General features: G+C 67.2%; 91 protein-coding genes, 2 tRNA genes and 5 pseudogenes. 46 read left to right on the plus strand and 52 right to left on the minus strand.

What is annotated here, in order from left to right:
- Positions 1-127: 127 nt before the first annotated feature.
- Positions 128-747, minus strand: a pseudogene (locus tag EXE47_RS10305) (IS630 family transposase); the annotation flags it as partial.
- Positions 748-784: 37 nt separating this feature from the next.
- Between EXE47_RS10305 and EXE47_RS10310 the strand changes: the two are divergent.
- Positions 785-1,105 (plus strand): annotated as a pseudogene (locus EXE47_RS10310) (transposase); the annotation flags it as partial.
- A 177-nt stretch (positions 1,106-1,282) separates the two neighbouring features.
- On the opposite strand, the gene EXE47_RS10315 reads toward EXE47_RS10310, so the two are convergent.
- Positions 1,283-3,187 carry an ABC transporter ATP-binding protein gene (locus EXE47_RS10315; protein ID WP_089309450.1) on the minus strand — a complete coding sequence of 635 codons (1,905 nt, stop codon included), beginning with the start codon at positions 3,185-3,187 and terminating at the stop codon, positions 1,283-1,285.
- 83 nt (positions 3,188-3,270) lie between these two features.
- Positions 3,271-4,005: a helix-turn-helix domain-containing protein gene (locus tag EXE47_RS10320; RefSeq protein WP_049933446.1), complete on the minus strand. Its 735-nt coding sequence runs from the start codon at positions 4,003-4,005 to the stop codon at positions 3,271-3,273.
- 89 nt (positions 4,006-4,094) lie between these two features.
- Here EXE47_RS10320 and EXE47_RS10325 point away from each other — a divergent pair, with 89 nt between their 5' ends.
- Positions 4,095-5,042 carry an MBL fold metallo-hydrolase gene (locus tag EXE47_RS10325; RefSeq protein ID WP_089309451.1) on the plus strand — a complete coding sequence of 316 codons (948 nt, stop codon included), beginning with the start codon at positions 4,095-4,097 and terminating at the stop codon, positions 5,040-5,042.
- A gap of 54 nt (positions 5,043-5,096) precedes the next feature.
- Here EXE47_RS10325 and EXE47_RS10330 read toward each other — a convergent pair whose 3' ends face one another.
- Positions 5,097-6,356, minus strand: coding sequence for an RNA-guided endonuclease TnpB family protein (locus EXE47_RS10330; RefSeq protein WP_137708271.1), 1,260 nt, complete (start codon positions 6,354-6,356; stop codon positions 5,097-5,099).
- A 263-nt stretch (positions 6,357-6,619) separates the two neighbouring features.
- Between EXE47_RS10330 and EXE47_RS10335 the strand changes: the two genes are divergently transcribed.
- Both EXE47_RS10335 and EXE47_RS10340 read left to right on the plus strand, forming a co-directional pair.
- Entirely contained in the window at positions 6,620-6,889 is a 270-nt protein-coding gene (locus EXE47_RS10335) for an AbrB/MazE/SpoVT family DNA-binding domain-containing protein (protein WP_080508717.1), read from the plus strand.
- Positions 6,889-7,290, plus strand: coding sequence for a PIN domain-containing protein (locus EXE47_RS10340; RefSeq protein WP_089308417.1), 402 nt, complete (start codon positions 6,889-6,891; stop codon positions 7,288-7,290). Before EXE47_RS10335 ends, EXE47_RS10340 begins: the two co-directional genes overlap by 1 nt.
- Before the next feature lie 245 nt (positions 7,291-7,535).
- Here the strand turns inward: EXE47_RS10340 and EXE47_RS18955 are convergent, their stop codons facing one another.
- Positions 7,536-7,673 (minus strand): hypothetical protein, encoded by a 138-nt coding sequence (locus tag EXE47_RS18955; protein WP_241988209.1) that lies wholly within the window; start codon positions 7,671-7,673, stop codon positions 7,536-7,538.
- Positions 7,674-8,019: 346 nt separating this feature from the next.
- On the opposite strand from EXE47_RS18955, the gene EXE47_RS10350 reads away from it, so the two are divergent.
- Positions 8,020-8,424 carry a helix-turn-helix domain-containing protein gene (locus tag EXE47_RS10350; RefSeq protein ID WP_137703559.1) on the plus strand — a complete coding sequence of 135 codons (405 nt, stop codon included), beginning with the start codon at positions 8,020-8,022 and terminating at the stop codon, positions 8,422-8,424.
- Positions 8,425-8,654: 230 nt separating this feature from the next.
- On the opposite strand, the gene EXE47_RS10355 is transcribed toward EXE47_RS10350, so the two are convergent.
- Both EXE47_RS10355 and EXE47_RS10360 read right to left on the minus strand, forming a co-directional pair.
- A complete protein-coding gene (locus EXE47_RS10355) occupies positions 8,655-10,898 on the minus strand; it encodes a hypothetical protein (protein ID WP_137708261.1) in 2,244 nt (747 codons plus the stop codon).
- On the minus strand, positions 10,895-13,180 hold the full coding sequence (locus EXE47_RS10360; RefSeq protein ID WP_137708262.1) for a hypothetical protein: 2,286 nt from the start codon (positions 13,178-13,180) through the stop codon (positions 10,895-10,897). Before EXE47_RS10360 ends, EXE47_RS10355 begins: the two co-directional genes overlap by 4 nt.
- Positions 13,181-14,016: 836 nt before the next feature.
- Here EXE47_RS10360 and EXE47_RS10365 point away from each other — a divergent pair.
- The 5 genes and pseudogenes from EXE47_RS10365 to EXE47_RS10385 all read left to right on the plus strand — a co-directional run bounded on the left by EXE47_RS10365 (position 14,017) and on the right by EXE47_RS10385 (position 17,438).
- Positions 14,017-14,385, plus strand: a complete 369-nt coding sequence (locus EXE47_RS10365) for a UPF0175 family protein (RefSeq protein ID WP_137708263.1) — start codon at positions 14,017-14,019, stop codon at positions 14,383-14,385.
- A pseudogene (locus EXE47_RS10370) lies at positions 14,382-14,558 on the plus strand (twitching motility protein PilT); the annotation flags it as partial. The gene EXE47_RS10365 and the pseudogene EXE47_RS10370, both read left to right, overlap by 4 nt.
- A gap of 170 nt (positions 14,559-14,728) precedes the next feature.
- Complete coding sequence (locus EXE47_RS10375; protein ID WP_121600587.1) at positions 14,729-14,869, plus strand: DUF2080 family transposase-associated protein; 141 nt, start codon at positions 14,729-14,731, stop codon at positions 14,867-14,869.
- A 9-nt stretch (positions 14,870-14,878) separates the two neighbouring features.
- A complete protein-coding gene (locus EXE47_RS10380) occupies positions 14,879-16,120 on the plus strand; it encodes an RNA-guided endonuclease TnpB family protein (protein WP_049933324.1) in 1,242 nt (413 codons plus the stop codon).
- A 409-nt stretch (positions 16,121-16,529) separates the two neighbouring features.
- Positions 16,530-17,438: a hypothetical protein gene (locus tag EXE47_RS10385; protein WP_049933325.1), complete on the plus strand. Its 909-nt coding sequence runs from the start codon at positions 16,530-16,532 to the stop codon at positions 17,436-17,438.
- 15 nt (positions 17,439-17,453) lie between these two features.
- On the opposite strand, the pseudogene EXE47_RS10390 reads toward EXE47_RS10385, so the two are convergent.
- The 10 genes and pseudogenes from EXE47_RS10390 to EXE47_RS10435 all read right to left on the minus strand — a co-directional run.
- A pseudogene (locus EXE47_RS10390) lies at positions 17,454-17,708 on the minus strand (hypothetical protein); the annotation flags it as partial.
- 3,125 nt (positions 17,709-20,833) lie between these two features.
- The gene (locus EXE47_RS10395) at positions 20,834-21,091 is read right to left on the minus strand and encodes a type II toxin-antitoxin system HicA family toxin (protein ID WP_049933484.1); all 258 of its coding nucleotides are present in this window, start codon (positions 21,089-21,091) and stop codon (positions 20,834-20,836) included.
- A 2-nt stretch (positions 21,092-21,093) separates the two neighbouring features.
- Positions 21,094-21,369, minus strand: a complete 276-nt coding sequence (locus EXE47_RS10400; protein WP_080508760.1) for a HicB family protein — start codon at positions 21,367-21,369, stop codon at positions 21,094-21,096.
- Positions 21,370-21,605: 236 nt separating this feature from the next.
- Complete coding sequence (locus EXE47_RS10405) at positions 21,606-22,844, minus strand: RNA-guided endonuclease TnpB family protein (RefSeq protein ID WP_089308421.1); 1,239 nt, start codon at positions 22,842-22,844, stop codon at positions 21,606-21,608.
- A gap of 6 nt (positions 22,845-22,850) precedes the next feature.
- A complete protein-coding gene (locus EXE47_RS10410) occupies positions 22,851-22,979 on the minus strand; it encodes an AbrB/MazE/SpoVT family DNA-binding domain-containing protein (protein WP_080508704.1) in 129 nt (42 codons plus the stop codon).
- Between the two features lie 550 nt (positions 22,980-23,529).
- Positions 23,530-24,351 carry a hypothetical protein gene (locus EXE47_RS10415; RefSeq protein WP_089308422.1) on the minus strand — a complete coding sequence of 274 codons (822 nt, stop codon included), beginning with the start codon at positions 24,349-24,351 and terminating at the stop codon, positions 23,530-23,532.
- Positions 24,352-25,130: 779 nt separating this feature from the next.
- Positions 25,131-25,805 (minus strand): annotated as a pseudogene (locus EXE47_RS19200) (archaellin/type IV pilin N-terminal domain-containing protein); the annotation flags it as partial.
- A gap of 2 nt (positions 25,806-25,807) precedes the next feature.
- Positions 25,808-26,416 carry an archaellin/type IV pilin N-terminal domain-containing protein gene (locus tag EXE47_RS10425; RefSeq protein WP_089308423.1) on the minus strand — a complete coding sequence of 203 codons (609 nt, stop codon included), beginning with the start codon at positions 26,414-26,416 and terminating at the stop codon, positions 25,808-25,810.
- Positions 26,417-26,758: 342 nt separating this feature from the next.
- Positions 26,759-27,343 (minus strand): SHOCT domain-containing protein, encoded by a 585-nt coding sequence (locus EXE47_RS10430; RefSeq protein ID WP_089308424.1) that lies wholly within the window; start codon positions 27,341-27,343, stop codon positions 26,759-26,761.
- 224 nt (positions 27,344-27,567) lie between these two features.
- The gene (locus tag EXE47_RS10435) at positions 27,568-27,906 is read right to left on the minus strand and encodes a hypothetical protein (protein WP_049932656.1); all 339 of its coding nucleotides are present in this window, start codon (positions 27,904-27,906) and stop codon (positions 27,568-27,570) included.
- A 185-nt stretch (positions 27,907-28,091) separates the two neighbouring features.
- Between EXE47_RS10435 and EXE47_RS10440 the strand changes: the two genes are divergently transcribed.
- Positions 28,092-28,430 (plus strand): helix-turn-helix domain-containing protein, encoded by a 339-nt coding sequence (locus EXE47_RS10440; RefSeq protein WP_049932657.1) that lies wholly within the window; start codon positions 28,092-28,094, stop codon positions 28,428-28,430.
- Between the two features lie 97 nt (positions 28,431-28,527).
- On the opposite strand, the gene EXE47_RS10445 is transcribed toward EXE47_RS10440, so the two are convergent.
- The gene (locus EXE47_RS10445; RefSeq protein ID WP_094579684.1) at positions 28,528-29,259 is read right to left on the minus strand and encodes an ATPase domain-containing protein; all 732 of its coding nucleotides are present in this window, start codon (positions 29,257-29,259) and stop codon (positions 28,528-28,530) included.
- 144 nt (positions 29,260-29,403) lie between these two features.
- Between EXE47_RS10445 and EXE47_RS10450 the strand changes: the two genes are divergently transcribed.
- Both EXE47_RS10450 and EXE47_RS10455 read left to right on the plus strand, forming a co-directional pair.
- Positions 29,404-29,967, plus strand: a complete 564-nt coding sequence (locus tag EXE47_RS10450; protein ID WP_089308426.1) for a HalX domain-containing protein — start codon at positions 29,404-29,406, stop codon at positions 29,965-29,967.
- A gap of 152 nt (positions 29,968-30,119) precedes the next feature.
- Positions 30,120-31,640, plus strand: coding sequence for a molybdopterin-dependent oxidoreductase (locus EXE47_RS10455; RefSeq protein ID WP_089308427.1), 1,521 nt, complete (start codon positions 30,120-30,122; stop codon positions 31,638-31,640).
- A 37-nt stretch (positions 31,641-31,677) separates the two neighbouring features.
- Here EXE47_RS10455 and EXE47_RS10460 read toward each other — a convergent pair whose 3' ends face one another.
- The gene (locus tag EXE47_RS10460) at positions 31,678-33,096 is read right to left on the minus strand and encodes a DHH family phosphoesterase (RefSeq protein WP_089308428.1); all 1,419 of its coding nucleotides are present in this window, start codon (positions 33,094-33,096) and stop codon (positions 31,678-31,680) included.
- A gap of 32 nt (positions 33,097-33,128) precedes the next feature.
- Positions 33,129-35,312, minus strand: a complete 2,184-nt coding sequence (locus EXE47_RS10465; RefSeq protein ID WP_089308429.1) for a glycoside hydrolase family 3 C-terminal domain-containing protein — start codon at positions 35,310-35,312, stop codon at positions 33,129-33,131.
- Positions 35,313-35,494: 182 nt separating this feature from the next.
- Between EXE47_RS10465 and EXE47_RS10470 the strand changes: the two genes are divergently transcribed.
- The 3 genes from EXE47_RS10470 to EXE47_RS10480 are packed head-to-tail and all read left to right on the plus strand — an operon-like array spanning position 35,495 to position 39,831.
- Positions 35,495-36,826, plus strand: a complete 1,332-nt coding sequence (locus EXE47_RS10470) for an O-acetylhomoserine aminocarboxypropyltransferase/cysteine synthase family protein (RefSeq protein WP_089308430.1) — start codon at positions 35,495-35,497, stop codon at positions 36,824-36,826.
- Positions 36,823-38,121 (plus strand): homoserine O-acetyltransferase, encoded by a 1,299-nt coding sequence (gene metX, locus EXE47_RS10475; RefSeq protein ID WP_089308431.1) that lies wholly within the window; start codon positions 36,823-36,825, stop codon positions 38,119-38,121. Before EXE47_RS10470 ends, metX begins: the two co-directional genes overlap by 4 nt.
- A 57-nt stretch (positions 38,122-38,178) precedes the next feature.
- Entirely contained in the window at positions 38,179-39,831 is a 1,653-nt protein-coding gene (locus EXE47_RS10480; RefSeq protein WP_089308432.1) for a long-chain fatty acid--CoA ligase, read from the plus strand.
- Between the two features lie 36 nt (positions 39,832-39,867).
- On the opposite strand, the gene EXE47_RS10485 is transcribed toward EXE47_RS10480, so the two are convergent.
- The gene (locus EXE47_RS10485; protein WP_049932670.1) at positions 39,868-40,332 is read right to left on the minus strand and encodes a DUF5807 family protein; all 465 of its coding nucleotides are present in this window, start codon (positions 40,330-40,332) and stop codon (positions 39,868-39,870) included.
- Positions 40,333-40,648: 316 nt separating this feature from the next.
- Here EXE47_RS10485 and EXE47_RS10490 point away from each other — a divergent pair, with 316 nt between their 5' ends.
- Entirely contained in the window at positions 40,649-43,150 is a 2,502-nt protein-coding gene (locus EXE47_RS10490) for a DEAD/DEAH box helicase (RefSeq protein ID WP_137708264.1), read from the plus strand.
- 19 nt (positions 43,151-43,169) lie between these two features.
- On the opposite strand, the gene EXE47_RS10495 is transcribed toward EXE47_RS10490, so the two are convergent.
- Both EXE47_RS10495 and EXE47_RS10500 read right to left on the minus strand, forming a co-directional pair.
- Positions 43,170-44,258 (minus strand): molybdopterin-dependent oxidoreductase, encoded by a 1,089-nt coding sequence (locus EXE47_RS10495; protein ID WP_137708265.1) that lies wholly within the window; start codon positions 44,256-44,258, stop codon positions 43,170-43,172.
- Between the two features lie 61 nt (positions 44,259-44,319).
- The gene (locus EXE47_RS10500) at positions 44,320-45,147 is read right to left on the minus strand and encodes an MBL fold metallo-hydrolase (RefSeq protein ID WP_094582219.1); all 828 of its coding nucleotides are present in this window, start codon (positions 45,145-45,147) and stop codon (positions 44,320-44,322) included.
- Between the two features lie 156 nt (positions 45,148-45,303).
- Here EXE47_RS10500 and EXE47_RS10505 point away from each other — a divergent pair, with 156 nt between their 5' ends.
- Positions 45,304-46,347: a succinylglutamate desuccinylase/aspartoacylase family protein gene (locus EXE47_RS10505; RefSeq protein ID WP_137708266.1), complete on the plus strand. Its 1,044-nt coding sequence runs from the start codon at positions 45,304-45,306 to the stop codon at positions 46,345-46,347.
- A 28-nt stretch (positions 46,348-46,375) separates the two neighbouring features.
- On the opposite strand, the gene EXE47_RS10510 is transcribed toward EXE47_RS10505, so the two are convergent.
- The 5 genes from EXE47_RS10510 to EXE47_RS10530 all read right to left on the minus strand — a co-directional run bounded on the left by EXE47_RS10510 (position 46,376) and on the right by EXE47_RS10530 (position 54,224).
- Entirely contained in the window at positions 46,376-46,861 is a 486-nt protein-coding gene (locus tag EXE47_RS10510) for a Tfx family DNA-binding protein (protein ID WP_086215257.1), read from the minus strand.
- Between the two features lie 137 nt (positions 46,862-46,998).
- The gene (locus tag EXE47_RS10515) at positions 46,999-47,421 is read right to left on the minus strand and encodes a TRAM domain-containing protein (RefSeq protein WP_137708267.1); all 423 of its coding nucleotides are present in this window, start codon (positions 47,419-47,421) and stop codon (positions 46,999-47,001) included.
- A gap of 445 nt (positions 47,422-47,866) precedes the next feature.
- Positions 47,867-48,214: a hypothetical protein gene (locus tag EXE47_RS10520; protein WP_137708268.1), complete on the minus strand. Its 348-nt coding sequence runs from the start codon at positions 48,212-48,214 to the stop codon at positions 47,867-47,869.
- Between the two features lie 90 nt (positions 48,215-48,304).
- Positions 48,305-52,210 carry a PAS domain-containing protein gene (locus EXE47_RS10525; RefSeq protein ID WP_137708269.1) on the minus strand — a complete coding sequence of 1,302 codons (3,906 nt, stop codon included), beginning with the start codon at positions 52,208-52,210 and terminating at the stop codon, positions 48,305-48,307.
- A gap of 136 nt (positions 52,211-52,346) precedes the next feature.
- Positions 52,347-54,224, minus strand: a complete 1,878-nt coding sequence (locus EXE47_RS10530; protein WP_137703570.1) for a biotin carboxylase N-terminal domain-containing protein — start codon at positions 54,222-54,224, stop codon at positions 52,347-52,349.
- 86 nt (positions 54,225-54,310) lie between these two features.
- On the opposite strand from EXE47_RS10530, the gene EXE47_RS10535 reads away from it, so the two are divergent.
- A complete protein-coding gene (locus EXE47_RS10535) occupies positions 54,311-54,523 on the plus strand; it encodes a hypothetical protein (protein ID WP_089308439.1) in 213 nt (70 codons plus the stop codon).
- A gap of 271 nt (positions 54,524-54,794) precedes the next feature.
- Here the strand turns inward: EXE47_RS10535 and EXE47_RS10540 are convergent, their stop codons facing one another.
- Positions 54,795-55,133 (minus strand): hypothetical protein, encoded by a 339-nt coding sequence (locus EXE47_RS10540; protein WP_089308440.1) that lies wholly within the window; start codon positions 55,131-55,133, stop codon positions 54,795-54,797.
- Positions 55,133-56,677, minus strand: coding sequence for an acyl-CoA carboxylase subunit beta (locus tag EXE47_RS10545; protein ID WP_089308441.1), 1,545 nt, complete (start codon positions 56,675-56,677; stop codon positions 55,133-55,135). Before EXE47_RS10545 ends, EXE47_RS10540 begins: the two co-directional genes overlap by 1 nt.
- Positions 56,678-56,960: 283 nt before the next feature.
- Here EXE47_RS10545 and EXE47_RS10550 point away from each other — a divergent pair, with 283 nt between their 5' ends.
- The 5 genes from EXE47_RS10550 (at position 56,961) to EXE47_RS10570 (ending at position 59,593) form a co-directional block, all read left to right on the plus strand.
- Positions 56,961-57,599 carry a 50S ribosomal protein L1 gene (locus EXE47_RS10550; RefSeq protein WP_049932691.1) on the plus strand — a complete coding sequence of 213 codons (639 nt, stop codon included), beginning with the start codon at positions 56,961-56,963 and terminating at the stop codon, positions 57,597-57,599.
- Positions 57,596-58,642, plus strand: a complete 1,047-nt coding sequence (locus tag EXE47_RS10555; RefSeq protein WP_086215250.1) for a 50S ribosomal protein L10 — start codon at positions 57,596-57,598, stop codon at positions 58,640-58,642. The genes EXE47_RS10550 and EXE47_RS10555 overlap by 4 nt, the downstream gene beginning before the upstream one ends.
- Positions 58,643-58,658: 16 nt before the next feature.
- Positions 58,659-59,003, plus strand: a complete 345-nt coding sequence (gene rpl12p / locus EXE47_RS10560) for a 50S ribosomal protein P1 (protein WP_049932695.1) — start codon at positions 58,659-58,661, stop codon at positions 59,001-59,003.
- A 124-nt stretch (positions 59,004-59,127) separates the two neighbouring features.
- Positions 59,128-59,319, plus strand: a complete 192-nt coding sequence (locus EXE47_RS10565; protein WP_049932696.1) for a hypothetical protein — start codon at positions 59,128-59,130, stop codon at positions 59,317-59,319.
- A gap of 58 nt (positions 59,320-59,377) precedes the next feature.
- The gene (locus EXE47_RS10570) at positions 59,378-59,593 is read left to right on the plus strand and encodes a hypothetical protein (protein ID WP_049932697.1); all 216 of its coding nucleotides are present in this window, start codon (positions 59,378-59,380) and stop codon (positions 59,591-59,593) included.
- A gap of 46 nt (positions 59,594-59,639) precedes the next feature.
- On the opposite strand, the gene EXE47_RS10575 is transcribed toward EXE47_RS10570, so the two are convergent.
- From EXE47_RS10575 to EXE47_RS10595, 5 genes are all read right to left on the minus strand, one after another.
- Positions 59,640-60,815, minus strand: coding sequence for a DNA primase (locus EXE47_RS10575; protein ID WP_089308442.1), 1,176 nt, complete (start codon positions 60,813-60,815; stop codon positions 59,640-59,642).
- A gap of 103 nt (positions 60,816-60,918) precedes the next feature.
- Positions 60,919-61,587 (minus strand): HVO_2922 family protein, encoded by a 669-nt coding sequence (locus tag EXE47_RS10580; protein WP_089308443.1) that lies wholly within the window; start codon positions 61,585-61,587, stop codon positions 60,919-60,921.
- Between the two features lie 148 nt (positions 61,588-61,735).
- Entirely contained in the window at positions 61,736-62,377 is a 642-nt protein-coding gene (locus EXE47_RS10585) for a protein sorting system archaetidylserine decarboxylase (protein WP_049932700.1), read from the minus strand.
- Positions 62,374-63,423, minus strand: coding sequence for an AAA family ATPase (locus EXE47_RS10590; RefSeq protein ID WP_049932701.1), 1,050 nt, complete (start codon positions 63,421-63,423; stop codon positions 62,374-62,376). The genes EXE47_RS10585 and EXE47_RS10590 overlap by 4 nt, the downstream gene beginning before the upstream one ends.
- Positions 63,424-63,507: 84 nt before the next feature.
- Positions 63,508-64,164, minus strand: coding sequence for a DUF4013 domain-containing protein (locus tag EXE47_RS10595; RefSeq protein WP_049932702.1), 657 nt, complete (start codon positions 64,162-64,164; stop codon positions 63,508-63,510).
- Between the two features lie 147 nt (positions 64,165-64,311).
- On the opposite strand from EXE47_RS10595, the gene EXE47_RS10600 reads away from it, so the two are divergent.
- The 4 genes from EXE47_RS10600 (at position 64,312) to EXE47_RS10615 (ending at position 68,863) form a co-directional block, all read left to right on the plus strand.
- Positions 64,312-65,661 (plus strand): ABC transporter substrate-binding protein, encoded by a 1,350-nt coding sequence (locus tag EXE47_RS10600; RefSeq protein WP_089308444.1) that lies wholly within the window; start codon positions 64,312-64,314, stop codon positions 65,659-65,661.
- 53 nt (positions 65,662-65,714) lie between these two features.
- Complete coding sequence (locus tag EXE47_RS10605) at positions 65,715-66,701, plus strand: carbohydrate ABC transporter permease (RefSeq protein ID WP_049932706.1); 987 nt, start codon at positions 65,715-65,717, stop codon at positions 66,699-66,701.
- Positions 66,698-67,642, plus strand: a complete 945-nt coding sequence (locus tag EXE47_RS10610) for a carbohydrate ABC transporter permease (protein ID WP_086215243.1) — start codon at positions 66,698-66,700, stop codon at positions 67,640-67,642. Before EXE47_RS10605 ends, EXE47_RS10610 begins: the two co-directional genes overlap by 4 nt.
- Before the next feature lie 102 nt (positions 67,643-67,744).
- Complete coding sequence (locus EXE47_RS10615; RefSeq protein ID WP_089308445.1) at positions 67,745-68,863, plus strand: ABC transporter ATP-binding protein; 1,119 nt, start codon at positions 67,745-67,747, stop codon at positions 68,861-68,863.
- A gap of 35 nt (positions 68,864-68,898) precedes the next feature.
- On the opposite strand, the gene EXE47_RS10620 is transcribed toward EXE47_RS10615, so the two are convergent.
- Together EXE47_RS10620 and EXE47_RS10625 are read right to left on the minus strand one after the other, a co-directional pair.
- A complete protein-coding gene (locus tag EXE47_RS10620) occupies positions 68,899-69,312 on the minus strand; it encodes an SHOCT domain-containing protein (protein ID WP_089308446.1) in 414 nt (137 codons plus the stop codon).
- A 66-nt stretch (positions 69,313-69,378) separates the two neighbouring features.
- Complete coding sequence (locus EXE47_RS10625; RefSeq protein ID WP_089308447.1) at positions 69,379-69,858, minus strand: DUF192 domain-containing protein; 480 nt, start codon at positions 69,856-69,858, stop codon at positions 69,379-69,381.
- Between the two features lie 61 nt (positions 69,859-69,919).
- Between EXE47_RS10625 and EXE47_RS10630 the strand changes: the two genes are divergently transcribed.
- Positions 69,920-69,993 (plus strand) — tRNA-Val (locus tag EXE47_RS10630).
- Positions 69,994-70,237: 244 nt separating this feature from the next.
- Here the strand turns inward: EXE47_RS10630 and EXE47_RS10635 are convergent.
- The 4 genes from EXE47_RS10635 to EXE47_RS10650 all read right to left on the minus strand — a co-directional run bounded on the left by EXE47_RS10635 (position 70,238) and on the right by EXE47_RS10650 (position 75,564).
- Positions 70,238-71,053 (minus strand): ABC transporter permease subunit, encoded by an 816-nt coding sequence (locus tag EXE47_RS10635; protein ID WP_089308448.1) that lies wholly within the window; start codon positions 71,051-71,053, stop codon positions 70,238-70,240.
- Positions 71,050-72,057, minus strand: coding sequence for an ABC transporter ATP-binding protein (locus EXE47_RS10640; RefSeq protein WP_089308449.1), 1,008 nt, complete (start codon positions 72,055-72,057; stop codon positions 71,050-71,052). The genes EXE47_RS10635 and EXE47_RS10640 overlap by 4 nt, the downstream gene beginning before the upstream one ends.
- Positions 72,058-72,138: 81 nt before the next feature.
- Positions 72,139-74,304, minus strand: a complete 2,166-nt coding sequence (gene ligA / locus EXE47_RS10645; RefSeq protein ID WP_137703571.1) for an NAD-dependent DNA ligase LigA — start codon at positions 74,302-74,304, stop codon at positions 72,139-72,141.
- Between the two features lie 75 nt (positions 74,305-74,379).
- Complete coding sequence (locus EXE47_RS10650) at positions 74,380-75,564, minus strand: amidohydrolase family protein (RefSeq protein ID WP_176450643.1); 1,185 nt, start codon at positions 75,562-75,564, stop codon at positions 74,380-74,382.
- A 117-nt stretch (positions 75,565-75,681) separates the two neighbouring features.
- On the opposite strand from EXE47_RS10650, the gene EXE47_RS10655 reads away from it, so the two are divergent.
- Positions 75,682-77,364 carry an HVO_2922 family protein gene (locus EXE47_RS10655; RefSeq protein WP_137703572.1) on the plus strand — a complete coding sequence of 561 codons (1,683 nt, stop codon included), beginning with the start codon at positions 75,682-75,684 and terminating at the stop codon, positions 77,362-77,364.
- 45 nt (positions 77,365-77,409) lie between these two features.
- Here EXE47_RS10655 and EXE47_RS10660 read toward each other — a convergent pair whose 3' ends face one another.
- From EXE47_RS10660 to EXE47_RS10690, 7 genes are all read right to left on the minus strand, one after another.
- Positions 77,410-77,700: a glutaredoxin family protein gene (locus tag EXE47_RS10660; protein WP_089308452.1), complete on the minus strand. Its 291-nt coding sequence runs from the start codon at positions 77,698-77,700 to the stop codon at positions 77,410-77,412.
- The gene (locus EXE47_RS10665; RefSeq protein WP_049932720.1) at positions 77,697-78,083 is read right to left on the minus strand and encodes a CTP synthetase; all 387 of its coding nucleotides are present in this window, start codon (positions 78,081-78,083) and stop codon (positions 77,697-77,699) included. Before EXE47_RS10665 ends, EXE47_RS10660 begins: the two co-directional genes overlap by 4 nt.
- The gene (gene guaA, locus EXE47_RS10670) at positions 78,083-79,000 is read right to left on the minus strand and encodes a glutamine-hydrolyzing GMP synthase (RefSeq protein ID WP_049932721.1); all 918 of its coding nucleotides are present in this window, start codon (positions 78,998-79,000) and stop codon (positions 78,083-78,085) included. Before guaA ends, EXE47_RS10665 begins: the two co-directional genes overlap by 1 nt.
- A complete protein-coding gene (locus EXE47_RS10675) occupies positions 79,001-80,656 on the minus strand; it encodes a CTP synthase (protein WP_089308453.1) in 1,656 nt (551 codons plus the stop codon).
- Positions 80,657-81,158: 502 nt separating this feature from the next.
- Positions 81,159-81,242 (minus strand) — tRNA-Leu (locus EXE47_RS10680).
- 30 nt (positions 81,243-81,272) lie between these two features.
- A complete protein-coding gene (locus EXE47_RS10685; RefSeq protein ID WP_049932725.1) occupies positions 81,273-82,325 on the minus strand; it encodes a PAS domain-containing sensor histidine kinase in 1,053 nt (350 codons plus the stop codon).
- A gap of 72 nt (positions 82,326-82,397) precedes the next feature.
- Positions 82,398-83,279, minus strand: a complete 882-nt coding sequence (locus EXE47_RS10690; protein WP_049932727.1) for an EamA family transporter — start codon at positions 83,277-83,279, stop codon at positions 82,398-82,400.
- A gap of 111 nt (positions 83,280-83,390) precedes the next feature.
- Here EXE47_RS10690 and EXE47_RS10695 point away from each other — a divergent pair, with 111 nt between their 5' ends.
- Positions 83,391-83,981, plus strand: a complete 591-nt coding sequence (locus EXE47_RS10695) for a DUF309 domain-containing protein (RefSeq protein ID WP_089308454.1) — start codon at positions 83,391-83,393, stop codon at positions 83,979-83,981.
- 84 nt (positions 83,982-84,065) lie between these two features.
- Positions 84,066-84,869 carry a succinylglutamate desuccinylase/aspartoacylase family protein gene (locus EXE47_RS10700; RefSeq protein WP_089308455.1) on the plus strand — a complete coding sequence of 268 codons (804 nt, stop codon included), beginning with the start codon at positions 84,066-84,068 and terminating at the stop codon, positions 84,867-84,869.
- 41 nt (positions 84,870-84,910) lie between these two features.
- On the opposite strand, the gene EXE47_RS10705 is transcribed toward EXE47_RS10700, so the two are convergent.
- A complete protein-coding gene (locus tag EXE47_RS10705) occupies positions 84,911-85,291 on the minus strand; it encodes a cupin domain-containing protein (protein ID WP_049932736.1) in 381 nt (126 codons plus the stop codon).
- 109 nt (positions 85,292-85,400) lie between these two features.
- Here EXE47_RS10705 and EXE47_RS10710 point away from each other — a divergent pair, with 109 nt between their 5' ends.
- From EXE47_RS10710 to EXE47_RS10720, 3 genes are all read left to right on the plus strand, one after another.
- Positions 85,401-86,585: a CBS domain-containing protein gene (locus EXE47_RS10710; protein WP_049932738.1), complete on the plus strand. Its 1,185-nt coding sequence runs from the start codon at positions 85,401-85,403 to the stop codon at positions 86,583-86,585.
- 75 nt (positions 86,586-86,660) lie between these two features.
- On the plus strand, positions 86,661-88,709 hold the full coding sequence (locus EXE47_RS10715; protein ID WP_049932740.1) for a DUF460 domain-containing protein: 2,049 nt from the start codon (positions 86,661-86,663) through the stop codon (positions 88,707-88,709).
- 120 nt (positions 88,710-88,829) lie between these two features.
- Positions 88,830-89,816, plus strand: coding sequence for a tyrosine--tRNA ligase (locus tag EXE47_RS10720; protein WP_049932743.1), 987 nt, complete (start codon positions 88,830-88,832; stop codon positions 89,814-89,816).
- A gap of 24 nt (positions 89,817-89,840) precedes the next feature.
- On the opposite strand, the gene EXE47_RS10725 is transcribed toward EXE47_RS10720, so the two are convergent.
- Both EXE47_RS10725 and EXE47_RS10730 read right to left on the minus strand, forming a co-directional pair.
- Positions 89,841-90,623, minus strand: coding sequence for a topoisomerase DNA-binding C4 zinc finger domain-containing protein (locus EXE47_RS10725; RefSeq protein ID WP_199237887.1), 783 nt, complete (start codon positions 90,621-90,623; stop codon positions 89,841-89,843).
- A gap of 179 nt (positions 90,624-90,802) precedes the next feature.
- On the minus strand, positions 90,803-93,145 hold the full coding sequence (locus EXE47_RS10730; RefSeq protein WP_094495182.1) for a DEAD/DEAH box helicase: 2,343 nt from the start codon (positions 93,143-93,145) through the stop codon (positions 90,803-90,805).
- A 203-nt stretch (positions 93,146-93,348) separates the two neighbouring features.
- On the opposite strand from EXE47_RS10730, the gene EXE47_RS10735 reads away from it, so the two are divergent.
- From EXE47_RS10735 to EXE47_RS10770, 8 genes are all read left to right on the plus strand, one after another.
- Positions 93,349-93,711, plus strand: coding sequence for a TRAM domain-containing protein (locus tag EXE47_RS10735; RefSeq protein WP_137703573.1), 363 nt, complete (start codon positions 93,349-93,351; stop codon positions 93,709-93,711).
- A gap of 126 nt (positions 93,712-93,837) precedes the next feature.
- Complete coding sequence (locus EXE47_RS10740; protein ID WP_137703574.1) at positions 93,838-98,403, plus strand: LAGLIDADG family homing endonuclease; 4,566 nt, start codon at positions 93,838-93,840, stop codon at positions 98,401-98,403.
- A complete protein-coding gene (locus EXE47_RS10745) occupies positions 98,404-98,697 on the plus strand; it encodes a hypothetical protein (protein WP_086215228.1) in 294 nt (97 codons plus the stop codon).
- A gap of 106 nt (positions 98,698-98,803) precedes the next feature.
- Positions 98,804-99,142 (plus strand): hypothetical protein, encoded by a 339-nt coding sequence (locus tag EXE47_RS10750; protein WP_094552277.1) that lies wholly within the window; start codon positions 98,804-98,806, stop codon positions 99,140-99,142.
- Positions 99,139-99,942, plus strand: coding sequence for a hypothetical protein (locus tag EXE47_RS10755; protein WP_137703575.1), 804 nt, complete (start codon positions 99,139-99,141; stop codon positions 99,940-99,942). The genes EXE47_RS10750 and EXE47_RS10755 overlap by 4 nt, the downstream gene beginning before the upstream one ends.
- Positions 99,943-99,998: 56 nt before the next feature.
- Positions 99,999-100,817: a hypothetical protein gene (locus EXE47_RS10760; protein WP_137708270.1), complete on the plus strand. Its 819-nt coding sequence runs from the start codon at positions 99,999-100,001 to the stop codon at positions 100,815-100,817.
- A complete protein-coding gene (locus tag EXE47_RS10765) occupies positions 100,814-101,464 on the plus strand; it encodes a chromosome partitioning protein ParA (RefSeq protein ID WP_049932764.1) in 651 nt (216 codons plus the stop codon). Before EXE47_RS10760 ends, EXE47_RS10765 begins: the two co-directional genes overlap by 4 nt.
- A gap of 82 nt (positions 101,465-101,546) precedes the next feature.
- On the plus strand, positions 101,547-102,230 hold the full coding sequence (locus EXE47_RS10770) for a peptidase (protein ID WP_089308462.1): 684 nt from the start codon (positions 101,547-101,549) through the stop codon (positions 102,228-102,230).
- A 27-nt stretch (positions 102,231-102,257) separates the two neighbouring features.
- On the opposite strand, the gene EXE47_RS10775 is transcribed toward EXE47_RS10770, so the two are convergent.
- Complete coding sequence (locus tag EXE47_RS10775; RefSeq protein ID WP_049932767.1) at positions 102,258-102,557, minus strand: HalOD1 output domain-containing protein; 300 nt, start codon at positions 102,555-102,557, stop codon at positions 102,258-102,260.
- 151 nt (positions 102,558-102,708) lie between these two features.
- Between EXE47_RS10775 and EXE47_RS10780 the strand changes: the two genes are divergently transcribed.
- The 3 genes from EXE47_RS10780 (at position 102,709) to EXE47_RS18435 (ending at position 106,278) form a co-directional block, all read left to right on the plus strand.
- A complete protein-coding gene (locus tag EXE47_RS10780; protein ID WP_089308463.1) occupies positions 102,709-104,241 on the plus strand; it encodes a phenylalanine--tRNA ligase subunit alpha in 1,533 nt (510 codons plus the stop codon).
- Positions 104,241-106,004 (plus strand): phenylalanine--tRNA ligase subunit beta, encoded by a 1,764-nt coding sequence (gene pheT / locus EXE47_RS10785; RefSeq protein ID WP_137703578.1) that lies wholly within the window; start codon positions 104,241-104,243, stop codon positions 106,002-106,004. Before EXE47_RS10780 ends, pheT begins: the two co-directional genes overlap by 1 nt.
- A 118-nt stretch (positions 106,005-106,122) precedes the next feature.
- Positions 106,123-106,278 carry a hypothetical protein gene (locus EXE47_RS18435; RefSeq protein ID WP_155120046.1) on the plus strand — a complete coding sequence of 52 codons (156 nt, stop codon included), beginning with the start codon at positions 106,123-106,125 and terminating at the stop codon, positions 106,276-106,278.
- Positions 106,279-106,658: the final 380 nt, after the last annotated feature.

The following is a 106,658-nucleotide window of genomic DNA, read 5'->3' on the forward strand; positions in this document are numbered from 1 at the left end:
CGTCTTCGGCCTCACGTAGCAGTTCATCGATTTCTTCCTCAGTCAAGTGATGCTCAATCTCTTTTCGACGTGAGCGCTCCATTACTCTTCTATCAAGCTTAACTAACAAAAGTTTTCATACTCATTAGAGTGACGGGCGCTCTCCTTCCGGAAACCACGCATAGATTAGCGTCGAGAGAACCTGCCGCGTCTGATCGATCGTCAGGACTATGTATTCATCGTCCAGGTCGTTGCGCTTTTTTTGAAGCCTTCTTGCCAGGCTTCTTGGGCTCTCTCGTCGGATTTGTAGAACTCCGGCCGGGCTGTCTTCCAGGACAGCCCGGCCTCAGACATCAATCGTCGGACGTGCCGCTCACAGTACTCAACGTCAAATTCCTCAGAGAGATAGTGACGAGCTAGTGGAACAGACCACGCGGGCGCGTCTAGTCCAACTTCTTCGGGTGAGTCGTGAAGTACCTCAACGAACTGGTCGTGCTGTTCATCAGAGAGTTCGGATGGTCTGCCTTCACGCGGATCGTCGTAGACGACTTGCTCGACCGGCTCATCAGCGAGCCGGTCGAGCCGGCCAACCCAACGAGACAGCCATGGACCGGTGTATCCGTACCGTTCAGCTACCTCTGCCATCGTCGCGTCATCTTCTTCGAGGTAGTTAATCACCGCCATCAGCCGTTGTGTCGGCTTCTTGTCCTCGACCTCCGCGAGAGCGTCGCGGAGGTCGTCGAGGGTGGCGGCGTCAAGCGTGGCCATACCCTAGAATCACACTCTAGCCTAAAGAATATTCAGCCGACAGTATGAAGACCTCTCCCAGCGGCTGGGAGAGGTCTGGACAGATGGACTCCAAGCGTACCGCGAGATGGATCGGGATCACCGAACAGTCGTCCACAAAGAGAGGTACGTATCGCCTGACGGAGTCCACATCAATCAGGCAGAATGTCTGTTTTCGCTTGTTCAACCGTGGCTGCGGAAGTTCCTCGGCCTGTCCAAGCAAGGGTTGGAACAGGCCGCTCATACATTCGGGATCGTTAGATCGCTGAATCTCACAGGCGCATCTGTCGATATCACCATCGACTGCCTTGTTATGGGGTCTTTCCGCAGCTCTACATAAGAGCGACCCAGTTATCCTTATTGTGGCACATCTCGTCGATGGTATCTCTAGATATGATATTCCAGAAGATGATTATTCAGAATATGATTATTCAGAATATTTTATATCACGCCCACTAATTCAGTGCTACTCAATATTTGGATAATTCGGGGAACATACCGACACCCCGGTCGAGCGTCAGTCGTCGGCAGCAGCAGCGTCAGCCTGCCCCTGCCAGAGATCCGCGTATATTCCCTCGCCCGCAACCAGCTCGTCGTGCCCTCCCTGCTCGACGATCCGGCCCTGATCCATGACAACGATCTCGTCCGCGTTCTGGATCGTCGACAGTCGGTGGGCGATGATGAACGCGGTCCGCTCCTCGACCAGCCGCTCGAGGCTTTCCTGAATCAGTTCCTCGGTCTCCGTATCGACGTCTGAGGTGGCCTCGTCAAAAACGATGATCTCGGGATCGTTGAGCAGTGCCCGGGCGATGGCGAGGCGCTGCCGCTGGCCGCCCGAAAGTTTGACGCCACGCTCGCCGACTTGCGTGTCGTATCCATCTGGGAGATCTTCGATGAACTCGTCGGCCGCGGCGGCCTCGGCCGCCCGCTCGACCCGAGCGCGGGCGCTTTCGTCCGGTTCTCCCGCCCACTCGGCCTCAAGCGTCTCGCGGTCGCCGTACGCGATGTTCTCCGCGACGGTCCCCGAGAACAGGTACGGATTCTGTTCGACAATGGCGATGGCGTCCCGCAACGACTGTAGATCGTACTCCCGCACATCGGTCCCGTCAACCCGGACGGCCCCATCGTCGACGTCGTGGAACCGGGGAATAAGCTTCAGGAGCGTCGACTTCCCGGCCCCGGTCGCCCCGGCGAGCCCGATCGTCGTCCCCGCCGGCACGTTGAGCGAGACGTCGTGAAGGACGGGCTCGCGGTCCCCGTAGGCGAACGTAACGTCTTCGAACGTGACCTCTCCGTCAATCGACGCAGGGGTGTGCGGCGAGTCGGGGCTGGTGATCGTGGGCTCGCGGCCGAGCAACCCGAACACGCGCTCGGCGCTCGACTTCGCGAGCTGGTACTTGTTCGCCGACTTCCCGACCCGGCGCATCGGCGAGTACAACCGCCGCAACAGGAGGAAGAAGAGCGCGAACCCGCCGAGGGTCAGCGCCCCTGCCTCGCCGGGAACGCCGCTGATGATATCGGTGCCACCGATGTAGAGCACGAGGACGAATACGACGCCGGTCAACAGTCGCAGGGTCGCGAAGAACCCCCGTCGGATCCGAAGCGCCGCGACCTTCTCGTCGTGGTACGCCTCGCTCTGCGTAGCGACTCGGCTCTCCTCGAAGCTGTACCGGTCGAACGATTTGATCACCGCGGCGCCACCGAGGTTGTTCTCGAGCCGCGTGTTCAGTCGAGCGACTGTCTCGCGAATCGATTTATACCGAGGTTCGATCCAGGTGAGAAACTGGCTACTGGCCAGTCCGATGACCGGGACCGGCGCGAGCGCGATGAGCGCCAGCTTCGGCGAGTACGTCCACAAGATGATCGCGATTCCGCCGACCGTCGCGACCACGCGGATGAGCTGTCGGAACTCCGTGTTCAGGAACTGCTCAAGCCGATTGATATCGCTGTTGAGGATCGACATCATACCGCCGGTCTGATGATCGGCGAAGAAGTCCATCGAGAGCCGCTGGAGATGGTCGTACGTGTCGTTTCGCAGATCACGCTGAACCTTCTGTGCGGTCGCTTGAAGCAGATACCGGGAGATAAACCGCGCAACTGACCGGACCAGGTACGCGAGCACCGCGATGAGCACGAGCTGTTCGAGCACCGCGAGCCGAGCCGCTTCGCCGGTGATTTCGCCCTGCGGCAGCAAACCCACGTCGGTCAGCAGTCCCGCGTCGGCCGACCCGCGGATCGCTCGATCGATCGCAGCCGCGACGACAATCGGTGGGACCAGTCGGGCAAACCTCGTGAGAAACGCCGCAAGCACGCCGAGCGTAAGGGTCGGCCAGTAGCGCTTGGCGTAGCCGAGCAGACTCACCATCGGGTGGCCGTCAACGTTCTCTCGGGCGTGTTCAAACCCGCCGTGGTCGTCTGTCACTGTGTTCGGTAGCGCTCTTGTGTGTAAGTATTCGGTGACATGGCGCTATAAGCTAGATGATTGTTTGGCAAACTGATGACAGACTAGTCGGCGGCTTGTTCGGTTCGTCGGGTCTCCTCTACTTGTAGCGGGTCGGCTGCCGATGTCGCGGTAACCAATCGGAGGAACTGTCCCGCGTTCGTGAGGAGTTTATTCTCCGCTTTTCGAAGGTGCTCTTCATACGTTGAGCGAGCGACTGCCGTCTGATCGGCCAGGTCTCGAAGCGAAGTCTTCCGTGGTTGCTCGTAGTACCCACTCTCCAGTGCTAATTGGAGCGCTGCCAACTGTCGGTCAGTGATGTTCTCGAACAGTTGGTTCGCCGGCGCCAGCATACTGTGTGGAATCTGTTTTTCCGAAATCGACGTTTTCGAGAGCAGTTCGATTTCTCTATCGGAGCGAAGATCACCGAGCAGCTCTCGAATGTCCTCGCCGTCGAACGCGACTACCGTGTAGTGCTCCCAGCCTTGACGGTAGATCGTTGGCGACTGATACAGGCAGTTGTGTTTCTCAAACCGGTCGATAATCGACTGTTCGAGTGAACAGAGACACGACTGTGTGACGATGTGATACCCTTCGTTACCCTTCGATTCGTGCAGAACGGTTCCGAGTTGGTCAATATCGTCACGCAGCTCATCAGTCGGCGTCGTCTCTGACGTGATTTCCAGTACTTGACAGTCGCTTAGCGGCCACTCACGGATGGTCAAGTCCGGGTGTCGTTCCGAGATCTCCCGGTACGGGCACTCGTGTTTAACCCGAATCGTGGCCTCGTACAAGCTCATACTAATTATTTTGAACCGGTCAAAATTAACAGTGCCGGTCATGTCCGGCAGTACTCATATGCGGATATACCTCCTCTCCACAAGCACCGATGCAAGAGATCTCGCCGGAAAAAATCAGCGAGCAGTTGCGAAATGGCGACGGCAAGCCACTGGTCCTCGATATTCGCCACCGAGAAGACTTCGAAGAGTGGCATATACCGGGTAGTATCAACGTCGATGTCTACGACGAATTAACTGACAACCCTGAACAAGCCAAGGGGCCTCTTTCGGACCTTCCTCGTGAGGAGGAGATAGTTACAGTCTGTGCCGCAGGTGTCGTCTCGGAGACAGCGACGGAAGTGCTCCAAGAATTGGACTACAATGCGGTGACGCTCACCGATGGAATGAATGGCTGGAGCCGCGTGCACCGCCACGCAGAAGTACCAGCGAATCTCGATGGCACGCTCATTCAGGTCGCGCGCCTAGGGAAGGGCTGCCTCTCACACGTCCTCATCTCGGCCGGTGAAGCCGCACTCTTCGATCCATCACATTACCTCGCTGAGTACGAGGCAATTCTCGATGAATACGACGCCGAACTCGTCGGCGTCTTCGACACGCACGCCCACGCTGACCACGTCTCGGGTGCTGTAGAACTCGCCGACCGACACGGCGTTCCTTACTACCTTCACCCGGAAGACGCGCTCGCCATCGACGCAACGCCGGTTGAGGATGGACAGAGCGTGACGGTCGGCAGTCTCGATATCGAAGTCATCCACACACCGGGACACAGCGAAGGAAGTGTCTCATTCGATGTCGACGGTGTAGCGTTGATCACGGGCGATACGCTCTTCCACGAGAGCGTGGGACGTGTCGAACTCGGCGTCGAAGCCGGTATCGAAGACGCCGAGGTCGAACAGAATGCTGCGACGCTTTACGAGAGTCTTCAGCGCCTGTTGAACAGGCCAGACGATACGGTTGTGCTGCCAGCACACGATCCCGGCTCGCCTGAACCACCGGTGACTGCGACCCTCGCTGAATTGACCTCCTCCTCCGCGTGAACGCGGAGGAATCCCACCACGGGATTTCAGGCCGAGCGAAGCGGCCTGTTGATTTCAAGACGCATACGTTCCAAGCGTCGTCTGCTGGGTTTCAGCATCGGCTTGGCTGTCTTGTGGCCCGGTCAAAGAGGCCCCATCCGTAGCCGAGTCATCGGCACCAGCCTTCTGCCGGGAAGCCCAGTCGCTTTGGCGGTGACTCTCTCCACTACGGTAGCGGTCTGCAATGTTTATCGCCCCGTTCACGTCGGCTTGATACTCACCGACCCAACAGCCGTCGTTCGAGCATCTAAACGTCGCCTGTCGTGGCCGGTAACCGTGTTCACCGCAGGCGTGACACGCCTTCGACGTGTTCCGGGGATTCACCGTCTCGACGGGAATCCCCTTCTCGGTAGCTTTGTAGCGAATCTGTGCGTGGAGCTTGGCAAAGCCCCACCCATGTAACCGCCGATTCATGTACTCACCGTAGTCCATGTTCTCGCGGATGTACCTCAGGTCTTCCAGCACTAACACTGGGTTGTCGACGGACTCGGCGTAGTCCACGACTTCGCTGGTCACACGGTGGAACACATCGTCAATCTGGTTCCACAGTGCGTCACCGAACGAGTCTGCGATTCGCTCACTACCACGCTTCTGAAGCCGTCTTGTGGCGGTGAAGTAGGTTTTGCGGAGCCGACGAACGGCTTTGCCGTCGGCGGCCCACAGGCGGGGGCGAACCGGAGAACCGGAGCCGTCGCGGTGACACACCGTGACGAGACTCGCTTCACCGATGTCCACACCAATCGGCGTCCGCTCGTCGGCGGACGCCTCAGATTCGTCCTCCACGTCGCGGGTAGCGGTGATGTGGAGGTACCACGTTCCATCCCGCTCGAACAGCCGACTTTCACCCATCTCGGCGTCGTCTGCGTTTAGCGCTTCAAGCCAATCCCGCTGGTCGGGATTGGCGCGTGCTGGTATCCAGGGGTGGTAATCCTCGTGGTGCGGGACTTTGGCGTACCACTCGATAGCGTTCTGTGGCTGGTGGTCGAGTTGTAGGCCCTCGTTTGTGAACCGCACTGGGTGGTCGTCGTGGATCTCGTTGGCGTCGTAACTGTTCCCACAGAGTTGTGGGACGTACTTTTTGAGGGCATTTTTCGCGTAGCCGCTCAGGTCGTACTCGACAACCACATCGTTGGTTGCTGACTGCGTGTCACAACCAGTGTCAAAGGCAGCCTGAAGCGCCCGTTGATAGGCGTCGCGTGTCTCACGAAGTTTCTGTCGCTTATGGAGGTTCGGGTCCACAAGCTTCAGTTCGAGGGTTTTCGTGAGTTCGCCCATCGTCACCGTACGAAGATTTTGGTTGTGGCAGATATATATCCCAGCCATCCGGAGTGGAAGTGAATCCGTGGGAAATCCGGCACTACAATAGAACAGTGGGTTGTCACACTATGATGTCCGCTCGACCCCCGCCTGTTCGTTCCTCGGTTCCGACAGAGTGTCGGAACACTCGTCACTCACGGCAAGGCGGGGGTATGCGCTCGTATCTCTATCAGAGCGACTGGGAAAAGCTTCAAGCTAGTACATCGAATAGTAATACTATAATGAGTACAACTGACGAAGGCCGAATCGTGAACCTGAGTCAGAAAGGCCAAGCGACGATTCCCAAAGAGCTCCGGGAGAAGCATGGAATCGAACCGGGAAGCAGGGTTCGCATTCACGAAAACGAGCAAGGAGAGATTGTCGTTGAACCCCTCCCCAGCCTCCAAGACTTCCGTGGAGCCGCAACCACGGCAGAGTGCGGAACGGCCATCCTTCGTGAGGAGCGGAAGGCCGACAAGGAGCGAAGTCAACGCCTCGAGCGAGACAATTAATGGATCACGTCGTATTCGACGCGGAACCGCTGATTGCCTACTACTGGGACGAGCCTGGGAGTGATGCCGTCGAAGCGATTATTGACCGCGTGGAAGGCGGCCAGCTGAAGGGGTCAGTGAACACGGTGACGTGTACCGAAGTGCGGTACGTCTGCGGACGAGACGACCCACAGACAGCGCAAGCATACGTAACTCGGATTCGAAACTGGTGCGATATCGTTACCGCCGAAGACGTCTGGGAATCAGCCGCCGATTACAAGCGCGACTACAACGTCGCACTCGGAGACGCCTTTACGCTAGCCACAGCAGCGATGGAAGGGGCGACAGCCTACACAGGTGCTGACGACGATTTCGACGATGTGGACGTGACCGTGAAGCGATTTCGCGAAGACGGTGTCTGAGCGGCTCAAGTCCCTGACCCACACCAATGGCCGAGACGACTAGCACCCACGCTACAGTACGATGGGCCTCGAGGATGACGAGGCGGTTCACAAAGCGCGTTGTCGAATTAGGAACTCCTTCCCTCAAGGAACGAACGGCCTCACCCGTGAGCGACTAGGAGGGTAGTTCACTCGTGGAGAACTGACAGTGTACCTCCTCGGTACTCGGGCTACCCGTCGGTGAGGTTCATGTGCGTTCGAGGCGTCTATTCGCGCTCCGTATCCGGGCGATCGATACCGTCTTCGAGATCAGCGAGATCGCGTTCGAGTCGATCGATGTGCGTTTCGAGGTCGTCGACGCTCATCAGGGCGAGACGAAGGAATGCCGCGTCCCGCTCTGGCATCAACGGAAGTTGACTCTCCGATGTTGGCAGGTCGTCTGACTGTCGTGCGCGTTTGCGGACCAGTTCTTCGCGAGCACCGCGCAGTTCTCGACGGAGGAGTTCGGCGTCATTCATGGAAAGACACACACCGGCGAACAGCCCGCTACGGCCCTGGAAGGGCGGTCGCACGGACCGTCTCACCAAGTGCGTGGCTTTCCGACCAACGCTCGAGCGTTCATGCTAACTTGACTCGGGGGGCATAATAAATGCTTTCTGTCAACTAACGGAACTCGAAACCGAAGAGTCGCACATAGGACACAAGTTGAGAAACTACTATATACTACACGCTACTACAGGCTGGTACAGTATGCCCGTCTACCTCGAAAACCACGACCCAGAACTCGATCTTCGACCGGGCACCACGAAGTCAAACATCGTCGCACACCTGTACCGAAACCCCGAATGGGGATTCTCTCCGAAAGATCTCGATGAGGACCTCGGCATTCCGCGAGGGACAGCCACAACAACGCTTGCTCGGCTCTATGACGAGGAATACGTGGGTAAAACCGAAGATGGGTATTACCATGCGCTTCCCGAGCGTGATGACCTCCACCGGTACGTCAGAAATCTGGATCAGGTGAATCGGCTGTTTGGGCACCACCGAGACACGGACGACCCCGACCCCGAAGCGATGACACCGGCAGAAGAGCCGGACGACGCAGACTTGGAGGCCGAACTCGACGAGCTCGAAGCAGACCTCCAGCATGAGTAGGCACCCATCTGGAACAGTCTGTTGGGTTCGCGATCCGACGGACGCACACGCAGACCGCCCGGCTGTCATTTTAGCGCACGACACGCATCTGTTCGGCGCAACCGACTGTACAGGCGGTCAAGGCGACTGCCCCGGGGCTTGACCACGAGGTGTGTTCACTGATCAGCTGGGATGTCTCTCATATTAATGCTAGAATCCCTCGAACTACACGCCTCCCCGGTAGCAGCCAGTCACTCCTCAAGGCCGAGTTCGGACAACACAGTTGAGTGACCAACAAAAGACATGTCCGGCGAGGTCACATCGTGGGGCCACCGCCACGTCCGGTTTTTGATCAGATCAAGGGCATTATTGTCACGAGATTTACGCTCAGCGAACTGCCAGAGCGCCCGGCCAGACTCACGCATACCGGGGGCTTTGCGTGACGTCTGCGGTTTGTAGATCCGCTCGTTCATCGGCTTGATAAAGTCGGGCTTTTCAATCTCGGTGTAGTCGACAGCGACAGTGTATCGGTCAACAAATGTTTCGTAGGCATTCTTGTACCGTTCACGTTTGCCAGCCGCGTCGCTTTGATTCCAATTAGCAGGGTACTCATTTGGATCAAGCCGCTCGAGTTGGTCGCCGTTACGATACCGAAGGCTACTCCGGGCTAAGTACGCAAGTTGCGTTGGGACAAACGGTCCATGAACATTGGTCCGGTCGGCAGCACTCGGATCCGATTCGCAGAGGAGCTCTTCAAACTCCCATGTTGCGACGCTCTCGTCAACGGACCCAGCGGCAAGCACCTCCCCATCCGGTGTCTCAAGCCGGAGTTCCGGCTCGATCTGTGACGGCGAACGTGCTTTGATATCAGTATCGTCCTCGTCTTCGGCTTCCGGTGGCTCCTGATACCGAAGATACCACTGGGATGACTCGACATCCGGTGGCAACACCGGTTTACTCCCGTCAGTAAGCGTCAGCTCGTCCGACATCGTGTACAGCTGCGCGCCATTATGAACGTCGGTGTCGGTGACGGGCTCTCGAAGCATTTTGGCGATCGATTGCGCTATGGGTTTCTTTTTGACAACAAAAATTACGTCCATATCATAATGCGCGGCGCGTGCTGCGTTTGTCAATACATTTGCTGGTTGATCGGTGCCTTTGTGTTCGACTTCAACGAAGTACTCGATCTCGTCTTTTTGTATCCAGATATCAGGCACAGACTCGGTTGCCTCAGTATCGAGTTGCTTGACCGTCCAGCCAGCGTCCGCAAAGTAGTCCACAACCCAGTCCTCGTTGAGCTGATGTTCCGCTGATCCCTGGGTCATTAGTCTGACCGACTGCTCGTCGTCGTACTGGGTGACGTTTTCGGGCGAAGCGCCCTCCGGATCCGCTGTCTCGCCCGCAGTTGTTGGTACGACGACGGGATTCGTGATCAGCTTGGGTGGATCGATGTAGCCGACGTTCTCCCACGGAGAGTACTCGATCGAGTCAGACACGAGCGCAACGAACGCTCGCACTGTTCGCTTATCAACTGGGATCTTCGTGTAGTAGTTGGCATACTGATAGAGGTTCTCGAGTTCTTTGTCGGTGTCGTGATACCCGGCGTACAGGTCGTGACAATCTTTGCGCCCGGCAAGCACACGTCGTGCTGCACGGATGATTTCGACATCATGTTTGTGCCGTGAGACGGCCTCGTAGCGATCGCCGGAGGTGTCGATATCGAAATACCGTGTTGCGTCGAGATCAAAGTTTGAGCGAATCCGATTCGTTTGGTCGTCATAGTACGTGCTAAGATCGACTCGCTCACCAGTATCGAGATGTTTGGCGAAATCGTGTTCGGTGGCAAGTCCGTAGTTGGGCCGATAAACGGCAAGCCGCTGTGAGAGTTCGAAATCAGATTGTTTTCCGCCCCGCGAAATAATTGTCTGTAGCAGATAAGGAACATCTTGGTCGTTGAGATCGCTGATGAGCTCAACGACACCGTGTGGATTCCGCTGTGCTAGCGGGAGCAGATCGGGACTTTCCCGAACCGCAAGCCGACACGTCGGCCGAATGGTTCCTTCAAGCGGTGACAGATCGACAGCACACCGGTCGTAGCCGTACCCATACGGCTTGACAAGCTGCTCTTTACACGCCGATTCAAGCGCCCCAGTCGCCGCGCTCGCTTCGTCGTGAGTCACCGATGTTGGAGTGCCAAATTGGCCAACCTGCGTCTGATTGGGGTCATCAAGATCATCGTCTTCGTCTGGTTGGGCTTGGACCGTCGAATCAATCGGGTGAAGCACCCATTCTTGATGCGGTGCTGCCGGCCATGACAACAACTCAAGCCGCCGGAGTTTGGTGTTTGAAAACGCCGATCGGATCACCGACGCAAGGGGATGACTCTGCGCCGGTGGCGTCCCATCGTCGCGTTCCGGTGGCCGCAACCGGAGACAGCCGACGCGGGGCCACTGTGAGTAAATCTTTACATCGTCCGTGTCAGTTGGGTCTGTCATTTGTAGTCAGGGGCAACCGCAAGGCTCTCTGCAAGCGATGCTGTCGGCGTCCCGGCCGCCGTCGCGTCAGCAAACGGGGCGGCCGGCCGGTCCGCTGTCGTGTCCGGGTAGATCCACCCACGTTGGGTGAGCGTCACCGTCTCGGGCTCCATGAGCGCTGATTCGGTGTGAGTCGGCCCTGTCGTCCGGCGTGAGAGGTCTGTCACCAACCGTTTCAGCTCCATGTGTGACACCACGGTGGCCGACTGTGGGCACAACAAGCGGCGGCACGCAGTGGCGATCGTCGACGCTGTCAGCGTTGTTTCGGCCTGACACGTGTACGTGGTGACGAACGCTTCGAGAGCCGTTTCGAGTGACTCTTCGTGTCTCCCGAACCGCCGGCGTGGATCGACTACTGACGGGCCAGCTGGGCCAACTGAGAGACACGTCGCGCGTGGACTCCACCAGCGCCGGGCGGGGACCGCCGGGAGCTGGATCGACCGGTACTCGTCAGCGAGCGCAGCTGGCGTGTCGTACTGATCGCGAGCCACGCCATCGGTCGTCCGCACAACCGGCGGCGACTCTGGGGCGACCCATCGCAGCGGGGTGGAGGGATCATCGGACGGCACTGTCGGTCGAAGCGGATCTCCCCAGACAGTTCCACTGGCGAGACACGCATCGGCAGCGTACAACCGAACTGTTCCATTTGGGTCGATCGTCCACTGAAGCGGCGTCTCGCGAGGCACAACAGCAACGTGTCCCGACGTGATCCAGTGGCGGGCCGTCCGTGGATACAGGATCGTTTCCGTGTCGGCTGCCCCAACAAACGGTTCTCGTAAGATTGCGGCCGCCCGTTCGGCGGCGGCCTGCGTCTCGGTGACGACCGTTATCGCGTGGGTGTCGACACCATGCGAGGCGGCCGCAATAAGTTCGCCCGGCGGGACAGACCCATCGTCATCAACCACAAGAATACTCGCGTCGCCGTCTGGCGGGCGCCGCACAGCGGTGGCCCACGGCGTATCAACGCCAGACGTCGCAGTCATCGACAGTGAGTCGCCGTACTCACGAAGACACTTGATCGCCCGCCGTGTCACGGCTGACGCTGCCGGCCCCACCGCTCCGGATCCCGGCGACGGCAGCGGCCAGTCAGCGACCGTCGCCGACGCCGGGGTCCAAAAGTTGGACGACGACTGATCACCAGCCGGAACCCGTGGGTTATGCCCAGCCGTTTCATCGGTCCCAGGAGCCGATCGAAGCAGCGCGAGCGACTCAAGGATCGGGGGCCGGCGATCGAAGTCGTGTTGGGTCTCCCAGGCCGCTGTGTCATACCCCCAGACGAGCCCCAGCATGCTCGTCAGTGACGCAGCTTCAACTTCGAGTGTCGGTGAATACGCGAGGGCGTCGTACTGGTCGGCGAGTGGCTGTGGATCCCCAAGCGTCCCGAGCAATCGCTGATACTCCAGCTGTTGGGTACAAAGATCAACCAACGTGCCCGCAGCCGCACCAGTCCTAGGCTGGCGGTGGAGTGTCGGCTGGCACGGTGACTGGCTGCGTAGCGTGCTGGGTTCCCACTTAGCCTCGGTCAACAGCTCCCACGTCGACGTGATCGCGTCGGCGTCGTACTGCGCGGCAAGCGACGGCCCAGTGTTTTGCGTACTGTGGCGTGCGAGGTCGCGCCGCTGGAGCGTGCGTGCCTGCGGGGTGACATGGCCAACCTGTTGTTCGACGTGGTAGGTGCCCGACCCAGCCGGCGCAACAATCGTGCGCGCAACGTGGGGGACCGACTGTTCGATGAGCTCGTCAAGATACGTCGCCAGATGACTCTGTGACCCGGCTCGGTCGACTGCGATCGGTGTCTCCGAATCGGTCACCAACCGCGTCGTGAGTGTCTGTGTCCGGCCGAGCGGCGTCGGATCGCAGGTGACGATTTCGACACCGATCCGATCAATGAGTTGGGCTGCGAGCCACGTGCCAAACCGCACGGTAAGCGTATCGACATCCTGAACGCTGGCAGAAGTCGTCTCAAGCTCCGGGTCCGAGGGAATCGGGAGTGCCGACCCGCGACGGCTGTCTGGAGCTGGACACGCCCGCAGGAGATACTCCTCGTGAGCGATTCCCCGGTAACACAGGATATCGATAGCCCGAAGATTCGGCGGGGCAGCGCTGACGATCGTCTCGATTGCCTGTGCCAACACGCCCCCCATCGAATCGGCAATCCGCGCAGCTGGATCGGTGACGCCGGGCGGAATCAGTCGGACCCACTGGGCGTCGGTCTCGGCGGGCGTCTGTGATACGCTCAGCACTGGTCACCTGTCGCCAACTGAGCGCGCTGCCTGGTCGCTACTGGCTGCGGGACCTGTCGGGTGCCGGAACTCGCTCGGGGCTGTGCTGGTGGCCACCGGCGTCGCGACGCCTGTCGCTCCCGAGCGTCGCCCGGACGTCGTCGACGCAATCGACGAGCGCGTTCGGGACGTGCCCAGGCCCCCCACGGCAGTGACCGGTCGCAACGTCGCCGAGCCACTTGCCGTGTCGGGGCACGACAGCCAGCGTGTCGCCACGCCGCAGGCGACCACGCTCTCTGGCTCGCTCTCGCTGTCGTTCGGGCTGGCGGCGTGTCCTGTACGCCGCCGCGTCGAACGGACGCCTGAGGGCACACCTGTGACAGTCGGGATCCGTCCGGCGGCTGGTAGCGAGCCCGACGGTACTGCTCGTCGACAGGAACGGGTACCCGCTCGCTCCCGAGCGTGGATCCAGCCGCCCACCGGCACCACACCGGCACCACAACTCGTCGTTGTCGCAACATATCGTGTAATCAGGCGATCTTCAATACCACAGTATAAACGACCGGTTGAGAATATTGATTGTGATAATACCCAGGCAACTCTGGGTTGGTGTGTCGGTGATAGAGACCCAATTACGGTGACGGTTACTACGAGTCCAAATCGACAGCAGGCGCCGAGTTATGATGACCACAATCCGACTGATAATAAGAATAAGTAGTGTAGAATTAGGGGGGCTGGTGAGAGAGGGATTCAGGACGGAGCCCCACGATAACAGAAGTTGAGACTAGCCTTCTCAATACATATGGGATTCTGACGCAGTTCATAAATAGTATGAAGACGTAGTCTGGCATAGAACGATGGCACGAATCACCGGCTCCTATCCAGACGACCTTGACCTCCTCATCGAGGGTGCTGTTGAGGCTGGTGTGTTTGGTGGCAAGAGCGATGCATTGCGAGAGTTCGTGCGTGAATACTTCGAGGACCACGAGAACGAACGTATTGTAGCTGCGGTGGCCCTCTACGAACGTGAGCGGATCACGCTCGGTGATGCAGCGAGACTTGCTGCTGTCGACCGCTGGACGATGCGTGACATCCTCCGTGAGCACGGCGTTGAACTCCGCCTCGGGCTCATTGACGAAGACGACGCGGCCTACGAGGTAGAGACAGCAAGTGAACTCGAATTTGATGAGGATGACTCGTCTGATGAGTATTCACCTACTAAATGACAAGCGACGATATTCCAGCGAACCCGAGCGTCCTGAACACGACTGACCTCTCGAATTTCGCCTACATCGACCAGCTGTGGGTAGTTGCTAACCTCTCTGGAATCTGTACGGTCCCAGTTGTTCGCGAGGAGCTCGAGCACGGTGTTGATGACCACCCATATCTCCAGTTAGCTGAATACAGGCGGTAAGCCCCTTCCTCAAGGAGCAACGCAGGCCGGAGGCCGAGTAGCGCAGTAGGGAGGGGATACACCGCCGTCATCGCCTCACATACACTGCTCTGTATCACTACTCCATGCCCCACGTACCGACACACTTACGTTGAAACAATGTATAAATACAGGTGATGGATAGACACGAAATCGAAGGCCACGAAGTCATCGAAGGCGAGGTGAAAGCCACCGGAAACGGCGCACACGTTCTCGTTCCGAAACAGTGGCGTGGCGCAGACGTGAAAATCGTCCGAACGTCTGATCCCGACGAATAGCTACTCCCAATGTACTACGCCTATAGGTTCCGACTCAATCCCACGCCCGAACAGCGTGAGCAACTGGATTACCACCGTGACACCTGTAGGCAACTCTACAACCACGCACTCAACAAATTTGAGCAAATCCCAGACTCGGCGGGGACACTCAACCAACGAGTGCGGCAGGTTCGGGATCAACTCACCGACCTCAAAGAGTGGTGGGAGGAACTGAACGATCTGTACTCGACAGTCGCACAGGCGGCTGTCATGCGAATTGAGGACAGCATCAAAGCTCTCTCCGAACTGAAAGAGCGGGGCTACAACGTCGGTAGTCTCAACTGGAAAGCCCCACAGGACTTCCGTAGTTTCACTTACGTACAGTCTGGTTTCGAGTTCGATAGTAAGAACGGCCAGCCTGTACTGTCACTGTCGAAACTCGCGGATATTCCAATCGTGAACCACCGAGTGATCCCCGACGACGTGACGATCAAAGAAGTCACGATCAAGAAAGAGCCGACAGGTGAGTGGTTCGCCTCATTCGCTGTCGACGGCAAACAGACACCGGAGAAACCAACCGGCCCCGAGCGATGTGTTGGGATCGACGTTGGGATACTCAAATACGCCCACGATACCGATGGCACTGCTGTCGGGTCACTTGACTTGTCCGACGAACGCGAACAGTTGGAACGCGCCCAGCGCGACCTCTCACGGAAAGAACATGGGTCGAACAACTGGGAGAAACAACGGAAAGTCGTTGCCCAACGCCATGCCGATCTAAAACGGAAGCGACGTGATTTCTTGCACAAGCTGTCGAACTACTACGCCACCGAGTACGACTTGGTGGCCGTCGAGAGCTTGGACGCGAAAGGGTTGGTTGAACTACCGGGCAACTCTCGAAACCGGGCGTCGGCGGCGTGGGGGACGTTCAAGCGGATGCTCGAATACAAATGCGACCGTGAAGGCACGCACTTTGTAGAGGTCGACCCGAAAGACACGACCCAAGAGTGTGCGTCCTGTGGCGTGAAAACCGAGAAACCGCTGTGGGTTCGTGAACACTCTTGTCCTTCCTGCGGGTTTGAAGCGGATCGGGACGCGAATGCGGCGTGGAATATTCTTTCTCGTGGTCTTGAAGAAGTAGGAGTGGTTCACTCCGAATCAACGCCTGTGGAGACTGCGCTCCCTGCGGATACATCCGTGTCTGCAAAGCGCGTCGTGGAAGCAGGAAGCCCCACCCTCAAGGAGCGAACGGCGTCAGCCGTGAGCGAGTAGGGTGGGGTAGTTCACTGTGACCATGAACACGTCTTTTACGGAGAATCAAGGAGAAAGCCTCGCGCTTCAGCGCGGGGATGAATCCGACAATTCTCTACAGCAGCCACGAACTTCTGGCTGGGTGTTTTAACTGAGTGGTCGTCGTATTAATAATCATCCGAGGCGGTCCACCCGCCCACTTAATCGGACAATATTGGGATTCCCGACCACACACACAGAAAGTACCCCTTTCTGTTGTAGTGTTCGGGTACAGTACGAAGTACCTCTGAATCCCATGCCGGGATAGGAGTAACGGCTGATTGGCACAGCCAGTAGCCGTCATCGGGACAGCTACAAACCGTAAACACCCCAACCCAGCGGTGCGGGGCCGTGGGAATCTTCACCCTTCAGGGCGGAGAGAATGTCAACAATGAGTGAAGCCGACAGACGGCTGTCCGAAGAGAGCGAACAACGGTTTCTTGATCTGTACGCCCACCTCTTGATGTATGTCAACGATCGATTCGATGTCATCGAAGAGATCGAAACGGTCGCTGACCTCGAACAGCACTACACTGACGAGCTTCTCCCGCTCCGAAACACGCTGTACAACGAGTCAACGACGGACCTGATAGAGGACTTCGTTGACCAGAACCCTGCTGACCTGTCGGAGGCTGATCTCGAGCAGGTCGCAGCATGGACTGACTTCATCACCGGAGAGTTTGTCGTCGTCCGCTATCGCGAAGACGACGCGATCTTCCTCGATTGGACAGAACCGCCGAAGGCATATGCAGTCCGCCCGGCTCGGCTGCCGTTCGTCGAAGTGTGGGATGAATCTGCACTTCCAGTCCCGGTTTCGAGTGTCGTCCTGTTGCCATTCGAGGATCAGATCGTCTACGATGGGTGGATCGGGGTCAAGAACATCATATTCGGGGGCTCGCTCAGCACTGACATCGACGACGAGTACGAAGAGGCCAAACATCGCTTCGGCATCATCGACTCGTTTCCAGTTCCCGAGGAAGCCGAAAAGACGGACGCCGAGGAGTTGCGCTTCTACATGAAGAACAAGCGCAACCGAGAGCGATACGCGTCGGAGATCGAGCAGTTGCGGGAGAAAACCGACGAACTGGAGCAGATTTACCATCAGGAGATGGGGAAGGCTCGAGCCCGCAGCTTGGGTCGCGAACTGCGCGAGTTGGGACTCAACAAAGCCTATGTAGCAATCTACGACGATCGAATCATCACCAGTGCTCCCTCCGAATCCGAGGTTCGCGAGCTACTCGAAGAAATCATGCCCGCTGGGAAGGCTGACCACCCCTACATCTACCACTTCGATCCCTGAACGAGAGTCCACAGCCTACGACTGAAGTTGCGTGACAGTCGACGCGATTTCGCTTTTGATCGGTACGCCGGAGAACTCGAACACGCTGTCTCCGACACCGAAGGCGTAACTCTGGTAGGAGACGTCGGCGTGAATCCAGCATTCGACATCGCTGTCCGTTGCCTCATACTCGGCTTCACCTGTATTCTCTCCGTGCTTCAGCACGTTGAGCAGGTACTCTTCGATACGTGGCGCATTCGCGATCCGCAAGAGATGGTCGGCAGCGACGTTGTGTGAACTACCCTACCCTACCCTACTCACTCGCCGCTGACGCGGCTCGTTCGTTGAGGGTAGGGCTTCCTGCTTCCACGACGCGCTTTGCAGAAACCGTGGTGGTTCCCGTAGATCAAGGTGAGCGTTCGATATGAACCCACCGTGGCCCCAGAGTACTTTTTGTCTGAACCCACCGAGAGCCCAGAGTAATTCTAATGTGAACCCACCGAGAGCCCAGAGTAATTCTCGTCTGAACCCACCGTGGCCCCAAGTGTCCCCAGGCCGATCCGGGACGTGAGACCAGCCTCCCACCACACGCACCACGACGTCGCCTCCGCTCTTGGCATGGCGCCCTTCCGGGCGGCGTCGCTGTCGACGTCGTCGGGACGCTTCGTACACCGCCACAGCACCGTGCGATCGATCCGTCACCACTACAGCAACACCGACTGTCCCACGCCGCGCAGTTCCCTCACGACCGTGGTGTTCCCCACCACAATCACAACGCAAGACGCCGTCGTTCCCCACCACGATCACAACGCAAGACGCCGTCGTTCCCCACCACGATCACAACGCAAGACGCCGTCGTTCCCCACCACAATCACAACCCAAGACGCCGTCGTTCCCCACCACAATCACAACCCAAGACGCCGTCGTTCCCCACGTCGACATCACGCTCAGCACAACGCCACTGGTCGCCACGCCGTGCTCGGACGACCGAAAAACCGCACACACCACACTGAGACACCGCCGTGACCACTGCGACGCACCGAGACGCACGACTCGCCAGCAGCCATCGCTCCCTGAACGGGACCACAGTCCATTCCCCGTTAGGAGACGGGACGCCAGCCATCCATGACGCACTCGCTCAACACTGTGTCCTGGTTCACCACCCGGTTAGCTGTCGCGTCGATCCATGCCGCCGACTGGAGAAATCCCTGCGGACTCCCCGCGTGATCCGTGTGACCAGATCATGACCCACCCGACCACCGCGTTGTCACTGCGTGCGCGCCCCAGTAGGGACCCCCTCGTTCCCGACGCCAACGACGATCGCGACACACCGCAGCCACGACGACGACGCCGTCGTTTAGGGAGGCTCCCGACACGACGCCACGCACCGCATACCCGTCTTACCCACCCTCGATCCAGTCGTACCCACCGGCTCGCACCGTCACTCGGGACGGCTAACTCGTGGCTGCCCACCGGCGATGCTACCGATACCACATGTCGCGACCCGCAAGCACCCGACACTCGCGCAGTGAACACACCCCCAGTCCCTGCTCGCGCCGTCCGCGTGACCCATGTCTGTGAGCGCCAGTTGGACACGACATTCACCGGTGGTGTCTCGGTTGCGTTCACCATGTAGCACCAGCAGCGCCGCCTGACAGCAGCTCCTGACAAGTCCGGCGCAGTGACAGGCGGCATACATCGCATGCCCTGTGGCGGACTCTCAAGTTGGGTTCCTGTCAGCGCTACCCCCCGTTCGAGTGCTTGCTGGCCTACAGTTGACCGGGTGATAGCTTGGACAGGCCTCGCCAATCCAGTTCTTGTGAGTAGCCGCTTCCGGACGCAGACGTGTCCAGTGTGTGAGACAGACGCCGCCGTGTCCGGACGCACGGCTCCGTTTGTCCGTACGCACCCCCGCCCGTTCTCGACCGCAGGACCAGCCGCTGGCGACAGATTGCCCCCCGTTCCCTACCGTAGGACCAACCGTATCCTGATGGAAGATCAGTTGTTCCCGACTGTAGGATCAGTCGTTTCCCACCGCAGGACTCACCGTTTCCCAATACAAGACTCACCGTTCTCCATCGCAGGACTCAGCGTTTTCCGCCACAGGACTCATTGGTTCCCACCGCAGAACTCAGCGTTTTCCGCCACAGGACATTCCGTTTCCCACCGCAGAACTCATTGGTTCCCACCGCAAGACCCTCCGTCCCCCCAACGCAGGACAAACGATCCCCCAACGCAGGACAAACGATCCCCCAACGCAGGACAAACGATCCCCCAACGCAGGACAAACGATCTCCCAACGCAAAACATCCTGTTTCCTACCGCAGGACAAACGATCCCCCAACGCAAAACATCCTGTTTCCTACCGCAGGACAAACGATCCCCCAACGCAAAACATCCTGTTTCCTACCGCAGGACAAACGATCCCCCAACGCAAAACATCCTGTTTCCTACCGCAGGACATCCCGTTCCTGAAAGAACAACGTCTCGTTTTCCAACACAGACCCCGTCATTGCCTCCCGTAGGAGACCCGCCTGCTCCGTTATTTCGTCCCGTAGGAGACCCGCTTGCTCCGTTTTTCCTCCCGTAGGAGACCCGCTTGCTCCGTTTTTCCTCCCGTAGGAGACCCGCTTGCTCCGTTTTTCCTCCCGTAGGAGACCCGCCTGCTCAATGAAGGAGTCTCATGTCTTCGCGACAGACCACCAGTTGCTACTCGGGACTGTCCGTCTACTCCCAGGCAATCGCCCTGCTTCCCGCCCTGGCATCGTCTGTTGGCTGCTACCGAATCGGAGGTCTCCTGAGAGGCGTGTATGATATAACGATATTACAGCCGTCTCATCAGCACTGTGGCGGGCCGCATCACTGCCGGCCCGGGGCTTCCAGTGTGCGTGGCCTTGGTGGGCTGACGACAAGGGGTGGGTTGCTGCTGAGCAGATCAGACCGGACCCATCCACGTGGGTTCGTCCTTGGTGTGGCTGCCCATATTGAGGCCGCGTCGAGTGGTTTCCCAGGTCTCGGTGCTCTGGTCGCTTGCCGATCTGTGTAGTGCATTGGATCGGGTGTCCGCCCCGGTCAGTGGTCGCTTGGGCCCCGGTGGATGGCACCGCCCTATGTTATTCACATGCTCTGTCGGATCCTCTGGGTAGCTCTTTTTTATTTTTATTATCAGTCGGTTTCCCAACAGAGTAACCCCGCTACGTCTTGCGATTATACTGCTTATTGTCCGTAATTTAGAACTTCAGCTAAGCGGTCTAAGTATAATCGTGTCGGTAATCGGGTGTGATGGCAACGCTACCGTATTTTTGTGAATTATTCTATTTAAATTTGAATGAGGGGCTCCGTTGAAATCCTCAGAAAGTGATACGTTCTACTCCGGTTCCGGTCAATACAGGTGACTCAGAAACCTATATCGGTCGTCACCGATTCTCGTCGATCCACTCGCAGAACGCTTCGAAATTCTCCGCACCGGCGTCGTCAGCAATATCATGGAGCGTTCCGATGCTGATTGAGTCGTGGGCCGGAACAATCACGGTACGCGTATCCGTGTTCTCATGGCTTTCTGGTGGGTCCCATCGAAGAATCAGGTGATCCCCTGTGGTACGGACGTGCTGAAATCCACCAACGTTCGTCAGCACTTTGTACACGTCTTCACCGGAAAAATCCCGCGTCACCATTGCTACTGTAAGACATCGGGGATCTCATCGCTCTGTGATTGAGCGACTTCAGGATCAACACCGAGGTCACGTATCTCCTCATCGGTTGGAGGCCGCCCGCCATCACCTTCTACCGCCTCAATGACGGCATCAAGATTGTCAAGTGCTACGTCCCGGCTTTTACCTTGAGCAGTCACACCGACACGGAGATCACGAGCCGTCCACTGGCCATCTGGGTTCTTCACTAAGCGGATTTCCCGTTCAGGAGGGTCCGAATTCCCAGAATCAGCTCGTGCCATACCTGCTGGTACTTCACCGAGACGCAAAACGCTTCGGGAGACCTACCGTCTCACACAGACCATTGATGCTCGATACGCACTCTTTGTCGACCGGTTGTTTCAGCCGAAATATGTCTGAATAATAGTATTTCAGCAGAGCCGAATGAGAATTTGGATTGCGGTACGTCAAGTGAACGCCTGTGGGCTCAGCCATCGAGATCTGATCCCGTCTAGTAGTTGGTGAACGCACCCCGGGGTCAAGCCCCGGGGCTTCCTGCTTCAACGACGCGCTTTGCATCCACGGCCTCTCGGTGAGGCGTGAACGTAGGGAGCGCAGTCTGCACAGGCGTTGATTCGGACTGTCCCAGTCCTAACTGCCGCAATCCACGAGTGAGAATATTCTTCGCCGCGTTCAAATCACGATCTTCCTTGTGTCCGCACGCAGGGCACGAATGCTCCCGCACCCAGATCGGCTTGGCCGTCTCGACGCCACAAACCGAACACTCTTTTGTCGTCCCGCGAGGTTCAACCGTTTCAACGTGTGTGCCGTGTAATTCACCTTTGTACTCTAACAGTTCGATGAACTGCGACCACGCCGCATCCTGTTTGCTTTTCGCATTTTGACTGGTTTCCAGCATCGGTTTCACGTCCAAATCCTCCACGGCCACCACATCGTACTTTTTCACGAGCCACGTCGTCAGCTTGTGCTGGAAATCTTCGACCTTCCGCTTGATTTTGCGTTTGGCTCGCGCCACCTGTTGGCGTTGTTTCTCCCAATTGTTAGAGCCGTGTTCTTTCCGAGCGAGTTTCCGCTGCTCGCGTGCGTACCGGTCGTACTCGTCCGACAGGTCAAGCGTAGCCACGGACAGATTTTTCGAGGTGTGGATGTAGTTGGTGATGCCGAGGTCAGCACCCACACAGTCTTCGGGTTTAACCTCACTCAGTGACGGTTTCTCTGGCGTGTCTTCCACGGTGGTGACGAGCGAGACGTACCACTCACCCGTTGATTCTTTTTTGAGGATGACCTCGTCAATCTCATCTTTGGATGGCACGTTGCGGTCTGCTCGGATATTGAACCAGCCGATCTTTTCGAGTCGGAGTCGCACGAATCGGTCGTCGCCCGTGTTGTGATCCACGTTCCAGCGACGGGGTTGATTGTACGACACTGACCGAAATTCGCCTTTGCCTTGCCACTGTAACCTTCCGACGTTGTAGCCGTTTTCTCGACGTTCTTGTAGTGTTTCCAGATCGCTGTGGATCTGAGTGATGGCTTGTTGTGCGGCGTGTCTGGAGGGTTCCGCGAAGGTCGGCCAGCGGTCTGCCCAAGCGGTGAGTTTGTTGTGTTGGTCGTAGTCTGATGGTCGGTCGTTGTAGTCGGAGTTGTAGTAGTCTCGGACAGTGTGGTTGCGGATCTGCCGGAGGATGTCGATGTGGTGCCACGCTTCGCTCTCCACGTCGTCAGGCAGGTACGCGCGAAAACGAAGCGTGTGTTTCACGGTTGGTTAGTCGAGTTTTTCGACGATGAGTTTCAGTTGGTCGCCTTCTTCCAGATCAAGACCGTCTCGGACTTCTTCTGGGATCGTGACAACACCCCGTTGTCGCAGTTTTGGATAGCATTCCATCTGTCCCATACTGAATTATACTGTCTTAAGCATAATAATGCTGTCGGCTTCAACCCCGGGGTCAAGCCCCGGGGCAGTCGCCTCGGCCGCCTGTACAAAAGTAGTTTGTACCCCCCGAGCGGGGTGGAGGGTATGATTGAGAGATTCCCTCCGGTGAACAAATGTCAGACAGCAACACAGCAACGGTCGACAGCGCTTCACAAACTGAATGTACAGCTCCACAAAGTACTGCGACTCCAACACAGCCAATGACGTCGTCAACTCGGTGTGAACAAGTTCTCGAGTTTACTGACCACGCAGGAACCCGCCATCGAGTGCGGTTCATTCCACAGTCGAATGACCACTGGCAGCGTGTCGAAGAGACCTGGAATGGCCAGACGTGGGTCCATGTGAGTCAAGAAACCGTCAGCGACCTCAACCAGTGGATGCGGCCCGTTCAAAAACCGAGGTGATTCGGGCGTTGTAAGCCTTCTACAACAGTATCTGCGCTCTGTAGTTAATCAACGCTCGCGTTGAAGTGGTGGTGTGAACCTGTCCTGAGAATCGACCTCAACAGGGCTCACTCAATCTGGAAGCCGCCTTCCTCTTCGGCGGCGCGCACGAGATCGCCGATACTATCGCTCGCCGTGAGCCCCTGGTTTGCGGCGAACCGCTTGATCACCACCGGCGGCAGGTTGACTGTCGTCTCGGAAGCCGCGAGCAGCAACCCGATCGCCTCCGGCGTCGGCGAGTTCGGCCCCGCATTGGAGGCGAACCACGAGATTAGCGTGTCGAACGTTGCCGTCACGTCGTTCGATACGGTCCGCTGGCGGGTGGTGTCACCGTTCGCATGGAGCGTTGCGTCAATGCCGTAGTCGAAGCCGTCGTCGTCGAAGGAGGTCGCCAGCCACCGGCTCACCGTCTGCCGGTCGACCGCGTTCGCGTCGGACGGAGACCGCTGACCGCCCGAACGCGACCGCGCGCGACCCTGACGCCCGACACCGCTTTCGCCGCTTGCGCGGTCCTGCCTCCCGGGCTGTCCTTGCTCGCCGCCACGCTGCCGTCCCCCCGATCGACCCCGCTCATCGGCCTGTCGCTGGTCGCGGTCCTCGACGCCGGGCCCGGCGGCGCTCGCCCGCGGGTCGTTGCCGGCCGGGCGGCGGTCGTCGGGGTTTGCGGGTTCCACGGCGGTGAACTCGCTCGAGTCGGCGGGAGGAGCGGCGTCGTTCGGCGGCGGCCGGCGGTCGTCCTGCGAGCGCCCGACGTTGGGGCGGCCGTTCGTCCCGACGACGTACCGACCCTCCTCGATCTCAACGACATTCTCGTCATCGGTGAAGTCGAGCTCGTCGGGGTCGGCGGGCGGCGCGTCCGGGTCGGCCGCGGGCGCGTCGTGGTCACTCATGCGTCATGGTATCGCGCGCCGTAAAATAGGTGTTGCGGGCGGATCGGCTCCGCCGAGGCGGTTAACTTGTAATTCGAGAGTCGTTAGAGCCGGACAGCTTCGCCGTTCTTGTTGAAGAGGTCAGGTGCACGGAGTTCGACGCTCGTCGTCGCGCCGGAGGGCGAGACAATATCGAGCGTGGCGGAGTCACTCTCACCGAACGCCTCGGAGTCGTCCGTGTCTCGTAAGGCTCCCACTTCAGGGTTGATCAGGATTGTGTAGTCTTTCCCTTCGTTGAGTACCGCCGAGGACCGGAAGTTGCCGTCCGAACCGACGGCGAACTCGTTCGATCCGAGGTCGGTAACCTTGTTGCTGAGGACTGCCGTCGCCTTGAGATCACTCGTTGGGCTGATTTCTATTCCGCTACCGCTACCAACAGTGAGCGTAGTAACAGTTCCAATGGTGTTACTGCCATCAGTCAGTTCGATATCAATGTCTTCGCTATCGAACTCGCCAGCGGTGGTGCCGCCGGAGGCGTCGATTTCCGTATTACCGCTAGCGGTGCCATCAATCGCAGTGATTGTCACCGAGCCACTAGTGATGTCATCAGCCGTTGCTGTCGTCGTGGTACCCGCACCCCCCGGATCGTAGGTAATCTTCACCTTTTGGGTGTCATCCGAGTCGTCGATTGATTCGATGTTGTCGTAATTAATATCCACAGTAAATTCGGTTGCCCCATTCGAAACAGGACCAACTGTGAGCGCAGTCCTCTCGACTGTTTGGGTAACCGTTTCTTGAAGAACGCTACTGTCGCCGTTGTCGTCATTAACAAGGTCGAAGGTGACTTTGTCGCCTTTGCTGGGGGATGCCGTGATTTTACCATCACCAGAGGAAGCAGCGCCAAACTCGATCGAGCTACTGTCGAGGTTGCCACCTGTCACTTGCGTCGTTTCCTGGATACTGCCGTCACCACCGGCATCGTACTCGACGACCAGCTTCTGGCTAGAGTTACCAGAATCGAACGCAGGAATATTAGTGTAACTAACGCCTACGTTGATAGTACCCGAACCGGAGGAAATTGACGGCACGGATAGTTGCGTCACTTCGCTCCCACCGGACGGGGTGCTCGTGAACACGAGGTTCTGTTGTCCGCCGGGGCCGACTGCTTGGATAGTCGTCTGTGTTAAGTCGATCTGGTCGGCGCCGGGAGCACCGGAGACGCCCAACCGAACTTCGTTTAACACACCGGTAGCCGGGTCACCGACGATTCCGACCTCACTCGTCACGTCAATCCGCTCAGAAACGAGGTCAGTACTCTCTTGGCCCGTTGCTTCTGCCTGGGTCTGGAGGAACCCGGCCGTGTTGATCAAGACACCGGCGGCGATCGCCGCCACCAGCACCATCGCGATGAACACGATGAGGGTCCCGATCCCCACCTGACCGCGCTCCTCGGGGTTGGTAATGAATTCGAACATTGTTATAGCCTCACTGAATCGCTAACGACGGTGCTGGGCACGCGGATTTCACTCGTCGTCGTTGCACCCGACGGCGTCGTGAACGTTACCGTTAACGAGTCGCCTTCTTCGAGAACGTAGGCGCTCTCACCAGCGTTGTTATCAACAAAGTTGCTGCCCGCGTCAAGCCCAATTGTCACTTGCGCGCGGTCACTGCTATCGGTGAAGACAACATTATTTTCTCCTTTGAACATGTCAATTCCGGTCCCATCAGAAGCGGTGCTGAGTGTGAATGACTCCTGTCCACTTTCACCGATGAGTTCGACTGAGGTCTCACTCAGGTCGACATTGGACGCGCCTGGCGACTGAGCGAGCACGAAGTCCAGTTCGACGATCTGTCCGTCTCCTTGATTATCGTCGAACGTTCCGGACTGACTCACGACTTGAAGCCGGTCACTCACCTGCTGTGTACTTTCCTGCCCCGTTGCCTCCGCCTGCGTCTGGAGGAACCCGGCCGTGTTGATCAGGACGCCAGCGGCGATCGCCGCCACCAGCACCATCGCGATGAACACGATGAGGGTCCCGATCCCCACTTGACCGCGCTCTTCCTCGTCCAGTATGGTTTCGAACATTGGTTGTGTTGCGTCGGCCCCCGGCCTGCCCGGCGGGCGTTATCGATAGCGAAGCGGATTTCCTACTTAAGATCACGTTCCCGGTTATCCGAGTTGATAAACACGTCACGTCGTGCGATTTTCGGGTTATTTTGAGTAGTTTAGTTACAGAATATATCAACGACTTCGGCGAGAGAGTATCAGATCTGGATCTGCGGCGCAGCGGCGGTACCGACTGGTCTCTATCACCAATCCGATGTGCGAACGAGCGGCGACCGCGTCGGGCGAGACGTGACAAGCGAGAAGGAGAGAATACCGAGTGTCAACGACGCCGTTCGAAAAAGCGATCCCCCAAAGGCCGTTTCAGCGCTCGTGCTCGGGGGCAGTCGTCTCGGGCGGCTCGCGCCGAGACGCCGAGTCGGTGCGGTCGCGGTCGGCGGAGACCAGTCGGTCGAGGCGGCGCTCGAACTCCGCGTCGGAGATCTCGCCCTCGACGTAGCGGTGTTTGAGGCGCTCGATCGGCGTCGCGGGCGCCTCGCGGTCGGCGTCCGCCGGCGAGATATCGCGCTCGGCGGCGATCCGGTCCGCCAGGTAGCCGCCGAGCGCGCCGCTGCCGACGACGTACGCCGCGCCGAACAGCGTGAGCGCGAGGACGCCGACGGTCGCCGCGGGCGACACCGCGGCGGCGACCCACACCGCAAAGAACGTCAGCGGCAGCGACAACAGCGCGACCAGCGCGCCCGTGGCGGCCCCGATCTTCGGGCCGCGGGGGCGCTCCGCGTCGTCGGTCCAACTCGCCACGCCGGCGCCGACCGCAGGCGCGACCAGCCCGACGACGGGCAGGACGCTCACGAGCACCGTGACCCCGGCGCCGACGCCGGCGCGCGCGGCGAGATCCGAGAGGCGCGCGACCGGCGAGCGACCCCCGCGGGCGTCGGCAGCCGTCATCGTCGACGCCCCGAGCCTCGGGGCGATTCACCGGGTCGGCGCCGCCGCGGAGCCGGTCGCGGGCTCGGGGTCGCGCCGCCGTTTCGACAGCGATCTGTCATCGAGATCGCTACGAACCGAGAACGCAAAAGGGCGTCGGGGGGCGGGGTACGCTTCCGGTTTCGCGGCGTTCGCTTAGGATCGATTCGGCGGCGACGCGGGGGGTTAGGGCTCGGACCCGACTGTCACCGATCGCGCAGACGCGACAGCTCCGACTCGGGGATCACGAACTCGCGCGTTCCCGGCTCGTACACCGCGAGGCTCCCGGCGACGAGCGCCATCGACGCCGCCAGCAGCCCGGTGTTGACGAGGAGGAGGGCCTCGGGGTCGGCGAATTCGGTCCGGAAGGCGGCCGCGGGCGTCGCGACCGCCGCGACGACGACGAGTCCGAAGCCGACCGCCAGGTACGCCATCGCCGTGCGGCCGGACGACCGATACGCCGCGACGGCGAACGCAACCAGCGTCGCGCTCGCGCCGGCCAGCACGGTGGTCGTCATCAGGTACAACCCCTCAATGAGCTCCATACCTCACCTGCTCGAATGCGGATTATAAACCCACGGGAGCGGGTATCAGCGGCGATAACACGGCAAACCGATTCGAGTCGCCGAACCGCCCGTGGTCCCGTACCGCACGCCGGATCGCGAGGGTTGCCGCCCGGGGCACTCACCGGTACCGTTATAAGAGATAAAAATCAATCCCGATAACGTGAATGGTGGGGGACAATCTGATCACCGTACTCGGTAACAAATACAACACGGACATCCTGACGGCGACGGGCGACGCGAAGTCGGCGCAGGATCTCAGCGACCAGCTGGACGTCCCGATCGCGACGTGTTACCGACGGATCAACGAGTTGGAGGAGGCCGATCTACTGGAGTTACACGACCGCCCGCTCTCGGACGAACACCGGCGCGTGAAGGTGTACCGTCGGAGGGTCGACGGGGTCGAGGTCGACTTCCGCGACGGACTCACCGTCGAGGTGGAGGAGCGGTCGGCGGTGAAGAACCGCCTCGACGACGTCTGGCGCGACCTCTCATCGCGAAAGTGATCAGCGTTGGGCGGCGGCGGCGGTCGGAAGACCGTCGATCGTGCCGCGATCGAAAGAGCGTCACCGGGTCGCGATCGACGCAGCCGCGCTGCGAGGGTTAGAACGAGGGCTGGTCGTCGGAGCCGCCCATCATCGAGAACCCGCCGGCGCGCTCATGGACCGTGATCCCACCCTGCCCAATCTCCATCGGGAAGATGTCGGTGTCAATGTCCTGTTTCCGCATCTTCGCCACCCAGACGTAGCGGTTGACCCCGGAGTCGGTCGGCGTCTGGATAAAGTAGATGTTCCCGTCCGTGAGGAAGTTCTCCAAGCTGACCTCCGTGTCGGGGAAGACGGCGCCCTGCTCGTTGATGAGCAGGGAGGTGAGCCCGTTCGCCTTGAGGATGTCCGAGAACTTCAGCAGGTAGGTGCGCTTCTCCTGTTCGGCGTCGAAGAACAACTGGAACATCGACAGCGAGTCGAGAACGAGCCGGTCGAAATCGCCGTCCTCGACCGTGTCGAGCAGGCGGTCGACCGCGGTCGAGAAGTCGGTCTCGCGTAACATCTCCCGCTTGTCGAGGATGACGATGTCGCCGTCGTCGACCATCTCGTCGAACCCCTCGAAGCCGACGGACGCGGCCGCGCCGCGGATGTCGGCCTCGTCCTCCTCGAAGGAGACGTAGACGCCGCGCTCGCCGTGTTCGGAGACGCCGTGATGGAGGTACTGGATGCCGAAGATGCTCTTGCCGGTGCCCGGGTTGCCGGAGACGAGGACCGTCGACCGCTCGGTGATGCCGCCGGTGAGAATGGAGTCGAGCCCCTCGACCCCGGTGGAGACGAGTTCTGACATTCGTCTCCTCTTTGACGGCCAGGGTATATAAAAGACGGTTGAGCACATCGGGCGAGCGAACGGCGACAGTTTTATCTCTCGACACGCCGCCCATTCGTGTATGCCCGGTGAAGCGTGTCCGGTCGCCCTGGGCGGTGATCGGCGGTGAGCGATCCGTCGGTGCTCGTCGTGGAGGACGAGCCAGACATCGCGGCGCTGTACGCCGGCTTCTTAGAGGAGCAGTACGCCGTCGACGTGGCGGAGACCGCCGCCGAGGCGATCGACCGCGTCGACGCCGCCGTCGACGTGGTGCTCCTCGACCGCCGCCTCCCCGACGGGAGCGGCGACGACGTCTTGGGACACATCCGCGAGGAGGGGTACGACTGTCGCGTGGCGATGGTCACCGCGGTCGAACCCGACTTCGACATCATCGACATGGGGTTCGACCTCTACCTCACCAAGCCGGTGAGCCGCTCGAAGCTGCTCGCAGCCATCGACACGCTACTGACGCGCAGCGAGTACGACGACCTCGTCCAGGAGGCCGCCGCGCTCGCCAGCAAACGCGCGGTTCTCAGCTCACAGAAACCGGCCGCACAGCGCGAGGAGAACGAGGCGTACGCCGAACTGGTCGACCGGTTGGAGGACTTAGACGCCGACATCGACGACCTCGGCGAGTCGCTGTCGACCGACGACTACCGCGCGATGTTCCGCGACCTCGGCGAGGCCTAACGCGACGCCGCTCCCTCGCTGCGATCGCTCGCGGCGCTCGTTCCGATCGCTTTTCTCGCCGTCACGGCTGTGCGTACTCCGGCGACGCCGACGGTACTGTAGCGGTTTCGGCCGAGGCCGCAGTTCAAGTTACTGCGGCCCTAACCCTGACCGTGACCAACGTTACCGAGCGACGGGAAACGCTTCTCGCCGCGGCGGCCGGCGCGGCCGCGATCGCCGGCTCGTACCTCGTCGCGGGGTGGACGCCGTCGTTCGTCGTCAGGCCGATCGACCAAACCGTCGTCAACCTGACTCCTGGACCGATCGTGACGGCGACGATCGAAACGCTCGGCGAGGCGGGCCACCTGATCCACATCGCGCTGGCGCTCGCGATCGCCGTCGGACTGTTCGGGACGGTCGCGTTCGCGGGCCTTCGGCTCGCCGTGCGCACCGATCGGCGAGCAGTCGGCGCCGCGATCGCGGGTGGGGGATCCTGGCTGCTTGCCGCCGGCTTGACGGGCGTCTCGACGGGTGCGCTGGGCGCGGCACTCCCCGCGGCGGTCGTCGTCGGGATCGGGTGGTTGCCGTCGTCCGCGACCCCGTCCGGAGGTGACACCGGCACAGTGAGGGGCTCGCCGGCGGTCGTCGACGCGGTGCGCCGCCGGACGCTCGGGGTCGTCGCCGGCGCGCTCGGGTTCGTCGCCGCGACCGTCGTCGGCCGGCGGGCGATCGCGTCGGCCGACGATCCCCTCCCCAACGCCCCGCGGTCGGAGGGCACAGCCGCGCGGCTCCGAGAACTCGACTCGGCGTCGCTGACGGTCGAAAGCGACGGGCTCCAGGAGATGGTGACGCCGATCGGCGAGTTCTACAACGTTGACATCGCGGAGTTCGACCCGGAGGTCACCGCCGAGGAGTGGTCGCTGACGTTCACCGGCGAGACCGGCTCCGGGCAGACGGTCGACTTCGACGAGCTGATCGAGCGCCCCGCCGAGAACCGCGCGGTGACGCTGCGGTGCGTCGGGGAGGACCTGAACGGGCGCCGAATCGGCACCGCCGTCTGGACGGGGACGCCGATCCGGCCGCTGCTCGAATCCGTGGACCCCCAGGGCGACTGTAACTGCGCCATGCTGCGCGGCGAGGACGGGTACTACGTTCAGTTCCCAGTGGACATACTCGCCGAGGGGTTCCTCGCGTGGGGGATGAACGGCAAGGAGCTCCCGACGAACCACGGCCACCCGGTCCGGACGCTGATCCCGGGCCACTGGGGCGAAACGAACGTGAAATGGCTCTCGGAAATCGAACTGCTGAACGTCGAGGACGACGGCTACTGGGAAGAGCGCGGCTGGGAGGGGACCGGCGAGGTGACCACCGTGGCCAAGCTCTGGGACGAGGGGATCACGGAACTCGGCGACGGCCGGATCGAACTGGCCGGCCACGCCTACGCCGGGACGCCCGGCGTCAAGCGCGTCGAGGTGTCGACCGACGGTGGCGACTCGTGGACCGACGCCGAGCTCTCCGACGCGCTGCCCGACGCGGACGTCTGGCGGCAGTGGCGCCACGCCTTCGAGCCCGCCGGGGAACACGAGGTCGTCGTCCGCGCGGTCGACGGCGAGGGGACGCGCCAGACCAGCGAGGCGTCCGGCCCGGTCCCGAGCGGCGCGTCGGGCTGGGTCCGCCGGACGGTCGGCGAGTGAACGGTCGGCGAGTGGGCGGGCGGGGAGCCGACGGCGTTCACGAGAGCTGTTCACCGACGATCCGGTCCGCCTCGGCGAGGAACGCGTCGCGCTCGCCGATCGGGATGGTCGCGCCCGCGGCCACGTCGTGGCCGCCGCCGTCGCCGCCGACCGATCGGCTCGCCTCGCGCATCACCGTCGAGAGGTCGAGCCCCCGCCGGACGAGCGCGTGCGAGCCGCGCGAGGAGACCTTCAGTTCCTCGGCGCTCTCCTCGGCGAAGGCGATCACCGGCTTCGACCGGTCGACCGCGGGGGAGCCGACCGCCATCCCGGCGACGATACCGACGATCGTCTCGCGGATGCGGGAGCCGGCGTCGAACCACTGGAGGTGGTCCTCGTGGGTGACGCCCTCGGTTTTGACCCACTGGAGGCCCTCAGAGAGGTTCCGCCGGTGCGTGCGCAGCAGCCGGCGCGCCTCCGCGAGCGCGTCGCCGCGGTCGCCGAGACACACCGCGAGGCCGACGTCGCCGCGCTCGTAGCGGGCGGTCGCGTTGAGCAGCGTCGAGAACTCACTGACATCTCGCAGCTCCGTTCCGGGCTCCTCGTCGACCAGCGTGTAGGAGGTCCCGACGAGCGCCTCGATCCGCTCGGACGGGACGCCCGAGACGACCGCGCGGCGCATCAGCGCGGAGGCGAGCCGCTGGCGCTCTTCCGCGTCGAGGTCTACCCAGCGGCGCCACTCCCCGTCGCGTTTCACGTCGACGTCGAGGTCGGTGAGGAAGGAGATGGCCCCCGCCTCGTCGTTCGAGATCCCCGGGATGTCCACGTCGGAGGCGTACTCCAGCAGCTTCGGGAGCGGGCGGGTCTGTCTGCCGTACAGGTCGAGGTCGGTCTGCGCGTTGAGGACGCCGGCGTCGACGCCGTCAGCGACGATCGACTCGTTGGCGCCGACGAGCCCGTCCGCCGAGTCCTGCATGTCGCCGACCGCGCCGACGACGGCGAGCCCGGCGAGGTCGCGGTTGTCGCCGTCGGGCCCCTCCAGCGCGCGGGCGAGAAGGTAGCTCGCGCCGGCACCCGACAGCTCGCTCGCGCCGTCGATCCCCTCCAAGAGGGGGTTGAGGTGGTACCGCGTGTCGCGGTCGGCGGGCTGGTGGTGGTCAGCGATGACGGGGACGAAGTCGCCGCGGTCCTCGTGGTCGGCGATGGCGTCGAGCTGGCCGGAGCCGAAGTCGGTGAACAGCACCACGTCGAACTCGCGGGCGGCGATCCCGGCGATCGAGTCGGCGTCGAGCTGCTTCTCGAAGACGACCTCGTGGTCGATCCCCGCCCGGGCGAGCCCGGTGGACGCGACCGCGGCGCTCGTGATCCCGTCGGCGTCGATGTGGGACGCGAGCAGCACCCTGTCGGCCTCGCGCAGGCGGTCGGCGCAGTCGGTCGCGCGGTCGGCGAGGTCGGGAACGGGGGCGGCGACTGCCATTACCTCTTGTTGGCTCGCGACCGTGGATAAACTCACGCTTCGTCGCGGCGGTCGACGACGCGCTCAACCCGCGCGTCCCGGCTCGAACGGCCGATCTCGACGGCGTATTCGCCGGGGTCGACCCGCCACCCTGACTCCCCGTACCGCGCGAACGCGCGCTCGTCGAGCACGATTTCGACGGTACGTACCTCACCCGCCGGGACAGCGACGCTCGCGAACCCCGCGAGCTCCCGGACCGGGCGGTCGACCCCGTCCACGGCCGGCGGGCGAACGTACGCCTGGACGACCTCGCGGCCGTCGCGGTCGGAGACGTTCGCGACGGTGACGGTCGCCCGACGCTCGGCGTCGGCCGCCGGCGCCGCCTCGACGCTCGCGTCGCGGTACTCGAAGGTCGCGTACGAATGGCCGTGGCCGAACGGGTAGGTCGGTTCGGCGTCGCCTGCGCCCGCGGCGCGGTCGTCGTCCGCGTCGAACCAGCGGTAGCCGACGAACACCCCCTCGTCATGGCTCACTTCGCCATCGACGCCGGGGAAGCGGCGCTCGTCGACCGCGGTCGGGTATGCCCCCTCAGGGGCGAACGTCACCGGTAACCGTCCGCCGGGGTCGGCGTCGCCGTAGCAGACGCTCGCGACGGCGTCGCCGTGCGCCTGTCCCGGGTACCAGTTCACCAGGACCGCGTCGACGGCGTCGCGCCAGGGCAGCTCGACCGGACCGCTGGCGTTGACGACGACGACGGTCCGGGTCGCGGCGGCCGCGGTCCGCTCGACGAGTTCGTCCTGTCGACCGGGGAGCCGGAGCGATTCGCGGTCCATCGCCTCGGTGGCGGCGTCGCGCACGAAGACCACCGCGGCGTCGGCGTCGCCCGCGGCGTCGACCGCGCCGTCGACGTCGGGATCGCGCGCGTCCCCGTCGGTCCCGTCGTCGCCCGCGAGGAGGTCGAACATCGAGACGCCCTCGACTCGCGGGAGCCCGTAGCGAACGGTCACGTCGCCCGCGGCGCGGGACTCGAACCCCTCGACCGGCGCCGTGGAGACGACCGGCGTCGTCTCCGAGGAGCCGCCGCCGCCGAGGACCGCCTCGTCGACGTTCGGGCCGATCACGGCGACATCGGCATCGTCGTCGAGAGGGAGCGCCCCGCCGTCGTTCTTCAGCAGGACGGTCCCTCGCGCGGCGACCTCGCGGGCGTGCTCGCGGTGGGCCGGCGTGTCGACGGCGCCGTCGGCGCGCTCGTCTACGTCACGTAAGAGCCCGACGCCGTCCATTGCGCGGAGGACCCGGACGACCATGTCGTTGAGGCGTGACTCGGGGACGTCGCCGTCTCGCACCGCGTTGGCGAGCGTCTCGGCGAACCCCTCGCAGGTCCGCGGATCGGGCATGCCGCGAGCGATCGATTCGGGGAGGTCGTCGAAGCCGCCGCCGTCGGACTCGTCGCCCTTATCTTCCGTCCCGTCGTGGAGCGCCTCGGGCGAGGTGCCCGGCATCTCCACGTCGAGGCCCGCGTTGGCCGTGGCCGCCGCGCCCTCCGTTCCGTACCAATCGGAGACAATGAACCCGTCGAACCCCCACTTGCCTTTCAGCACCCCGGTTACGAGCTCGCGGTGGTCACTCATCCGGACGCCGTCGACGCCGTTGTAGGCGGTCATCACCGATCCCGCGCCCGCCTCGACGGCGTCGCGGAACGAGGGGAGATAACACTCCCGGAGCGCGCGCTCGCCGATCTCGGCACTGACCGACGCGCGATGCGTCTCCTGACTGTTCGCGACGTAGTGTTTGGGGGTGGCAATGACGTCCGCCGACTGGATCCCCGCGACCACCCGCGCGCCCATCGTCGCGGAGAGGACCGGGTCCTCGGAGAGGTACTCGAAGTTCCGGCCGTTGTGCGGGACGCGGATCAGGTTGACGCCGGGCGCGAGCAGGGCGTCCTGTCCCGCGCCGCGCGTCTCCCGGCCGAGCGCCGCGCCGTGCTCGCGCGCGAGAGCCGAGTCAAAGGTCGCGGCGAGCGCCACCGGCGCGGGGAACGCGGTCGCCGACTCGCCGGGGACCCGGACACCGAGCGGCCCGTCGACCAGCCGGAGCGGGGGGATGTTGAGGCGCTCGACGCCCGGGACGTAGCCCGTCGCCCGACCCTCAGGGTCGACGGCCCCGTGGACGAGTCGGACCTTCTCCGTCAGCGTGAGGTCGGCGACGAGGTCGGCAGGTGTGGGTGTTTCAGTCATACCCGAATCCTCGTGAGACTGCCGGAAACCGTTTCGGGGGGCGTTCTCCAAGCGGCGTCGCAGTAGCGACGGGTTCGGTCTCGAGCCGCGGCGCGCCGTTCGGTGTCCGCCGCGGGACAGGCCGAGGCATCACTTGCCGTAACTGACGGTTATAGCAGTGTCCAGAGATATACACTACGTACATGACACGTGGGTTTTCCACCCGGAGTCTCCACGCCGGCGCCGAGCCCGACGCGGCGACCGGCGCCCGCGCCACGCCGATCCACCAGACGACCTCGTACGTTTTCGACGACGCGGACACGGCGGCGGAGCTGTACGCGCTCCGGGCGGAGGGCCACGTCTACTCCCGGCTCTCAAACCCGACGGTGAACGTCTTAGAAGAGCGGCTCGCCGACCTCGCCGGCGGGTCGGACGCGGTCGCGACGGGCTCGGGGATGGCCGCGTTCGACGCGATAACCACCGTCCTCGCGAGCGCGGGCGACAACGTCGTCGCCAGCTCCGAGATGTACGGCGGGACGGCCGCGTACCTCACCAGCGTCGCGGACCGCCGCGGGATCGAGACGCGGCTCGTGGAGACCCTCGACTACGACGCGTACGCCGACGCAATCGACAACGACACCGCGTTCGTCCACGTCGAGACGCTCGCGAACCCCTCGCTCGTCACGCCCGACTTCGAGCGGCTCGCCGAGATCGCCCACGAGAACGCGGTGCCGCTCGTCGTCGACAACACGTTCGCGACGCCGTACTGCTGTCGGCCGTTCGAGCACGGCGCCGACATCGTCTGGGAGTCGACGACGAAGTGGATCACGGGCAACGGCACCACCGTCGGCGGCGTCGTGATCGACGGCGGGCAGTTCCCGTGGGACCACCCCGACGCCGACTACGCCGAGCTCGACGGCGAATCGCCCGCGTACCCGATCGACTTCGTCGAGCAGTTCGGCGACGCCGCGTTCGCGAACGTCGCCCGCCAGCGCGGCGTGCGGCCGACCGGCGGCCAGCAGTCGCCCTTCGACGCGTGGCAGACGATCCAGGGGCTGAACACGCTCCCCTTGCGAATGGATCGCCACTGCGAGAACGCGCGGCGGGTGGCCGAGTTCCTCCGCGGCGACGACCGCGTCGACTGGGTGACGTACCCCGGCTTCGAGGACCACGAGAGCCACGGCAACGCCGCGGAGTACCTCGACGGCTTCGGTGGGATGGTCACCTTCGGCGTCGACGGCGGATACGAGGCCGCAAAGACCTTCTGCGAGTCGGTCGACCTGACGAGTTTCCTCGCGAACATCGGTGACGCGAAGACGCTCGTCATCCACCCCGCCTCGACCACCCACGCGCAGATGGACGAGGACGAGCAGCGGCTCGCGGGCGTCTACCCCGAGATGCTCCGGCTCTCGGTGGGGATCGAGGACCCCGACGACGTGATCGCCGACCTCGACGCGGGACTGGCCGCGGGCGAGCACGTCGCGGCGGGCCGGACCGAGGAGGAGCGGGCCGCGGACGAGGGGGCGGACCGATGAGCGCCGTCCCGACCGACCACGGCGTCGCCTCGCTCGGCGAGTTCACCTTCGAGTGCGGGCAGTCGGTCCCCGACTTCGAGGTCGCCTACGAGACGCACGGCGAGTTCGACGGCGACAACGTCGTGCTCGTCTGCCACGCGCTCACCGGGAGCCAGAACGTCGCGCGCTCCCCCGAGCCGGAGCGGGACGCGGAGACCACCGGGGCCGGGCAGGCCGGGCAGGCCCGGGCGTGGTGGGACGACGTCGTCGGCCCGGGGAAGGCGATCGACACGACCGAGTACTACGTCGTCTGCGCGAACGTTCCGGGCTCCTGTTACGGGACGACCGGCCCCGCCAGCGAGCGACCCGCGGACCTCGACCTCCGCGAGGAGCCCGACCACGGCCGGTGGGGGACCGCGTTCCCGCCGGTCCAAGTTGAGGACTGGGCGCGCGCGCAGCGCCGGCTGCTCGACCACCTCGGCGTGGGGCGGCTTCGGGCGGTCGTCGGCGGCAGCGTCGGCGGGATGAACGCCTTGGAGTGGGCGAAGCGGTACCCGGACGACGTCGACCGCGTGGTCGCGATCGCGACGGCCGGACGCCTCGACGCGCAGTGTCTCGCGCTCGACGCGGTGGCGCGCCGGGCGATCCGCGCGGACGCGGACTGGAACGGGGGCGACTACTACGGCGACGACCGGCCGGCCCCGACCGAGGGACTCGCGATCGCCCGCCAGATCGGCCACATCATGTACCTCTCGAAGGCGTCGATGGAGCGGAAGTTCGGGCGCCGGTCGGCCGGCCGCGACTCCCTGACGCGCGAGGACGGGGACCTCGGGCTGCCGCCGGAGCCGACAGCCGGGTTCTTCCCGTACCGCGAGGTCGAGTCGTACCTCGACTACCAGGCGGAGGGGTTCGGCGACCGCTTCGACGCGAACAGCTACCTCTATCTGACGCGCGCGATGGACGAGTACGACCTCGCCGCCGGCCACGGGACCGACGCCGACGCCCTCGCCGCGTTCGAGGGGGAGACGCTGCTGATGAGCTTCACCGCCGACTGGCACTTCACCGTCGAGCAGTCGGCGTCGTTGGGCGACGCGTTCCGCGAGGCCGGGGTGCCGGTCGCCCACCACGTGGTCGACTCCGACCACGGCCACGACGCGTTCCTCGTCGAGCCGGAACACGTCGGCCCGCCGGTCCGAGACTTCCTCGCCGACGGCGTCGACGGCCGCGCCGTCTCCGACGAGGACGGCGACGACGGCGACGACCCGCGGCCAGACTCTAACCACGCGCCGGTCCACGCGAGCCTGTTTCGGGGGTGAAGAATCACGATCAATCATGATAACGTTCATAGTTCCAGACCGCGTGAGGTGAGAGGTATGCCAGGCGGACACGCGCAGACCCTGCGACCGTTCATGTGGCGCGCCGAGCGACTGTACCCCGACACCGAGATCGTCTCGCGGACGCACGAGGGGCGGACGCGGCACACGTATGCCGAGTACGCCGACCGGACGGCCCGGCTCGCGAACGCCTTAGACGACCACGGGATCGAGCGCGGCGACCGCGTCGCGACGTTCTGTTGGAACCACACGCGGCACTTCGAGACGTACTTCGGCGTCCCGAACACGGGCGCGCAGCTCCACACGATCAACCCGCTGCTGCCCGACGAGCACATCCGGTACATCGTCGACGACGCCCAAGACGAGATCATCTTCGTCGACCCGTCGCTCGCCGAGAAGATCGCGGGCGCCGCGGAGGGGGCGGAAGAGTTCGACGGCGTCGACTTCGTCGCGATGGGCTCGGAGGGCATCGACGCGCTCGACGCGCCCGCCTACGAGGAGTTCATCGCGGACCACTCGACCGAGTACGACTGGCCGGACCTCGACGGCGACCAGCCCGCCGGCCTCTGTTACACCTCCGGCACGACGGGGAAGCCGAAGGGGGTCGAGTACACCCACTCGATGCTGTGGAGCCACACGATGGCCTCCCAGACCCCGCAGGGGATCCCGATGGAGGACTCCGACGTGGTGATGCCTGTCGTTCCCATGTTCCACGTCAACGCGTGGGGGATGCCGTTCACCGCCGCCGCCGCGGGCGCGAAGCACGTCTACCCCGGTCCCTCGCCGGACCCCGCGGACCTCGCGGCGCTGATCGAAGAGGAGGGCGTGACCATCTCCGCGGGCGTGCCGACGGTGTGGCTCGGCCTCCGCGAGTACATCGAGGGGGGTAACGAGGTAGACCTCTCGACGCTCGACACCGTGATCATCGGCGGCGCGGCCGCACCGAAGGCACTGGTCGAGTGGTACGACGAGCGCGACGTGGAGGTGCTCCACGCGTGGGGGATGACGGAGCTGTCGCCGATCGGCACCGTCTCGCATCTCAAAGATGACCTTCGCGACGCCGAGTACGAGACGCAGGTGAACAAGCGCTCGAAGCAGGGGCTCGTCGCTCCCGGCCTGGAGTTCGAGGTCATCGACGAGGACGGCGAGGAGATCCCGTGGGACGGCGAGGCGTTCGGTGAGCTCCGGATCCGCGGCCCGTGGGTCACGAAGGAGTACTTCAAGCGCCCCGAGGCGAACGAGGAGGAGTTCGTCGACGGCTGGCTGAAGACCGGCGACGTGGTCACCGTCGACGAGGACGGCTACATGCAGCTCGTCGACCGGACGAAGGACGTGATCAAGTCCGGCGGCGAGTGGATCTCCAGCGTCGAGTTGGAGAACGCGATCATGGCCTACGACGGCGTCAGCGAGGCGGCCGTCGTCGGCGTGCCCCACGAGCGCTGGCAGGAGCGCCCCGTGGCGTTCATCGTCGTGGCCGAGGGCGTCGACCGCGACGAGCTCGTCGAGCGGATCGAGACCGGGCTCCGCGAGGAGTACCCCAAGTGGTGGGTCCCGGACGCGGTGGAGTTCATCGACGAGGTTCCCAAGACCGCCACCGGGAAGTTCTCGAAGAAGGACCTCCGGGAGCAGTACGGCGACCAGTCGCTCGTCGAGGGGGCCGTCCCGGAAGACGACGCGCCCGAGCAGGAGTAGTCGAGCCGAGCGGGTAGCCGGTCGCTCGGCGGGCTTTCAGTCGTCGCGGTCGCCGACGACCCACTTGTGCGAGTAGCTCTCGCCGCAGGTACAGTGAGCGTACGCGTGGACCACGTCGCCCTCGGCGTAGAGGCCGCCGACCTCCTCGTTTTGCGCCTCGGCGAACGCGAAGATGAACTGGATGTCGTGGTCGGCTTCGGGATCCTCGCTCGCGTCGTCCGCGTCCGGGCCGTCCGCGAACGGACACGCGCCGTCGTCGAGCGAGCGCGCGATCTCGCCCTCCGCGGCCATCGCCGTCTTCGCGAACTCCATCGCGCCCATGCCCGTGCCGGCCTGGAACGCCGACCGCCCGGTCTCGCCGTCGAGGATCAGCCGCACGCCGCCGGCGGTCTCGGTGCCGACCTCGCGCAGCCGGGAGTCGTCGTCGAGGTACGCGTCGCTCAGGTAGAAGACCACGTCGTCGAGCCGCTCGCCCGCGAGGAACTCGTCGAGGTTGCTCATGCCGCCCGGAGGCGCGTGAGCGGTAAAAGGTGTGCGTGTCGCCTCGAGCGGAACCGGCTCCGGTCGCGGGCGATCGCGGAGCGGCGATCCGCCGAGCATATAATAGATCGTGTGGAATCGGGGTAACTGTTAATACGCACCACGGAGATCCGTCGCGTAATGAGCACGCAGAACAGATCCGACGACCGGCTCGCGGAGTGGGCGCAGCTGGTCGACGAGGACGTTCCGGAGGAGCTCCGAGAGGAACGTTCCGTCGACGGATAACTTTCACCCCGCTTCGCGAAGGCTTTAGGCCGACGGCGGCGAAGCACCGCCGATGGCGACCGAGGCCGCCGGGATCGACAGACCCCTGCTCGTCGACGACTTCCTCCAGCGGCGCCGCTACCAGCTCCAGTTGGCGGACGCCGCCGCCGACAAACACACGCTGGTCTGTCTCCCGACCGGCCTCGGCAAGACGACGGTCAGCCTGCTCGTCACCGTCGAGCGCCTCCACGAGGCGGGCGGGAAGGCGCTCTTCTTGGCCCCCACGAAGCCCCTCGTCCAGCAGCACGCGGACTTCTACCGCGAGGCGCTTGAGATTCCGGACGACGAGATCGTCGTGTTCACCGGCGACGTGAAGCCCGACGACCGCGCCGCGCTCTGGGACGACGCGCGCATCGCGATCGCGACGCCGCAGGTCGTCGAGAACGACCTCGTCGGTAACCGGATCTCGCTGCGCGACGTGACCCACCTCACCTTCGACGAGTGCCACCGCGCGACCGGCGACTACGCGTACGTCTACATCGCGGAGCGGTACCACGCCGACGCAGCCGACCCCCTCGTCACCGGGATGTCGGCCTCGCCGGGCGGCGACACCGAGGAGATCGAGACGGTCTGCGAGAACCTCGGGCTCGTCAACGTCGAGGTGATGACCGAGGAGGACGCCGACGTCGACGAGTACACTCACGACACCGATGTCGGGTGGGAGCAAGTCACCTTGCCGGACGAGGTGCTCGCGATCCGGGACGCGCTCAACGAGGTGATCACGGACCGGCTGGAGAAGCTGAAACAGCTCGGCGTGACGAACACGACGAACCCCGACCTCTCGCAGAAGGACCTCAACAAGATGCGGGGGCAGCTGAAACAGATGATGGACAACGACCAGTCGGAGGGGTACAAGGGGATGTCCACCCACGCCGAGGTGATGAAGCTCCGGCGCGCGACCGAGCTTGTCGAGACGCAGTCCGTCGAGTCCGTGCGTCGCTACTTCGAGCGCCAGCGCGAGGCCGCCCGGTCGTCGGGCGCGTCGAAGGCCAGCCAGCGCATGGTCGCGGACCCCAAAGTGAGAGAAGCGATGCGGAAGGCGGAGTCGTTCGACGGGCTCCACCCGAAGTTCTCGAAGGCCCGCATCCTGCTGGCGGAGACGCTCGGGATCAACGAGGGCGAGCGCGCCATCCTGTTCACCGAGTCCCGCGACACCGCCGAGGCGCTCGTGGAGTTCCTCTCCGCCAGCTTCGACGTGCGCAAGTTCGTCGGACAGGGCGACAAGGACGGCTCCGACGGGATGAGCCAGAAACAGCAACAAGAGACGCTCGACGAATTCAAGACGGGCAAGTTCGAGGTGCTCGTCTCCACCTCGGTCGCGGAGGAGGGCCTCGACGTGCCCGAGGTCGACCTCGTCTGCTTCTACGAGCCCGTCCCCACTGCGATCCGCTCGATCCAGCGCAAGGGGCGGACGGGCCGGCAGGCCGAGGGAAAGGTCGTCGTCCTGATGGCCGAGGACACCCGCGACGAGGCGTTCTTCTGGATCTCACGGCGCCGAGAAAAGAAGATGGCCAGCCAGCTCGCCGAGCTGAAGGAGGCCACCGACGACATCGAGGAGTCAGTCGGCGACGAGGGACAGGCCGGCCTCGACGCGTTCGCCGGCGGGTCCGCGAGCGAGGGCGACTCTGGCGAAGGCGGCTCGGGCGATGACCAGGGTGAGGCTGAGGGCGAAGTCGATGGTGATGATGAAGGCGAGATCGGCGGTGACGACGAGGGCGACGCCGGTCTCACCGACTTCGCTGCGGAAGCGCGGGAGGGAGAAGACGACGTGGACGACGTGGAGGCCGAGGCTGGCGGAGAGACGGAGGTCGAGGGAGAGACGGACGCAGGCGACGACGGCGTCGTCGCCACCGCCGGCGTCGACGAGGGCGTCGAGGTTGTCGTCGACCAGCGCGAGCTCGACTCCTCGATCGCGAAGGACCTCTCGACGCGCGACGGCTTCGTCACCCGGCTGGAGACGCTCGCGGTCGGCGACTACGTCCTCTCGGACCGCGTCGCGGTCGAGCGCAAGTCGGCGGCCGACTTCGTCGACTCGATGCTCGATTCCGACCGGTCGATGTTCGAGCAGGTGGGCGAGCTCTCGCGGGCGTACGCTCGCCCCGTCATGGTCGTCGAAGGGACGAACCTCTACGGCCAGCGCGATATCGACCCGAACGCGATCCGCGGCGCGCTCGCGTCGCTCGCGGTCGACTTCGACGTGAGCGTCATCCGCACCGAGGGCGAGGAGGACACCACCGAGCTGCTCGCGACGATCGCCAAGCGGGAGCAGGAGACGCGCGACCGCGAGGTGAGCGTCCACGGCGAGAAGACGACGAAGACCCGCGCGGAACAGCAGGAGTACGTCGTCTCCTCGATCGCCGACATCGGGCCCGTGACGGCGCGGACGCTGCTGGAACACTTCGGCACCGTCGAGGCCGTGATGACCGCGCCCGAAGACGACTTATTGGACGTCGACGGCGTCGGCCCGGTGACCGCGGAGCGCATCCGCGAGGTCGTCGGGACCGAGTACGAGTGAGGCCGGACCGGCCGCGGAGTTAGTCGAACCCGCTCACCAGCGTCACCACCCACTGCCCGAGGTCGTACTCCGACCGGACCTCCACGCGCGTCACCCATTTCACCCACTGGAAACCCCGGCGGTCGGGCGCGACCAGTCGGGCGGGCGCGCCGTGGCCGTGGCTCAGCCGCTCTCCGCCCACGTGCGTCGCGAGCAGCGCGTCCTCGGCCTCGTCGAGGGGGAGACTCCAGCGGTAGCCCGTCACGGACGTAAACCGGACGTGGGCCGCGTCGCCGTCGATATCTCCGGCCGCGTCGAGCAGGTCGCCGACGCGGATCCCGTCCCACTCCTGGACCGTGTACCACCCGCTCGTACAGTCGAGCAGGGCCTCGGTCTCGTGGCCCGCGGCGAGGTCCGCGGCCGTCAGTTCGACGGGGTCGCTCACGAGGCCGTCGACCGCCAGCCGGTACGCGTCGCGGTCGATCGGGTCGGGGTCGTCGGCGACCCACGAGGTGATCGGGAAGGCGCCGTTTCCGTCGCCCTCGCGGGGCTGCGAGCCGGTGAACCGCCGGTCTGCCCCGGCCGTGTCGAGCGCGTCGTTGATCCCCTGCTGGAGGCGGTAGGTCGTGCCGCCGGCCGCGAGCAGCGCGAAGTAGCGGACCGCGGTCCGCCGCCGCTCGAAGTCGACGCGCCGAGGCGGGCGGAACCGGGTGGCGGCGTGCGCGGCCACGAGCGGGACGAGCGCGAGCCCGAACCCGACGTGAACGGACAGCAGGGTCCAGTAGGAGAGACGCACGTCGAGGCCGAACACCCGCGCGACGCCGGTCGCGAGCGCGCCGACCGCGGCGACGAGCGTCAGGACGGAGAGCGCGGTCGACCGCCGCCACAGGGTCGGGTCAGTGAGCCGACGCCGGACGCGGGCGAGCTTCCACCCGAGCAGCGCGACGATGCCGACGCCGAGCGCGCGGTGGAGCCAGAACAGCGGCCACCCTTCCGGGACGCCGACGGTGAAGGAGACCAGCCCGGTGGCCGCCTCGGCGACGACGAACGCGAACAGCGACCAGTCGACCGCGCGCGGCGGCGGCTCCAAGCGGTCGAGCGCGGTTCGGAGTCGGTCCGTCGCGGCCATCTACGCGTGCTACGTGCTAGCGAGACAAAAGGATACAGCCCGCGGAGAATCGCCGTGCTCGCTACAGCTCGTACACCTCGCCGTCGACCGCGAGCGGCTCCTCGAACGCCTCGTCGGCGGGGTAGTAGTGGGCGAGGTGGACGAGCCGCGTCCGGTCGGGGTCGAGCTCGTCCGCGAGCGCGAGCGCCCCCTCCCGGGTCATGTGCTTCGTGCCGAACGTGCGGGCGACGCCGTCCGGCCCCTCGTGTCGGCCGCCGATCGGGTGGTGTTCACAGAGCGAGGCGGGAACGATGGCGTCGGCGAGGAGGAGGTCCGCGCCGGCGAGCGCCTCGCGGGAGCGTTCGGGAACGTCGTAGCTGGTGTCGCCCGTGAGCGAGAGTTTCGCGCCGGTCACCGGATCTCGGACGACGACCCCGTAACAGACGAGCGGCGGGTGGTCGACCGGGACGAACCGCACCTCGAAGCCGCAGGTCTCGAAGGGCTCGAAGGGGTCGCGGGCGTGGACGCCGATCCGGTCTTCGAGGTAGTCGTACTTGTCTCGGATCGTCTCCGCGACGCTCTCGTCGGTCGCTGGGTCGGTCTCCGCTGGCGCGTGGACCGGCAGCCCGTCGACGAGCCGGTAGACGTTCCCCAGCCCGTCGAGGTGGTCGAAGTGGATGTGCGTCACGAGGCCGGCGTCCGGCAGCGGGACGTCGGCCGCGAGGAACTGCTGTCTGAAGTCGGGGCTGAAGTCGACGAGCAGCGACTCGCCGGTCCGCTCGTTGGCGACGTGGACGGAGAAGCGCGACCGCGACACCCCGCGCTCGCGAGCCGTCTCGCAGGTGTCGCAGTCGCAGCCGACCGTCGGCGTCCCCGTCGTGTCGCCCGTCCCGAGCAGGGTGACGCGCATGGGACGCTCTCGGCGGGCCACGGCCTTAGCGTCCGCGGTCGGGGCGCGGCAGAAGTCGGGGCGGGAGCGACCGCACGGCGGCCGAACCGCACGGCGGCCGAAGCGCACGGCGACCGAACCCCCGAGGTATAACCCCGATCCGCCCCGATCCGGACCATGCACACCAGCCGAGAACTGACGCTCGCGCGGCTCCCCTCGGGCGTGCCGATCCGGACGACCGTCCACGCGTACGGCGAGGGCGAACTCGTCGACGGCGACGACGGCCCCGAACTCGACGCGCCCGAGGACGCGCCCGTGGTGTACACGCAAGCGGCCCAACACGGCCGGGAGGTGAACGGGACCGCGGTCCTCAGGCGGCTCCACGAGCGGCTCGTCGGCGAGGCGTCCGAGACCGGAGCCGAGGGCGGGCCGTCGGCCGCCGACCTCGACGGCACGCTGGTGACGGTGCCGGTCGCCGACCCGCTCACCTTCGACCGGGTCTCGTACACGACGCCGGAGTCGCTCGACTCGCGCCAGCCGAACATGAACCGATGCTGGCCCGGCGACCCGGAGGGGTCGCTCCACGACCGGATGGCCACCCGGCTCTGGGCGTTCGCGGGCGAGGCGGACGCGATCGTCGACCTCCACACCGGGTCGCCGTCGATGGCGACCCACGCGGTGTACATGCGCGGCGACGACGCCTGCCGCGGGCTCGCGGAGGCGTTCGGCACCGACCTGCTGCTCGCGGAGGCGGCCGGAGACGACGCGGACACGGAGTGGGACGAGCGCGGGTTCGCCGGGAAGCTCCGGGTCGCGGCCACCCGCGAGGGGATCCCGACGATCACGCCCGAGCTCGCCCACAGCCGGGAGGTCGTCCCGGCGGCGGTCGAGACCGGCGTAGCCGGGATGATCGGCGCGCTGCGACACGAGGGGCTGCTCGACGGCGAGCCCGAGCCGTGGGACGGCGTCGTCGCGCGCAACCACCTCGGGCGGGTGACCGCCGGCGACTCCGGGCTGTTCGTCCCCGAGCCAGACCTCGCCGTCGGGGACCGGGTGACCGAGGGCGACTGCGTCGGCGAGGTGTTCGACCCGACGACGTTCGAGACGCATCAGGTCGCGCGCGCCGACCGCGACGGGATCGCGTACTCGGTCGCCCGCGAGGCAACGGTCACCGCGGGCGCGACGCTCGTCGGCGTCGCGGAGCGGATCGACGTGGAGTGAGAGAGCGGAAACCGACTGCGGCGCGAGGCTACGGCCGCCGGACGCGGATCTGCCCGTCGGCGGCGACCGTGACGAACAGCCGGTTGCGGACCTCGCGGCCGTGGACCGCGTCTCCCGCGCGGTCGCCGATCGCCTTCATCAGCTCCGGGGCGGTCTGGTTCACCTTGACGCCCGCCTCGTCGCAGGCGTCGTACACCCGCTTCGGCGCGTCGTAGAGGTCGGTTCCCGCCTCGATCTCGACGCGGACCGGCGAGGACAGCGCCTCCGCGAACGCGACCGTCTCGCGGGCGCGCTCGACGTTGTCGCGGGCGCTGGCCTCGACGCTGGAGACGTTCGCGCGAGAGGTGCCGAGTCGGTCGGCGATGTCCGACTGTCGGAGCCCGCGCTCGCGGAGCGCTAACACCTCCGCCTGCCGGCGCGTGAGCACGCTCTCGTCGGCGTCGAACCCAGCCCCCTCCAGGATCGAGTCGGCGTCGACATCGACCGGCTCCGGCTGCTCGTCGTCTGCCACCATGTGGTCATCGACGGGCCGGTCGGTCAAAAAACGGCGGTTTTAGGCGACGGGCGTCGCGGGAGTCGGGCGGCGGAGAATCGCGCGACGGATCGACGGCGTCCGGACTGTCCGTGGGGCGGGGCTCCCCCGAGACGCCGTCACTTGCCCCAGAAGTTCTCGCGGCTGCCGAGCCGTTCGCGGTCCGGGCGGTCGCGGCGACTGCGACCCTCGTCGTCCTCGCTCTCCTCTTCGTCGTTCCCCTCGGCGTCCGCGTCGTCGTCGGACTCCTCGGCGTCCGGGTCGTCGGGGAGGCGCTCGACGACTTCCTGCGCCGTCGCGTGGCTGGACTTCACGCGGTGGATCTTGACCTCGGCGCGCGCCGGGGGGAGGAGCCCGTCGACGAGGACGATGAACCCGTCGTCGGTGCGGCCGACGCCAGCACCGCTCTCGTGGATGTCGTCGACCTCGACGACGACCGCCTCGCCGGGCTGGACCGGCTGCTGTTTCAGCTCGTAAATCGGCATGTCGTAGTGGTTACACCACTCCGCGCCGCCTTTGTTGCCGTAGTGTTGACACCCCATCCCCTGGATCCGTTCGTCGAAGCTGGGGCAGTCGTCGGCGAGTGTGCTCTATTGAAAATGAGGTACGGCAGCGGAATCGCCCGATTTTGAACCGTGAAATATTGAGGTTCGTCGTGGAGTGACGATGCTTTCCAGCCAATCCCACCGGTGATCGATGTGATCATCTTAGACGGAACATATTTCAACTAATACTTTCGAGAATACTACCGAGCAAACCGCGTTGAGATCAACAAATCCCTGCGCCTTTATCCATTTTCAATAGAGCAGGCGAGTGGACAGTCCGCCATACCGTAGGGGAGACCGGCCGCTGTTGTAAACGTTTTCGACTCTCAGACCGAAGTTCGCGAAAAACGTCGCCTCACGCGGGCGAGCGGCGGCTGTTTTGGTGGGGTCCGACGACCCAGAGCGGCGGCGGCAGCGACGCTCGGCGGCGCGGGCGGCGGCCTCAGAGGAACTCGCGGACCTCGGAGTACCACATGTCGTGGTGGTCGACGGCGTCAAGCGCGTCCGCGACGTCGACCGCGATGGCGTGCCAGCAGCGCTCGTCGGGGTCGTCGGCGTCGAGGTTGTACGTCGCGTCCGCGCAGGTACACTCCCCGTCTTCGACCACGTACTCGTCTTCGTGGCCCACGACGACGGTGAAGTCGCGGTAGCGCTTCACGCGCCCCTCGCCGACGGCCTCGATGGCGCGCTGGCCGCGGTCGCCGTGGGCCTCGACGATGGCCGCGGCGATCGGGCCGGTCAGCTCGCCGGCCTCGTCGATCGCCGACCGCCAGTCGTCGACCGGTTCCATACCCCCTCGTTCTCGGGCGGTCGGTTAAACAGCGTCGGTCAGATCGGCCCGACCGGCGTCGCGGTCCCCCGCTCCGACTCGGGTGCGGCCCTACGCGGCCGCGTCGAACTCGAACCGCGCGCCGCCGTCGCTCCCCTCCGTCACGGAGACCGTCCAGCCGTGCGCCTCCGCGACGTCGGCCACGATCGAGAGCCCGAAGCCGGTCCCCCCGTCGCTGGACGTGACGCCGTGACGGAGCACCTCGTCGCGTCGATCCGGCGGGATCCCGCTCCCGTCGTCCTCCACGTAGAAGCCCCCGTCACCGTCCAGCCGCCCCACGGTCACCGAGACGGTCGGCCCGCCGTGCTCGACCGCGTTCCGGAAGAGGTTCTCGAAGAGCTGCGTCAGGCGCCCCGGATCGCCGGTGACCGTCGGGACGTCGTCCGCGACCGCGAGCGCCGCCTCGTCCGTGTCGACGTACCCCCACGCCTCCGTCGTCACGGTCCCGAGGTCCACGGTCTCGGCGTCCTCGACCGCGGTCTCGCCGCGAGCCAGCGCGAGCAGGTCGTCGATGAGCCGCTCGGTCCGGTCGTGCGCCGACTGTACCCGGTCGAAGTGGTCCGGGTCGCCCGTCTCCGCCGCGATTTCGAGGAACCCCTGCGCGACGGTGATCGGGTTCCTGAGGTCGTGGGCGACGACGCTCGCGAACTCGTCGAGCCGCTCGTTCTGTCGCTGGAGCTCCGCCTCACGGCTCGCCCGCGCGAAGGCCGCCTCGACGGTCGCGCCGAGGATCCGGAACAGGTCGACGTCGGTCTCGGAGAACTCGCGGGGCGACGTCGACCCGGTGATCATGACGCCGTACTCGCCCAGCGGGACGATGACCACGCTCTGGATCGGCGTGTCGGGGTCGTATCGGCGGTCCGCGTCGTCGAGGTCGTCGTACACCCGCGTCTCCCCCGACTCGAACGCGTCCCACGCGAGCCCCTCGCCGCGGTCTAACCGAGGCGCCGCTCCGAACAGGTCCGTCGTCGCCGGCGTTTCGCTGATCGGGACGAGCGCGTCCGCCCGCTCGTCGTGCTCCCACGCCGCGGTGATGTCGAGGCCGAGGACGTCGGCCGCGGCGCCGACGGCGACGGAGCCGATCCCCCCGGCGGACTCGGCGCTGCTGAGCCGCTGAGCGGTCTCCTGGAGCGCCCGGAGCCGGCCCTCCAGCTGCTTCTGGTCGGAGATGTCCTCGACGACGGCGAGCGTACCCGTGACCTCGGCGTCGGGATCCGTTATCGGGGCGATAGACAGGAGGAGATCCAGCTCCGCCCCGGCCCTCGTCTCTAGCCGTACCTCCTCGGCGCGGACCCGCTCGCCGCGGAGCGCCCGCCGCCGGTGCGCGGCGAACTCGTCCCACCGCTCCGCCGAGACGAGCGGGTTCTCCTCGCCGCGCACCTCCTCGTGGGACCAGCCGAACATGGTCTCGGCCTCCTCGTTCCAGCGGACGACGCTCCCGTCGGCGTCGACTTCCATGACGGTGAGCGGGGTCGCCTCGATGAGCGACTCCAGTCGCTGGTTCGTCGCCTCGAGCTCCCGCTCCCGTTCGACCCGCTCGGTCACGTTCCGGGCGATACCCACGAGCCGGACCGTCTCGCCGTCGACGATCACCGGTGCGAGGCTAGTCTCCCAAAAGCGGCCGTCGGCGACGGTCTCGAGCTCCTCGCTGTACGATATCGGCTCGCCCTCCGCGACGCAGCGGGCGTAGTTGGCCGCGAGTTCGGCCCCCTGCTCCTCCCCGAACACCGCCCGCGGCGTCTCGCCCCGGACGTCCGCGGTCGTGAGCCCGGTCTGCGACTCGTAGCCGGGGCTGAGTCGGGCGAACTCGAACGACGGCTCGTCGCCGGCGGCGTCGACGTCAAGCAGGAATATCGCGTCGCCGGACGTCTCCAGCAGCGCCGCGTACTCCTCCGCGAGTGCTTGGTGTTCGCGCCGCTTCGCCTCCCGCTCCGTCACGTCTTGGAACACGCCGCGAAGCGCCGCGTCGCCCCGCCGCGCGTCCTCGACGTACTCCCCCCACGCTCGGACGTCGCGCACCTCGCCGTCCGCCCGCTCGATCCGGAGGTCGAGGTCGTACCCCTCCCCGTCCTCGACCGCGGCCTCGACCGCGTCGGTGATCGTCGCGCGGTCGTCCGGGTGGTAGAACTCGACCGCGTTGTCGATCGACGGCTCGTACCCCGCGTCGACGCCGTGGATCCGGCGCGTCCCGTCCGACCACGTGAGCTCCTCTCGCGACGGGAAGTACTCCCAGACGCCGATGTCCGCGATGTCCTGAACGCGGTCGAAGAGGAACTCCTGTCGCTCCAGTTCGGCGCGGTCTCGCGCCCGGGAGAGCTCGGCGCTCACGAGCTCGGCCAACAGCTCGACGAACGTCCGTTCGAGCGCCCCGAACGGGGCAACCCGCGTCGTCGGGCTCGAGAAGTTGACCGTCCCGTAGCGGGCGTCGTCGACGACGAGCGGCACGCCGATGTACGACTCGAGTTCGAGGTCGCGGTACGCGGGATGCGTCTCCTTCCCGTCGCTGACCGCGTCGGCGAACGAGCAGACGGAGTCGGTCTCGACGACTTCCGCGCAGTACGTCGTTTCGAGGTCGAACCGATCGCCGGCCTCGAGGTCGGCGTCCGGCGCGTGAACCGCTTCGACCGTGTAGTCGTCGTCGCGGATCCGCGAGACGATGCCGATCTCGAGCCCGAGCGTCCGGCAGCCGACACGGAGGAGGTCCCGGAGGCGAGCCGTGGCCGAGATGTCGTTTTTCCCCATGACGGTCTGGAGCTCTCGGAGCGCGTCTCGCTCCCGTTCCAGCTGGCGTTTCGCCCCGCTCTGTTCGGTCACGTCGCGGGCGACGACGAGCACCTGGTTGGTCGATCGGCGCTGGAACGGCGTCAGTCGAATGTCGAACGTCCGCTGGCCGCCTCCGACGGCGACGTCCATCTGGAGGTCTGCGTCGTAGAACCCGGAGGTCCCGCCGTCGCTCTCCATCTCGTCGAGCGTCAGGTCGACGGTCTCGGAGAACGCGCGAGCGTCCGACTCGCCGACGCGGTCGCCGACGAGGTCGGAGAGCCGCTCCCCCGTGAGGTCCGCCGACCGATCGTCCGACAGCAGTCGGCCCGCGGCCGCGTTCGCGAAGACGACGGACCGGTCCTCGTCGACGACCGTCACCGCGTCGTGGACGTTCTCCAGTACCGCTTCGCTACGCTCCAGCTCCAGTTCGCGTTCCCGGTCGTCAGTGATCTCCCGCGAGAAGACGGTGAGCCCATCCTCGTCCGGGAACGCCCGCACCTCGACCCAGTAGTCGAACGGCTCGCCGAGCCGCTGCTCGAACGACGCCGGTTCGCCGGTGGCCATCGCCGTGCGATACCGCTCTTCGAGCTCCGTCCCCACTATCGACGGGAACGCCTCCCAGATCGTGTTCCCGACGATGCGCTCCGGGTCGCGGTCGACCCGCTCGGCCATCGTGTCGTTCATGTACTCCACCCGCCAGTCGTCGTCGACCGCGTAGATCGCGTCGGTGGCGCGTTCGAGCGTCCGCTGGAAGCGGTCCGACAACCGCTCGGCGGCCGCCTGCTTGCGCGCCGCGTCGACGAGCGTCCGGATCCGCCCGGCGAGCAGTTCGAAGCTGTCCTGGGTCCCGTGGATCGGGATGTAGTCCGACACGCCGGCCTGGGTCGCCTCGCTGGCGATCCGTTCGCTGCCCCTCCCGGTGAAGAGGACCGTCGGCAGGTCGGGGCGCTCGGTCTCGACTCGCGAGACGAGGTCGATCCCGGTCCCCTCCGGCAGCGAGTACGAGGTGACGAGGCAGTCGGCGGAGCCCTCGATCGCCCGATCGAGGGCGGCCCGCGCGTCGCCGACGGTCGTCACCGTGACTCGCGGGGCGATCCGTTCGAGTTTCGCCCGGGCGAGTTCGGCGAAGTCGGCGTCGCCGTTCACGTACAGCACGTGAATCCGCTCCGGGTGTTCGTCGCTCGGGTGTTCCATTACGGACTCTCGGCGACGCGGTCGTATCAATCATTCCCGCCGATTATTTCCAGTGATAGAGCCACCAAGAGTGCCGTGAGAGACGGGTTCGTCACCGAGGAAACGCGCGAAGCGACTCGCGGGGACGGGAGTCCGACTACTCCAACACGATCAGCACGTCGCCCATGTCGACGCTGTCGCCCTCCGCGACGTGGACCCCCGCGACGGTGCCGCCGCGCTCGGCGACCACGTCGTTCTCCATCTTCATCGCCTCGAGGACGCAGACCACGTCGCCGGCGGCGACCTCGTCGCCCTCCGCGACGTCGACCGAGAGGATCGTCCCCTGCATCTCCGCGTCGATCGCCTCGCCGCCCTCCGCGACGTCGACGTCGCCCTCGTCGCCGCCGTCGTCGGATTTCGCTTGCGGCGGGCGTTGCTGGCCGCTCCCACCGCTCCCACCGCCCTCCGGGACCGGGATCGCGGGCGCGCCGCGCTCCTCTAACTCGACGTCGAAGCGCTTGCCGTTCACCTCGACGGTGAATTCGCGTTCGGTCACCTCCTCGTCGTCGTCCGCGGCGCCGACCGTCTCGGAGCCCCAGCGCTCCTGCGCCTCGGCGACCAGCTCCCGGTCGAGATCCTCGTCGAGGTACTTCGTCGTGTGCGTCCCGTCGACGAAGCGCTCGTCGTCGAGCATGAGCCGGTGGAACGGGACGATGGTGACGACGCCGTCGATGTCGTACTCCGCGAGCGCGCGCTTCGAGCGGGTGAGACAGGTCTCGCGGTCGCCGGCCCGTACGATCAGCTTCGCGATCATCGAGTCGTAGTCCGTGACGAGCTCGTCGCCCTGCCGGAGCGCGTCGTCGACGCGGACGCCGATCCCGCCCGGCGGGTCGTACGTGTCCAGCGACCCCTCGTTGGCGGGCTGGAAGTCGTCCGCGGCGTTCTCGGCGTTGATCCGGAACTCGATCGCGTGGCCCTCCAGCTCGACGTCGTCCTGCGAGACGGAGAGCCCCTCGCCGCTGGCGACCCGGAGCTGCTCTTTGACGATGTCGATCCCGGTCAGCTCCTCGGTGACGGTGTGTTCGACCTGAATCCGAGTGTTGACCTCGAGGAAGTAGAATGGGGTGTCGGGCCCGAGCGGCTCCGACGGGTCGCGGTCGGGGTCCTCCTCGACGAGGAACTCGACGGTGCCGGCGTTGGTGTAGTCGGCGGCGGCGACGCCCCGGCGGGCGGCCTCGCCGATCTTCTCGCGCAGCTCGTCGGAGAGCGCGGGGGAGGGCCCCTCCTCGATCACCTTCTGGTGGCGGCGCTGGAGCGAGCAGTCGCGCTCGCCGAGGTGGACCACGTCGGACGTGTCGGCGGGGCCCTCGCCGTCGTCGCCCTCGTCGGCGACGATCTGGACCTCGACGTGGCGGGGGGTCTGGAGGTAGCGTTCGAGGTACACCGAGTCGTTCGAGAAGTACGCCTCGCCCTCGCGTTTGGCGGATTCGAGCGCCTCCTCGGCCTCGTCGGCGCTCTCGACGACCTTCATCCCGCGGCCGCCGCCGCCGCCCTCCGCTTTGATCGCGACGGGGTAGCCGTACTCGTCGCCGAACGCCGTGACGGCCTCCACGTCGGTGACTGGCTCCGTCGTCCCGGGGACGATCGGCACGTCCGCGTCGTCCATCACGCGGCGCGCGTGCGTCTTCTCGCCGAGCCGCTCCATCGCGTCGCTCGCGGGACCGATCCACGTGATCCCGTCGGCGGCCTCGACGCGGGCGGCGAACTCGGCGTTCTCAGCGAGGAAGCCGTATCCGGGGTGGATCGCGTCGGCGCTGGCGGACCGCGCCGCGTCGACGACCGCCTCGCCGTCGAGGTACGAGTCGGCCGCGCGGGCGGGCCCGACGTTGTACGCCTCGTCCGCGTACCGGACGTGGCCGCCGTGCTTGTCGGCGTCGCTGTAGACGGCGACGGTGTCGACGCCGAGCTCTTCACAGGCGCGCATCACGCGGACCGCGATCTCGCCGCGGTTCGCCACGAGAACCTTATCGAACATTCCTGTCGGTTCTTCCACGAACTGCTACCAAACTCTGTCGGTCCGTGCCGAGGCGGTTAAGGGGGCGGCGGGCGCCACGGTGAGGTATGCTTGACGCCGGGAACCCATACATGCTGCCGTCGGTCCTCGTCGGCGCCGCCGTCTACCTCGGACTCACGGTAGCGACCGACGCGTCGCTGTTGGTCCGAGTCGGCGCGCTCCTCGCCTTGGTGGTCGTCGTTCCGATGGTCCTCAACCGGCTGTTCGGAGACCGGGGTGGGGCGCCGACCTCCGGCGGCGACGAGCTCGGAGAGGAGTGACCGACCGCGAGAGAGACTACCACAGGTATATATGTCAGTGGACCGATCTACGAACGCGCCCTGAGTCAGGGCCGGGTCGACGGCGTGACGGGTCGACGGCGCGCCGTCGGGGGAATGTACGCGGCCGGACGCCACCGCGTCCGGCGACGCTATTCGACGTGTCGAGTGTCCGACCAGCGACGGCGCGAGCGACCGTCTGAACTCGACCGTCACAGAGCGAAGGGAAGTGGGTCTGGCGAGAAGTCGGGATCGGTCGCCTCCGCCGAGAGGATCAGAACCGGTCGCTCCGACCGGCCGCGGTCCACGGGTCGGTCGGCGCGTCGACGGGGACGCGCACCCGGCGGCGGTGGAGCCGGTCGATCCGGGCGGCGAAGCCCCAGCGGTCCTCGTCGCGGTCGTCGTCCGCGTCGCTCGCGGCGGCCGCCGCGGCGAGTTCGCCGTCCCGGAGGTGCGCGGCGACCGCGGCGGCGATCGCGGCCGCCTCGTCGTCGCGAGCGTCGTCGGGGATCGAGAGGCCGGCGAGCGCGGGCGCCGGATCTGTCGTCGGAGCCTCGTCGGTCGCACCCTCGCTCGCCGACCCCTCGCGGCCCGGTTCGTGGTCGGTCGCCATCAGATCGGGATGTTGCCGTGCTTCTTTGCGGGCTGGTCCGAGCGCTTCCCCTTCAGCATCTTCAGGTCCTCAATCAGGCGGGCGCGCGTCTCGGTCGGTTCGATCACGTCGTCGACGAAGCCGCGGTCGGCGGCGGTGTAGGGGTTCGCGAACTCCTCGCGGTACTCGTCGATGAGCTCCTGTCTGCGCGCGTCGGGGTCGTCGGCCTCGGCCAGCTCCTCGCGGTAGAGGACGTTGACCGCGCCCTTCGGCCCCATCACCGCGATCTCGGCGGTGGGCCACGCGTAGTTGACGTCGCCGCCGATGTGCTTCGACGACATCACGCAGTAGGCCCCGCCGTACGCCTTCCGGGTGATGACGGTGAGCAGCGGGACGGTCGCCTCGGAGAAGGCGTACAGCAGCTTCGCGCCGTGGCGGATGATCCCGTTGTGTTCCTGATCCGTGCCGGGCATGAACCCGGGCACGTCCTCGAAGGTGACGATGGGGATGTTGAACGCGTCGCAGAAGCGGACGAACCGCGCGCCCTTCTGGCTCGACTCGATGTCGAGGGTGCCGGCGTTCACGCGGGGGTTGTTCGCGACGACGCCGACGGAGTGACCGTCGAGCCGGGCGAAGCCGACGACGACGTTCTTCGCGAAGTTCTCGTGGACCTCGAAGAAGGAGCCCTCGTCGGTGACGCTCTCGATCACGTCTTTCATGTCGTACGGCTTCCGGGGGGCGTCGGGGACGATCTCGGCGAGCGCGTCGTCCGCGCGCTCCGGGTCGTCCCACGGCTCGACGCGCGGCGGGTCCTCCACGTTGTTCGCCGGGAGGTACGACAGCAGCCGCGCGATGTTGTCCAGCGCCTCCTCTTCACTCTCCTCGGCGAAGTGCGCCACGCCGGATGTCGACGAGTGGGTCACTGCGCCGCCCAGCTCCTCGAAGCTCACCTCCTCGCCGGTGACCGTCTCGATGACGTCCGGCCCGGTGATGAACATGTGCGACGTGTCTTTCACCATGAAGGTGAAGTCTGTGATCGCCGGAGAGTACACCGCACCGCCGGCGCACGGCCCCATGATCGCCGAGATCTGAGGGATCACGCCCGAGGCCTCCGTGTTGCGCCGGAAGATCTCGGCGAAGCCGCCGAGCGAGGCGACCCCCTCCTGAATGCGGGCGCCCGCGGAGTCGTTGAGGCCGACGACCGGCGCGCCCACGTCCATCGCCTTGTCCATCACCTTACACACCTTCTCGGCGAACACCTCGCCGAGGGACCCGCCGAAGACGGTGAAGTCGTGCGCGAAGACGAACGTCTTCCGGCCGTTCACCTCGCCGTAGCCGGTCACCACGCCGTCGCCCGGGATCTGCTTCTCCTCCATCCCGAAGGTGTGGTTGCGGTGGGTGCGGAACCGGTCGAACTCGTGGAACGTGCCGTCATCGAGGAAGTAGTCGATCCGCTCGCGAGCGGTCATCTTCCCCTTGTCGTGTTGCGACTGGATCCGGTCTTCGCCGCCGCCCTTGGCCGCCCGCTCGCGGCGCTTCCGGAGGTCGTCGATGCGGTCGTCCATCGTCACGGCGGACCACCCTGCGTCATTACTTCATGGGTCGAAGAGCGCCGTCAAAAGGGTTCCCCTATCCGACGTTTTGGCGTTCGACGCCCGTCGAATCCGAGTCCTGCGGCCCGGCGAAGCGGGCGCGACCGCGTGACCGCCAGCGAGCGGCCCTGCCTCCGGTTCACACGGCGACCGGCGGTTCGACGCTTTTAAACCTCCGATGAACCACTCTCCGATGAGACAGGCTTCGCCTGTTTCACTGACCCGTAGGAGCGACCTGCGTACTACGGAGGTGAAAATGGCAGACACAATACAAGAGGCCGTAACCCTCGCACTCGACGATGCGCCCGAGCGGAACTTCCGCGAGACCGTGGACATCGCGATCAACCTGCGAGACCTCGACCTCAACGATCCGTCGAACCGTATCGACGAGTCCGTCGTGCTGCCGGCTGGAACGGGGCAGGAGACACAGATCGTCGTCTTCGCGGAGGGCGAAACCGCCGTCCGCGCAGAGGAGGTCGCTGACGAAGTGCTGGACAGCGACGACCTCGAAGACTTAGGAGACGACGACGACCGCGCAAAGGACCTCGCCGGCGAGACCGACTTCTTCGTCGCGGAGGCCAACCTGATGCAGGACATCGGTCGGTACCTCGGTACCGTCCTCGGTCCGCGCGGGAAGATGCCTACCCCACTGCAGCCGGACGACGACGTCGTCGACACAGTCAACCGGATGAAGAACACGGTACAGCTCCGGTCGCGCGACCGGCGCACGTTCCACACCCGCGTGGGCGCCGAAGACATGGGCGCCGACGCGATCTCGGACAACATCGACGTCATCATCCGGCGACTCGAAGCAGACCTCGAGAAGGGCCCGCTCAACATCGACGGGATCTACGTGAAGACCACGATGGGTCCCGCGAAGGAGGTGCCCGTATGAGCTCGGTCCGCAAGACCGAGACGATCCCCGAGTGGAAACGGGAGGAAGTCGACGAGCTCGTCGAGTTCATCGACTCCTACCAGTCCGTCGGGATCGTCGGCGTGGCCGGCATCCCGAGCCGGCAGCTCCAGGCCATGCGCCGGGAGCTCCACGGCTCGGCCGCCGTCCGCATGAGCCGCAACACGCTCACGACCCGAGCGCTCGAGGAGGTCGGCGACAGCGTCGAGGCGCTGACGGAGTACGTCAGCGGCCAGGTGGCGCTCATCGGCACCAACGACAACCCGTTCGGCCTCTTCAAGCAGCTCGAAGCCTCGAAGACCCCCGCCCCGATCAACGCGGGCGAGGTGGCCCCCAACGACATCGTGATCCCCGAGGGCGACACCGGCGTCGACCCGGGACCGTTCGTCGGCGAGCTCCAGACGGTCGGCGCGTCCGCCCGAATCATGGACGGCTCGATCAAGGTAACCGAGGACTCGACCGTGCTGGAGGAGGGCGAGGTCGTCGACGACGACCTCGCGAACGTCCTCGTCGAGCTCGGCATCGAGCCCAAGGAGGTCGGTCTCGACCTGCGCGCCGTCTACTCCGAGGGCGTCCTGTTCGAGCCAGAAGAACTCGAACTCGACGTCGACGAGTACGAGGCGGACATCCGGTCCGCCGCGGCCGCCGCGCGAAACCTCTCGGTCAACGCCGCATACCCGACGGCCGCCACCGCCGGCACCCTTCTCGCGAAGGCGTCCGGCGAGGCGAAGTCCGTCGGGCTGTTCGCGGAGATCGAGAGCCCGGACGTCGTGCCCGACCTGATCGGGAAGGCCGACGCCCAGCTGCGCGCGCTTGCGGCGCAGATCGACGACGACGAGGCGCTCCCCGAGGAGCTCCAGGGCGTCGAGGCCGCGCCGGCGGCGGAGCCGGCGACGGACGACGCCGACGACGAGGAGGAACAGGCGGACGACAACACGGAAGACGCCGAGGAGGCCGACGCCGACGACGCCGACGAGGACGACGGCGACGACGGCGGCGACGGTCTCGGCGCGATGTTCGGATAACACGAGGTACACACCAATGGAATACGTTTACGCTGCGCTCATCCTGAACGAGACTGGCGAAGAGATCAACGAAGACAACGTCACCGGCGTGCTGGAAGCCGCCGGCGTCGACGTCGAGGAGTCCCGCGTCAAGGCGCTCGTCGCCGCGCTGGAGGACGTCGACATCGAGGAGGCCATCGAGACGGCCGCCGCGGCCCCGGCCGCCGGCGCGTCCGCCGGTGGCGCCGCCGACGCCGACGCCGCCGACGAGGCGGATGACGACGAGGAGGAAGAGGCCGACGAGGCCGAGGAGGCCGACGAGGCCGACGACGACGAAGAGGACGGCGACGGCGGCGAGGGCCTCGGCGAGCTCTTCGGCTAACGCCGGAGCCCACCGACCCCCGACCGCATCGACCGACGCTCGAACGCGATTTTTCCGACCGCCGATATCCGGAGTGATAACGCCGGCCGCGATTTTATGTACGGATCCCGGGTACCGAGAGGCGATGAAGATCGTCGACGGCGACAAGGCGGAGTGCGACCGGTGCGAGTCGGTGTTCCCGCTCGAAGACGTCTCTCTGTTGGAGAAGGACACGAACCGCGACTACGAGCGGGTGCTGTGCGCCGACTGCCTGGAGGTCGTCGGTGTGCCGCGGGGGTACAGCCTGCGGCGGGACATCACCCATCTCGCGCGGTGAGTCGCCAGGCGGGACGCCCATCGAAGTCCTTTTTTAGTGGCGACGGGAAGCCGCAGCCATGGAAATCGACGCGGAACTCCGTCGGCAGATCACCGTCTCGCTGGCGGCGGCCGCGGTGTTCACCGTCGGGTTAGTCGGGATCGGGGTCACCTTCGGCGGGTCGACGGTCCTCCCCGAGGCAGGGGCGATCGCGCTCATCGGGCTGCTGGCCGGATTCGTCCTGCTGATGGCCGGCATCGGGACGTACCTGATGCGCGCGAAAGACGAGCCGTAGCCGGTCCGACCTCGCCGACTCTTTCTCCGCGTCCGGGGCGTCGCGTTCACGCCCCGGTCGTCTCGTCCGGTCGTCGCTCGGCCCGCCAGTCCGTCACCTTGTCGGCGGCCGCCACGCGTTTCTCGTAGTACGAGAGCGGGCCGATCGCGACCTGCATGTGGTCGTCCTCGTTGTGGCAGATCCCGTAGTTCGCGAGCGTCTCGCAGGTCGGCGGAGGGTACTGGGTGCCCCGGTCGTCGGTCAGGAACTTGGTCTGGTAGCGGATCCCCTCGGCGTCGAGGCTCGTGTCGGCACAGAAGGCGACGACCTCGTCGGGCGTCATCCCGATGCCGACGAGGAACGCCATCAGCGCGAACGACTCGGCCGACGAGAGCTTAGTGTCGTCCGCGGCCTTCTCGATCAGGTTGGTCATACACGGCGGGAACAGTTCGCGGTCGACGACATCCGGCGGTTCGGCGTACGTCCGCTCGGAGAGCAGGCCCCGGAGGTCGGCCACACGGGACTCCAGCGCCTCGGCGAGTGATTCCCCGAGGTCCTCGAACGGGAGTCCCTCGGCGACGCGCTCCTCGACGGCGGCCTCCAGCGCCGCCAGTAGCTCGTCGCGCGTGACGCGCACCGCGCCGTCGGCGAGCGCGCGGTTGACGAGCCGCCACGAGTCCCCCCACTCGGGCGAGGTGAGCCGGAGGTAGGATCCGACGTCGATCCGGTAGTGGTCGGGGTCGCGGCCCGCGGCGTTCCCGGTCGGTCCCCCGGCCGCGCCGCCCCTCGAACCGCCGCTGACGCCGGCGGGGGCGCTACGGCCGGGGCGCACCGCGTCCGCGAGGTCGAACTCGGCGAGCAGGTCGTCGAGCGCAACCGTCGCGGTCGACACCGACCGCAACTCGTCGTCGGTCTCGAGGTCGCGACGAACCCGGTCCATAGCAGTCGCCGCCTCAGCGGCAGCGTACTTCTCGATGGCGGGGTCGGAGTCGAGCAGCGACACGAGGATCCGGGCGATGGGGTACGAGAGGAGTTCGGCCTGTACGTCGTACGCCGACTCGCCGGGAAACGCGCCGCTCTCCGAGGCGACCGTTCCTTCGAGGAGTGCGCGCTCGACGCGCTCGCGGGCGCGCTCGACGGCCGGGGCGTCGGCCGCGACGAGGTCGGGCAGCGACACCCCGGCGGACGCGACCGCCTCGCGGGCGCTCGCGAAGAACGGGTACTTGGCGTCGAGCGCGTCCATGTCGGCCCGAGGTAGTGAGGGCCGGCGAATAAGCGGTGCGGTCCGCGGTCGGTCGAGCGGGATCGGACCGGGCGGGTCGAAGCCCCAGACGGGGCGGGCGGTGCTACTCCTCGGATCCCTCGGCGTCTCCGGGCTCCTCGACGGCCGCGCCCGGCGCGTTCGACTTGACGCTGCGCAGCCCCTGTTTCGCCTTCTGTTTGGAGGCGTACCCCTGTCCCCCGTCGGCGATGACATTGCCGTTGCCGTGCCGGAGCCGCCAGCGGTACTTGTCCGCCTTGTCGCGGAACAGCTCGAAGACGGCGTCGCTGCCCCCCTCGTCTGGCGCCTCCTCGTCGCGCGAGACGTCGACGACGTGCGCACCCGGGGCGTTCCGCTGGACGCTCTCGATCCCCGAGCGGGCGTCGCGCTTGTCGGCGTACCCCTCGCCGCCGTCGGCGATGATGTTCCCGTTGTCGTGTCGGAGCCGCCAGCGGTACTGGTCGGCGCTGTCGGCGTACAGCTCGAACGTGGCCTTGCTCGCGGCCGCGTCGGAGTCGACCGCGGCCTCCTCATCGGGCCACTCCATCTCGACCTCGAGGTGGACCGTCTCGTCGTCGCGTTCGAGTTCGACCTCGACGTCGCCGGTGGCGGCCGCGTCGACGGTCACCGTGCCGGCCTCGTCGACCGGCACCGGCTCGCCGCGTCCCAGCGCCCGAGCGATCCGGCGGAGGTACGTGGCCAGCCCCTGTCGGGTCCGCGACCGCTTCGACTCGTGGATGGTATCATCTGGCATACGCGATAACGGTCACTGCCGCGAAACAAAAGCGTATGCCCGAACTCGGATGTCGGTCGTGCGGTCCGAGGCGACGCCCGATTCGACGCCGTGCGCAACAGCGCCGCGCGAGAGGTCCGGAACCGTTCGACCGCGTCGCGTGATGGATCTAAGGATCGTCCGGCCGCTCCGCGATGATCGTCTCGCCCGCGCGCACGCCGTCGCCCTCCCTGACGAGGAGGTCGTCGCGCGTCACGTCCGCGGGCAACACGACGTCCGCGCGCGAGCCGAACGAAACGTGTCCGACGCGGTCGCCGCGCTCGACCCGGTCGCCCGCCTCGACCGAGGGGTGGATCCGGCGGGCGAACCAGCCGGCGATGACGAGCAGTTCGTAGTCGCCGAAGTCGATCGCGACCTGCTCATTGCGGTCCGACTCCTTGTCGAACGCGGGGCGGTTCGCGCCGGGGCGGTGGCGGACCTCCGTGACCTCGCCCGCGATCGGCGCGCGGTTGACGTGGACGTCGGTGACGTTCATGAACACGCCGACGCGGAGCCGCGAACCCTCCTCGCGCACGACGGAGACCGTGCCGTCGGCGGGGGAGACGACCGCTTCCTCCGGGTCGGGCGGATCGCGTTCCGGGTCGCGGTGGAACCAGAGGATCCCGACCGCGAGCGCGACGAGCGCGACGCCGACCGGCGAGAGGACAGGCAGCGCGACGGCGCCCGCGAGCGCCGGGACGAGCGCCAAGTCCCACGCGGCGTCGACCACCGGGAACGGGAGGAGCCGCGAGAGCGGCGGCGCGCGGCTCACGGGGGCACCTCCGCGTCCCGCAGTTCGGGCGAGAGCTCGGTCCGCCCCGCGGCCCACGCCGCGAGCAGGTGGACGAGGTGCGTCGTGTCGTCGAGCCCGTCTGTCATGTCGAGGTCGACCTCGCCGGCGAGCGCGTGGAGCCGCGCGAGGTCGTCGCCGCCGAACTCGGAACCGGCGCGGGCGACACGGAGCGTCTCGCGGAGCAGCTCCTGCCCGCTGTACCCCTCGTCGAGGAGGTCGTCGAGCGTCGAGCGCGCGCCCTTCAGGTCGCCGTCGCGGGCGGCGGCGAGCGCCTCGCGGAGCGCGTCGTCGTCGCCGACCTCGCCGAGCGTCTCGTAGGCGGTCGACATGGTGAGCTCGTCGCCCTCCACGGCGGTCGCCTGCGCCGAGAGGATCGCCTCTCGGAGGTCGCCGCCGGCCGCGCTGGCGACGAACTCCAGCCCGTCACCGTCGTAGTCGACGCCCTCGCAGTCGCAGATCGTCTCGAGGACGTCGATCGTCTCGTCGGTCGTCGGGGAGCGCACGCGGACCGGGAAGCAGCGCGACCGGATCGGGGCGATGAGCTTCGAGGGCTGGCGGGTCGCGATCACGAACTGCGTGGTCCGATGGTGCTTCTCCATCACGCGGCGCAGCGCCTGCTGGAAGTCCTCGCGGATCGCCTCCGCGTTGTCCAACAGGACCGTCTTGTACTCGCCGGACATCGGCGCGTACGACGCGGACTCCTTCAGCACGCGGTTTATCATGTCGCGTTTCGCCATGCTGCTCCGCCCCGCGAGGAAACCCTCGAACCGCGGGTCGGTGCGGATCTCTTTTTTCGTCCGGCCGAAGAAGTCGGCGACGTTGATCTCGATCAGGTCGGCGTCCGGGTCGGCGTGCGACGCGTCGGCGAGCGCGCGCGCGGCCGCCGTCTTCCCGACCCCCGGCGGCCCCTGAACGACGAGGTTCATCGGCTCGTCGACGGCCCGGCGCAGGCGGTCGCGGGCCTCGTTTTGCCGGATCTCGTCGAGATCTGGCGCGTGCGTGTCTATCCACAGCGGTCCCTGCATTACCGTCACCTCCGGGCCGCCCGGTCAAGAATCGGTCGGTCGCGGCGCCCCCAGCGGCGTGCGTTCGGCGGCCGACAGCGCGGCCTACCGTCGCCTCGCGCGCTCGACGGCGCGACCCAGGAGGTACGCGGCCACGAGGAGGCCGTACGCGAGGACGAGGGTCCCGGCGAGGGGGCCGAGACGCGACAGGGTGAACAGCGCGCCGCCGACTCCAACGGTGACCACGAGCGCGGTGAAGCCGAGCGTCCAGCCGAAGAAATACGCCGCGTGTCCGGCGACCGGGCGGACGGCGTCCGGGGAGAACGCTCCGCGGAGCGACCCCTCGCGCCCGTACACGGTCAACGCGATCGGCGCGAGATACGTGCCGAGGATGCCGAGGAAGAGGACGGCCGTCGAGCCGGCGAGGATCCGACCGACAGGCGCGTTCGCGCCGGGTTCCAGCGAGACGACCCCGTAGAGCGTCACGAGGAGGGCAGCGAGCGGAACGCCGAGGTACGCCAAACAGACGACCGCTCCCCCGATCGACCGACGAACGAGCGTCCGCGGCTCGGAGAGGAACGGCGGGATCGACTCGCCGCGCTCGCTGGCGGCCAACACGCGGACGAGGTAGCCGACGACCGGCACCGCCGGGAGCACGGGGACGACGACCGACAGCGCGAACAGCAGCCAGACAGCAAGCAGCGGTCGCTCGGCGGCGTCGCCGGCGATCGGGTACGTGACGGCGGCGATCGAGGGGCGCATGAGTACGCTCATCGCCCGAACCGTGGTATGCCCGTCGGTCCCGGGTCGCTCGGGACTGAAACCGTCCGTAAAGAAATCCGTCAAAAATAGTTCTAAAAAAATGAGTAAGTATATATGCCAAAGATCCATTGTACATAGTGGAGTACCATGACAAATCAAGACAAGCGGTTGTCGCGGCGACACTTCGTCGGAGCGACGGGGGCAGCGACGCTCGCAGGCCTCGCTGGCTGTTCCGGCGGCAACGGCGGCGACGGTAGCGACGGCGGCGACGGTAGCGACGGCGGCGACGGTAGCGACGGCGGCGACGGTAGCGACGGCGGCAGCGATAACACGCTCGAAGTGCTCCACGCGTGGACCGGCGGCGACGGCGCCCGCGCGGCCGAAGCACTCGTCGCGGCCTTCGAGGAGGAGTATCCGGACGTCGACCACGAGTTCAACCCGATCGGCGGCGGCGGGAATCAGAACCTCGACGCGGTCGTCGCGAACCGGCTCCAGAACGGCGACCCGCCGAGTTCCTTCGCCAACTGGCCCGGCCCGAACCTCCAGCGGTACGAGGGCGTGCTGGGCGAGGTCGGCGGCGTCTGGGAGTCCGAAGGCTTCGAGGACGTGATGGTCGACGAGGCGGTCGACCTCCACCAGTACAACGGCGCGTACCGGGCCGTTCCGCTCGGTTCGCACCGGCTGAACTGCCTGTTCTACAACACGTCGGTCGTCGAGGAAGCGGGCGTCGACCCCGACTCGCTGACGAGCGTCTCGGCGCTGATCGACGCGCTGGAGACGGTCCAGAGCGAGACTGACGCGATTCCGATGACCCACGGCGCGAGCGGCACCTGGACCACGACCCAGCTGTTCGCCTCGACGATGCTCGGACAGGAGGGGTACGACGCGTACATGAGCTTCCTTGACGGGAGCCCGGACGAGGCCGCTGTCCGCGCGACCTTCGAGTCGCTCGCGGAGATCCTCGGGAACTACATCAACGAGGACGCCTCCTCGATCGGGCTCACCGAGTCCAACCAGAACATCATCGAGGGGAACGCGGCGTTCATCCACCAGGGGAACTGGGCGGCCGGCGCCTACCGGAACGCCGAGGACTTCAATTACGACGAGGACTGGGGCTTCAAGACGTACCCCGGCTCGGAGGGCATGTACATGCTCCACTTCGACTCGTTCCTCTACCCCTCGGACAACCCGAGTCCGGAGGCCACGGAGCAGTTCATGGCCTTCGCCGGCAGCGAGGCGGCACAGGTCGCGTTCAACCAGTATAAGGGCTCGATCCCCACGCGCACCGACGTGGACATGAGCCAGTTCGGCCCGTACCTCCAGGAGACGCAGGAGGACTTCGCCAGCGCGGACCAGCGACCGCCGAACCTCCAGCACGGTCTCGGCGTCCCCTCGGAGACCATGACGTCGCTGAACGACGTGATCTCCAGCGAATTCTCCGGACCGTACGACGTCGACGCCGCCACGCAAGGATTCGTCGACGCGGTCTCTAACTGACTCCGGTCCACGATGCGACCGGATTTCGGCGGTTTCGGCGCACGAAGAACAATATGACACGAAATACTGACACCGGCGACGACAGTGGCGACGCGGTCACGGACGGCGGCGTCGCCGAGGACGGGCAGCGCTCCGGGTTCAGTCCGGTCGCCGCGCTGAACGAGCGCTTCGGCAGCGACTTCGTGGAGTCGTCGCAGTTCTGGCTCCCGCCGTTCCTGTTGGTGGGACTGTTCGTCTACGGAGCGATCATCTGGAACCTCCTGATATCGCTGACGGACTTCACCGGATTCGGGACCCCGGACTACAGCGACCTCGACCTCCAGATGTACAGCCGCGCGTTGGCGGACAGCGGGTTCGTCGACGCCGCGATCAACACCTTCATCCTGCTCGTCGGGTTCACCCTCGTGACGCTTGCGCTCGGGCTCGGGCTGGCGATCCTCATCGACCGGAACATCCGGTTCGAGAACACCTTCCGGACGATCTACCTGCTGCCGATGAGCCTCTCGTTCGTCGTCACCGCCCAGTTCTGGGCGTGGATGTTCAACTTCAACAACGGGGTGATCAACATCGTGATCACGTCGCTCGGACTCGGCCGAGTCGACTGGATCGGGAACCCGGACATCGTCCTCTGGGCGGTCATGTTCGCGCTGATGTGGCAGTTCGCTGGGTACGCGATGGTCGTGTTCCTCGCGGGCCTGCGGGCGATTCCGAACGAACACTACGAGGCGGCGAAGGTCGACGGGGCCTCCACGGTCAGGATGTACTGGCGCGTGATCATCCCCCAGCTGAAGGGGTCGACGATCAGCGCCTCGGTCGTCCTGATGGTGTTCGCGCTGAAGGCGTTCGACTTCCTCTACTCGCTCGTCGGCGGGTACCGACCACCGAACGGGGCCGACATCCTCGCGACAAAGATGGTCCGCGAGGCGTACGCGAACCTGAACTGGGCGTACGCGTCCGCGGTCGCCATCACCCTGTTCGTGATGACGCTCGGCATCGTCGGTCCGTACCTCTACTACCAGTACAACCGAGGGAACCTATGAGCAACGACGCACGAACCGACGGTGGTACGGTAACGGAAGCGGACCCCGGAGCGTCCGCTGGACTACTCTCGGGCCTCGACGCGTACCGGGTCCTCCTGTACCTCGGGCTGCTCGGGATGTTGAGCTTCTTCCTGATCCCGATCGAGTCGGGGCTCGTCACCTCGTTCAAGACGGCCAGCGGCGTGAGCGGGTCCCTTCCCTTCGCGCCGCCCACGGGCGGTACGTTCACTTTCGAGAAGTGGCGGGCGGCGTTCGACGCGCTCGGCCGGGGACTCATCAACAGCGCGCTGTACGCGATCCCGGCGACCGTCATCTCGGCGCTCCTCGGGAGTTTCACCGCCTACGGGCTCACCCAGTCGAATTGGAAGCAGAAGTACAAGGCGCCGGTCCTCGCGCTGCTGGTCGCCGGGGTATTCATTCCCTATCAGGCCGTTCTCGTGCCGCTCTCGCAGTTCTGGTCGATGATCCCGCTCCAAGAGTGGTTAGGGTTCCTGTGGGCGCTCGGGATCAACAACGACTACGCCAGCGTCATCGAACTGATCATCACGCACGTGGCGTACGGCCTGCCGATCTGTACTGTTCTGTTCAGGTCGTACTACAAGAACATGAGCGACGAGATGATCGAGGCGGCGCGGCTGGACGGCGCGTCGATTCGCCGGATCTACCGCCGCATCGTGCTCCCGCTCTCGGGACCGATGTTCGCGGTGGTCCTGATCTATCAGTTCACGCAGATCTGGAACGACCTCCTGTTCACCCTCGTGTTGGTCCAAACGGAGTCCAGCGCGGCCGCGCCGATCGTGTTGATCCTCGCGGGACTGGGAACGTCCCTCGAAGGCCAAGACTTCGCGCTCCGCATGGCGGGCGCGTTCATCGCCGCCCTCCCGACGCTCGCGGTGTACATCGCGTTCGGCGAGGAGTTCGCCGAGGGGGTGGCGACGTGACCGCCATCGCTCGCCAGCAGCAATCTATGACTCGACAGCACTCACGCAGCCGACCGGAGGAATCGCTCTCAAACCGCCGCGCCGACTCGCGGGGGCGATAGGATGGGAACGCTCGAACTCGACGGCGTGACGAAGGTGTTCCCCGACGGCGACGGCGAGATTGTCGCCGTCGACGACGTCGACATCGAGATGCGCGACGGCGAGTTCCTCGTCGTCGTCGGTCCCTCGGGCTGTGGCAAGTCGACGACGCTCCGGATGGTCGCTGGCCTTGAAACGATCTCCAGCGGGGAGATCCGCCTCGCGGGCCAGCGGGTCAACGACGTGAAACCGCAGCACCGGGACATCGCGATGGTGTTCCAGTCGTACGCCCTGTACCCCCACATGACCGTGGAAGAGAACATGGCGTTCGGGTTAGAGGAGTCGACGGATCTGTCCGACGGGGAGATCGAGACGCGCGTCGCCGACGCCGCGGAGACGATGGGCATCGCCGAGCTGCTGGACCGGAAGCCAGCCGACCTCTCCGGCGGCCAGCGGCAGCGGGTGGCGCTCGGGCGGGCGATCGTCCGCGACCCGGAGGTGTTTCTCATGGACGAGCCGCTCAGCAACCTCGACGCCAAGCTCCGGTCGGAGATGCGGACGGAGCTTCAGCGCCTCCAAGACGAGCTCGACGTGACGACGATGTACGTCACGCACGACCAGACCGAGGCGATGACGATGGGCGACCGGATCGCGATCCTCAACGCCGGCGAGCTCCAGCAGGTCGCGACGCCGCTGGAGTGTTACCACGAGCCGGCGAACCGGTTCGTCGCCGGGTTCATCGGCGACCCGTCGATGAACTTCTTCCCCGTCGAGCGGGACGGCGAGACCCTCATCGGCGACATGTTCGACTACCCGCTCTCGGGGTCGACGCTCGACGACGTGGGCGACGTGACCGACCTCACCCTCGGGGTCCGTCCGGAGGACATCTCGCTGGCCGGCGACTCGGCCGGCGACCACACCTTCTCGACGGTCGTCGAGGTCGTCGAGCCGATGGGCGACGAGAACACCGTGTACCTCCGGTTCGCGGACGCCCCGGAGGGCGAGACGTTCATCGCCACCGTCGGCGGCCTCCAGCAGGTCTCGGCCGGCGACGAGATCACCGTCGAGATCCCCGAAGAGACGATCCACCTCTTCGACGGAACCTCCGGCGAAGCGGTCCACAACCGCGAGATCGACGAGTAACGCGCCGGATTCGCTTTCGGGAGGTGGCCTCGTTTTCACTCCCGCAGCCGCTCTACCTCGCGCCGGACGCCCTCGCGGACCCTGTTCGCGACGTCCTCGCCGGGGGCGTCGACCGTCTCGGCGTCCTCGGTTTCGAGGAGGCGGTCCAGCTTGCGTTCGAACTCGCGTTCGTCGATGTCGCCGTTCGCGTAGCGCTCGCGGAGGGCGTCGAGCGCGGGGTCGCCGGTCGCGTGCGCGTCCTCGTCGGAGCCGTCGTCCGGGACCGGCTTCACCAGCGTGTGGAGGATCGGGAGCGCGATGAAGAGGCCGAAGAACCACACGAGCGGGAGCCACCACCAGACGCCGGTGAGGAGGGGCGCGGCGACGCCGGCGCCGACGACGCAGAGCGCGAACATCCGCCGCCAGCGGTGGCGGAGGTTCCACGCGATCCGGGCGGGGAGTCCGGTCATGGTCGTGGCGACGCCGGCGAGGCTGAAAGCGGTTTCGTCGCCGGGCGCGACCGCGGCGCCGCGGCGTCACTCGCGGTCGATCACCAGTCGGTCGCCGGGGTCGACGCCGTGGCGCTCGCTCCACCCGCGGGGGACTTCGAGGACGTACTTCCCGGTGCCCTCGTAGCGCGTGAGCGAGCCTGACTCCGGCGCGGCCTCGTGGATCGTCGTGACGGTCCCGTCGGTATCGACGAAGACGATATCGATTGGGAACGCCATGTCGCGCATCACGTAGGCGCGCTCGGCGGCGTCGCCGTGAACGAACAGCATCCCCTCGCCCGCGTCGAGGTCGTCGGTCGCGGAGAGTCCGACGTACTGCTTCAGGAAGCCGTCGGCGACGCGGGCCTCGACCGTCGCGAGCGACTCCCCGGTGTCGCCGTCGACGGCCTCGACCGTGGTCGTGTCGTAGCCGGTGATCAGGAACGCGGGATTGGTCGCGGCGACGGCGGCGACGGCGAGGAGGACGAGCGCGAGCGCGGCCGCGACCCCGGCGAGACGGCGGTTCACGGTCGATCGTCGCGCCGGAGAAAGAAACCGTTTTCCGCTCCCGGTGGGTTCAGACGGGTGAGGGCTCGTGGTCTAGCTGGTTATGACGCGGCCTTTACAAGGCTGAGATCGGCGGTTCGAACCCGCCCGAGCCCATTTCTGGGACGAACGAAGTGAGTCACAGAGATGTCTGCGAGGGCTGTCGAACCCTATCGGTCGCGCGCAGCGAGCGGAGCGAACGAGCACGTCCGATTTCGGTTCGAACCCGCCCGAGCCCACTGTCGCTGTCGCGAACACACCGTGAGCGACAGCGACGTGCGTGTCTGAGGGCGCGATTCGAATCCCCCCGATCCAACTTCCTGCGGCGAGCGACTCCGCGAGCCGCAGGCGCGGCCCCCGCTTACAGGTCGTCGGCGTCGAACTTCAGCAGGCCGGCGAGCGGCGGCGCGAGCGTCCAGAAGACTAACATCGCGGCCGCGGAGAGCTGCCGGTTCGCCGTCTCGCCGCTGAACAGCTGTTCGCCGAGGAACGCGTTCGACAGCGCCTCCACCGCGGTCGTGGGGTTCGAGACGCGGAGGAACACCCGGAGCTGCGTCGCCGACACCGGGAGCGCGTCGACGAGGGGGCCGGCCGCCCCGACGAGCCGCCCGGTGACCGCGCCCCAGAGCAGGACGAAGAGGACGTAGATCGCGACGCCGCCGATGAGCGCCCGGCGCTGGGTCGACGACGCGGCGGAGAAGCCCACCGCGATCGAGACGAACACGACGCCGAGCGCGGCCGCGAACACCGTGTACCCGAGGAACGCGCCGCCGTTGAACACGACGGGCGCGGCGATCAACACGAGCGCAGGGAGCAGGAAGCCGGCGAACACCGCGAGCGCGAGCGCCGCGCCGCGGCCGACGACCTTGCCGAAGACCACGTCCGCCCGCGAGTGCGGCAGCGACAGGAGCAGTTTCAGCGAGCCGGACTCGCGCTCGCCGCTCACCGCGTTGTAGCCGACGACGACGCCGACGAGCGGGACGAGCGTCGTGACGAGGAACGGACCAATGAAGACGCTCAACAGCACCTCCGTGGCGAACTGCTCGCTCTCGGCCGTGGGGCGCACGGCGAACGCGAACGCCGCGACGAGCAGCGAGAACAGCACCACCAGAGCGATCATGCCCCGCGACCGGACCGTCTCTTGGAAGTCCTTCCGGGCGATGGCGACGAGGCTCATCGGTCCACCTCCTCGGACGCCGAATCGTCGTCCGTCGCGTCGTCGGTCGGTTCGCCTTCGGTCGGCGCGGAGGCGGCGGCGCCGGCGTCGCGCGTCGCCGCGTCGCCCTCCGTGTAGGCGAGGAAGAGGTCCTCCAGCGACGCCTCGCGGGTGTGGAAGTCGGCGACCGCGACGCCGGCGTCCTCCAAGGCGGCGATGACCTCGGTCTTCGCGTCGCTGTCGCAGTTCACCACCAGTTCGTCGCCGTCGCGGGTGACGCCCGAGACGCCGTCGAGCGCGCGGACCGCCGCCATCGCCTCGTCGTCGGCGCCGGCAGCCGCGACGTCGAGCGTCTCCTCGCCGCCGACGGCCTCGCGGAGCCCTTCGACGGAGTCTTCGGCCACCAGTTCGCCGTCGCGGAGGATGCCCACGCGGTCGCAGACGGCGTCGACCTGTTCGAGGATGTGCGAGGAGAAGAAGACGGTCGCACCGCGCTCGGCCTCCGCGCGGACGATCTCGCGCATCTCCTTCGCGCCGGCCGGGTCGAGGCCGGAGGAGGGCTCGTCGAGGACCAGCAGGTCGGGGTCGTCGACGAGCGCCATCGCGAGGGCGAGCCGCTGGCGCATCCCCTTCGAGTACTCCCCGGCAGCCCGGTCGGCGGCGTCGGCGAGCCCGACGCGCGCCAACAGCGCGTCTGGGTCGTCCGCGGCCTCTTTCGACTCCACGGCGAACTCGACGTGTTTCCGCCCGGAGAGGCGGTCGTACACAGAGAATCCGTCGGGGAGCACGCCGGTCCGACGCCGGACATCGACCCCGTCGGTCGCCACGTCGGCACCGAGGACGCGGACCGTCCCCGCCGTCGGGCGGACGAGGTCCAAGAGCATGTCGATCGTCGTCGACTTGCCCGCGCCGTTCGGGCCGAGGAACCCGTACACCTCGCCGTCTTCGACGGTGAGATCGAGGTCGCGGACGGCCGTGACGTCGCCGAACTCCTTGGTCACGCCCCGCAGTTCGATCGCGGTCATATCATTCGGTTCCGTCGTAAGTTGATAAATGGTTGCGGGTCGCCGCGGAGCGCGGCCGACGGTGCCCCCGTTCCCGTCGCCTCAGTCGTCGGTCGGCGGCCAGTCGACGCCGCGGTCCGCGAGCAGGTCGCCGAACCCGTCCTCGTCGACGACCGGCACGTCCTCGGCGGCCGCGTCGTCGCGCTTCGACCGGCCCGGGTTCTCGCCGGCGACGAGGTAATCCGTGTTCCCGGAGACGCTCGACGTCGCCGACGCGCCGTGCGCCTCGACGTGCGCCTGGGCCTCGCTCCGCGGGACGGAGAGCGACCCGGTGAACACGAAGGTGAGGCCGTCGAGCGCGTCGGCCGGAGCGTCGCCCGCGTCGCTCTCGAACGGCTCGGGGTCGACGCCGCGCTCGCGGAGCCCCGCGATCGCGGCGCGGTTCTCCTCGCGGGCGAAGAACGAGCGGATCGACCCGGCCACTTCGGGGCCGACGTCGTCGACCTCGCGGAGGGCCGCCTCGTCGGCGTCGAGGAGGGCGTCGAGCGTCCCGAAGTGCGCGGCGAGCGCCCGCGCCGTCGTCGCGCCGACGTCCGGGATCCCGAGTCCGGCGAGGAAGTCGTCGAGCGGCGGGTCGCGGGTGGCGTCGAGCTCGGCGATCAGGTTCTCGGCGCTCGTCTCGCCCCACCCTTCCAGTGCGGCGAGATCGGCGGCGGTCAGGTCGTACAGGTCCGGCAGCGACTCGACGAGGCCGGCCTCGCGGAGCTGTTCGACGCGCTCCGGGCCGAGCCCCTCCACGTCGAGCGCGTCGCGGCGCGCCCAGTGTTCGACCGCCCGCTCCAGCTGCGCGGGGCAGCCGAGCCCGCCGGTACAGAACGCGAGCGGGCCGTCGCGCTCGACCGCGGCGCCGCAGACCGGGCAGGCGTCGGGGAACTCGTAGGTCCCCTCCGACCGCTTCTCGACGACCTCCGGGACGTAGGGGATCACGTCGCCCGCGCGGTAGATCCGGACCCGGTCGCCGACGTTCACGCCGAGCGCCTCGATCTCCGCGGGGTTGTGGAGCGTCGCGCGCGAGACGGTGACCCCGCCGACCGCGACGGGGTCGAGCTCGGCGACGGGCGTGAGCCGTCCGGTGCGGCCCACCTGGACCGTGACGCCCTCGACCGTTGTCGTCGCGGTCCGCGGCGGGAACTTATGCGCGAACGCCCACCGCGGCGCGCGCGACGTGCTCCCGAGCGCCTCGCGGTGCGCTTGCGCGTCGACCTTGATCACGACGCCGTCGACCGCGTAGTTCAGCTCGTCGCGGGCGGCGAGAATCTCGTCGCGGTAGTCGATCGCGGCCTCGACATCGTCGACGACTTTCACGCGGTCGTTCCGCCGGAGGCCGAGCGACGCGAACGCGTCGAGCGCGTCGCGGTGGCGCGCGGGGCGCTCGGGGCCGTCGTCGCCCGTCTCCCACGCCAGCACGTCGAAAAAGAAGACGTCGAGGGGGCGCTCGGCGACGACCGCGGGGTCGAGCTGGCGGAGCGTCCCGGCCGCTGCGTTCCGAGGGTTCGCGAAGGGCTCCTCGCCGCGCTCCATGAGCGCCTCGTTGTACGCCTCGAATGCGTCGCGGGGCATGTACACCTCCCCGCGGACCGCGAGGCGCTCGGGGTGGTCGTCGCCCCGGAGCCGCGCGGGGACCGATCCGATCGTCCGGACCTGCTCGGTCACGTCGTCGCCCTCGCGCCCGTCACCGCGCGTGGCCGCGCGGACGTACGCGCCGCCTTCGTACACCACCTCGACGGAGAGCCCGTCGAACTTCGGCTCGCAGACGTACGCGAGGTCGCCGGGGTCGAACCCGGGGAGGTCGCCGGCGTCGGCCGCGTCCGCCAATCCCTCGCGGACGCGCTCGTCGAACTCGCGGACGGCGTCGGCGTCGGTGTCGTTGTCGATCGAGCGCATCGGCGCGACGTGCTCGACGCTCTCCAGCTCGTCGAGCGGTTCGCCGCCGACTCGGCGCGTCGGCGAGTCCTCGGTCGGGAGGTCGAACGCCGCTTCGAGGTCCGCCAGTCGGGCGAACAGCCGGTCGTACTCCTCGTCGGTGACGAGGGGGGCAGCCTCGACGTAGTACCGGTGGTCGTGTTCGCGGACGGCCGCCCGGAGCAGGGCGGCCTGTTCGGCGGCCTCGTCCTCGGAGAGGTCGGCGACCGGGTCGAAGTCGGTCGGCGGGTCTTCGACGTAAGGGTTCTCGTCCGGGTCCGCGTGCCGGGTCGACGAGGTCGTCATCGGTCGATCGTCGGGGCGCGACCCGGTAAAAAGGCCGGTTCGCGAGCGGCCGTCGGACGGTGTCCGGGTCGGCCGTCAGGCGACGCGCTCGCCGCGGGCGAACACCGCGTCCGGGTCCCGCCACGCCTCGACGTCCTCGGTCGGGTCGGCGTCGAGGACGACGAGGTCGGCCCGATACCCCTCGGCGACGAGCCCCACGTCGTCGAGTCCGAGCAGGTCGGCGGCGTTGACGGTGGCGGCCTCCAGCGCGCGCTCCGGCGAGAGCCCGTAATCGACCATGTACCCCATCTCCTGCGGGATCTCCTCGAAGAAGTTGAACGGCGTGCCCGCGTCGGTCCCCATCGCGATCGGGACGCCCGCGTCGAGCGCGTGGTCCCACGCGTCGCCGAAGCGCTCGGCGGCGTCCTCGGCCTTCGCGACGGCGTCTTCGGGGATCCCGGCCTCGATCCCGTTGTCGACGATGCCGCGGAGGGCGCTCGCGGTCGGCACCCAGTAGGTGCCGCGCTCGGCCATCATTTCGGCGGCCTCGCGGTCCATGAACGTCCCGTGTTCGATACTGGAGATGCCGGCCTCCACCGCGTTCTTGATCCCGACCTCGCCGTGAGCGTGGGCCGCGGTCGGCGTGTCCGTGGGCGCCGCGGCGTCGGTGAACGCGGCGAGCTCCTCGGGTGTCAGTTCGGGCGCACCCGTCACCGCGCCCTCGGTGAGCACACCGCCGGTGGCCATACACTTGAGCACGTCCGCGCCCGCCTTCAGCTGCTCGCGGGCCGCCTTCCGCACCTCCGCGGGGCCGTCGGCCTCCCGACCGAACCAGTTGCCGTGGCCGCCGGTCATGATCACGTTGCGGCCGCAGGCGAGCACGCGCGGCCCGTCGATGTCGCCGGCCGCGATCGCCTCGCCGGCGTCGAGCGCGAGCGTCCCGCGGCTGCCGAGGTCGCGGACGGTCGTGACGCCCGCTTCGACCGCGGCCTCGAGGTTGCTCGCGGCCCGGTAGCTCGCCGCGTAGTCGCTGTCGGAGACCGCCGTCGAGACGTCCGGTCGCCCGTCCATCATCGCGTGGACGTGCGCGTCGATCAGTCCGGGCGAGACGACCCGCCCGTCGGCGTCGACCTCCGTGACCTCCCCCGCGTCGCGCTCCGCGACCGCGTCGTCGACCGCCGCCGGCTCGCCGACCGCGACGATATCGCCGTCCGCGACCGCCACGTCGGCCTCGCGGGTCCCCTCGGCGTCCGCCACGCGACCGCCTCGCAGTACGTACATGCCACCACGAGGGAGCGTCAGGGTCGTAAACGCTCGGGTCGCGGTAGTCGGGGAGGCGAGCGCGCGCTCGTGTCAATCGCCACTACATATAACCGGCTGGCCGGAGTCAGCCGTCATATGGCAACAGATGACAAACAAGACGGCGGCGGACTGTACCGGCGGCGAATCGGCACGCCGACGACGACCGACGAGGTGAACGGCTACTGGCTGTTCGGCTTCGGCGTGCTGCTCGGCCTCGCCGGCGTCGCGGTGTTTCTCCTCACCGAGTCGGCGACCGTCGCCCGCGGCGTCGGGTACGCGCTGGCCGCGCTGGCCCCGCCGTTCGTGATGCTCGGGGCCGTGATCCGGTTCCCGCTCCAGCGGACCGGGACGTACCTCGGCTACCTCGGCACGGCGGTGAGCGTCCTCGGCGTCGTGTGGTTCGTGAACGTCTTCCCGGACGGGTGGCTCACCGCGTCGGGCGACCCGGCCGTGATCACCGTCTACGGGGTCGGGCTCCTCCTGATCGGGGTCGCGGGGACGGTCGTCCCCCTGCTCTCGGACCCCGTCTACGAGGACTACGAGCGCATGCGCGACGAGGCCGCCGCGGCGACCGCGACGGCCGAGGAGGCGGGTGAGGAGCTGGCGGCGACCCGTGGCGAGCTGGCGTCGACGGAGTCCGAGCTGGAGGCGGCCCGTGAAGATCTCTCGGAGACAGAGGCCGACCTCGAAGCGACCCGTGACGAGCTGACGGCCGCGGAGGCCGTCGTCGCGTCGCTGCGCGAGAGCAAGGCCCGGTTCGAGCTGTTCGAGGACGCGAGCGGGAAGCCGCGCTGGCGGCTCCGCCACCGCAACGGCAACGTCATCGCGACCGCCGGACAGGGGTACAGCAGCCGCGGGAAAGCCCAGCAGGGCCTCCACAGCGTGCGCCGGAACGCGCTCGGCGCCGGCCTCCTCCGGATCGAGACGCCGGTCGAGGAGGCGGCGGCCGTGGCCGACGACGACGGCCCGGAGCCGACCGACGCGACGGACCCGGACGTGGCCATCCCGGACGAGACGGAGGGCCCGGAGAGCGACGCGACGTTCGAGCTGTACGCCGACGCCGCCGACGAGTGGCGCTTTCGGCTCCGCCACGACAACGGCGAGATCGTCGGCGACTCCGGCGAGGGGTACGCCTCCAAGTCGAACGCGAAGCGCGCGCTCTCGAAGCTGCGCGACCACGTCGCAGCCGCGGACTACCTCCGGATCGACCCCGCCGCGTTCGAGGTGTTCGAGGACGCGGCCAGCGAGTACCGCTGGCGGCTCGTCCACCAGAACGGGAACGTCATCGCCGACTCCGGCCAGGGGTACGCCTCCCGGTCGAAGGCACAGCAGGGGCTCGACAGCGTCAGGTCCAACGCGGGCGGCGCGGGGCTCGAGTTCCCGGACGACGAGGAGGCGGAGGGCCGGGCGGGCGACGGCGAGAGCAAGGCGACGTTCGAAGCCTACGAGGACAGGGGCGGCAAGTGGCGCTGGCGGCTCGTCCACGACAACGGGAACATCATCGCCGACTCCGGCCAGGGGTACGCCTCCGAGTCGAACGCGACGGACGCGGTCAAGCGCGTCGGCGAGTACGCCCCCGACGCGAGCGCGCTGGCGGCCGGCGGGGCGGCGTTCGACATATACGAGGACGCCGCCGACGAGTGGCGCTGGCGGCTCCGTCACCGCAACGGCAACGTCCTCGCGGACTCAGGCGAGGGGTACGCCTCCCGGTCGAGCGCCGTCGAGGCCGTGACGGGCGTGAAGGCCAACGCTCCCGGGGCGGAGACGGTCGAGCAGTAGACCGGGCGGTAGAGCCGGGCGGTCCGTCGCGCGTTTTTACCCGGATCAGGTCGCCGCGAGAAGCTTCAGCCGCAGGTCGCGCTCGTCGACCTCGTACTTGAACGCCGGGTGGCCGTCGACCAGCACGTAGGGGACGCGCTCGCCGTACTCGTCTGCCAGTTCCGGGTCGGTATCGACGTCTATCTCGTCGATATCGACCGTCACGGGGTCGAGGTCGGCGGCGACCGACTCGATCGTCTCGCGGGCGATGACGCACAACGAGCAGTTCTCGCGGGTGTAGAGGGTGACAGGGACGGTCGTCGGGCCCTCGTCGGCCGAGGCTTCGTCCCCGGTCACGGCTCGGAGGAGCCGTCCGCGTCGTCGGCCGGTTCGGCGGGGTCGTCCGCGTCGCCGGTCAGCTCCTCGGCGACCGTCGCGGCGTCCAGCAGTTCGGGGCCGACCGCGAGGTCGGCGACCGTCGCGACGAACTCCGGCAGCGACCGGCTCGCGTACGTCACGATCTGGACCTCCGGATTCTTTTCCTTCGCGACCGGGATACCGGTCGCTTCCTCCACGTCGGTGAGGACGAAGTACGCGGCGTCGGCGATGCCGGCCTCGGCGAGCGCGTCGGCGGTGACGAGCCCCTCGATACGGTTGATCGCGACGCCGCACGCGGCGAGCTCCTCGCCGAGCCCGTGCTCGTCGGGGCCGGCGACGACGGCGAGTGGTTGGTCCGTCATCACTCGTACTCGATCGTCGCGGGCGGCTTGTGGGTCACGTCGTAGACGACCCGCGCCACGTTCTCGTTCTCGCCGGTGATCCGGCTCTGGATCCGCTGGAGCGTACTCCAGTCGAGCTCCTGCGCGCGGGCGGTCATCCCGTCACGGCTCTCGACGGAGCGCACGGCGACTACCCAGCCGTGGACGCGGTTGTCGCCCTTGACGCCGGTCGCCTTGCCGAGGACCGCGGCGAACGCCTGCCACGGGTCGTACTCCGCTAACTCCTCCTCGACGACGTGGGTCGCCTCGCGGGCGACCGCGGCCTTCTCGGGGGTCACCTCGCCGACGATCCGGACGGCGAGCCCGGGCCCGGGGAACGGCATGCGCTCGGAGATGATCTCCTCGAGGCCGAGCTCCCGGGCGACCTCGCGCACCTCGTCCTTGTAGAGGTCGCGGACGGGCTCGACGATCCCCTCGAAGTCGACGACCTCGGGGAGCCCGCCGACGTTGTGGTGCGACTTGATGTTCCCCTCCGACTCGATGCGGTCGGGGTAGATCGTCCCCTGAACGAGGTAGTCGGCGTCCACGTCGCGCGCGACCGTCTCGAACTCGTCGATGAACCCCTCGCCGATGACGTGGCGCTTCTCCTCGGGGTCGGTGACACCTTCGAGCCGGTCGAAGAACCGGTCCTGCGCCTCGATGACGCGCAGCGACTCCATGAAGTCGAACGTGTCCCGTATCTCCGCGGTCTCCCCCTTCCGCATCAGTCCCGTGTCGACGTAGACGGGGGTGAGCTGGTCGCCGACCGCCTCGTAGGCGAGCGTCGCCGCGACCGAGGAGTCGACCCCGCCGGATAAGGCGATCACGGCGTTCGCGTCGCCGATCGCCTCCCGTATCTCCGCTTTCGCCTCCGCGATGAATTCCTCCGTCTCGACCATCTATAGCCTCACGTCCGCGTTCCGCTCGGTTGTGTCCGTCGATCCCAGCGCCGCCTCGACGAGGGAGACGAACGGCGGGCTCGCGCGGTCGGGCCGCGACCGGAACTCGGGGTGCGCCTGCGTCCCGAAGAAGAACGGGTGGCCCGGGCGTTCGAGTATCTCCATCCGGTTGTCGGCGCGCCCCGAGAAGACGAGTCCGTCGGCCTCCAGATCGTCGATGTACTCAGGGTTCACCTCGTAGCGGTGGCGGTGGCGCTCGGTACAGGCGTCGGCGTCGTACACCCGGGCGGCGAGCGTGTCGGGCTCGATGTCGGTCTCGTGGGCGCCGAGCCGCATCGTCCCGCCCATGTCCTCCGTCTCGTACTGCTCGGGGAGCAGGTCGATGACGGGGTGCGGCGTGTCGGGGTCGATCTCCGCGGAGTGGGCGCCGTCGAGCCCGAGGATGTTGCGCGCGTGTTCGACGACGGCCATCTGGAAGCCCAAGCAGAGCCCGAGGAACGGCACGCCGTTCTCGCGGGCGTAGCGGATCGCCTCGATCTTCCCGTCGGTCCCGCGGGAGCCGAAGCCGCCGGGGACGACGACCGCGTCGGCCTCGGCGAGCCGCTTCTCGTGTTCGGCCTGCGTCTCGTCGGCATCGACCCACAGCACGTTCACCTCGGTGCCGGTCTGGATGCCGGCGTGTTTCAGCGCCTCGTGGATCGACATGTACGCGTCTTCAAGCGCGTACTTGCCCACGAGCGCCACGTCGATCTCCTCGTCGCGGTCGCGGGTGACCAGCTCGCGCCACTCCGTCGACCGCTCTTCCTTCGGAAGCGCCTCGTCGGCGAGGCCGAGCCGCTCCATCACGTACTCGTCTAATCCCTCGTCTTCGACCATCAGCGGGACGTGGTAGATGTCCTCGACATCGGGGTTCGAGAAGACGGCGTCCGTGGGCACGTCACAGAAGAGCGCGATCTTCTCTTTCGTCTCCGGGTCGAGTCGGTCCTCCGAGCGGCCGACGAGGATGTCGGGCTGGAGGCCGATCGAGCGCAGCTCTTTCACGGAGTGCTGGGTGGGCTTCGTCTTCTGCTCGCCGTTCTTCGAGTACGGGACGAGGGTGACGTGCGTGAAGAGGATGTCATCGTCGTCCTCCTCGTGGGCGAACTGGCGGAGGGCTTCGAGGAACGGCATCGACTCGATATCTCCGACCGTCCCGCCGATCTCGACGAGACAGACATCGCTCCCCTCGGCGGCCTCCCGGATGCGACGCTTGATGTCGTCGGTGACGTGCGGGATGATCTGGACGGTCTTGCCGAGGTAGTCGCCGGCGCGCTCGCGCTCGATGACGTGCTGGTACGTCTTCCCCGTGGTAACGTTGTGGTCGAACGTCATGTCGGTCCCGAGGAAGCGCTCGTAGTTGCCGAGGTCGAGGTCGACCTCGCCGCCGTCCTTGAGGACGTACACCTCACCGTGCTCGTACGGGTTCATCGTCCCGGCGTCGACGTTGAGGTACGGGTCCACCTTGACGGCGGTGACGTCGAAGCCCGCGTTGGCGAGAAGGCGCCCGGTGCTGGCGGCGGTGATGCCCTTGCCCAGCCCGGACATCACTCCGCCCGTGACGAACACGAACTTCCGACCCAGCGAGGGGTCGTACCCCGTGTCGGGATCTGCTGGCATATCGACCGTCCGGCAGGCCGGGGCAAAACCGTTTCGGACCCCGCGGTTCGCTGGACGTTCGTGTCGTTTCGGGACGTGTCGGATCACCGTGGAGAACTGTGTGGTGGCGAGGTGATCGAGGCCGTCAGGTCGACCGCTTGTTCGGAAGTCGGTGACCGTGGATCATCGGCGAACACCGCCAAAGCCCCGGTCGCGAGGACTCGCGCGACTCGCTGTGGTCCTCAGTCGCTCACTCCGCTCGCTCCCTGCGGTGTTTGTTTGTCGTGCTTCGCCGTCGCGACCGCCCGTTTGAGTCCCGCCCCACACAGCAACCGCACCTCGCGCCTCCCCGGCCTCGTCAGTCGTCCTCGCTTCGCTTCGGACGACTGACTCCAGCGAGGGACCGAAGGTCCCTCTGGCAGCCGATTTGACAGAGCAGTCGCTCGCGGCGTTCGAGTGGATTTTGCGAGGGAAGAGCGCTCCGAGAGCGTCTTCCCGCATCACGGGGGGAGGACCCCGGCGATGCGAGGGGAGGGATTTGAACCCACGGACCTCTACAGGAGCGGAGCTTGAATCCGCCGCCGTTTCCGGGCTTGGCTACCCTCGCACGCGGACTGGCGTTGGATCGGCCTCCTCTTTATCCCGTCGGTTCCGCACCGACCAGCGTCGCCCGGAAGCCCCCCTCTGGGGACTCGTCGACTTCGAGCGTCCAGCCGTGCGCGGCCGCCACGTGCTCGACGATAGCGAGCCCGATCCCGGTCCCGCCCCCAGGAGAGACGCCAAAGTCGGTCAGTTCCACCCGGTCGCGCTCGTCATCCGGGAGCCCAGGACCGTCGTCGGCCACGTACAGCCCGCGGTCGTCGACGCCGACTCGAACCGTGGGGGCGTCCCCGCCGTACTCGAAGGCGTTGCCGATGAGGTTCCCGACGGCGCGCCGGAGCAGGGTCGGGTCGCCGGTGACGGCGCCGGCGTCCGCGACGACGAGGTCGGCGTCAGCGGGGATCTCTCCGAAGTCGCCCGACCCTAGGCAGTCGGCCGCAAGGTCGGCGAGGTCGACCGCGGCGTCCTCCGTCTCGATCGCGTCCGGATCGCGGGCCATTACGAGTGCCTCGTCGATCATCGACTCGATCCGACCGAACGCGCTCTCGGCGGCGGCTAACTGCTCGGTGTCGCCGGTCTCGCGCGCGAGGTCGATGTACCCCCGCGCGACCGACAGGGGGTTCCGGAGGTCGTGCGAGATGAACCCCGCGAGCCGTTCGAGCCGCTCGTTGAGGCGCTCCAGTTCGCGCTCGCGCTCGACCCGCGCCGTGACGTCGCGGATGACTCCCACCGCGCCGACGACGGCGCCGCCGCGCTCGATCGGCGTCAGCCGCGTTTCCGTCGTCACGTCGCTCCCGTCGTCGAGCGTCGTCGTGAGCTGGACGCGCTCGTCGTCGGCTTCGCCCCCGAGGACGCGCTCGACCGCGGCGCGGTAGCGCTCGCCCGCCTCCTCGCTCCAGCGCCCCTCCGCGACGAGTCGCTCGGGGTGTTTCGCGTGGAGAACCGCCTCGTCGAAGCCAGTCACCTCGCGGAGGCGGTCGTTGACGAACACGCGGTTCCGGTCGGCGTCGAGGACGTACGCGCCGTCGCCGAGGGCATTCACGATCGACTCGGCGTGATCGATCGGGACCGACTCCGGCGGAGTTTCCATACGGCCCGTACGGGCCCCAGAGACAAGTGTTACTCGGGTAGCGGCAGGCGTGGCGGCGAGCGGCCGACCGCGTCAGCCGGCGATCATCGCGACGCCGGCGACCGCGAGGACCGCCGCGGCGAGCCGGAGCCGGAAGTGCCGCTCGCCGAGCAGCACGCCCCCGAGGACCACCGCGACGATCGCCTGCGTGTTGATCACGGGGGAGGCGACGCTCGCGGGCAGCGCCGCGAACGCGACCGTCGTCAGGTGCTCGCCGAGCGCGACGAGCCCGCCGGCCGCGAGGAACTTCGGGAGGTCCCGCCGGGTGACCGCGAACGGGCTCCGGAGCGCCGCCGGAAAGAGGACGACCGCGACGCCGGCGAGCAGGAGCGGCACCCACAGCGTGCCGGGGATCGAGAACTCCTGGAGCGCGACCCGCTTGCCCACGTCGGCGACCGCGTAGCAGGCCGCGCTCGCGAGCGCCAGCTGCGCCGGCCGGGAGCGCGCGGCCCGCGCGAACGGCGCGAAGAAACCCCCCGGCTCGTAGTTCGCGACGTACACCGCGAGGGTGGTGACGACGACGCCGGCGACCTGGACCGGCGCGAGGACCTGCCCGAGCAGTCCGACCTCCAGCGGGAGGACGAACATCGGGACGATCTTGTTGATCGGCGCGACGTACGACACCGCCCCCTGGTCGATGGCGCGCAAGAAGAGGACGAAGGCGGCGGCCGTCCCGAGGGTCGTGACGGCGACGACCGCGGCCCGACGCGGCGCGACGAGCCCGGACACCCCCGCCGCGGCGTCGCCGAACCCGACCGTCAGCCCGGTCCCGGCGAGGAACCACGAGACCGCCGCGACGTTGATCGCCACCGTCAGCGCGGCGGGCGGGTATCCGGCGAAGGCGCGCTTCAGGACGAAGAGGTACGCGCCCCAGACGACGGCGGCGGCGACCGCGGCGAGGAGTCCGGCGTCCATGCGGTCGACCCGAGCGCGAGCGGGGGAAAGAAGGGTTCGGTTCGCGGGCCGGTCGGCTTCGCCGCCGGCGCCGCGAAACGGTTAGGTCGCTGCCGCGTGAACGGCACGCACATGGACGACCACACTCGGGACCCCGGCGTCGCCCCGCCGCTCGGGAACCCGACCGGATGGCACGCGGGCGACGAGTCGCGCGCGGCGTCCGGAGAGGCGGAAGCGTCGTCCGGCGACGCGGACGCGTCATCCGGCGACGCGGACGGGCTGCCAGACGCACAGGCGGTCGGCGGGTACTGGGAACACGCGACGCTCCGACGCGCGACCGAACACGGCGTGCGGCTTTTCAACGACGGCGCCTACCACGAGAGCCACGACTGCTTCGAGGACGAGTGGTACAACTACGGCAGCGGCACGGCCGAGAGCGCCTTCCTCCACGGGATGGTCCAGGTGGCCGCGGGCGCGTACAAGCGCGTCGACTTCGAGAACGACGCGGGGATGCGGTCGCTGTTCGAGACGGCCCTCCAGTACCTCGACGGGATCCCGAGCGACTTCTACGGGGTCGACGTCGACGACGTGCGAGAGACGCTCCGGGCCGCGCTCGACGACCCCGCCGCGGTCGACGGGTGGCAGATACCCCTCGACGGCGCACGTCAGCCGGCGTACCCCACCGACTACGAGTACACTGAGCGCGTCGACGAGGGGCACTGAGCCCGGGCGTTGCCTGACGCACGGGGATCGGACCGCTCGCCGCGGATCCGAACGCCACTTATTCGCCGCTCGTCAGGGTGTGGTATGGAGATCCACGATCTGGGCGACGGGGAGCCCGAGGTCGCCGTCGTCGGCGCGATCCACGGCGACGAGCCCTGCGGCGCCCGCGCCGTCGAGCGCCTGCTCGACGCCGACCTCGACCCCGAGCGACCGGTCCGCCTCGTCACCGCAAACGAGGCGGCGCTCGACGCGGGCGAGCGCTACCTCGACGCCGACCTCAACCGGGCGTTCCCCGGAAACCCCGACGCGGAGGCCCACGAGGTCCGGCTCGCGGCCGAACTGGTCGACGCGCTGGAAGGGTGTACGACCCTCGCGATCCACTCGACGCAGTCGTACGCGGAGCCGTTCGCGGTCATCGACTCGATGGACGAAGTGACCCGCGCTGTCGCGCCGCACCTCCCCGTGGACGCGGTGATCCAGACGGACGCGTTCACCGAGGGCCGACTCATCGAGCACCCGCACACGCTCGAAGTGGAGGCGGGGCTCCAAGGCTCCGAGGCGGCCGCTGACAACGCCTACTGGCTGTCGCGCGCGTTCCTCGCCGCGACCGGCGCCATCTCCGCGCCCGGCGCCGACGACGTGCTCGACGCTGGCGGTCGGGAGGACGTGTCGGTGTTCCGACTCCGCAAGCGGATCCCGAAGCCGGAGGCGGAGGCGTACGAGGTGTTCGCGCGCAACTTCGAGCGCGTCGAGCCCGGCGAGCGGTTCGCGGCCGCCGACGGCGAACCGCTGCTCGCCGACGAGCCATTCTACCCCGTACTGTTATCGCCGAACGGCTACCGCGACCAGTTCGGCTACGTCGCCGACCGCGTCGGCACGCTGGAGTAGGTGCCCGCCTCGCGGCGCGCGAGGCCGAGCCCGGACGCCCGCTACTCGACGAGTTCGATCGCGTCGTCGCCGTTCGGCACCGCACAGATGAACGCGCCGGGCTCGTCGCGCTCGTTGCGGTACCAGTGTTCGACCCCCGGCGGGATCAGGAGAGTGTCGCCGGCCGACACGGTGCGTTCCTCGTCGCCGATCCCGACGACGTACTCCCCGGCGAGGACGTACTGCTCGTGTTCGATCGCGTTGGTGTGGCGGGGGACCTCGGCGCCCGGTTCGAGCTCGAACCGGCGCATCGCGAAGGTCGGCGCGCCGTCCGACTCGTCGAGGAGGACGCCCTTCGAGAGCCCCTCGGCGGCCTCGACGGGCTCGTACGCGATGTCGTCGCCGCGCTTCACGACCGACTCGGCGTCGCCTGCGTCGCTCATACGCGACCGTGACGGGAGGCGCGTATTTAATTGCTCACCGCCCGGTCCCGGCGGCTCGAACGTCGACCGACCCCTGTGACTTAACCGCTCACCGGCCGAACGCGATGGCATGCGTGGAATCAAGATCGGGAGCGCGTTCGGGATTCCGATCCGGCTCAACTGGACGTTTCTGATCGTCTTACCGCTGTTCGCGTACCTGATCGGGTCGCAAGTCGGGATGATCGCGGAGGTGATGAACGAGACGGCCGGTCTCGGGATCGACGCGACCGCGGTCGCGAGCGGCACCACGCCGTGGGTACTCGGGCTGTCGGCCGTGATCGGGCTGTTCGTCGGGGTGCTGCTTCACGAGTTCGGCCACTCGCTGGTCGCCATGCGATACGGCTACGAGATCGAGTCGATCACGCTGTGGCTGCTCGGCGGCCTCGCCAGCTTCGCCGAGTTCCCCGAAGACTGGAGACACGAGTTCTGGATCGCGATCGCCGGCCCGCTCGTCAGCGTCGCGGTGGGGATCGCCTGCTACGGGGTCGTCCTCGTCGCGCCCGTCGGCTCGAACGCCGTCCTCTTCGTCTTCGGCTACCTCGCGCTCCTGAACATCGTCCTCGCCGTGTTCAACATGCTGCCCGCGTTCCCGATGGACGGCGGGCGGGTCCTCCGGGCGCTGCTCGCACGGAACCAGCCACACGCGCAGGCGACCCAGCGGGCCGCCTCCGTGGGGAAGGTGTTCGCGTTCCTGATGGGGATCTTCGGCCTGTTCACCTTCCAGCTGCTGCTCATCGTGCTCGCCTTCTTCGTCTACATCGCCGCCTCGGGCGAGGCCCAGCAGACGACCCTGAAGGCCGCCTTCGAGGACGTGACCGTCGGCGACGTGATGACGCCCCGTGAGGGGCTCCACACGGTGACGGAGGACACCTCGGTCGGCGACCTGATGAGCCGGATGTTCGAGGAGCGCCACACTGGCTACCCCGTCCTCGACGGCGACGAGCTCGTCGGGATGGTCACCCTCGAAGATGCCCGGTCGGTCCGCGAAGTCGAGCGCGACGCCTACCGCGTCGACGACGTGATGGTGACCGACCTCGTCGCCGTCGACCCGGACGCCGACGCCCTGACCGCCCTCCAGACCATGCAGGAACACGGCGTCGGCCGCCTCCCCGTAGTCGATGCCGACGGCGAACTCGTCGGCCTCATCTCGCGGTCGGACCTGATGACCGCGTTCAACATCATCCAGACGGGCGGGACGCCGGGCGTCATCAGCGGCCGGCGACAGCAGGCCGGCGAAGAGCCCCGAATCCTCTGACCGCTCGCTCCCGCGGCGGCGGTCCGCGACCGCCCCCGGCGTGGGGTATATACGCGGCAACGACCTACTCGGGATGTGACAACCCGGACCATCCGCGCCCGCGACCGGCCGGTGTTCGGCGTCGACGTCCACAGCGGCGACGTCCGCGGCGACAGCCCCTCCTACGCGCTGGTCATCCTGGACCCCGTCGACGAGGACGACCCGGACGCCCCCGACGCCGACGGTCCGATGGCCCGGATCACCCGCGACGTGGTCTCGTTCCGGAAGCTCTGCCGGCTGATCGACGACCGCGAGCCCCTCTACGTCGCCACCGACAACGCCTACGAGCTGGCGGCGGACAAGGGGGAGCTCGTCAACTTCCTCCGGTCGCTGCCAGACGGGACCCGCCTCGTCCAGGTGACCGGCGCGGAACGGCCGGAGCCGCTCTCGCGGGTCGCCTCCCGGCACGGCATCCCCTACGGCAAGAAGCCGATGAAGGAGGCGGAGGCGTCGGCGCGGCTCGCCGCCGCGAACGTCGGCCACGAGGTGACCGCGTTCACCGACGAGACGACCGTCAAGGTGTCTCGCGGGCGCTCGACCGGAAATGGCGGGTGGAGTCAGGACCGCTACACGCGGCGGATCCACGGTAACGTCCGCAAGCGGACGCGCCAGGTCCAGTCGAAGCTGAAGGATGCGAACCTCGACTTCGAGCGGGACGTGACCGAGAAGTACGGCGGCTACGCGAACGCGACGTTCACCGTCGAGGCCCGCCCCGAGGATATCCCGGTGTCGAACTCGCGGGCGGGCGACGTGCGCGTCGAGGTCGAGCGGGAACGCCGCGACGGGATCGAGTACGAGCCGCTGGTGAAGCGGCGCGACCGCGTCATCGTCGGGATCGACCCCGGGACGACCACCGCGGCCGCGGTCGTCGGCCTCGACGGCACGGTCCACGCGCTGTACTCCTCCCGCACCGGCGATACCGCCGAGGTGACCGAGTGGATCGTCGAGCAGGGGCGACCGATCATCGTCGCCGCCGACGTGGAGCCGATGCCGGAGACGGTCGAGAAGTTCCGGCGCTCGTTCGACGCCGCCGGGTGGCGGCCGACGACCGACCTCCCGGTCGATGAGAAGCTCCACCGCACCCGCGAGGCGAGCTACGCGAACGACCACGAGCGCGACGCGCTGGCGGCCGCGCTGTACGCCTACGACGACCACGAGGACCAGTTCGAGCGGATCGCGGCGAAGACGCCCCCGCGGCTCGACCGCGGGGCGGTGATCGCCGGCGTCGTCGCGGGCGGCTCGTCCGTCGAGGCCGTCATCGAGGACCTGAGCGAGGACGACGGCGGGGACGGAGACGAGGACGACGCGGACGAGGCGGACCCCACCGAGCCCGACCGCACCGAGGAGGAGGAGACGATCCGCCGGCTTCGCGAGCGCGTCGACCGGCTGGAGTCGCACGCCGAGTCGCTGGAGGAGGACTTAGAGGAGCGCGACGACCGGATCGCTGAGCTGGAGGGCGAGCTGGAGGAGGCGAAACGCGAGGAGCGCATCGAGGCGCGCTCGCGGCGCGCAGTCTCGCGGCTCGAACGCGAGACGGACCGGCTGGAGCGCGAGCGCGACGAGGCAGAAGAGCGCGTCGCCGACCTCGAACGCAAGGTGGAGACGCTGAAGGAGCTGTGGCGGCTCGACCACTCGAACTTCGGCGACGTGGCCGAGGGGCGGGGGCTGGTGAGCGTGAAGGTCGTCGAGCAGTTCACGCTCGACGCGCTCGACGCCGCGGACGACGCCTACGGGCTCGTCGCCGGCGACGTGGTCTACCTCCGGGACGCGTCGGGCGCTGGCCGGCGGACCGCGGAGCGGCTCGCGGAGGCGGAGCCGCGGGCCGTGATCCGCGGCGATGGGAACCTCTCAGACGTCGCCGACGAGGTGCTGTTCGAGCGCGCCGTCCCCGTGGTGCCCGCCGACGCCGTGCCGGTCCGCGAGGTGGACGAGCTGGCGGTCGCGAGCGAGGAGGACCTCGCGGCCGCCGTCGAGGACTGGGAGGAGCGCGCCGAGCAGCGCCGGCGCGACGAGAAGGCCGAGCGGATCGACCGGATCATCTCCGAACACCGGGCGGGGCGGACGCTGCCCGAGACGGAGGAGTGAGCGCGCCCGGGGACGACCGGAACGCGAGTCAAAGCGGCCGACGGGCGCGCTGGCGGCGCTCCGCGTGAGTCGTCGGCACGCATCCAGAAGTCATATGTCCGGGAACGCACACTCGGAGGTATGGACGCTCACGAGCTGATCACCCGGAACGCGGCCGAGGTGGTCACCGAGTCGGAGATCGAGGCGCTGGCCGACGACCCCGAAGGAAAGCGGGCGTACGTCGGCTACGAGCCCTCGGGCGTGCTCCACATCGGTCACATGCTCACCGCGAACAAGCTCATCGACCTCCAGGAGGCGGGCTTCGAGGTTACGGTCCTCCTCGCGGACGTACACGCCTACCTCAACGACAAGGGGTCGTTCGAGGAGATCCGCCACACCGCCGAGCGGATGCGCGACCAGTTCATCGCCTACGGGCTCGACGAGTCGAACACGCAGTTCGTGCTCGGCTCGGACTTCCAGCTCGACGACGACTACACGCTCGACCTCCACGCCCTGGAGCTCGAGACCACCCTCGCGCGGGCCGAGCGGGCGATGGCCGAGATCAGCTCGGGCGACTCGGTGAAGGTGTCGCAGGCCGTCTACCCGCTGATGCAGGCGCTCGACATCCCGTACCTCGGCGTCGACGTCGCGGTCGGCGGGATGGAGCAGCGGAAGGTCCACATGCTCGCGCGCGACGTGCTGCCGAGCATCGACCGCGAGCCGCCGACGAGCCTCCACACGCCGCTGATCGCCGACCTCGCGACCGGCCGCGGCAAGATGTCCTCCAGCGAGGGCGTCACCATCTCGATGGAGGACTCCCGCGAGGACATCGAGTCGAAGGTGAACGACGCCTACTGCCCGCCGACGGCAGATCCGGAGCCGACCGACGACGGCGCGGAGCGAGAGAACCCCGTCCTCCAGGTGTTCGAGTACCACGTCTTCCCGCGGTTCGACGCGGTCACCGTCGAGCGCCCGGAGGAGTACGGCGGAGACCTGGAGTACGACGCCTACGACGCCCTCGAAGCCGACTTGGAGTCGGGCGAACTCCACCCCGCGGACGCGAAGGGCGCGCTCGCCGAGTACCTCGACCGCCTCATCGCGCCGGGCCGCCAGCAGCTCGCCGAGTAAGCCACCCCGCCGGGCGGAGCGCTGTTAGCCGTCTCCTTTCCCCGTGACCTCCGGCTTTTCGCCCGTCGCGCGGCCGTCGACCTCGCAGGTCCCGTCAAGACAACCCAGTCCGGCCGCCGTCTCGAAGACGGGGAGCCCGCAGTCGCACTCGTCGACGGCGACGCCCGCGGGGAACGAGAAGGTGGTGTCGCAGTCGGGATAGCGCTCGCAGCCGAGGTAGACGCGACCCGGCGCGGAGCGGACCCGGAGGTCCCCCTCGCAGTCCGGGCACTCCCAAGCGCCGTCGAACCGGTCGCTGACGGCCGCCTCCATCGGGTCGCACGCGGGGTCGAGACAGAGGTGGAACGGCTCGCCGCGCTCGACGCGGATCTTCGGGAGCCCGCAGTCGTCGCAGGTCGCGTCCGTGACGCTCGCGCCCGCCGGGAGCCCCCAGCGCGCCTCGCAGTCGAGACACGCCACGTCGCCGCGCGACCGCACGAGCGGGCCGCCGTCGTCGGGGCAGGTGCCGACCGGGACGCCCGCCTCCGTGACGGGGAGCGCCCGGCCGGCTGTCGCCTCCTCGGCGACAACGCGGAGTCGCCGCGATCCGTCGCGAGCGGTGACAGTGAACCCGTCGCCGTCACCCTCGACGACGACGCTCTCGGGGCGGGTGAGCCACGCGACGGGCTGGTAGCCGTCAGCGTCGTGGACGAGCGTCGTGTCGTCGGGTTTGATCAGTACCACGACGCGGCCCCGATGGGTTCGGGTGCGGTCGCCGCGGTCGGTCACCTGACAGTCGCCTGCGAGCACGCGGAGTCGTTCCGGCATAGGACGGGTGGCCGCGGAATGGGTGTTAAGCGGTCGTTGCGGGAGTTTAAGAGAGATACCGGGCGGGTGGCGGTGAGAACGGGTGACGCGACGAGACGGCAGATCGCTCGAACGTCCCGGCCGCTCGTTGATAAGCGGATACCGACGGATCGCAAGATCGGGTTCGGACGCCGGCGCGCCTACGCCACCCGAACCGTCCGCGTCGCCGTGACGGGCAACAGCGGGAGGTCCGGGAAGACGACCTCGACGACGAACTCCAGTTCGTCGGCGTCCGGCGGGCCGAACACGCCGACCGGGACCGTCGTCTCCCCGTCGAGGTACGTCGTCGTCGCGGTCATCTCCACGTCGTTGACGGTGACGCGGATCCCCGCGCGGGCGCTCCCCGAGACGGCCGCGACGGCGACCTCGCACATCTCGTTCTCGCCGACCGCGATGCCGTCGGGGAACTCACCCCAGTCGACGTCGATCCGGGGGCAGTCGCGGGCGGCGTCGACGATCCGCTCCGCCACGGAGTCGCTCATCCCGGCGTTCGCCAGTTCCGCCGGACCGGCGTCGACGACGTCGGCCGGCGAGGTGAGCCCGGCGTCCGCGAGGCGCTCCGCGCGGCCGGAGCCGACCCCCTCGATCGCCGTGAGCGCGACCGCCTCGCGGGAGACGCCGTGTTCGACGCGCGCCTCCACGCGACGGGCGAGGTTGGCGGCGCGCGGGCCCGCGAACCGGTCGAGGAACTCCGCGAGCGCGGCGAGCAGGCGGAGCGCGTTCTGCCGGATCACCCACGCGTCGGAGCGGAGGTCGGAGGGGATCGAGTCGGCCATCCCCGCCAGCAGGATGGCGAACACCTTGCGGTGACCGTCCTCCAGGTCGGTGTCGCGGCCGTCGAGGATGCGGTCGACCGCGTCGGCCTCGGCCGAGCGCGCGGAGACGGAGTCGAACTCGCCCGCCGACGCGACGGTCTCTAACACGGCGTCGGCAGTCAGCGTCTCGCGGTCGGCGAGGCGCCGGAACCGGCGGGCGGTGTCGAGCCGGAGGTAGTACTTCGAGGCCAGCCGACCGAGGGCGGTCGGCTCGATCGCGAGGTCGTCGTCGGCCGCGACGAAGCCGTCGTCGACGAGCGATTCGAGGGTGTCCCGCACCCGGTCGCGGAGCGTCGAGAAGTCGTACTGGTCGGGCTTCGACTGCGCGCGGACGTAGTAGAACGTCGTCTCCAACCACGCCATCACGTCTTCGAGCCCCCGGATCGTCCCCATCGCGATCTCGGCGTTGAGGTGCGACTCGAGGTCGGCGGCGAGCCGCGACTCGATCGCCTTCCCCTCGCGCAGCAGTTTCCGGTACTTGTCCGCGTCGGCGCGGTCGCAGACCACCCAGCCGTACCCCACGTCGTCGTACTCCGGCCGACCGGCGCGCCCGAGCATCTGGAGCACGTCCAGCGGCGAGATGTCCGTCTCTCCCTCCAGCGGGTCGTGGTACTTCGTGTCACGGATGACGACGCAGCGCGCGGGGAGGTTCACGCCCCACGCGAGCGTCGACGTCGAGAAGAGGAACTTGATTTTCCCCTGTTTGAACCACTCCTCGACGCGGTCGCGGTCGTCCTTCCCGAGGCCGGCGTGGTGGAACCCGACGCCGTCGGTGACCGACTGGCGGAGCGTGTCGTTGGTGAGCTCTTTCGCCTCGTTGTGGAAGTCGTAGTCGTCGCGCGAGTCGATCGGGATGTCGCGTTCGGTGATCTCGTCGCGCGCCTTCTTCGCGGCTTGGACGGTGTCCTGCCGCGAGGAGACGAACACGAGCGTCTGCCCGTCCTCGCGGACGTGCGGCTCGGCGAGGTCGAGCGCGCGGTAGAGCCGGCGGTACTTGTCCGCGAACGCGTTCGAGCCGTGCGAGTACGTCTTCACGCCTGTCTCGAGGTCGACGGGACGGTACTCGTCGCCGAAAGCGTACGTCGTCTCCGCGGGCGCGTCGAGCCACTCCGCCACGTCGCCGATGTTCGGCATCGTCGCCGAGAGCGCGACCACGCGGGGGTCTTGGAGCCGGCGGAGCCGCGAGACGGTGACTTCGAGCACCGCGCCGCGCTTCTCGGAGTCGAGCAGGTGGACCTCGTCGATGACGACGCAGTCCACGTCGGTGATAAAGGAGTACCGCGCCGAGTCGTGTTTCCGCGTCGCGCTGTCGGCCTTCTCCGGCGTCGTCACCAGCACGTCCGCGCGCTCGGCGCGGCGGGGGTTCAAGTCGCGCTCGCCGGAGACGACGTACACGGAGTAGCCGAGATCCTCGAAGCGCTCCCACTCGCTCTCCTTCTCGTTCGTGAGCGCCCGCAGCGGCGCGACGAAGAGCGCGGTCCCGCCCGCGGCGAGCGTCTTACAGATGGCGAGCTCCGCGAGCGCCGTCTTCCCGGAGGCGGTCGGCGCCGACGCGACCACGTTGTGGTCGGTCTCCAAGATCCCCGGCAGCGCCTCCCGCTGCATCCGGTTGAACTCGTCGAACCCGAAGGCCTCCGCGAACTCCGGCACCGCGTCCGCGACCTTCACGGCACACCACACCCGTGCGCGAGTCGTCGGGAACCGCGGCTGTGTCGCATCGGATCGAGAGGGGGGCTTCGAGGGCAAAGGCGTTTCTCATGCGGGCGCGGCGGGACTCGGGCCGCGCGAGCGGCGAGATGTCGAGGTCGCCGAGCGCCGAAGCGTCGCCGCGGACCCACACCGTTTAGGCGACCGCGGTCGACCGCACGGGTATGATCCCCTCGTCGCCGCTCGTCGTCGGTGCGGGCGTCGCGGTCGCGCTGTTCGCGCTGTTCGCGGTCGCCCGTCGGCTCCGCGGCCCGTCGACGGAGGCGCGCGAGTCGAAACGCGCTCACGAGGCGGCCCAGGAACGCGAACCGCCGGTCGGGATCGGCGAGACGTACGAGTTCGGCGTCACCGAACTCACCGACCACCACTCGGGGAACGAGGTCGCCGTCGGCAAGGTGGAGGGATTCGTCCTCTTCACCGAGGACATCCCGAGCGGGCTCGAACCCGGCGACGTGATCCGCGCGAAGGTCCTCTCGTTCAACGAGGGGCGCACCTCCGCCGACGCGACCTTCGTCGGGCGGGCGTAGTTCGGTCGGTTGGGGCGCGGTCGCCGCCGAGTCGGCCGGCGCGACGACGCCGGACGCCGCACCCGAGGCGACCACGTCCGCCCCGAACCGGAGGTTGATACGTGATGGTGACGAAGAGGTGTCGCAATGGCTCAGGCCGGCACCCAGGACCTCACGGAGCGGTTCATTCAGTTCTATCGCAACTACTACCGGGAGGAGATCGGACAGCTCGCCCAACGGTACCCCAACGAGCAGCGCTCGCTGTACGTCTCCTACGACGACCTCTTTCAGTTCGACCGCGACCTCGCCGAGGACTTCCTGAACAAGCCGGAACAGATGCGCGAGTACGCCGAGGAGGCGCTACGGCTCTATGACCTCCCCGCCGACGTCAGCCTCGGCCGCGCGCATGTCCGCATCGAGGACCTCCCCGATAGCGTCGACATCCGCGGTATCCGCGTCCACGACGACCATATCGGGAAGCTCGTCTCGATTCAAGGGATCGTTCGTAAGGCCACCGACGTACGCCCGAAGGTGACGGAGGCCGCCTTCGAGTGCCAGCGCTGCGGCACCATGACGTACATCCCGCAGTCCGACGGTGGCTTCCAAGAGCCCCACGAGTGCCAGGGCTGCGAGCGACAGGGCCCGTTCCGCGTCAACTTCGATCAGTCCGAGTTCGTCGACTCACAGAAGCTCCGTATCCAAGAGTCGCCCGAGGGGCTCCGCGGCGGCGAGACGCCCCAGTCGCTGGACGTCGACATCGTCGACGACATCACCGGGAAAGTGAGCCCCGGCGACCACGTTACCTGCGTCGGTATCCTCCACATCGAGCAGGTCGAACAGGGCAACGAGAAGTCCGCCATCTTCGACCTGTACATGGACGGCGTCTCTATCGCCATCGAGGACGAGGAGTTCGAGGACATGGACATCACCGAGGCGGACAAACGCGACATCATCGAGCTCTCCGAGCGCGACGACATCTACGAGGCGATGGTGGGCTCCATCGCCCCGGCCATCTACGGCTACGAGGAGGAGAAGCTCGCGATGATCCTCCAGCTGTTCTCCGGCGTGACGAAGCATCTCCCCGACGGGTCGCGGATTCGGGGCGACCTGCACATGCTCCTGATCGGTGACCCCGGCACGGGTAAGTGTCTTAAATTTGATACCAATGTGACACTTGCTGATGGACGAGAAGTTCCGATAGGCGATCTCGTCGAGGACAATCTCGATGATCCGAAACCGATCGACGACGGCGTCTTCGACGAGGTCGATTTCGAAGTACCCTCGCTACAGTCGGACGGAACGATCGGATCCGCGCGAGCGACGAAAGTCTGGAAGCGGGAGGCTCCCGAGACGATGTATCGTGTCGAGACTGCCTCCGGCATGGAACTGGAGGTGACGCCGTCGCATCCGCTGTTCGTTCAGACTGGTGCCGGACACGTTCCGCGGCGTGCGGATGAACTCGACGTCGGTGACCGTGTGGCCGTCGCATCGCGCGCTGCCACAGATGGCGGTATCGCCGTGTCTGGTAGTCAGAACACCTCGGTCGTAGAGGAAGTCCGATGGGACTCGATCGAGTCCATCGAACGGGTCGAATCCGATGAAGACTGGGTCTACGATCTCGAAGTGGAGAGAACGCACAACTACGTCTCGAACGGGGTCGTCTCTCACAACTCCCAGATGATTTCGTACGTCGAGAACATCGCACCGCGGTCCGTCTACACCTCTGGGAAGGGATCGTCGGCGGCCGGCCTTACAGCTGCAGCCGTGAGAGACGACTTCGGCGACGGCCAGCAGTGGTCGCTCGAAGCCGGCGCTCTCGTCCTCGCGGACAAGGGAATTGCGGCAGTTGACGAGCTCGACAAAATGGACTGCGTCACGGGCGACGCGCTGGTCTCGCTCGCGGACGGCCGCGTCGAGCGCATCGACGAACTGGCGCGGGAGGCCGCCGAAGACGGAGATGTCGAGGAACTCTCGAACGGACGCCATATCCGCGACGTCGACCTCGACGTCTGGTCGATGGACGAGGACGGGAACCTCGTCGAACGGTCCGTCTCCGCGGTCCACGAGTACGACGCGCCGTCGGAGCTGACCCGAGTGACGACGGAGACCGGCGAGTCGCTGACTGCGACCGCCGACCACCCGTTCTTCGTCCTCGACGACGGGGAGCGTGTCGAGCGCGAGGCGGCCGCCCTCGACGGGGGCGACTGGGTGTACGTCCCTCGCGAGATTCCGACGAAGGCGGCGGACGGCGGAGCGGTGGCTGCGAGCGGTGGAAATGGGCCAGCGGCCGAGCCCGGCGACGGGGAGAGCGTCGACGCCGCGATGGCGAGCGTCCTCGGATACCTCTCCGGCGACGGGAACGTCTACTACGACCGCGACGAGGGCGTCTACGGCGTTCGGTTCACCAACACGGACGACGACCTCTTAGACGACTTTGAACGCGCGGCGCGCGAGGCGTTCGACGCGGAGCCGGTCCGCCCGCCGAGCGAACGGCGCGACGGCGGCGTCGAGACGGTCCGCGTCACCGGGAAGGAACACGCCGACGCCGTCCTCAACGCGGGGATGAACCTCGGCCGGTACGACGAGAAGTGCTTCCCGACTCCCGTTTCGACCGGAAGCCGCGCGGCGAAGGCCGCGTTCGTCCGGGCGCTCGCCGACAGCGAAGGCCACGTCGACGAGTCGGCCGGAAACGTTCGGATAGCGTCGGCGAGTCGGGACCTGCTCCGCGGCACGCGGAACCTCCTCTTAGGGTTCGGCGTGTCGAGCCAGCTCCAGTACCGCGAGCGAGACGGCGGTCGCGACGTGTACTACCTCACGGTGACCGACGCGGATTCGCTCGCGGCGTTCCGGCGCTTCGTCGGATTCACGGCCACCCGGAAGGCCGAAGCCCTCGACCGCGTCGTCGATTCGGCCGACGGCGGCCGAACGATCCTCGACGTGGTCCCGGAGGTCGGCGACGCGCTCGCGCGGTCTCGCGAGTCGCTCCGGCTTCACCAGCGCGAGTGCGGGCTCGACGCGGTCACGTACCACGACTTCGAGAGCGGGACTGCGAACGTCTCGCTCCACCGCGCCGACCGGATACTCTCGGCGTTCGAGGATCGGCGTGAACGCGCGACCGAAGACGTGGACGCGCTCGACGCGACGGCGGCGTGGGAGACGCTCTCGGAGCTTCGGCACCGATACCACGTCTCGCAGTCCGAGCTTGCCGAAGGGACGGCGCTGTCCCAACAGCAGATTTCCCGCGAATGGGGCGAACGCGACGAGGTCCGCCGGACGGTGACCGAGCGGCTCCGAGAGATTCTCACCGGAGTCGGGGAGACCGACCTCGACGACCTCCGCGAGTTCGTCCGCGGCGACGTGAAGTGGCGTCGGGTCGAGTCGGTCGAAACCGTTCCGCCGGAGTCGACCGAACACCGCGGCGAGGTGCTCCGACAGCGGCTCGCAGACGTCATCGAGGGACCGGTCGAGACGGCCGAAGAGCGCGCTCGCGACCTGCTCGACCGCGGTCCGGTCGGCGAGACGCGATCGGAGCTGTCGGCGGCGCTGGACGCGTACGGCGTCGGTCAGTCGGACGTGGCGTCGAGGCTCGACGTGACGCAGGCGACCGTCTCCCGCTGGCTGTCCGGCGCCGTCGAGACCGACCGGCTCGACGACGTGCGTGAGGCGGTCGTGGAGGAGGTAAACGCCGTGAAGGCGGAACTGCGGTCGATACTGGCGCGGATCGAGGACGGCGAGCGACCCCGGGTGTACGACCTGACCGTCGAGGAGACGCACAACTTCGTCGCGAACGGGCTCGTCGTCCACAACTCCTCGGACCGCTCCGCGATGCACGAGGGGCTCGAACAGCAGAAGATCTCCGTCTCGAAGGCGGGGATCAACGCGACGCTGAAGGCGCGGTGTTCGCTGCTCGGCGCCGCGAACCCCAAGTACGGCCGGTTCGACCAGTACGAGCCGATCGGCGAGCAGATCGACTTGGAGCCGGCGCTGATCTCGCGGTTCGACCTCATTTTCACCGTGACGGACAGCCCGGACCCGGAGCACGACTCCCGGCTGGCGAAACACATTATCAAGACGAACTACGCCGGCGAGCTCAACACCCAGCGCGAGGAGCTGGCGAGCTCGGAGTTCACCTCCGAACAGGTGGCGGAGGTGACCGAGGAGGTCGCGCCGGAGATCGACTCCGAACTCCTCCGTAAGTACATCGCCCACGCGAAGCGGTCCTGCTTCCCGACGATGACGGAGGAGGCGAAGGAGGTGATAGAGGAGTTCTACGTCGACCTGCGCTCGAAGGGCGCCGACGAGGACGCGCCCGTGCCGGTCACCGCCCGGAAGCTGGAGGCGATGGTGCGGCTCTCCGAGGCGAGCGCGCGGGTACGGCTCTCAGACACCGTCGAGCGCGAGGACGCGGACCGCGCGACGGACATCGTCGAGTCCTGTCTCAAGGACATCGGCGTCGACCCGGAGACGGGCCAGTTCGACGCCGACGTGGTCGAGACGGGCACGTCGAAGAGCCAGCGCGACCGCATCAAGAACATCAAGGGGCTCATCGCCGACATCGAAGAGGAGTATCAGGAGGGCGCGCCCGTCGAGGAGGTGCTCGACCGCGCGGGCGAGATCGGGATGGACCAAGGAAAGGCGGAGGGAGAGATCGAGAAGCTCCGCACGAAGGGCGAAGTGTACGAGCCCAAGCAGGGCCACCTCCGGACGACGTAGATGGACCGGATCTCCGCGATACGGAACGTCGAGGACGCGCTCCGCGAGTTCGAGGACGGCGACGCCGACCTCGCGGCCACCGAGCGTCGCGTCGCCGCCGTGCTCCGGACGTACGCGACCGAGTTCGACGGCGAGGGCGACGTGTTCCGCGCGGTGGGGGACGACCCGGTCGACGGCACCGTGGTCGTCGCGCCCTCTGAACCGGCCGCGCGCGAGCGCGTCCTCGCGGCCAGCGGGGTCGACGACGCACCGGACGGCGGGGAGGAGCCCGCGTTCGACGTCGAGCGGTTCTAGTTACTGACCCCGGCCCCGCGGACGCTGAATCGATCCGGCGTCACTGACGCCGACTGAAACGTTCCGGTCCGGAACGGATATATTTCAAAATCGACCACCGGCGGGCGTGCTGCTGGTCGTGACGTACTCGGCGGCCGCCAGGACCGGCCTCCGAAACCTCTGTCGTCGCCACGAGTCGGTCGTCACGCGGCGGTTCGGTCGCGCCGCGCTGCTCGACGAGACGGAGTACGCGGCGTTCCTCGCGCTGCGGCTGCGGGAGTCACACGGCGGGGACGTACAGATAGAGCGCACCGAGCCGTTCAACGAGTTCGTCGCCGTCGACGACGCGGTCCGAGAGGCGGCCGCGGCCTACGCCGACCGGTCCGCGAAGTCGACGCCGTACGCCGCCTTCGCGGCGGGGACGGACCACCCGGACCCGGACACGATGCGCGGCAGAGAGCTGTGACCGGGGCGAGGTCGACGCAGTCGGGGTCGAACCGAGAGGACAGCGAGGACGGGTCGGACGCCGTCAGGAGGAGTCCCGCTCCGGGCGAGGTACTCGGACGACTCCCCGCCGACGCCGGGCTCCGGCGACAGCTCGCGGCGGCCGCGCGCTCGCGGGGGCGGACCGCGTCCGTCGCGGGAGAGATCGCGGACATCGAGGCGGAGCTCGCGGGGATCGAGGTCGAACCAGTCGACCTGACGGCGGCGCGGCGGCGGGTCGCCGAGGCGACCGGAGAGATCGAGCGGCTGAAAGAGCGGGTCGCGGCGCTGCGGGGCGATGCGCGAGCGCGCCGCGCGGTCGACGCCGAGACGGACGAGACGCTCGACGACTTGGAGGCGGCGGCCGCGGAGCTGTCGGCCGCGCAGACGGAGGCGATCGCCGCCGAGCAGGCGCTCGAACGCGCGAGAGCCGAAGCCGCCCGCGCCCGGGACGAGCGTCGGCGTCGACTGCGGCTCCGCGACCGGCTCCGAAACCGGCGCGGCGTCGCGCGCCGCGAACTCGCCGAGGCGATGTATCCCGAGTTCCGACGCGCGCTCGCGGTCGTTCCGAGCGGCGATCCGAGCGCGGCCGGGACGGGACCGGGCGCGTACGACGGAGACCCGGTCGCGACGTCGCTCGCGGCCGTCAGGACCGCGGCGCTCGACGGACCGGTCGAGCTGCGCGGCAGCGCGGCGCGGCGGATCGAGGAGTCGGGGCGGAGCCCGCGGTCGCTCCTTCGGACGGCCGATGTTCGCTTTCGAGGCGCGCGCGACGAGCGCTGAACCCGACGGGGGCGGGTTCACCTGAGCGTTAAATACGATTCCGCGGGACCCGGCGCATGGAACTCGACTGGTCCGTCGACCGCGAGGGGGACACGTCGCTCGTCGGTTTTCGGGTGCGCAACGACGGGGCGGTCCCGCGGCGTGTTCGGCTCGAGAGCCGGCTGGACGGTCCGCTGCTCCCGCCGCGGCGCGGCGGCGTCCCCGAAGCCGGGTGGGACGCAGCGGGTGTGACCGCGGTACTCGACCCGGGCGAGCGCACGGCGTTCGGGTTCGCCGCGCTCGCCGACCCCGTCGACCCGCCGGTCGAGATCGCGAACGTCGAGCCCGTGTCGTCGGACGCCGACGAGGCGCACGAGACGGCCGCAGGCGGGACCGACCTCGCACGGGCGGCGGTCCGGGACCTCGAATCGTATCGGCCGCCGCGCGCCGCCGTGGACGGATCGGAAGGGCACCACGGGACCCCGGACGCGGGCGGCGACGCGGGGGCCTCCGGTTCGGACGGGCACTTGCCGGGCCGGGAGGATGCCGAGGGCGACGGCAACGCGGAGAGAGTCGCGGCGCGAGTCGAGCGCGACCCGGACCAGTCGGCTACGCCCGAGTCACCGCGGGGAAGTGCGGCCGGTGGCGGCGTCGACGCGTGGTTCGCGGCCGTCGAGGCGCGGATCGAGCGGGCGGAGCGCCTGACCGACGCCGACCTCGCGGCGACGACGACGGTCGTCGAGGAGGTCGACGGCCTCGACGGGGCCGGAGCGCTCGACGAGCGCGTCGCGGCCGACGCCGAGCGGCTGCGGGCGGTCCGCGACCGCGCCGCGGCGCTGGCGGACCGCGCCGAGGAGAGCGAGATCCCGGTCGAGGCGCTGGAGGCGCTGGCGTGATCCTCGCGGTTGCGGGCGGGAAAGGCGGCGTGGGGAAGACGACGCTCGCGTACAACGTCGCCGCCGCGCTCGACGCCGTCGTCGTCGACGCGGACCTCGGGATGGCGGACCTGCCCGACGGCCGCGGCCCCGACCTCCACGACGTGCTCGCCGGCGCGGCGGCCCCGACGGAGGCGCTCCGTCCCGGCCCGGTCGACATCGTCCCGTGCGGGCGGACGCTGGCGGGCGCTCGGGCGGCCGACCTGACGCGGTTGGCGGAGGCGGTCGCCGCGGTCGAGCGCGAGTTCGGGACGGTCGTCGTCGACTGTCCCGCCGGACGCCGCGCCGACGCCGGCGTGCCGCTCGCGGTCGCGGACGCCTGCCTCCTCGTCGTCTCGCCGCGCGCGTTCGCGCTCGCCGACGCGATCCGGACGCGAGAGCTGGCCCGAGAACTCGACGCCGGGTTGGTCGGCTGCGCGGTCAACCGCGTGACCGAGCCGCCGCCGGTCGACCCGATCGGCGACGCGCTCGGGGCGCCCGCGGAGGTCGTCCCGGCCGACCCCCGCGTCGGCCGCTCGGTGGCGACGGAGCGGCCGGTCACGACCGCCGCGCCCGAGAGCGAGGCCGCCGCGGCGGTCCGGGCGCTCGCGCGACGCGTTCCGGAGTGAACGCCGGAGGGGGCGCCGCCGTCGCGACGGGCGCGGCGCGACATCGGGCCTTTTTACCTCGGGCGTGCCCTCAGCGAGGACGATGCTCGGAGTCGCGTTCGTCGTCGGCATCGCGGTCGTCGCCGCGCTCGCGGTCGCCGTGGGGCCGCTGTACGCGGCCGACCGGTTCCGCGACCTGCGGGAACCGACGGACGCGGAGCGAGCGCAGATCGTGGCGCTGGCGGAACCGGGCGGACTCGCCGTCGAGCGCGTCGCGATCGAAGCCGTCGACGGCGCGGGCGGGGACGGCGCCGCAGCCGACGGTCCCGCCGAGGTGTCGGTCCGGGGACCGCCCCGTAGACGGGTGCTGTTCCTCACCGAAGACGTGTTGACCGACCTCGACGAGGACGCCGCGGTCGGGCTGTTCGCGGCGGAGGCCGGCCGCGTGACGACGTACTACGCCGAGTTCCGCGCCGCCGCCGTCGGCGCCGTGCTCGGGGCGCTGGCCGCGGTCGTCACGACCCTCGTCCCCTTCGAGTCCGGGTTCGCCGCGCTCGTCGCCGTGGGGCTCGTTTCTTTCTGGGCCGGTCGGCGGGTCCAGTACGCGGCGGACGCCCGCGCCGCGGACGCGGTCGGCGCCGACCGCGTCGCCGACGCGTTCGAGCGCGTCGCGGAGCGCCGCGGCGTCGAGCCGGAGACCGGCGACTGGTCGACGTGGTTCGAGGTACAGCCCCCGCTCGGGGATCGGGTCGCGCGGCTCCGCGAGCGGGCTGCCGACGCGGAGTAACGAGTGAAGGGACCGAGGCGGCCGGGGTCAGTTCCCCGAGCGCTGAGCGACGGCGGAGTCGGGGCCGACGCGGACGTCGTAACCCGCGACGGTGAGGGAGACGTCGGCGTCGGACCGCCCGGCGACGAGCGAGTTCAGCGCGTCGGGGTCGACGTGTTCGTACAGTACCACGCCCTCCTCGGGGAGGTCCGCCGGATCGACGCCGGCGAGATCAGCTATCGCTTCGACGACGGCGAGACTGGGACTGGGACCGCTGCCCCCGTGACGGACGCGGGCCCGCTCCGGAACCGAACCGGAGCCGCTCGATTCGGCCGTTACGCTGCTCATACCCCCTAGAGGCGGATATCACAGATAAATCAGTCGTTCAATTTATCATATATGATGCCTTGCCCGCGACAGAGTCTCTGAACCGGGAGCCGGGCGCGTCTCGGTCCCGGAACCGTTACCAACCAGCCGCACGCGTGTAGAGACAACTCGAATGCGACTCCCGGAACGACAGCTCGCGGTCCTCGAGGCCGCGAGCGCGACGGACGAACGAACGGTGGCAGAGATAGCCGCGGAGACCGACCTGAAGCCGGAGACGGTGGCCGGCGCGGCCTTCGACCTCGCCGACGAGGGGCTCGTCGAGGTCGGCTCGGTGACCGACCGGACGCTCGCGCTCACCGACGAGGGGCGGCGCTACGTCGACGAGGGGCTACCCGAGACGCGGCTCTACCGCGCCGGCCGCGACGCGGGGGCCGACGCCGACTCGGTCTCGATGGGCGCAGTCATCGGTGAGGCGGCGTTGGACGGTCCGGAGGTCGACATCGCGCTCGCGAACTTCGCGCGGAAGGGGTACGGGACCGTCGACGGCGGCGAGCTCTCGGTCGACCCCGACGCCGATCCCGACGACGCCGAGGCGACGGCGCTCGCGGCGCTCGCGGAGGCCGACGCCGGCGGGGAGAGTCTCGACGGGGACGCCCTCGACGTTGACGAGGCCGTGATCGATCGGCTCGACTCGCGCGGGCTGATCGCGGTCGGCGAGTCCGTCACGCGGACGGTCCGGCTCACAGACGAGGGCGTCGACGCGCTGATGACCGGCGTGGAGGCGACCGAGACGGTCGGGGCGCTCACGCCTGAGCTCCTCGCCAGCGGCGAGTGGCGGGACGCCGAGTTCGCCGCGTACAACGTCGAGGCAGAGGCGGAGACGGCCCGCGGCGGTCGCAAGCACGTCCTCCGTCGGACCGCCGACCGCGTGAAGGACGTCCTCGTCGGCATGGGGTTCCAAGAGATGGAGGGCCCGCACGCCGACGCCGACTTCTGGATCAACGACTGCCTGTTCATGCCGCAGGACCACCCTGCCCGGACCCACTGGGACCGGTTCGCGCTCGACGTGGACCGCATGGAGTCGATTTCGGACGAACTGATGGCCCGCGTCGAGTCGGCCCACCGCGACGGGTGGGGCGACGACGGCGACGGCTACCACTCGCCGTGGTCGGAGGAGTTCGCCCGCGAGGTCGCCCTCCGCGGACACACCACGTCGCTGTCGATGCGATACCTCTCCGGGGTTGCCGGCGCGGAGCTGGAGCCGCCGCAGCGCTACTTCTCGGTCGAGAAGGTGTACCGCAACGACACCCTCGACCCGACGCACCTCCTGGAGTTCTTCCAGATCGAGGGGTGGGTGATGGCCGAGGACCTCTCGGTGCGCGACCTGATGGGCACCTTCGAGGAGTTCTACCGGCAGTTCGGGATCACGGACATCCGGTTCAAGCCGCACTACAACCCGTACACCGAACCCTCCTTCGAGCTGTTCGGGGAACACCCGGAGACGGGCGAGGAGATCGAGATCGGCAACTCCGGCGTGTTCCGGGAAGAAGTCACCGGCCCCCTCGGCGTCGACTGCGACGTGATGGCGTGGGGGCTCGCCTTAGAGCGGCTCGCGATGCTCACCACCGGCGCGGAGGACATCCGCGACCTCCACGGGACGCTCGCGGACATCGAGTTCCTGCGGGACGCGGAGGTGAGCTACTGATGCCCGTCGTCGACGTCGACCCGGACGAGCTCCGCGAGCTCACCGGTCACGAGGAGAAGGACGATGAGGAGCTGAAGGCGGACCTGTTCGGGCTCGGCCTGGAGTTCGAAGGCGAGACCGACGACGGCATGTACCAGTTCGAGTTCGCGCCCGACCGGCTCGACCGTCTCTCCGTCGAGGGGGTCGCCCGCTCGCTGCGCTACCACTACGGCGACGCGCGAGGCGTCTACGTGCCGAACACGAACGACCCCGAGTGGAGGATCGAGGTCGACGAGTCGGTGCCCGACGAGCGCCCGTACGTCACCGGCGCGGTGGTCCGCGGCCTCGACCTCGACGAGGCGGCGCTGGAGTCGCTGATCCAGCTCCAAGAGAAGCTCCACGCGACGATGGGACGGGGGCGCGCGAAGGGCGCCATCGGCATCCACGACCTCGCGATGGTGAAGGGCGCGCCGCTCCAGGAGGGCGCAGAACCGTCGATCACCTACCGCGGCGTCGACCCCGAGGGCGACACGTTCGTCCCCCTCGACGCGAACGACGAGCTGAGCCCGGCCGCGGTGCTGGAGGAGCACGCCACGGGCGAGACGTACGCCGACCTCGTCACGGACCTCGATCGCTACCCGGCGATCTACGACGAGCTCGGCCTGTTCTCGTTCCCGCCGGTGATCAACGGGAAGCGCACCGAGGTGACGACGGGGTCCCGCGAGCTGCTCGTCGAGCTCACGGGCACCGACCAGTGGACTATCGACCGGATGTGTAACATCATCTGTTACGCCCTGTCGGCCCGCGGCGCGACGATCGAGGAGGTCGAAGTGAACTACGCCGACGGCGCGACGCACCCGAGCGAGTACGGCGCGGAGCTCGTCCGGCCGAACCTCGACATCGATGAGAAGACGGTGTCGCACGAGCGGATCGAGACGCTGCTCGGCGTCGACTTCGAGCCCGAGGAGGTCGTCGACTGCTTCGAGCGCGCCGGACTGGACGCCTCGTACACGCTCGGCGAGGACGTCCGCTACGAGGTGGAGATCCCGCCGTACCGCGTCGACGTGCTCCACCCCCTCGACCTCGTCGACGACGTGGGGCGCGCGTACGGCTTCGACAACCTGACGCCGCGCTACCCCGACGTGGGTACCGTCGGCGGGCGCCACGAGCGCTCCCGGCTGGAGGACGCGGTCCGTACGAGTCTCGTCGGGCTGGGCTTCGAGGATCTGCTGAACTTCCACATGACGAGCGGGACCGAGAACTACGACCGGATGCGGATCGAACCGGGCACGGGCGGCGCCGCGGTCGGAGACGGCGACGGGGTATTCGGCGGCGGCTCCCCCGTCGAGATCACCGAGCCGTACAGCGAGGAGTACACCCAGCTCCGAACGTGGGCCCTCCCGTCGCTCGTCATGCTGTTGGAGCGGAACACCCACAACGCCTACCCGCAGGACGTCGCCGAGGTCGGCTTCGTCGCCGAGCGCGACGACGACGCGGACACGAATGTCGCCGAGTCGCGGCACGTCGCCGGCGCGGTCGCCCGGCGCGACGCCTCCTATGAGGCCGCGAAAGGCCAGCTTCAGGCGCTGTGCGACGACTTCGACGCCGACCTAGCGACACCCCGAGTCGAGCATCCGACGTTCATCGATGGCCGCGCCGCCGCGGTCGTGATCGACGGTGAACGCGTCGGCGTGATCGGTGAGATCCATCCCGCGGTACTCGTCGAGCACGATTTGGAGGTGCCGGTCGCCGCCTTCGAGTTCGACCTCGACGCGCTGCGGTAGACTCTCGACCGGATCACGTACCGACGCCGGACTTTCCGTTCGGTCGGTTCTATCACGGATTATCACGGAGAGTGGCTGGAGCAGAAGACATATATTCCCCTTAGCGCAGTTCCCGAGCATGGACTGCGAGAGATGCGGCGTCGACGCCACACTCACGCACCGGGACGTCGACGGGTTCGCGTACTACCTGTGTGAGGCCTGTATCGGCGGGTGGGACGCGGTTCGGACGCGATCGCCCGAGGCTTCGGACGAGAGTCGCTCGGCCGCGCAGTAGGCCCGAGCACCGGGTCGGCGGCGCGCGGTGACGCCGGGGGGACGCTCGCCAGCGAGAGCGACGCGCAGTAACCCCGACGAGATGCGTGCCCGCGAGAGCGACGCGCGCAGAGTGATCAGTAGGATCGAAACGGAAGGCGGTGATCGGGCCGTCCCCCCACCGCTTCTCGGCAGGGAGCACGCCGACGCGGGGGAATGATCCCTCGACGTGGTCGATGACGGGATCAGTTGTGTGTTGCGAAATCTAGCTCTGACGCTCTTCAGTAGACTGGCGGAACCAGGAGCATTAGTGCCTCTGGCCCGGCAAAAACGGGTATGTATGAAGACCGTCCTGCCTTCGGCCAGAGGCTATCAGAACTTGCGGAACTTGGGGTAATAGAA

The sequence above is a fragment of the Halorubrum sp. GN12_10-3_MGM genome (genome assembly GCF_005435235.1).
GTDB lineage: Archaea > Halobacteriota > Halobacteria > Halobacteriales > Haloferacaceae > Halorubrum > Halorubrum ezzemoulense.

What these genes read in the sequence shown, in the direction of transcription:
- EXE47_RS10495 (WP_137708265.1), bottom strand. Translation starts at nt 44,258, where the DNA reads ATGGCCGCGACGGACCGACTCCGAACCGCGCTCGACCGCTTGGAGCCG.
- EXE47_RS10535 (WP_089308439.1), top strand. Translation starts at nt 54,311, where the DNA reads ATGCTTGACGCCGGGAACCCATACATGCTGCCGTCGGTCCTCGTCGGC.
- EXE47_RS10435 (WP_049932656.1), bottom strand. Translation starts at nt 27,906, where the DNA reads ATGGAGCTCATTGAGGGGTTGTACCTGATGACGACCACCGTGCTGGCC.
- EXE47_RS10380 (WP_049933324.1), top strand. Translation starts at nt 14,879, where the DNA reads ATGTACTACGCCTATAGGTTCCGACTCAATCCCACGCCCGAACAGCGT.
- EXE47_RS10545 (WP_089308441.1), bottom strand. Translation starts at nt 56,677, where the DNA reads ATGGACGACCGCATCGACGACCTCCGGAAGCGCCGCGAGCGGGCGGCC.
- EXE47_RS10520 (WP_137708268.1), bottom strand. Translation starts at nt 48,214, where the DNA reads ATGGAACCGGTCGACGACTGGCGGTCGGCGATCGACGAGGCCGGCGAG.
- EXE47_RS10635 (WP_089308448.1), bottom strand. Translation starts at nt 71,053, where the DNA reads ATGAGCCTCGTCGCCATCGCCCGGAAGGACTTCCAAGAGACGGTCCGG.
- EXE47_RS10325 (WP_089309451.1), top strand. Translation starts at nt 4,095, where the DNA reads ATGCAAGAGATCTCGCCGGAAAAAATCAGCGAGCAGTTGCGAAATGGC.
- EXE47_RS10575 (WP_089308442.1), bottom strand. Translation starts at nt 60,815, where the DNA reads ATGGACGCGCTCGACGCCAAGTACCCGTTCTTCGCGAGCGCCCGCGAG.
- EXE47_RS18955 (WP_241988209.1), bottom strand. Translation starts at nt 7,673, where the DNA reads ATGCCAGAGCGGGACGCGGCATTCCTTCGTCTCGCCCTGATGAGCGTC.
- EXE47_RS10605 (WP_049932706.1), top strand. Translation starts at nt 65,715, where the DNA reads ATGACACGAAATACTGACACCGGCGACGACAGTGGCGACGCGGTCACG.
- EXE47_RS10695 (WP_089308454.1), top strand. Translation starts at nt 83,391, where the DNA reads ATGGACGACCACACTCGGGACCCCGGCGTCGCCCCGCCGCTCGGGAAC.
- EXE47_RS10395 (WP_049933484.1), bottom strand. Translation starts at nt 21,091, where the DNA reads ATGGTGACGCGGGATTTTTCCGGTGAAGACGTGTACAAAGTGCTGACG.
- EXE47_RS10320 (WP_049933446.1), bottom strand. Translation starts at nt 4,005, where the DNA reads ATGAGCTTGTACGAGGCCACGATTCGGGTTAAACACGAGTGCCCGTAC.
- EXE47_RS10780 (WP_089308463.1), top strand. Translation starts at nt 102,709, where the DNA reads ATGCGACTCCCGGAACGACAGCTCGCGGTCCTCGAGGCCGCGAGCGCG.
- EXE47_RS10610 (WP_086215243.1), top strand. Translation starts at nt 66,698, where the DNA reads ATGAGCAACGACGCACGAACCGACGGTGGTACGGTAACGGAAGCGGAC.
- EXE47_RS10685 (WP_049932725.1), bottom strand. Translation starts at nt 82,325, where the DNA reads ATGGAAACTCCGCCGGAGTCGGTCCCGATCGATCACGCCGAGTCGATC.
- EXE47_RS10740 (WP_137703574.1), top strand. Translation starts at nt 93,838, where the DNA reads ATGGCTCAGGCCGGCACCCAGGACCTCACGGAGCGGTTCATTCAGTTC.
- EXE47_RS10425 (WP_089308423.1), bottom strand. Translation starts at nt 26,416, where the DNA reads ATGTTCGAAACCATACTGGACGAGGAAGAGCGCGGTCAAGTGGGGATC.
- EXE47_RS10510 (WP_086215257.1), bottom strand. Translation starts at nt 46,861, where the DNA reads ATGGTGGCAGACGACGAGCAGCCGGAGCCGGTCGATGTCGACGCCGAC.
- EXE47_RS10470 (WP_089308430.1), top strand. Translation starts at nt 35,495, where the DNA reads ATGACACGTGGGTTTTCCACCCGGAGTCTCCACGCCGGCGCCGAGCCC.
- EXE47_RS10340 (WP_089308417.1), top strand. Translation starts at nt 6,889, where the DNA reads ATGGATCACGTCGTATTCGACGCGGAACCGCTGATTGCCTACTACTGG.
- EXE47_RS10745 (WP_086215228.1), top strand. Translation starts at nt 98,404, where the DNA reads ATGGACCGGATCTCCGCGATACGGAACGTCGAGGACGCGCTCCGCGAG.
- EXE47_RS10710 (WP_049932738.1), top strand. Translation starts at nt 85,401, where the DNA reads ATGCGTGGAATCAAGATCGGGAGCGCGTTCGGGATTCCGATCCGGCTC.
- EXE47_RS10480 (WP_089308432.1), top strand. Translation starts at nt 38,179, where the DNA reads ATGCCAGGCGGACACGCGCAGACCCTGCGACCGTTCATGTGGCGCGCC.
- EXE47_RS10675 (WP_089308453.1), bottom strand. Translation starts at nt 80,656, where the DNA reads ATGCCAGCAGATCCCGACACGGGGTACGACCCCTCGCTGGGTCGGAAG.
- EXE47_RS10410 (WP_080508704.1), bottom strand. Translation starts at nt 22,979, where the DNA reads ATGGGACAGATGGAATGCTATCCAAAACTGCGACAACGGGGTGTTGTC.
- EXE47_RS10770 (WP_089308462.1), top strand. Translation starts at nt 101,547, where the DNA reads ATGCTCGGAGTCGCGTTCGTCGTCGGCATCGCGGTCGTCGCCGCGCTC.
- EXE47_RS10775 (WP_049932767.1), bottom strand. Translation starts at nt 102,557, where the DNA reads ATGAGCAGCGTAACGGCCGAATCGAGCGGCTCCGGTTCGGTTCCGGAG.
- EXE47_RS10550 (WP_049932691.1), top strand. Translation starts at nt 56,961, where the DNA reads ATGGCAGACACAATACAAGAGGCCGTAACCCTCGCACTCGACGATGCG.
- EXE47_RS10430 (WP_089308424.1), bottom strand. Translation starts at nt 27,343, where the DNA reads ATGACGGCTGCCGACGCCCGCGGGGGTCGCTCGCCGGTCGCGCGCCTC.
- EXE47_RS10555 (WP_086215250.1), top strand. Translation starts at nt 57,596, where the DNA reads ATGAGCTCGGTCCGCAAGACCGAGACGATCCCCGAGTGGAAACGGGAG.
- EXE47_RS18435 (WP_155120046.1), top strand. Translation starts at nt 106,123, where the DNA reads ATGGACTGCGAGAGATGCGGCGTCGACGCCACACTCACGCACCGGGAC.
- EXE47_RS10540 (WP_089308440.1), bottom strand. Translation starts at nt 55,133, where the DNA reads ATGGCGACCGACCACGAACCGGGCCGCGAGGGGTCGGCGAGCGAGGGT.
- EXE47_RS10705 (WP_049932736.1), bottom strand. Translation starts at nt 85,291, where the DNA reads ATGAGCGACGCAGGCGACGCCGAGTCGGTCGTGAAGCGCGGCGACGAC.
- ligA (WP_137703571.1), bottom strand. Translation starts at nt 74,304, where the DNA reads ATGACGACCTCGTCGACCCGGCACGCGGACCCGGACGAGAACCCTTAC.
- EXE47_RS10355 (WP_137708261.1), bottom strand. Translation starts at nt 10,898, where the DNA reads ATGACAGACCCAACTGACACGGACGATGTAAAGATTTACTCACAGTGG.
- EXE47_RS10335 (WP_080508717.1), top strand. Translation starts at nt 6,620, where the DNA reads ATGAGTACAACTGACGAAGGCCGAATCGTGAACCTGAGTCAGAAAGGC.
- EXE47_RS10490 (WP_137708264.1), top strand. Translation starts at nt 40,649, where the DNA reads ATGGCGACCGAGGCCGCCGGGATCGACAGACCCCTGCTCGTCGACGAC.
- rpl12p (WP_049932695.1), top strand. Translation starts at nt 58,659, where the DNA reads ATGGAATACGTTTACGCTGCGCTCATCCTGAACGAGACTGGCGAAGAG.
- EXE47_RS10330 (WP_137708271.1), bottom strand. Translation starts at nt 6,356, where the DNA reads ATGGGCGAACTCACGAAAACCCTCGAACTGAAGCTTGTGGACCCGAAC.
- EXE47_RS10515 (WP_137708267.1), bottom strand. Translation starts at nt 47,421, where the DNA reads ATGGGGTGTCAACACTACGGCAACAAAGGCGGCGCGGAGTGGTGTAAC.
- pheT (WP_137703578.1), top strand. Translation starts at nt 104,241, where the DNA reads ATGCCCGTCGTCGACGTCGACCCGGACGAGCTCCGCGAGCTCACCGGT.
- EXE47_RS10505 (WP_137708266.1), top strand. Translation starts at nt 45,304, where the DNA reads ATGCACACCAGCCGAGAACTGACGCTCGCGCGGCTCCCCTCGGGCGTG.
- EXE47_RS10615 (WP_089308445.1), top strand. Translation starts at nt 67,745, where the DNA reads ATGGGAACGCTCGAACTCGACGGCGTGACGAAGGTGTTCCCCGACGGC.
- EXE47_RS10650 (WP_176450643.1), bottom strand. Translation starts at nt 75,564, where the DNA reads ATGTACGTACTGCGAGGCGGTCGCGTGGCGGACGCCGAGGGGACCCGC.
- metX (WP_089308431.1), top strand. Translation starts at nt 36,823, where the DNA reads ATGAGCGCCGTCCCGACCGACCACGGCGTCGCCTCGCTCGGCGAGTTC.
- EXE47_RS10500 (WP_094582219.1), bottom strand. Translation starts at nt 45,147, where the DNA reads ATGCGCGTCACCCTGCTCGGGACGGGCGACACGACGGGGACGCCGACG.
- EXE47_RS10735 (WP_137703573.1), top strand. Translation starts at nt 93,349, where the DNA reads ATGATCCCCTCGTCGCCGCTCGTCGTCGGTGCGGGCGTCGCGGTCGCG.
- EXE47_RS10620 (WP_089308446.1), bottom strand. Translation starts at nt 69,312, where the DNA reads ATGACCGGACTCCCCGCCCGGATCGCGTGGAACCTCCGCCACCGCTGG.
- EXE47_RS10595 (WP_049932702.1), bottom strand. Translation starts at nt 64,164, where the DNA reads ATGCGCCCCTCGATCGCCGCCGTCACGTACCCGATCGCCGGCGACGCC.
- EXE47_RS10725 (WP_199237887.1), bottom strand. Translation starts at nt 90,623, where the DNA reads ATGCCGGAACGACTCCGCGTGCTCGCAGGCGACTGTCAGGTGACCGAC.
- EXE47_RS10385 (WP_049933325.1), top strand. Translation starts at nt 16,530, where the DNA reads ATGAGTGAAGCCGACAGACGGCTGTCCGAAGAGAGCGAACAACGGTTT.
- EXE47_RS10460 (WP_089308428.1), bottom strand. Translation starts at nt 33,096, where the DNA reads ATGGCAGTCGCCGCCCCCGTTCCCGACCTCGCCGACCGCGCGACCGAC.
- EXE47_RS10530 (WP_137703570.1), bottom strand. Translation starts at nt 54,224, where the DNA reads ATGTTCGATAAGGTTCTCGTGGCGAACCGCGGCGAGATCGCGGTCCGC.
- EXE47_RS10690 (WP_049932727.1), bottom strand. Translation starts at nt 83,279, where the DNA reads ATGGACGCCGGACTCCTCGCCGCGGTCGCCGCCGCCGTCGTCTGGGGC.
- EXE47_RS10580 (WP_089308443.1), bottom strand. Translation starts at nt 61,587, where the DNA reads ATGCCAGATGATACCATCCACGAGTCGAAGCGGTCGCGGACCCGACAG.
- EXE47_RS10375 (WP_121600587.1), top strand. Translation starts at nt 14,729, where the DNA reads ATGGATAGACACGAAATCGAAGGCCACGAAGTCATCGAAGGCGAGGTG.
- EXE47_RS10665 (WP_049932720.1), bottom strand. Translation starts at nt 78,083, where the DNA reads ATGACGGACCAACCACTCGCCGTCGTCGCCGGCCCCGACGAGCACGGG.
- EXE47_RS10700 (WP_089308455.1), top strand. Translation starts at nt 84,066, where the DNA reads ATGGAGATCCACGATCTGGGCGACGGGGAGCCCGAGGTCGCCGTCGTC.
- EXE47_RS10485 (WP_049932670.1), bottom strand. Translation starts at nt 40,332, where the DNA reads ATGAGCAACCTCGACGAGTTCCTCGCGGGCGAGCGGCTCGACGACGTG.
- EXE47_RS10400 (WP_080508760.1), bottom strand. Translation starts at nt 21,369, where the DNA reads ATGGCACGAGCTGATTCTGGGAATTCGGACCCTCCTGAACGGGAAATC.
- EXE47_RS10720 (WP_049932743.1), top strand. Translation starts at nt 88,830, where the DNA reads ATGGACGCTCACGAGCTGATCACCCGGAACGCGGCCGAGGTGGTCACC.
- EXE47_RS10525 (WP_137708269.1), bottom strand. Translation starts at nt 52,210, where the DNA reads ATGGAACACCCGAGCGACGAACACCCGGAGCGGATTCACGTGCTGTAC.
- EXE47_RS10640 (WP_089308449.1), bottom strand. Translation starts at nt 72,057, where the DNA reads ATGACCGCGATCGAACTGCGGGGCGTGACCAAGGAGTTCGGCGACGTC.
- EXE47_RS10565 (WP_049932696.1), top strand. Translation starts at nt 59,128, where the DNA reads ATGAAGATCGTCGACGGCGACAAGGCGGAGTGCGACCGGTGCGAGTCG.
- EXE47_RS10415 (WP_089308422.1), bottom strand. Translation starts at nt 24,351, where the DNA reads ATGAGTGACCACGACGCGCCCGCGGCCGACCCGGACGCGCCGCCCGCC.
- EXE47_RS10440 (WP_049932657.1), top strand. Translation starts at nt 28,092, where the DNA reads ATGGTGGGGGACAATCTGATCACCGTACTCGGTAACAAATACAACACG.
- EXE47_RS10600 (WP_089308444.1), top strand. Translation starts at nt 64,312, where the DNA reads ATGACAAATCAAGACAAGCGGTTGTCGCGGCGACACTTCGTCGGAGCG.
- EXE47_RS10465 (WP_089308429.1), bottom strand. Translation starts at nt 35,312, where the DNA reads ATGACTGAAACACCCACACCTGCCGACCTCGTCGCCGACCTCACGCTG.
- EXE47_RS10445 (WP_094579684.1), bottom strand. Translation starts at nt 29,259, where the DNA reads ATGTCAGAACTCGTCTCCACCGGGGTCGAGGGGCTCGACTCCATTCTC.
- guaA (WP_049932721.1), bottom strand. Translation starts at nt 79,000, where the DNA reads ATGGTCGAGACGGAGGAATTCATCGCGGAGGCGAAAGCGGAGATACGG.
- EXE47_RS10350 (WP_137703559.1), top strand. Translation starts at nt 8,020, where the DNA reads ATGCCCGTCTACCTCGAAAACCACGACCCAGAACTCGATCTTCGACCG.
- EXE47_RS10365 (WP_137708263.1), top strand. Translation starts at nt 14,017, where the DNA reads ATGGCACGAATCACCGGCTCCTATCCAGACGACCTTGACCTCCTCATC.
- EXE47_RS10760 (WP_137708270.1), top strand. Translation starts at nt 99,999, where the DNA reads ATGGAACTCGACTGGTCCGTCGACCGCGAGGGGGACACGTCGCTCGTC.
- EXE47_RS10590 (WP_049932701.1), bottom strand. Translation starts at nt 63,423, where the DNA reads ATGCAGGGACCGCTGTGGATAGACACGCACGCGCCAGATCTCGACGAG.
- EXE47_RS10655 (WP_137703572.1), top strand. Translation starts at nt 75,682, where the DNA reads ATGGCAACAGATGACAAACAAGACGGCGGCGGACTGTACCGGCGGCGA.
- EXE47_RS10570 (WP_049932697.1), top strand. Translation starts at nt 59,378, where the DNA reads ATGGAAATCGACGCGGAACTCCGTCGGCAGATCACCGTCTCGCTGGCG.